Annotated in this window: 120 protein-coding genes and 1 riboswitch (2 of these 121 only partly in view); of the genes, 22 read left to right on the plus strand and 98 right to left on the minus strand. The window is 42.4% G+C overall.

Annotated features, from left to right (window positions below):
* Positions 1-3,397: the 5' portion of a DNA-directed RNA polymerase subunit beta' gene (rpoC, locus tag SNAG_RS08470; RefSeq protein ID WP_172842404.1), read on the minus strand. Its footprint begins 269 nt before the window's first position; only the first 3,397 of its 3,666 coding nucleotides appear in the window; it begins with the start codon at positions 3,395-3,397; the stop codon falls past the left edge of the window.
* A 32-nt stretch (positions 3,398-3,429) separates the two neighbouring features.
* On the minus strand, positions 3,430-7,041 hold the full coding sequence (gene rpoB, locus SNAG_RS08475) for a DNA-directed RNA polymerase subunit beta (RefSeq protein ID WP_096408417.1): 3,612 nt from the start codon (positions 7,039-7,041) through the stop codon (positions 3,430-3,432).
* A gap of 441 nt (positions 7,042-7,482) precedes the next feature.
* Between rpoB and SNAG_RS08480 the strand changes: the two genes are divergently transcribed.
* Complete coding sequence (locus tag SNAG_RS08480; RefSeq protein ID WP_096408419.1) at positions 7,483-11,193, plus strand: pullulanase; 3,711 nt, start codon at positions 7,483-7,485, stop codon at positions 11,191-11,193.
* 228 nt (positions 11,194-11,421) lie between these two features.
* On the opposite strand, the gene SNAG_RS08485 is transcribed toward SNAG_RS08480, so the two are convergent.
* Both SNAG_RS08485 and glmS read right to left on the minus strand, forming a co-directional pair.
* Complete coding sequence (locus SNAG_RS08485) at positions 11,422-11,928, minus strand: hypothetical protein (RefSeq protein WP_096408422.1); 507 nt, start codon at positions 11,926-11,928, stop codon at positions 11,422-11,424.
* Between the two features lie 126 nt (positions 11,929-12,054).
* The gene (glmS, locus tag SNAG_RS08490) at positions 12,055-13,863 is read right to left on the minus strand and encodes a glutamine--fructose-6-phosphate transaminase (isomerizing) (RefSeq protein WP_096408424.1); all 1,809 of its coding nucleotides are present in this window, start codon (positions 13,861-13,863) and stop codon (positions 12,055-12,057) included.
* Between the two features lie 269 nt (positions 13,864-14,132).
* On the opposite strand from glmS, the gene SNAG_RS08495 reads away from it, so the two are divergent.
* Positions 14,133-14,327: an EamA family transporter gene (locus SNAG_RS08495; RefSeq protein WP_081103491.1), complete on the plus strand. Its 195-nt coding sequence runs from the start codon at positions 14,133-14,135 to the stop codon at positions 14,325-14,327.
* A gap of 33 nt (positions 14,328-14,360) precedes the next feature.
* On the opposite strand, the gene SNAG_RS08500 is transcribed toward SNAG_RS08495, so the two are convergent.
* From SNAG_RS08500 to leuS, 11 genes are all read right to left on the minus strand, one after another.
* Positions 14,361-15,740, minus strand: coding sequence for a glycoside hydrolase family 1 protein (locus SNAG_RS08500; protein WP_096408427.1), 1,380 nt, complete (start codon positions 15,738-15,740; stop codon positions 14,361-14,363).
* A gap of 106 nt (positions 15,741-15,846) precedes the next feature.
* Positions 15,847-17,700: a proline--tRNA ligase gene (locus SNAG_RS08505; protein ID WP_096408429.1), complete on the minus strand. Its 1,854-nt coding sequence runs from the start codon at positions 17,698-17,700 to the stop codon at positions 15,847-15,849.
* A 16-nt stretch (positions 17,701-17,716) separates the two neighbouring features.
* Positions 17,717-18,973, minus strand: a complete 1,257-nt coding sequence (gene rseP / locus SNAG_RS08510) for an RIP metalloprotease RseP (RefSeq protein WP_096408432.1) — start codon at positions 18,971-18,973, stop codon at positions 17,717-17,719.
* 15 nt (positions 18,974-18,988) lie between these two features.
* On the minus strand, positions 18,989-19,792 hold the full coding sequence (locus SNAG_RS08515) for a phosphatidate cytidylyltransferase (RefSeq protein WP_096408434.1): 804 nt from the start codon (positions 19,790-19,792) through the stop codon (positions 18,989-18,991).
* Positions 19,793-19,800: 8 nt separating this feature from the next.
* Complete coding sequence (locus SNAG_RS08520; RefSeq protein WP_096408437.1) at positions 19,801-20,559, minus strand: isoprenyl transferase; 759 nt, start codon at positions 20,557-20,559, stop codon at positions 19,801-19,803.
* Between the two features lie 223 nt (positions 20,560-20,782).
* Positions 20,783-21,346: a nucleotidyltransferase family protein gene (locus tag SNAG_RS08525; RefSeq protein WP_096408439.1), complete on the minus strand. Its 564-nt coding sequence runs from the start codon at positions 21,344-21,346 to the stop codon at positions 20,783-20,785.
* Positions 21,347-21,359: 13 nt separating this feature from the next.
* On the minus strand, positions 21,360-21,902 hold the full coding sequence (locus SNAG_RS08530; RefSeq protein ID WP_096408442.1) for a hypothetical protein: 543 nt from the start codon (positions 21,900-21,902) through the stop codon (positions 21,360-21,362).
* Positions 21,903-21,931: 29 nt separating this feature from the next.
* Positions 21,932-22,930, minus strand: a complete 999-nt coding sequence (gene ruvB, locus SNAG_RS08535; protein WP_096408444.1) for a Holliday junction branch migration DNA helicase RuvB — start codon at positions 22,928-22,930, stop codon at positions 21,932-21,934.
* Positions 22,931-23,421: 491 nt separating this feature from the next.
* Complete coding sequence (locus tag SNAG_RS08540; protein WP_096408447.1) at positions 23,422-23,838, minus strand: GNAT family N-acetyltransferase; 417 nt, start codon at positions 23,836-23,838, stop codon at positions 23,422-23,424.
* A gap of 11 nt (positions 23,839-23,849) precedes the next feature.
* A complete protein-coding gene (locus SNAG_RS08545) occupies positions 23,850-24,545 on the minus strand; it encodes a GNAT family N-acetyltransferase (protein WP_096408449.1) in 696 nt (231 codons plus the stop codon).
* Between the two features lie 194 nt (positions 24,546-24,739).
* Positions 24,740-27,241, minus strand: coding sequence for a leucine--tRNA ligase (gene leuS, locus SNAG_RS08550; RefSeq protein ID WP_096408452.1), 2,502 nt, complete (start codon positions 27,239-27,241; stop codon positions 24,740-24,742).
* Positions 27,242-27,555: 314 nt separating this feature from the next.
* On the opposite strand from leuS, the gene SNAG_RS08555 reads away from it, so the two are divergent.
* Genes SNAG_RS08555 through SNAG_RS08565 form a run of 3 tightly spaced genes read left to right on the plus strand, consistent with a single transcriptional unit; the run spans position 27,556 to position 31,348 of the window.
* Positions 27,556-28,596, plus strand: coding sequence for an ABC transporter substrate-binding protein (locus tag SNAG_RS08555; protein ID WP_172842405.1), 1,041 nt, complete (start codon positions 27,556-27,558; stop codon positions 28,594-28,596).
* A 12-nt stretch (positions 28,597-28,608) separates the two neighbouring features.
* Complete coding sequence (locus SNAG_RS08560) at positions 28,609-29,700, plus strand: ABC transporter ATP-binding protein (protein WP_096408454.1); 1,092 nt, start codon at positions 28,609-28,611, stop codon at positions 29,698-29,700.
* The gene (locus SNAG_RS08565; protein WP_096408457.1) at positions 29,690-31,348 is read left to right on the plus strand and encodes an ABC transporter permease; all 1,659 of its coding nucleotides are present in this window, start codon (positions 29,690-29,692) and stop codon (positions 31,346-31,348) included. Before SNAG_RS08560 ends, SNAG_RS08565 begins: the two co-directional genes overlap by 11 nt.
* 101 nt (positions 31,349-31,449) lie before the next feature.
* Here SNAG_RS08565 and SNAG_RS08570 read toward each other — a convergent pair whose 3' ends face one another.
* The 51 genes from SNAG_RS08570 to uvrA form a co-directional block, all read right to left on the minus strand.
* On the minus strand, positions 31,450-32,142 hold the full coding sequence (locus SNAG_RS08570; RefSeq protein ID WP_096408460.1) for a histidine phosphatase family protein: 693 nt from the start codon (positions 32,140-32,142) through the stop codon (positions 31,450-31,452).
* 236 nt (positions 32,143-32,378) lie between these two features.
* The gene (locus SNAG_RS08575; RefSeq protein WP_096408462.1) at positions 32,379-33,716 is read right to left on the minus strand and encodes a PFL family protein; all 1,338 of its coding nucleotides are present in this window, start codon (positions 33,714-33,716) and stop codon (positions 32,379-32,381) included.
* 9 nt (positions 33,717-33,725) lie between these two features.
* The gene (locus tag SNAG_RS08580; RefSeq protein ID WP_000644111.1) at positions 33,726-33,992 is read right to left on the minus strand and encodes an ACT domain-containing protein; all 267 of its coding nucleotides are present in this window, start codon (positions 33,990-33,992) and stop codon (positions 33,726-33,728) included.
* Positions 33,993-34,255: 263 nt separating this feature from the next.
* Positions 34,256-34,642: a 50S ribosomal protein L17 gene (gene rplQ, locus SNAG_RS08585; protein ID WP_000331493.1), complete on the minus strand. Its 387-nt coding sequence runs from the start codon at positions 34,640-34,642 to the stop codon at positions 34,256-34,258.
* An 11-nt stretch (positions 34,643-34,653) separates the two neighbouring features.
* The gene (locus SNAG_RS08590; RefSeq protein WP_000568993.1) at positions 34,654-35,589 is read right to left on the minus strand and encodes a DNA-directed RNA polymerase subunit alpha; all 936 of its coding nucleotides are present in this window, start codon (positions 35,587-35,589) and stop codon (positions 34,654-34,656) included.
* 42 nt (positions 35,590-35,631) lie between these two features.
* Positions 35,632-36,015 carry a 30S ribosomal protein S11 gene (gene rpsK, locus SNAG_RS08595; protein ID WP_001118385.1) on the minus strand — a complete coding sequence of 128 codons (384 nt, stop codon included), beginning with the start codon at positions 36,013-36,015 and terminating at the stop codon, positions 35,632-35,634.
* Positions 36,016-36,032: 17 nt separating this feature from the next.
* Positions 36,033-36,398: a 30S ribosomal protein S13 gene (gene rpsM, locus SNAG_RS08600; protein WP_000090781.1), complete on the minus strand. Its 366-nt coding sequence runs from the start codon at positions 36,396-36,398 to the stop codon at positions 36,033-36,035.
* Positions 36,399-36,415: 17 nt separating this feature from the next.
* Positions 36,416-36,532 carry a 50S ribosomal protein L36 gene (rpmJ, locus tag SNAG_RS08605; protein WP_001808836.1) on the minus strand — a complete coding sequence of 39 codons (117 nt, stop codon included), beginning with the start codon at positions 36,530-36,532 and terminating at the stop codon, positions 36,416-36,418.
* A gap of 24 nt (positions 36,533-36,556) precedes the next feature.
* Entirely contained in the window at positions 36,557-36,775 is a 219-nt protein-coding gene (gene infA, locus SNAG_RS08610) for a translation initiation factor IF-1 (RefSeq protein ID WP_001029883.1), read from the minus strand.
* 116 nt (positions 36,776-36,891) lie between these two features.
* Positions 36,892-37,530 (minus strand): adenylate kinase, encoded by a 639-nt coding sequence (locus SNAG_RS08615; protein ID WP_096408465.1) that lies wholly within the window; start codon positions 37,528-37,530, stop codon positions 36,892-36,894.
* Between the two features lie 145 nt (positions 37,531-37,675).
* The gene (secY, locus tag SNAG_RS08620) at positions 37,676-38,986 is read right to left on the minus strand and encodes a preprotein translocase subunit SecY (protein WP_000465387.1); all 1,311 of its coding nucleotides are present in this window, start codon (positions 38,984-38,986) and stop codon (positions 37,676-37,678) included.
* Positions 38,987-38,998: 12 nt separating this feature from the next.
* On the minus strand, positions 38,999-39,439 hold the full coding sequence (rplO, locus tag SNAG_RS08625) for a 50S ribosomal protein L15 (RefSeq protein ID WP_000766089.1): 441 nt from the start codon (positions 39,437-39,439) through the stop codon (positions 38,999-39,001).
* 145 nt (positions 39,440-39,584) lie between these two features.
* Positions 39,585-39,767 carry a 50S ribosomal protein L30 gene (rpmD, locus tag SNAG_RS08630; protein WP_000057241.1) on the minus strand — a complete coding sequence of 61 codons (183 nt, stop codon included), beginning with the start codon at positions 39,765-39,767 and terminating at the stop codon, positions 39,585-39,587.
* A 13-nt stretch (positions 39,768-39,780) separates the two neighbouring features.
* Positions 39,781-40,275, minus strand: coding sequence for a 30S ribosomal protein S5 (rpsE, locus tag SNAG_RS08635; RefSeq protein ID WP_000874204.1), 495 nt, complete (start codon positions 40,273-40,275; stop codon positions 39,781-39,783).
* Positions 40,276-40,292: 17 nt separating this feature from the next.
* A complete protein-coding gene (rplR, locus tag SNAG_RS08640) occupies positions 40,293-40,649 on the minus strand; it encodes a 50S ribosomal protein L18 (RefSeq protein ID WP_000624044.1) in 357 nt (118 codons plus the stop codon).
* Positions 40,650-40,732: 83 nt separating this feature from the next.
* Positions 40,733-41,269 carry a 50S ribosomal protein L6 gene (gene rplF, locus SNAG_RS08645; protein WP_000086628.1) on the minus strand — a complete coding sequence of 179 codons (537 nt, stop codon included), beginning with the start codon at positions 41,267-41,269 and terminating at the stop codon, positions 40,733-40,735.
* A 226-nt stretch (positions 41,270-41,495) separates the two neighbouring features.
* Positions 41,496-41,894, minus strand: coding sequence for a 30S ribosomal protein S8 (gene rpsH / locus SNAG_RS08650; RefSeq protein WP_000245504.1), 399 nt, complete (start codon positions 41,892-41,894; stop codon positions 41,496-41,498).
* Positions 41,895-42,178: 284 nt separating this feature from the next.
* The gene (locus tag SNAG_RS08655) at positions 42,179-42,364 is read right to left on the minus strand and encodes a type Z 30S ribosomal protein S14 (RefSeq protein ID WP_001085697.1); all 186 of its coding nucleotides are present in this window, start codon (positions 42,362-42,364) and stop codon (positions 42,179-42,181) included.
* Positions 42,365-42,381: 17 nt separating this feature from the next.
* Positions 42,382-42,924 carry a 50S ribosomal protein L5 gene (gene rplE, locus SNAG_RS08660; RefSeq protein ID WP_000013542.1) on the minus strand — a complete coding sequence of 181 codons (543 nt, stop codon included), beginning with the start codon at positions 42,922-42,924 and terminating at the stop codon, positions 42,382-42,384.
* Between the two features lie 23 nt (positions 42,925-42,947).
* Complete coding sequence (gene rplX / locus SNAG_RS08665; RefSeq protein ID WP_000497691.1) at positions 42,948-43,253, minus strand: 50S ribosomal protein L24; 306 nt, start codon at positions 43,251-43,253, stop codon at positions 42,948-42,950.
* A 77-nt stretch (positions 43,254-43,330) separates the two neighbouring features.
* On the minus strand, positions 43,331-43,699 hold the full coding sequence (rplN, locus tag SNAG_RS08670; protein WP_000616545.1) for a 50S ribosomal protein L14: 369 nt from the start codon (positions 43,697-43,699) through the stop codon (positions 43,331-43,333).
* A gap of 25 nt (positions 43,700-43,724) precedes the next feature.
* Complete coding sequence (rpsQ, locus tag SNAG_RS08675) at positions 43,725-43,985, minus strand: 30S ribosomal protein S17 (RefSeq protein ID WP_000440801.1); 261 nt, start codon at positions 43,983-43,985, stop codon at positions 43,725-43,727.
* Positions 43,986-44,009: 24 nt separating this feature from the next.
* Positions 44,010-44,216, minus strand: coding sequence for a 50S ribosomal protein L29 (rpmC, locus tag SNAG_RS08680; RefSeq protein WP_000772918.1), 207 nt, complete (start codon positions 44,214-44,216; stop codon positions 44,010-44,012).
* Between the two features lie 9 nt (positions 44,217-44,225).
* Positions 44,226-44,639, minus strand: a complete 414-nt coding sequence (rplP, locus tag SNAG_RS08685) for a 50S ribosomal protein L16 (RefSeq protein WP_000960948.1) — start codon at positions 44,637-44,639, stop codon at positions 44,226-44,228.
* Between the two features lie 3 nt (positions 44,640-44,642).
* Positions 44,643-45,296, minus strand: coding sequence for a 30S ribosomal protein S3 (rpsC, locus tag SNAG_RS08690; RefSeq protein ID WP_000529936.1), 654 nt, complete (start codon positions 45,294-45,296; stop codon positions 44,643-44,645).
* 12 nt (positions 45,297-45,308) lie between these two features.
* A complete protein-coding gene (gene rplV / locus SNAG_RS08695) occupies positions 45,309-45,653 on the minus strand; it encodes a 50S ribosomal protein L22 (RefSeq protein ID WP_000818137.1) in 345 nt (114 codons plus the stop codon).
* Positions 45,654-45,664: 11 nt separating this feature from the next.
* Complete coding sequence (rpsS, locus tag SNAG_RS08700; RefSeq protein ID WP_000533766.1) at positions 45,665-45,946, minus strand: 30S ribosomal protein S19; 282 nt, start codon at positions 45,944-45,946, stop codon at positions 45,665-45,667.
* Positions 45,947-46,048: 102 nt separating this feature from the next.
* Positions 46,049-46,882, minus strand: a complete 834-nt coding sequence (gene rplB, locus SNAG_RS08705; RefSeq protein ID WP_000512910.1) for a 50S ribosomal protein L2 — start codon at positions 46,880-46,882, stop codon at positions 46,049-46,051.
* Positions 46,883-46,899: 17 nt separating this feature from the next.
* Positions 46,900-47,196, minus strand: coding sequence for a 50S ribosomal protein L23 (locus SNAG_RS08710; protein WP_001055347.1), 297 nt, complete (start codon positions 47,194-47,196; stop codon positions 46,900-46,902).
* Positions 47,196-47,819, minus strand: coding sequence for a 50S ribosomal protein L4 (gene rplD, locus SNAG_RS08715; protein WP_000024537.1), 624 nt, complete (start codon positions 47,817-47,819; stop codon positions 47,196-47,198). The genes SNAG_RS08710 and rplD overlap by 1 nt, the downstream gene beginning before the upstream one ends.
* A 24-nt stretch (positions 47,820-47,843) precedes the next feature.
* The gene (gene rplC, locus SNAG_RS08720; RefSeq protein WP_000160197.1) at positions 47,844-48,470 is read right to left on the minus strand and encodes a 50S ribosomal protein L3; all 627 of its coding nucleotides are present in this window, start codon (positions 48,468-48,470) and stop codon (positions 47,844-47,846) included.
* A gap of 82 nt (positions 48,471-48,552) precedes the next feature.
* Positions 48,553-48,861, minus strand: coding sequence for a 30S ribosomal protein S10 (gene rpsJ, locus SNAG_RS08725; protein WP_001284513.1), 309 nt, complete (start codon positions 48,859-48,861; stop codon positions 48,553-48,555).
* 256 nt (positions 48,862-49,117) lie between these two features.
* A complete protein-coding gene (locus SNAG_RS08730) occupies positions 49,118-49,531 on the minus strand; it encodes an effector binding domain-containing protein (protein WP_044021470.1) in 414 nt (137 codons plus the stop codon).
* Between the two features lie 567 nt (positions 49,532-50,098).
* Complete coding sequence (locus SNAG_RS08735; RefSeq protein ID WP_096408467.1) at positions 50,099-50,725, minus strand: uridine kinase family protein; 627 nt, start codon at positions 50,723-50,725, stop codon at positions 50,099-50,101.
* A complete protein-coding gene (gene nrdG / locus SNAG_RS08740) occupies positions 50,722-51,318 on the minus strand; it encodes an anaerobic ribonucleoside-triphosphate reductase activating protein (protein WP_096408470.1) in 597 nt (198 codons plus the stop codon). The genes SNAG_RS08735 and nrdG overlap by 4 nt, the downstream gene beginning before the upstream one ends.
* Positions 51,319-51,322: 4 nt before the next feature.
* Complete coding sequence (locus tag SNAG_RS08745; RefSeq protein WP_096408472.1) at positions 51,323-51,823, minus strand: GNAT family N-acetyltransferase; 501 nt, start codon at positions 51,821-51,823, stop codon at positions 51,323-51,325.
* Positions 51,824-51,867: 44 nt separating this feature from the next.
* Positions 51,868-52,008: a hypothetical protein gene (locus tag SNAG_RS08750; RefSeq protein ID WP_000521627.1), complete on the minus strand. Its 141-nt coding sequence runs from the start codon at positions 52,006-52,008 to the stop codon at positions 51,868-51,870.
* Positions 52,009-52,019: 11 nt separating this feature from the next.
* A complete protein-coding gene (gene nrdD, locus SNAG_RS08755; RefSeq protein WP_172842406.1) occupies positions 52,020-54,227 on the minus strand; it encodes an anaerobic ribonucleoside-triphosphate reductase in 2,208 nt (735 codons plus the stop codon).
* Positions 54,228-54,355: 128 nt separating this feature from the next.
* Entirely contained in the window at positions 54,356-55,873 is a 1,518-nt protein-coding gene (locus SNAG_RS08760; protein ID WP_096408477.1) for a damage-inducible protein CinA, read from the minus strand.
* Between the two features lie 35 nt (positions 55,874-55,908).
* The gene (locus SNAG_RS09835) at positions 55,909-56,052 is read right to left on the minus strand and encodes a hypothetical protein (RefSeq protein ID WP_164497043.1); all 144 of its coding nucleotides are present in this window, start codon (positions 56,050-56,052) and stop codon (positions 55,909-55,911) included.
* 73 nt (positions 56,053-56,125) lie between these two features.
* Entirely contained in the window at positions 56,126-57,658 is a 1,533-nt protein-coding gene (gene cls, locus SNAG_RS08765; RefSeq protein WP_096408480.1) for a cardiolipin synthase, read from the minus strand.
* 344 nt (positions 57,659-58,002) lie between these two features.
* Entirely contained in the window at positions 58,003-58,455 is a 453-nt protein-coding gene (locus SNAG_RS08770) for an SP_0198 family lipoprotein (protein ID WP_049484729.1), read from the minus strand.
* A gap of 90 nt (positions 58,456-58,545) precedes the next feature.
* Complete coding sequence (locus SNAG_RS08775; RefSeq protein WP_049484728.1) at positions 58,546-59,796, minus strand: bifunctional folylpolyglutamate synthase/dihydrofolate synthase; 1,251 nt, start codon at positions 59,794-59,796, stop codon at positions 58,546-58,548.
* Positions 59,797-60,154: 358 nt separating this feature from the next.
* Complete coding sequence (locus SNAG_RS08785) at positions 60,155-60,460, minus strand: DUF1292 domain-containing protein (protein WP_000017622.1); 306 nt, start codon at positions 60,458-60,460, stop codon at positions 60,155-60,157.
* A 15-nt stretch (positions 60,461-60,475) separates the two neighbouring features.
* Positions 60,476-60,895, minus strand: a complete 420-nt coding sequence (gene ruvX, locus SNAG_RS08790; RefSeq protein ID WP_096408483.1) for a Holliday junction resolvase RuvX — start codon at positions 60,893-60,895, stop codon at positions 60,476-60,478.
* A 3-nt stretch (positions 60,896-60,898) separates the two neighbouring features.
* On the minus strand, positions 60,899-61,165 hold the full coding sequence (locus SNAG_RS08795; RefSeq protein WP_000507059.1) for an IreB family regulatory phosphoprotein: 267 nt from the start codon (positions 61,163-61,165) through the stop codon (positions 60,899-60,901).
* 87 nt (positions 61,166-61,252) lie between these two features.
* Positions 61,253-61,822 (minus strand): SP0191 family lipoprotein, encoded by a 570-nt coding sequence (locus tag SNAG_RS08800; protein ID WP_033630419.1) that lies wholly within the window; start codon positions 61,820-61,822, stop codon positions 61,253-61,255.
* 66 nt (positions 61,823-61,888) lie between these two features.
* Positions 61,889-62,287 carry a transcriptional regulator Spx gene (gene spx / locus SNAG_RS08805; protein WP_000591165.1) on the minus strand — a complete coding sequence of 133 codons (399 nt, stop codon included), beginning with the start codon at positions 62,285-62,287 and terminating at the stop codon, positions 61,889-61,891.
* A gap of 134 nt (positions 62,288-62,421) precedes the next feature.
* Positions 62,422-65,082 carry a magnesium-translocating P-type ATPase gene (gene mgtA, locus SNAG_RS08810; protein WP_096408485.1) on the minus strand — a complete coding sequence of 887 codons (2,661 nt, stop codon included), beginning with the start codon at positions 65,080-65,082 and terminating at the stop codon, positions 62,422-62,424.
* A 196-nt stretch (positions 65,083-65,278) separates the two neighbouring features.
* A riboswitch (M-box (ykoK) riboswitch) is annotated at positions 65,279-65,430 on the minus strand.
* Positions 65,431-65,485: 55 nt separating this feature from the next.
* A complete protein-coding gene (locus SNAG_RS08815) occupies positions 65,486-66,547 on the minus strand; it encodes a M24 family metallopeptidase (protein ID WP_096408488.1) in 1,062 nt (353 codons plus the stop codon).
* Positions 66,540-69,371, minus strand: coding sequence for an excinuclease ABC subunit UvrA (gene uvrA, locus SNAG_RS08820; RefSeq protein ID WP_096408490.1), 2,832 nt, complete (start codon positions 69,369-69,371; stop codon positions 66,540-66,542). The genes SNAG_RS08815 and uvrA overlap by 8 nt, the downstream gene beginning before the upstream one ends.
* Before the next feature lie 136 nt (positions 69,372-69,507).
* Here uvrA and SNAG_RS08825 point away from each other — a divergent pair, with 136 nt between their 5' ends.
* The 4 genes from SNAG_RS08825 to SNAG_RS08840 all read left to right on the plus strand — a co-directional run bounded on the left by SNAG_RS08825 (position 69,508) and on the right by SNAG_RS08840 (position 72,710).
* Positions 69,508-70,452, plus strand: a complete 945-nt coding sequence (locus SNAG_RS08825; protein WP_096408493.1) for a magnesium transporter CorA family protein — start codon at positions 69,508-69,510, stop codon at positions 70,450-70,452.
* An 11-nt stretch (positions 70,453-70,463) separates the two neighbouring features.
* Positions 70,464-71,141, plus strand: a complete 678-nt coding sequence (locus SNAG_RS08830; RefSeq protein WP_172842407.1) for a DUF1129 domain-containing protein — start codon at positions 70,464-70,466, stop codon at positions 71,139-71,141.
* A 15-nt stretch (positions 71,142-71,156) separates the two neighbouring features.
* Positions 71,157-71,504: a hypothetical protein gene (locus tag SNAG_RS08835; protein WP_096408498.1), complete on the plus strand. Its 348-nt coding sequence runs from the start codon at positions 71,157-71,159 to the stop codon at positions 71,502-71,504.
* 168 nt (positions 71,505-71,672) lie between these two features.
* Positions 71,673-72,710 carry a S66 family peptidase gene (locus SNAG_RS08840; protein ID WP_096408500.1) on the plus strand — a complete coding sequence of 346 codons (1,038 nt, stop codon included), beginning with the start codon at positions 71,673-71,675 and terminating at the stop codon, positions 72,708-72,710.
* 42 nt (positions 72,711-72,752) lie between these two features.
* On the opposite strand, the gene SNAG_RS08845 is transcribed toward SNAG_RS08840, so the two are convergent.
* Genes SNAG_RS08845 through ruvA form a run of 3 tightly spaced genes read right to left on the minus strand, consistent with a single transcriptional unit; the run spans position 72,753 to position 74,591 of the window.
* Positions 72,753-73,427 carry a CPBP family intramembrane glutamic endopeptidase gene (locus tag SNAG_RS08845; RefSeq protein WP_096408504.1) on the minus strand — a complete coding sequence of 225 codons (675 nt, stop codon included), beginning with the start codon at positions 73,425-73,427 and terminating at the stop codon, positions 72,753-72,755.
* Positions 73,428-73,988, minus strand: coding sequence for a DNA-3-methyladenine glycosylase I (locus tag SNAG_RS08850; protein WP_096408506.1), 561 nt, complete (start codon positions 73,986-73,988; stop codon positions 73,428-73,430). It abuts the gene before it with no gap.
* 9 nt (positions 73,989-73,997) lie between these two features.
* Positions 73,998-74,591: a Holliday junction branch migration protein RuvA gene (ruvA, locus tag SNAG_RS08855; protein WP_096408509.1), complete on the minus strand. Its 594-nt coding sequence runs from the start codon at positions 74,589-74,591 to the stop codon at positions 73,998-74,000.
* A gap of 159 nt (positions 74,592-74,750) precedes the next feature.
* Between ruvA and SNAG_RS08860 the strand changes: the two genes are divergently transcribed.
* Positions 74,751-75,254 (plus strand): helix-turn-helix domain-containing protein, encoded by a 504-nt coding sequence (locus SNAG_RS08860; RefSeq protein WP_096408908.1) that lies wholly within the window; start codon positions 74,751-74,753, stop codon positions 75,252-75,254.
* On the plus strand, positions 75,238-75,759 hold the full coding sequence (locus SNAG_RS08865; protein WP_000769794.1) for an RDD family protein: 522 nt from the start codon (positions 75,238-75,240) through the stop codon (positions 75,757-75,759). The genes SNAG_RS08860 and SNAG_RS08865 overlap by 17 nt, the downstream gene beginning before the upstream one ends.
* A 35-nt stretch (positions 75,760-75,794) precedes the next feature.
* Here SNAG_RS08865 and mutL read toward each other — a convergent pair whose 3' ends face one another.
* Positions 75,795-77,744: a DNA mismatch repair endonuclease MutL gene (gene mutL / locus SNAG_RS08870; RefSeq protein ID WP_096408511.1), complete on the minus strand. Its 1,950-nt coding sequence runs from the start codon at positions 77,742-77,744 to the stop codon at positions 75,795-75,797.
* Between the two features lie 208 nt (positions 77,745-77,952).
* Between mutL and SNAG_RS08880 the strand changes: the two genes are divergently transcribed.
* On the plus strand, positions 77,953-78,393 hold the full coding sequence (locus SNAG_RS08880) for a LytTR family DNA-binding domain-containing protein (protein WP_096408514.1): 441 nt from the start codon (positions 77,953-77,955) through the stop codon (positions 78,391-78,393).
* Positions 78,390-78,848 carry a DUF3021 domain-containing protein gene (locus tag SNAG_RS08885; RefSeq protein WP_096408517.1) on the plus strand — a complete coding sequence of 153 codons (459 nt, stop codon included), beginning with the start codon at positions 78,390-78,392 and terminating at the stop codon, positions 78,846-78,848. Before SNAG_RS08880 ends, SNAG_RS08885 begins: the two co-directional genes overlap by 4 nt.
* Positions 78,849-78,886: 38 nt before the next feature.
* On the opposite strand, the gene mutS is transcribed toward SNAG_RS08885, so the two are convergent.
* Positions 78,887-81,421 (minus strand): DNA mismatch repair protein MutS, encoded by a 2,535-nt coding sequence (gene mutS, locus SNAG_RS08890; protein WP_096408519.1) that lies wholly within the window; start codon positions 81,419-81,421, stop codon positions 78,887-78,889.
* A gap of 50 nt (positions 81,422-81,471) precedes the next feature.
* Positions 81,472-81,918 (minus strand): arginine repressor, encoded by a 447-nt coding sequence (gene argR, locus SNAG_RS08895; RefSeq protein WP_096408522.1) that lies wholly within the window; start codon positions 81,916-81,918, stop codon positions 81,472-81,474.
* A 156-nt stretch (positions 81,919-82,074) separates the two neighbouring features.
* Here argR and argS point away from each other — a divergent pair, with 156 nt between their 5' ends.
* Positions 82,075-83,763, plus strand: a complete 1,689-nt coding sequence (gene argS / locus SNAG_RS08900; protein ID WP_096408525.1) for an arginine--tRNA ligase — start codon at positions 82,075-82,077, stop codon at positions 83,761-83,763.
* A gap of 364 nt (positions 83,764-84,127) precedes the next feature.
* Positions 84,128-84,373 carry a hypothetical protein gene (locus tag SNAG_RS08905; RefSeq protein ID WP_000084851.1) on the plus strand — a complete coding sequence of 82 codons (246 nt, stop codon included), beginning with the start codon at positions 84,128-84,130 and terminating at the stop codon, positions 84,371-84,373.
* Positions 84,374-84,482: 109 nt separating this feature from the next.
* Here the strand turns inward: SNAG_RS08905 and nrdI are convergent, their stop codons facing one another.
* The 5 genes from nrdI to SNAG_RS08930 all read right to left on the minus strand — a co-directional run bounded on the left by nrdI (position 84,483) and on the right by SNAG_RS08930 (position 89,177).
* Positions 84,483-84,947, minus strand: a complete 465-nt coding sequence (gene nrdI, locus SNAG_RS08910) for a class Ib ribonucleoside-diphosphate reductase assembly flavoprotein NrdI (RefSeq protein ID WP_096408527.1) — start codon at positions 84,945-84,947, stop codon at positions 84,483-84,485.
* A gap of 76 nt (positions 84,948-85,023) precedes the next feature.
* Positions 85,024-85,557: an ABC transporter permease gene (locus tag SNAG_RS08915; protein ID WP_096408530.1), complete on the minus strand. Its 534-nt coding sequence runs from the start codon at positions 85,555-85,557 to the stop codon at positions 85,024-85,026.
* Between the two features lie 59 nt (positions 85,558-85,616).
* Positions 85,617-86,903: a response regulator transcription factor gene (locus tag SNAG_RS08920; protein WP_000278903.1), complete on the minus strand. Its 1,287-nt coding sequence runs from the start codon at positions 86,901-86,903 to the stop codon at positions 85,617-85,619.
* Between the two features lie 11 nt (positions 86,904-86,914).
* Positions 86,915-88,585, minus strand: a complete 1,671-nt coding sequence (locus SNAG_RS08925) for a sensor histidine kinase (RefSeq protein WP_096408911.1) — start codon at positions 88,583-88,585, stop codon at positions 86,915-86,917.
* On the minus strand, positions 88,563-89,177 hold the full coding sequence (locus SNAG_RS08930) for a YesL family protein (RefSeq protein WP_000514456.1): 615 nt from the start codon (positions 89,175-89,177) through the stop codon (positions 88,563-88,565). The genes SNAG_RS08925 and SNAG_RS08930 overlap by 23 nt, the downstream gene beginning before the upstream one ends.
* A 133-nt stretch (positions 89,178-89,310) precedes the next feature.
* On the opposite strand from SNAG_RS08930, the gene SNAG_RS08935 reads away from it, so the two are divergent.
* Complete coding sequence (locus tag SNAG_RS08935; RefSeq protein ID WP_096408532.1) at positions 89,311-89,880, plus strand: MptD family putative ECF transporter S component; 570 nt, start codon at positions 89,311-89,313, stop codon at positions 89,878-89,880.
* A 28-nt stretch (positions 89,881-89,908) separates the two neighbouring features.
* Here SNAG_RS08935 and SNAG_RS08940 read toward each other — a convergent pair whose 3' ends face one another.
* The 14 genes from SNAG_RS08940 to tsaB form a co-directional block, all read right to left on the minus strand.
* Positions 89,909-90,601, minus strand: a complete 693-nt coding sequence (locus tag SNAG_RS08940; RefSeq protein ID WP_096408535.1) for a methionine ABC transporter permease — start codon at positions 90,599-90,601, stop codon at positions 89,909-89,911.
* A gap of 1 nt (position 90,602) precedes the next feature.
* Positions 90,603-91,664, minus strand: coding sequence for a methionine ABC transporter ATP-binding protein (locus tag SNAG_RS08945; RefSeq protein ID WP_096408537.1), 1,062 nt, complete (start codon positions 91,662-91,664; stop codon positions 90,603-90,605).
* Entirely contained in the window at positions 91,657-93,030 is a 1,374-nt protein-coding gene (locus SNAG_RS08950; RefSeq protein WP_096408540.1) for a M20 family metallopeptidase, read from the minus strand. Before SNAG_RS08950 ends, SNAG_RS08945 begins: the two co-directional genes overlap by 8 nt.
* Before the next feature lie 118 nt (positions 93,031-93,148).
* Entirely contained in the window at positions 93,149-94,003 is an 855-nt protein-coding gene (locus SNAG_RS08955) for a MetQ/NlpA family ABC transporter substrate-binding protein (RefSeq protein ID WP_061407494.1), read from the minus strand.
* A 152-nt stretch (positions 94,004-94,155) separates the two neighbouring features.
* Complete coding sequence (locus SNAG_RS08960) at positions 94,156-94,998, minus strand: amino acid ABC transporter substrate-binding protein (RefSeq protein WP_096408542.1); 843 nt, start codon at positions 94,996-94,998, stop codon at positions 94,156-94,158.
* A gap of 102 nt (positions 94,999-95,100) precedes the next feature.
* On the minus strand, positions 95,101-95,424 hold the full coding sequence (locus SNAG_RS08965) for an AzlD domain-containing protein (RefSeq protein WP_000253927.1): 324 nt from the start codon (positions 95,422-95,424) through the stop codon (positions 95,101-95,103).
* Complete coding sequence (locus SNAG_RS08970; RefSeq protein WP_096408545.1) at positions 95,414-96,109, minus strand: AzlC family ABC transporter permease; 696 nt, start codon at positions 96,107-96,109, stop codon at positions 95,414-95,416. Before SNAG_RS08970 ends, SNAG_RS08965 begins: the two co-directional genes overlap by 11 nt.
* Before the next feature lie 141 nt (positions 96,110-96,250).
* Entirely contained in the window at positions 96,251-96,859 is a 609-nt protein-coding gene (locus SNAG_RS08975) for a hypothetical protein (protein WP_096408548.1), read from the minus strand.
* 141 nt (positions 96,860-97,000) lie between these two features.
* Positions 97,001-97,675: a CPBP family intramembrane glutamic endopeptidase gene (locus tag SNAG_RS08980; protein WP_096408550.1), complete on the minus strand. Its 675-nt coding sequence runs from the start codon at positions 97,673-97,675 to the stop codon at positions 97,001-97,003.
* Positions 97,676-97,795: 120 nt separating this feature from the next.
* Positions 97,796-98,464: a CPBP family intramembrane glutamic endopeptidase gene (locus SNAG_RS08985; protein ID WP_096408553.1), complete on the minus strand. Its 669-nt coding sequence runs from the start codon at positions 98,462-98,464 to the stop codon at positions 97,796-97,798.
* A gap of 115 nt (positions 98,465-98,579) precedes the next feature.
* Entirely contained in the window at positions 98,580-99,443 is an 864-nt protein-coding gene (locus tag SNAG_RS08990) for an Rgg/GadR/MutR family transcriptional regulator (RefSeq protein WP_096408555.1), read from the minus strand.
* Between the two features lie 96 nt (positions 99,444-99,539).
* Positions 99,540-100,550, minus strand: a complete 1,011-nt coding sequence (tsaD, locus tag SNAG_RS08995) for a tRNA (adenosine(37)-N6)-threonylcarbamoyltransferase complex transferase subunit TsaD (RefSeq protein ID WP_096408557.1) — start codon at positions 100,548-100,550, stop codon at positions 99,540-99,542.
* Positions 100,540-100,977, minus strand: coding sequence for a ribosomal protein S18-alanine N-acetyltransferase (gene rimI / locus SNAG_RS09000; protein WP_096408559.1), 438 nt, complete (start codon positions 100,975-100,977; stop codon positions 100,540-100,542). The genes tsaD and rimI overlap by 11 nt, the downstream gene beginning before the upstream one ends.
* Positions 100,974-101,657: a tRNA (adenosine(37)-N6)-threonylcarbamoyltransferase complex dimerization subunit type 1 TsaB gene (tsaB, locus tag SNAG_RS09005; protein ID WP_096408563.1), complete on the minus strand. Its 684-nt coding sequence runs from the start codon at positions 101,655-101,657 to the stop codon at positions 100,974-100,976. The genes rimI and tsaB overlap by 4 nt, the downstream gene beginning before the upstream one ends.
* An 809-nt stretch (positions 101,658-102,466) precedes the next feature.
* Here tsaB and SNAG_RS09015 point away from each other — a divergent pair.
* Complete coding sequence (locus tag SNAG_RS09015; protein WP_000639585.1) at positions 102,467-102,700, plus strand: DNA-dependent RNA polymerase subunit epsilon; 234 nt, start codon at positions 102,467-102,469, stop codon at positions 102,698-102,700.
* Between the two features lies 1 nt (position 102,701).
* The gene (gene rnjA / locus SNAG_RS09020; protein ID WP_096408568.1) at positions 102,702-104,381 is read left to right on the plus strand and encodes a ribonuclease J1; all 1,680 of its coding nucleotides are present in this window, start codon (positions 102,702-102,704) and stop codon (positions 104,379-104,381) included.
* 49 nt (positions 104,382-104,430) lie between these two features.
* Here the strand turns inward: rnjA and mnmG are convergent, their stop codons facing one another.
* From mnmG to SNAG_RS09050, 6 genes are all read right to left on the minus strand, one after another.
* Positions 104,431-106,344 (minus strand): tRNA uridine-5-carboxymethylaminomethyl(34) synthesis enzyme MnmG, encoded by a 1,914-nt coding sequence (gene mnmG, locus SNAG_RS09025; RefSeq protein ID WP_084859672.1) that lies wholly within the window; start codon positions 106,342-106,344, stop codon positions 104,431-104,433.
* A gap of 8 nt (positions 106,345-106,352) precedes the next feature.
* Positions 106,353-106,808 carry an NUDIX hydrolase gene (locus SNAG_RS09030; RefSeq protein ID WP_096408571.1) on the minus strand — a complete coding sequence of 152 codons (456 nt, stop codon included), beginning with the start codon at positions 106,806-106,808 and terminating at the stop codon, positions 106,353-106,355.
* A 139-nt stretch (positions 106,809-106,947) separates the two neighbouring features.
* Positions 106,948-108,069, minus strand: coding sequence for a tRNA 2-thiouridine(34) synthase MnmA (gene mnmA / locus SNAG_RS09035; RefSeq protein ID WP_096408573.1), 1,122 nt, complete (start codon positions 108,067-108,069; stop codon positions 106,948-106,950).
* Positions 108,070-108,232: 163 nt separating this feature from the next.
* Positions 108,233-108,439: a hypothetical protein gene (locus SNAG_RS09940; protein ID WP_096408576.1), complete on the minus strand. Its 207-nt coding sequence runs from the start codon at positions 108,437-108,439 to the stop codon at positions 108,233-108,235.
* A gap of 501 nt (positions 108,440-108,940) precedes the next feature.
* On the minus strand, positions 108,941-109,570 hold the full coding sequence (locus SNAG_RS09045) for an ABC transporter ATP-binding protein (protein ID WP_096408578.1): 630 nt from the start codon (positions 109,568-109,570) through the stop codon (positions 108,941-108,943).
* Complete coding sequence (locus SNAG_RS09050) at positions 109,567-111,675, minus strand: bacteriocin-associated integral membrane family protein (RefSeq protein ID WP_096408581.1); 2,109 nt, start codon at positions 111,673-111,675, stop codon at positions 109,567-109,569. The genes SNAG_RS09045 and SNAG_RS09050 overlap by 4 nt, the downstream gene beginning before the upstream one ends.
* Positions 111,676-111,837: 162 nt before the next feature.
* Between SNAG_RS09050 and SNAG_RS09055 the strand changes: the two genes are divergently transcribed.
* A complete protein-coding gene (locus tag SNAG_RS09055; protein ID WP_096408583.1) occupies positions 111,838-112,701 on the plus strand; it encodes a helix-turn-helix domain-containing protein in 864 nt (287 codons plus the stop codon).
* A gap of 51 nt (positions 112,702-112,752) precedes the next feature.
* Here the strand turns inward: SNAG_RS09055 and SNAG_RS09060 are convergent, their stop codons facing one another.
* Positions 112,753-113,385: a LysM peptidoglycan-binding domain-containing protein gene (locus SNAG_RS09060; RefSeq protein ID WP_096408586.1), complete on the minus strand. Its 633-nt coding sequence runs from the start codon at positions 113,383-113,385 to the stop codon at positions 112,753-112,755.
* A gap of 241 nt (positions 113,386-113,626) precedes the next feature.
* Here SNAG_RS09060 and sdaAB point away from each other — a divergent pair, with 241 nt between their 5' ends.
* The 3 genes in view from sdaAB to SNAG_RS09075 are tightly spaced (at most 21 nt apart) and all read left to right on the plus strand, a layout consistent with a single transcriptional unit that may run on beyond the window.
* Positions 113,627-114,298 carry an L-serine ammonia-lyase, iron-sulfur-dependent subunit beta gene (gene sdaAB, locus SNAG_RS09065; RefSeq protein ID WP_000555868.1) on the plus strand — a complete coding sequence of 224 codons (672 nt, stop codon included), beginning with the start codon at positions 113,627-113,629 and terminating at the stop codon, positions 114,296-114,298.
* Between the two features lie 8 nt (positions 114,299-114,306).
* The gene (gene sdaAA, locus SNAG_RS09070) at positions 114,307-115,179 is read left to right on the plus strand and encodes an L-serine ammonia-lyase, iron-sulfur-dependent, subunit alpha (RefSeq protein ID WP_000500031.1); all 873 of its coding nucleotides are present in this window, start codon (positions 114,307-114,309) and stop codon (positions 115,177-115,179) included.
* Between the two features lie 21 nt (positions 115,180-115,200).
* Positions 115,201-115,343: the start of an HAD-IA family hydrolase gene (locus SNAG_RS09075; RefSeq protein ID WP_096408588.1), read on the plus strand. The gene runs 487 nt beyond the window's last position; the window shows 143 of its 630 coding nt (coding positions 1-143); the start codon lies at positions 115,201-115,203; its stop codon lies off the right edge, out of view.

Here is a 115,343-nt window from a genome sequence, read left to right on the forward strand (position 1 = left end):
TAGTTTCAAGTGAGGCTTTGGTGATTCCCATAAGAACTGGGCGACCAGTCGCTGGAACTCCACCTGCGATAAGAACATCCTTGTTAGCATCTGTAAAGTCGTTGATGTCCATGAGGGTACCCATAAGAAGGTCGGTGTCACCTGGATCCATGACACGAACTTTACGGATCATTTGACGAACCATTACCTCGATGTGTTTGTCACCGATTTCTACCCCTTGGCTACGGTAAACTTTTTGTACTTCACCGAGAAGGTAAGTTTCAACTGACAAGACATCACGAACAGCAAGGAGACGTTTTGGTTGGATAGAACCTTCTGTCAATGCTGCACCGCGAGAGACTTGGTCTCCAACTTCGACACGCATACGTGCTGTAAATGGTACCACGTATTCGCCTTCTCCAGTTTCACCCTTAACGAAGACTTTCTTAGTACGAGTTGAAGCGTCTTCTTCAATAGCAGTAACTTGTCCTTTAACCTCTGTGATGACCGCTTCCCCTTTAGGATTGCGGGCTTCAAAGATTTCTTGGACACGAGGAAGACCCTGAGTGATATCGGTATTTGAGGCAACCCCACCCGTGTGGAAGGTACGCATTGTAAGCTGTGTACCAGGTTCCCCGATAGATTGGGCAGCGATTGTACCAACTGCTTCACCAACTTCAACCGCATCACCTGTCGCCAAGTTGATACCGTAACAGTGACGGCAGACACCATGACGAGTGTTACATGTAAATACAGAGCGGATAGTAACTTCTTCCACACCAGCATTGACAATTTCACGCGCCTTGTCTTCTGTAATCAACTCATTTGGACCGATGATCACTGCACCAGTTTCTGGATGTTTAACAGTTTTCTTAGTGTAACGACCATTGAGACGCTCTTCAAGAGACTCGATCATCTCTTTTCCTTCTGCGATAGAGCGGATCAAGAGACCACGATCTGTTCCACAGTCGTCCTCACGGATGATAACGTCTTGGGCAACGTCAACCAAACGACGAGTCAAGTAACCTGAGTCGGCTGTCTTAAGGGCCGTATCGGTCATACCTTTACGGGCACCGTGAGTTGAGAAGAACATTTCGAGTACTGACAAACCTTCGCGGAAGTTTGAAAGGATTGGCAATTCCATGATACGTCCGTTCGGAGCGGCCATCAGACCACGCATACCGGCAAGCTGTGAGAAGTTTGAGATGTTACCACGGGCTCCAGAGTCCATCATCATAACGATTGGGTTCTTAGGATCTTGGTTGGCAACCAAGCGTTTCTCCAATTTTTCACGGGCTGCACGCCATTCAGCTGTAACAGCGTTGTAGCGCTCGTCGTCTGTGATCATACCACGACGGAATTGTTTGGTGATTTGTTCTACACGTTTGTGTGATTCTTCGATGATTTCAGCCTTGTCTTCAACAACTGGGATATCGGCAATACCCACTGTCAAACCTGCAAGAGTTGAGTGGTGGTAACCGAGGTTCTTCATGCGGTCAAGTAGGGCAGAAGTTTCTGTCGTACGGAAACGTTTGAAGATTTCAGCGATGATATTCCCAAGGTTTTTCTTCTTGAATGGGGCGTTAATTTCAAGTTTGCTAATAGCTTCCTTGATATTTCCACCTAGTGGCAAGAAGTACTTATCTGGAACACCTTCTGTCAAGTTGGCATTTGTTGGTTCTTGCAAGTAAGGCAGACCCTCTGGCATGATGTCGTTGAAGAGGATTTTACCAACTGTTGTCAGCAAGACCTTGTGCTTTTGTTCTTCAGTCCAAGGTTTGTTGAGGCTATCTGTCGCGATACCAACACGTGAATGGAGGTGAACATAACCATTGCGGTAAGCCATAACCGCTTCGTCACGGTCTTTGAAGACCATTCCTTCACCTTCACGACCAGCTTCTTCCATGGTCAAGTAGTAGTTACCCAAAACCATGTCCTGAGATGGAGTAACAACTGGTTTACCATCTTTCGGGTTCAAGATGTGCTCAGCAGCCAACATCAAGATACGAGCTTCTGCTTGGGCTTCTTCTGAAAGCGGTACGTGGATGGCCATTTGGTCCCCGTCAAAGTCGGCATTGTAGGCTTCACAGACAAGCGGGTGCAAGCGAAGGGCCTTACCATCAATCAAGACTGGCTCGAAAGCTTGGATACCCAAACGGTGAAGGGTAGGCGCGCGGTTCAAAAGTACTGGGTGTTCTTTGATTACTTCTTCAAGAATATCCCAGATACGTTCGTCTCCGCGTTCCACCAAGCGTTTCGCTGCTTTCACGTTTTGCACGATGTCACGGGCAACGATTTCACGCATGACGAATGGTTTAAAGAGCTCGATTGCCATTTCACGTGGCACACCACATTGGTACATCTTAAGAGTTGGACCAACGGCGATAACGGAACGTCCTGAGAAGTCAACACGTTTACCGAGCAAGTTTTGACGGAAGCGTCCTTGTTTACCTTTAAGCATGTGACTCAATGATTTCAGTGGACGGCTACCTGGTCCTGTGATCGGACGACCACGACGACCATTATCAATCAAAGCGTCAACTGCTTCTTGAAGCATACGCTTCTCATTTTGAACGATGATACCTGGTGCATTCAACTCAAGCAAACGAGCCAAGCGGTTGTTACGGTTGATAACACGGCGGTAAAGGTCGTTCAAGTCAGATGAGGCAAAACGGCCACCATCCAACTGCAACATTGGACGAAGGTCTGGTGGAATAACTGGAAGGATGTTGAGAATCATCCATTCAGGTTTGTTTCCAGACTTGTAAAAGGCATCCAAAACATCCAAACGACGGATGGCTTTGACACGTTTTTGTCCAGTAGCTGTTTTCAACTCTTCTTTGAGTGCCGCAATTTCTTTTTCAAGATCTACTTGTTTCAAGAGGTCTTGGATAGCTTCGGCACCCATCTTGGCAACGAATGATCCATAACCATACTCACGCAAGCGCTCACGGTATTCACGCTCTGTCATGATTGACTTGTGCTCAAGTGGTGTATCCTTCGGATCAATCACCACATAAGCCGCAAAGTAGATCACTTCCTCGAGGGCACGAGGGCTCATATCAAGGGTCAAGCCCATACGGCTTGGAATCCCCTTGAAGTACCAGATGTGAGATACAGGAGCTTTCAACTCGATGTGCCCCATACGCTCACGACGAACTTTTGTACGCGTTACTTCAACCCCACAGCGGTCACAAACAATCCCTCTGTAACGAATGCGTTTGTACTTGCCACAAGCACATTCCCAGTCTTTTGTAGGACCAAAGATCACTTCGTCAAAGAGTCCTTCACGTTCTGGTTTCAAGGTACGGTAATTGATTGTTTCAGGTTTTTTGACTTCTCCATAAGACCATGAACGGACTTTGCTTGGAGAAGCTAGGGTGATTTGCATACTTTTAAAACGATTTACATCAACCACTATTTCTTCCCTTTCTATTTTAAGTGAACTGCTTATTCTTGTTCAGCAGCTTCTTCTGTTGCTTCCGCTTTTGTTGCTTTTTCAGCTTCTTCAGCTTCAAAGGCTGCTTTAGCCTCTTGGGCTGCTTTTTCGCGGGCTTTTTCAAGGTCATCTACGTGGATGACATCTTCGTCCATTCCTTCATCCAAGTCACGAAGTTCCACTTCTTGGTCATCTTCGTCAAGGACACGCATGTCAAGACCAAGAGATTGCAATTCTTTTACAAGAACTCGGAAAGATTCTGGAACACCTGGTTTTGGAATTGGTTTTCCTTTTGTAATAGCTTCATAAGCTTTCAAACGTCCGTTGATATCGTCAGACTTGTAAGTCAAGATTTCTTGAAGGACATTTGACGCACCGTAGGCTTCAAGAGCCCAAACCTCCATCTCACCGAAACGTTGTCCACCAAACTGAGCTTTACCTCCGAGTGGTTGTTGAGTAACGGTTGAGTAAGGTCCGACTGAACGCGCGTGCAATTTATCATCAACCATGTGGTGGAGTTTGATCATGTACATGACACCAACTGATACACGGTTGTCAAACGGCTCACCTGTACGTCCATCGTAAAGGATTGTCTTGGCATCACTGTCCATACCTGCTTCTTTAACAGTGTCCCAAAGGTCTTCCGAACTTGCTCCGTCAAAGACTGGTGTTGCGATGTGGATACCAAGAGTACGAGCTGCCATCCCAAGGTGGAGTTCCATAACCTGACCGATATTCATACGTGATGGCACCCCAAGTGGGTTCAACATGATATCGACTGGAGTTCCATCTGGAAGGTAAGGCATGTCTTCTACAGGTACAATACGAGAGACAACCCCTTTGTTTCCGTGACGTCCGGCCATCTTATCTCCGACCTTGATCTTACGTTTTTGAGCGATGTAGACACGAACTAGCATGTTAACACCTGATTGCAACTCATCACCATTTGCACGTGTAAAGATCTTAACATCACGAACGACACCATCGGCACCATGAGGTACACGGAGAGAAGTGTCACGCACTTCACGAGACTTGTCTCCGAAGATAGCGTGCAAGAGACGTTCTTCAGCTGAAAGGTCTTTCTCTCCCTTAGGTGTGACTTTACCTACAAGGATATCGCCTTCTTTAACCTCAGCACCGATACGGATAATTCCCATTTCGTCAAGGTCCTTAAGGGCATCTTCACCAACGTTTGGAATTTCACGAGTAATTTCTTCAGGTCCAAGCTTTGTATCGCGGGTTTCTGATTCGTATTCTTCAAGGTGGACAGATGTGTAGACATCGTCTTTGACCAAGCGTTCGCTCATGATAACGGCATCCTCGAAGTTGTAACCTTCCCATGTCATGTAGGCAACGATTGGGTTTTGTCCAAGCGCCATTTCACCTTTTTCCATAGAAGGTCCGTCAGCGATAAAGTCGCCTTTTTCAACGACATCACCAACTTTTACGAGAGTCCGTTGGTTGTAAGCAGTACCTGAGTTTGAACGACGGAATTTTTGGATGTGGTAAACATCAAGTGAGTTATCTTCACGACGAACTTCTACCTTGTCAGCATCTGCGTAAGTAACTTTACCACCATGCTGAGCAATCACAGCTGCACCTGAGTCATGAGCTGCTTGGTATTCCATACCAGTACCAACGTAAGGCGCTTTTGGATCAATCAATGGTACAGCCTGACGTTGCATGTTGGCACCCATGAGGGCACGGTTGGAGTCATCGTTTTCCAAGAATGGAATACATGCAGTCGCAACGGCAACTACCTGTTTTGGTGACACGTCCATGTAGTCAACCACTTCTGCTGGATACTCTTGGTTGACCCCTTGGTGACGTCCCATTACAGTTTTCTCAGCAAAAGTACCATCTTCGTTCAAACGTGAGTTGGCCTGCGCCACAGTAAATTCATCTTCTTCATCTGCTGTCAACCAAACAATCTCGTTGGTCACAACACCTGTTTCGCGGTCAACCTTACGGTATGGTGTTTGAACAAAGCCATACTTGTTCAAGTGTCCGTATGATGACAAGTTGTTAATCAAACCGATGTTTGGTCCTTCAGGCGTCTCGATTGGACACATACGACCATAGTGAGTGTAATGCACGTCACGTACTTCATATCCAGCACGGTCACGTGTCAAACCACCAGGTCCTAAGGCTGACAAACGGCGTTTGTGAGACAACTCAGAAAGTGGATTGTGTTGGTCCATGAACTGTGACAACTGTGATGAACCAAAGAATTCTTTAACCGCAGCTGTTACAGGACGGATGTTGATGATTTGTTGCGGTGTCAAGACTTCATTGTCTTGAACAGACATACGTTCACGGACATTACGTTCCATACGAGAAAGTCCAAGACGTACTTGGTTAGCAAGCAATTCACCAACTGCACGGATACGACGATTCCCAAGGTGGTCGATATCATCCACACGTCCGATACCTTCCGCCAAGTTGAGGAAGTAGCTCATCTCTGCAAGGATATCCGCAGGAGTTACAACACGAACCTTGTCATCAGGATTAGCATTTCCAATAATTGTTACAACACGGTCTGGATCCGTTGGGGCAACAACCTTGAATTTTTGAAGGACAACCGGTTCTGTCAGAACAGCTGCATCGTTTGGAATATAAACGATTTTGTTCAAGTCGCCATCCAAGTGACTCTCGATACTTTCGATCACGCTACGAGTCATAACGGTACCAGCTTCTACCAAGATTTCACCCGTTTCAGGATCTACCAATGGCTCAGCAATAGTTTGGTTGAGCAAGCGTGTTTTAACGTTGAGTTTTTTATTGATTTTGTAACGACCAACAGCTGCCAAATCGTAGCGGCGTGGGTCAAAGAAACGTGCCACAAGCAAGCTACGTGAGCTTTCAGCAGTCTTAGGCTCACCTGGACGAAGGCGTTCGTAGATTTCTTTCAAGGCTTCGTCTGTACGAGAATCCATTGGATTCTTGTGGATATCTTTTTCAACGGTATTGCGAACCAATTCGCTGTCCCCAAAGATATCAAAGATTTCATCATCACCTGAGAAACCAAGCGCACGAACCAAGGTCGTAAACGGAATTTTACGGGTACGGTCAATACGAGTGTAGGCGATGTCTTTTGAGTCGCTTTCAAGTTCCAACCAAGCTCCACGGTTAGGGATAACAGTAGAACCGTAGCCCACTTTGCCGTTCTTGTCTACCTTGTCGTTAAAATAAACACCAGGAGAACGAACCAGCTGAGATACGATGATACGTTCACCACCATTGATGATGAAAGTACCCATTTCGGTCATGATTGGGAAATCTCCAAAGAAGACTTCTTGGGTCTTGATTTCGCCAGTTTCCTTGTTGATCAAGCGGAAAGTTACAAAAATAGGTGCTGAGTAGCTAGCATCATGGATACGAGCTTCTTCTAGCGTGTATTTGGGTTCCTTGATCTCATAGCCAACAAACTCCAACTCCATAGTTTCTGTGAAGTTTGAAATTGGCAATACATCTTCAAAAACTTCCTTAAGACCGTGGTCTAGGAAATCCTTGAATGAATCAGTTTGAATTTCAATCAAATTTGGTAAGTCAAGAACTTCTTTGATTCTTGAAAAACTACGACGGGTACGATGTTTCCCGTATTGAACGTCATGTCCTGCCAAGATGATTCTCCTTTGTAAATAAATTCCAAGCCTGCTTCATCAGGCTTTTCTAATCGTCAAATGGTTGTTAAACCCCTATCACCATGTCCTTTTGGATAATTTTCAGAATTTTTAAATTTCTGTTACAAAGACTCAAAAAAACGAAAAAAAGCACAAAAAGAGCAGCTAAATCTGACTTTTTCAGAAGATTTAACTGCTGTGAGTCCTGTCTGGACAATATTTCAGACAAAACCTACGACAAATGATTACTCATATTATACTTTATTTAGCCAGATTTTTCAAGATTTTTTTACTATTTTTTAAACAATCTTTTCCTATAAAATGCTTTAACTTTTCAAAAGAATGAAGCATAAAATTTTCTCTCAAAAACTAGGAAAACGCTTGCATAAATGTTTACCTCATGCTATACTGATAGGGAATAACTACACAAGGAGAATTGTGATGAAAAAGAACCCATCTCAAACTGAGAAAAAAATGGTTTACGGTATTCGTTCCTTGAAAAATGGAACAGGCTCTGTCCTTATCGGTGCCAGCATTGTCCTGCTTTCTGCTGCAATGCCAACCATTTCGGCTAACGAAAACCTTCCTCAAGCTCAGGAAAATACTAGTGCTGTGGCTAAGGCTCCTACCGAGACTGAAGCAAGTCAAACACAAGACCAAAGCCCAGTTTCTGAGGAAAATAATGCAAACGCTTCCCTTGACACTAAAAAGGAAGCCCCCGCAACTGACGCTGCTCTAGCAGCTGAAACACCTAAAAAAGAAGAAGCTACTACAAGCCAGCCCAACAGCAAGGAAGAGAAAGTAGATACTGGCACTTCGACGCCAAATTCTGATCAAAAACCACAAGCAGACACTAGTTCTGAAGAACCCATCGCAGACAACCACTTCCGCATCCATGTGAAAAAACTCCCTGAAGAAAACAAAGATTCTCAAGGCCTTTGGACTTGGGACGATGTTGAAAAGCCGTCTGAAAACTGGCCAAATGGAGCCAAGTCCTTCAAGGATGCCAAGCAAGATGACTACGGCTATTACCTCGATGTCAAACTCAAAAATGAGCAAGCCAAGAAGATCAGCTTCCTTATCAACAATACCAAGGGGGATAACCTGACAGGGGACCGTTCAGTAGAGCGCCTTTCTCCAAAAATGAACGAGGCTTGGCTAGATGAAAACTATAAGGTATACAACTACCGTCCTCAGCCAGCGGGAACAGTCCGTGTCAACTACTACCGTACCGACGGAAACTATGACAAGAAATCACTCTGGTATTGGGGCGATGTCAAGAATCCAAGTAGCGGAGAATGGCCTGACGGGACAGACTTTACTGCAACTGGAAAATATGGCCGTTACATTGATATCCCACTCAATGAAGCCGCAAGAGAATTTGGATTTTTATTACTAGACGAAAGCAAGAAAGGCGATGATGTGAAAATCAGAAAAGAAGATTATAAATTCACTGATCTAAAAAATCACAGTCAAATCTTCCTCAAAGATGATGACGAAACCATCTACACCAACCCTTACTATGTACACGATATTCGCATGACTGGTGCCCAACATGTGGCTAAGTCTCGTATCGAAAGCAGTTTTTCTACCCTTGTTGGAGCTAAGAAAGACGATATCCTTAAACGCTCTAATATCACTGATCATCAAGGGAACAAAGTAACCATTACTGATATCAAGGTTGATGAAGCAGGTAAAAAAGTGACCTACATCGGAGACTTCTCTGACACCCAACACCCTTACACAGTCAGCTACGATTCAGACCGCTTTACGACACGTTCAAGCTGGCGCCTCAAGGATGAGACCTACAGTTACGACGGTCCACTCGGTGCAACCCTAAAAGAAGATGGCAAGCGTGTTGACCTCACCCTCTGGTCTCCAAGTGCTGATAAGGTTTCCGTTGTTGTCTATGACAAGAAAGATCCTGAAAAGGTAGTTGGAACTGTCGCCCTTGAAAAAGGAGAAAAAGGAACCTGGAAACAAACTCTGGATGCAAACTCTGGTCTCGGTATCAGCAACTACACTGGCTACTACTACCACTACCAGATCGAGCGCCAAGGTAAAACTGTCCTCGTTCTTGATCCTTATGCCAAATCACTAGCAGCCTGGAACAGCGACCTTGCAAAAACAGACGCTGCCCATAAAGTCGCTAAAGCCGCCTTTGTTGACCCAGCCAAACTAGGCCCACAAGACTTGACCTACGGGAAGATTCGCAACTTCAAATCGCGCGAAGATGCTGTCATCTATGAAGCCCATGTTCGTGACTTCACCTCAGATCCTGCCATCGCAAAAGACTTGACCAAGCCATTTGGTACCTTTGAAGCCTTTATCGAAAAACTGGACTATCTCAAAGACTTGGGTGTGACCCACATCCAGCTCCTTCCAGTCTTGTCCTACTACTTTGTCAATGAATTGAAAAACCAAGAACGCTTGTCTGCCCATGCTTCAAGCAACAGCAACTACAACTGGGGATATGACCCTCAAAACTACTTCTCCTTGACTGGTATGTACTCAAGCGATCCTAAGGATCCAGAAAAACGTATCGCAGAATTCAAAAACCTCATCAACGAAATCCACAAACGTGGCATGGGTGCCATCTTGGATGTGGTCTACAACCATACTGCAAATGTTGACATTTTTGAGGATATTGAGCCAAACTACTATCACTTTATGGACGCAGACGGAACTCCACGTACTAGCTTTGGAGGCGGCCGTTTGGGAACTACCCACTACATGTCTAAACGTGTCTTGGTAGACTCTATCAAGTATCTGGTTGAAACCTACAAGGTGGATGGTTTCCGCTTCGATATGATGGGTGACCACGATGCAGCTTCTATTGAAGAAGCTTACAAGGCTGCACGCGCCCTCAATCCAAACCTCATCATGCTGGGTGAAGGTTGGAGAACCTATGCTGGTGACGAAAACATGCCTACCAAGCCTGCTGACCAAGATTGGATGAAACATACCGATACTGTCGCTGTCTTTTCAGACGACATCCGCAACAACCTCAAGTCTGGCTATCCAAACGAAGGCCAACCTGCCTTTATCACAGGTGGCAAACGAGATATCAATACCATCTTTAAAAATCTCATTGCCCAACCAACCAACTTTGAAGCAGACAACCCTGGAGATGTTATCCAGTATATCGCAGCCCATGATAACTTGACCCTCTTTGACATCATTGCCCAGTCTATCAAAAAAGACCCAAGCAAGGCTGAAAACTACGCTGAGATCCATCGTCGTTTGCGACTTGGAAACCTCATGGTCTTGACTGCTCAAGGAACTCCGTTTATCCACTCTGGGCAGGAATATGGACGTACCAAACAATTCCTTGATCCAGCCTATAAGACTCCTGTTCCTGAAGATAAGGTTCCAAACAAGTCTCACTTGTTGCGCGACAAGGACGGCAAGCCATTTGTCTATCCTTACTTTATCCATGACTCTTACGACTCTAGTGATGCTGTCAACAAGTTTGATTGGACCAAGGCAACAGATGGTAAAGCTTTCCCTGAAAATGTCAAGAGCCGTAACTATATGAAAGGTTTGATCGCCCTTCGTCAATCGACAGATGCCTTCCGACTCAAGAGTCTGCAAGATATCAAAGAGCGCGTCCACCTCATCACTGTCCCAGGACAAAATGGCGTTGAAAAAGAAGATGTGGTGATCGGCTACCAAATCACTGCTCCAAACGGTGATGTCTACGCTGTCTTTGTCAATGCGGATGACAAGGCTCGTGAATTCAACTTGGGGACTGCCTTTGCTCACTTGAGAAAAGCCGAAGTCCTCGCTGATGAAAACCAAGCCGGACCAGTAGGAATCGCTAAACCTCAAGGTCTCGAATGGACTGAAAAAGGCTTGAAATTGAACGCTCTCACTGCCGTTGTTCTCCGCTTGTCTCAAGGTGGTTCCATTGTCGCCCCAGCTGTGGAAGAAAAACCAGAATTTGATCTTTCTAGCTTGGAAATCCAACAAGACCAAGCCCAAAACCTAGTAGCAAATCCTGACTCTCAAGAAACTGCTACAGAGGCTCTTGCTCAAAAAGTCCTTCCAAACACAGGTACTGAGAGCAAATCCCTTCTTGCCCTTGCTGGATTCAGTATCCTTGCCCTTCTCGGACTTGGATGGTTGATAAAAAACAAGAAAAAGAAATAGCACTCAATGAAAATCAAAGAGTAAACTAGGAAGCTAGCCGCAGGCTTTACTTGAGTACGGCAAGGCGAAGCTGACGTGGTTTAAAGAGATTTTCGAAGAGTATAAACTAGCCCTCCTATAGAGAAAACACCCCATGGTCAGAAGAATCTTCTAGTCATGGGGTGTTGTTTTTTATATTTATCAATCTTTACCCAGCATAATAGGGAAAAACTTTTCGAAATCTATGAATTACTCAACTATCAGTTCCTGGTCTTTCAAAGTCAACTTCGAGTTTTCTGTCAATTCTGTTTGTTCAAAAGTGTAAATCGTCTCACCCTTTGTATTAATCATGTACCAGGCTTGGTCTTTACGGACAACCAGGGCAAGCTCCGTACTATTTGTGTCCTCGTTTTTGACAGTCAAAGGAAAGGCCTTGTCCACACCATCCAGAGCTACTTTCTCACCAGTTTTTAATTCTACTAGGTAGTGTACTCCATCCTTGGTACCAAAACTGTAGTCTCCATTAATCTTTGTGTGGCTATCGTAGTCTTTCATTTGAATGGAAGATCTATCTATACCTTCAAATGCCTTTTTAAAGTGTTCTCTCTGCTCTTCAGCTTTCTTTTGATCTTGAGACTGAACCGTCTCCTGCACCGCAGCAATCCGTTCCAGGTTTTGCTTTTTCGCTTGTCTCGCCTGATGGATCAAGACCGTACGTATCAAGAAAGAACTAGACAAGACGATACCAATCAGCATAGCAATAATATTTTTTTCTTCTTCATTTTCTTCTCCTTATAAAAACTGCCTTCGGAACATAAGGATTCCTATCTCAAGTATAACAAGGAAGAGCAAAAAAGTCTAGGAAGACTAGACTTTCTTAGCTTATTCTACTGTTACTGACTTGGCAAGGTTACGTGGTTTGTCCACATCGAGGCCACGGTGTAGCGTTGCGAAGTACGCAACCAATTGAGTTGGCACGACCATTGAGATTGGTGAGAGGTAAGGATGGACGGTCGTAAGGACGATATCGTCTGTCTCTTTAGCAACATTTTCTTCTGCAATAGTGAGAACCTTAGCACCACGGGCTGCGACCTCTTGGATATTTCCACGAGTGTGGTTAGCAAGGACTGGATCTGACAAGAGGGCCAAAACAGGAGTTCCCTCTTCAATCAAGGCAATGGTTCCATGCTTGAGTTCTCCTGCCGCAAAGCCTTCACACTGTATGTAAGAAATCTCTTTGAGTTTGAGACTGGCTTCCATGGCTACGTAGTAATCTTGACCACGTCCGATGTAAAAGGCGTTGCGAGTTGTTTCAAGAAGGTCGCGAACCTTGGCATCAATGGTTTCTTTCTCAGAAAGAGTTGATTCGATAGACTGAGCTACGATTGACAACTCATGAACCAGGTCAAAGTCTTGGGCTTTGGCATTGCCATTTACTTCTCCGACAGCTTTTGCAAGGAAGGCAAGGGCTGCGATTTGTGCTGTGTAGGCCTTGGTTGATGCTACAGCAATTTCAGGACCCGCGTGAAGGAGCATGGTATGGTTGGCTTCACGTGAAAGTGTTGAACCTGGCACGTTTGTCACTGTCAAGCTTGGAATGCCCAATTCATTAGCTTTGACCAAAACTTGACGGCTGTCAGCTGTTTCACCAGACTGGCTGATAAAGATGAAGAGTGGTTTCTTGCTGAGAAGTGGCATACCGTAGCCCCACTCAGATGAAATTCCAAGTTCAACAGGTGTATCCGTCAATTCTTCCAGCATCTTCTTAGAAGCAAAGCCTGCGTGGTAAGATGTCCCAGCTGCAAGGATGTAAATGCGGTCTGCATCTTGAACAGCCTTGATGATAGCTGGGTCAACCACTACTTGACCTGCCTCATCTGTGTAGGCTTGGATGAGTTTACGCATCACCGTTGGTTGCTCATCGATTTCCTTGAGCATGTAGTAAGGATAAGTCCCCTTACCGATATCTGACAAGTCTAGCTCAGCAGTGTAGCTAGCACGCTCACGGCGATTACCATCATAGTCTTGAACTTCAACACTATCAGCCTTGACGATTACCAACTCTTGGTCATGAATTTCCATGTATTGGTTGGTTTCACGAATCATAGCCATAGCATCGGAGCAGACCATGTTATAGCCTTCCCCAAGACCAATCAAAAGTGGAGATTTGTTCTTAGCGACATAGATGACATCTGGATTTTCAGAGTCAATCAAGGCAAAGGCATAAGAACCACGGATGATGTGAAGGGCTTTTTTGAAGGCTTCAAGAACTGAGAGACCGTCTTCTTCGGCAAATTTTCCAATCAAGTGCACTGCGATTTCCGTATCTGTTTGCCCCTTGAAGTGGTGACCTGCGAGGTATTTTTCCTTAATTTCAAGGTAGTTCTCAATCACTCCATTGTGGACCAAGACAAAACGTCCAGTCTCCGAGCGATGTGGGTGAGCGTTATCTTCCGTTGGTTTACCATGAGTCGCCCAACGCGTATGTCCGATACCAGTTGTTCCCTCAACGCCAGTAGTTTTAGCAGACAATTCTGAGATCCGGCCTACAGCCTTGACTAGGTGATTTTCAGCACCACCTAGGACAAAAATCCCCGCAGAATCATAGCCACGGTATTCGAGCTTTTCAAGCCCTTGAATCAAAATATCAGTTGCATTTGTGTTTCCAACAACACCAACAATTCCACACATAGTATATACGACACAGACTAGCTGTGCTTTCTCCTTAAATTGGTATAGTCTGATTTCCCTTTTACAGAATCAGCAAAAACAGTATATACTTGTTTTTCTCACTTGTCAAGAATAAAAATTGGTATAGTTTTCTATCTGGTATTTTATCAAGATTTCACTTGATACCTGGCAAGTCAGCATCAATTACTTATAATGAATAGAGGAGGTATTTGCCATGTGGTTTTTCTTCGCACTTTTATCTTCTCTTCCCATCTTGTCTGATTTTCCCCATGGGCGCCTCCTGGCTCTGCTATTACAAGGCCTTGCAGATGGGCAATGCAACTGAGGTATCTGCTGTCGATAAATTCAGTCTCGTCCTTACCCTCGTTCTAGCCTTTTTCTTCCTACAGGATGTCCTGACGTTTAAAACAATTATCGGCTGTCTCTTGATTACGATTGGGAGCTTGGTGATGATCTTAGAATAAAAAGTGAGATGAGGATCATCTCACTTTTTATTCTTAAAATCCATTATTGTCACTAAGCTCTTTGAACCAGTGACCCGATTTCTTCAGGCGACGTTCCTGCGTTTCCAAATCAAGCTCAACCAAACCATAGCGGTTCTTGTAGCTATTGAGCCATGACCAGCAATCGATAAAGGTCCAAATCAAGTAGCCCTTACAGTTAGCACCGTCTTCAATGGCGCGATGAAGCTCAGCAAGATGCCCTTTGACAAAGTCAATACGATAGTCGTCCTGAATCATGTCATTCTCACGGAATTTATCTTCACCTTCAACACCCATGCCATTCTCTGTCAGCATCCACTCGATATTGCCATAATTTTCCTTGATATTTTGAGAGATATGGTAAATCCCTTGCTCATAGATTTCCCAACCACGGTGAGGATTGATTTTGCGACCGGGCATGACATAAGGCTCATAGAAATGCTCTGGCAAGAGGGGACTGTCAGGATGTTTAGCAAAACGTGGGGCCATGACGCGTAAAGGTTGGTAGTAGTTGACTCCAAGAAAGTCCACTGTATGTTCACGAATGAGGTCCAACTCTTCTGCTGTAGAATCTGGCAGCAAATCATGCCCAGCTAAAATCTCCACCAATTCTTCTGGATAAGTTCCCAAGACAGATGGATCTAGGAAAGACTGGGCTTGAAAGAGATCCGCAATACGAGCGGCTTTCACATCCGCAGGATGTTGGCTACGTGGGTAGGCTGGTGTCAAGTTGAGGACAATCCCAATCTTAGAATCAGGCAGAACCTCATGACAAGCCTTCACCGCAAGACTACTAGCCAGTTGTGTATTATAAGCTACCTGAACCGCCGCTTTGGCATCCACCTTGTGAGGATAGTGGGCATCATAAAAATAGCCAAACTCCACAGGAACAATCGGCTCATTGAAGGTAATCCATTGGTCCACCAAGTCACCATAGGTCTCAAAACAGAAACGAGCATAGTCTTCGTAGGCCTTAATGGTCGCCTTATTTTCCCAACCATCCCCATCTTCTTGTAGGGCAAAAGGCAGGTCAAAGTGATAGAGATTGACTAAGAGACGAATCCCCTTGGCCTTAATGGCTTCAAAGACCTGACGGTAGAAAGCCACACCTTGAGGATTGACTTCTCCACGACCTTGCGGGAAAATACGAGACCACTGGATAGAAGTACGAAAGGCTGTATGCCCAGTCTCTACCAAAAGCTCAATATCCTTTTCCCAGTTTTCATAGAAGGTCGATGTTTTATCAGGTCCAATCCCATTGTAGTAGCGATTGGGTTCCACCTGATACCAATAATCCCAGAGATTGTCCCCCTTGCCGTCACCTGGCACTCGTCCTTCTGTCTGTGGTCCAGAAGTGGAGGAACCCCAGACAAAATCCTTTGGAAATTTTAACATACTTATACCTCTTAACTTGATGATGTATTCTTCACTCTCATTATATAGAAAAAACAAGGTAAAAACTAGTTACATTTTTGCCTTGTTTTTCTTCTGATTATAGTTTTTATTTCTTGCTTAGGATTTCAAGGGTTTCGAGCAAGTTGTCTGCGTGAACTTCAATGGTGTCACCAGTTGCCTTGATCTTAACTTCTACGATACCATCAGCTGCTTTCTTCCCTACAGTGATACGGATTGGAAGACCAATCAAGTCGCTATCGCTGAACTTCACTCCGACCCGTTCGTTACGGTCATCTGTCAAGACTTCGTAGCCAGCTTCCATCAAGTTGGCTTCCAATTTTTCTGTCAAGACTTGCGCTTCTTCATCTTTAACATTGACAGTAATCAAATGCACATCGAATGGCGCCAATTCTTTAGGGAAATTAACTCCCCAAGCGTAACGGTATTCACCTTTTGGCGTTTTGTTAACAAAGAGGCGAGCGTGTTGTTCCATAACTGCTGAGAGAAGACGGCTGACACCAATACCGTAACAACCCATGATGATTGGGATCGCACGGCCATTTTCATCCAAAACATCCGCACCCATGCTTGCTGAGTAGCGAGTTCCCAATTTGAAGATGTGACCAATCTCGATACCACGCGCAAAGTTTAGAACACCTTGTCCGTCTGGTGAAATTTCACCCTCACGAACTTCACGGATATCCACATATTCTGCAGTGAAGTCACGACCTGGGTTCACACCCGTCAAGTGGTAACCATCTTCGTTTGCCCCCACAACAGCATTGCGAACATCTTGTACATTACGGTCTGCAATGATTTTCACATTTTCTGGCAAACCAACTGGTCCAAGCGAACCAAAGCCTGCTGGGACGACACTTGCGACTTCTTCCTCGCTCGCAACGTCAAAGAAATCTGCACCCAAGTGGTTTTTCAACTTGACTTCATTGAGTTGGTCATTTCCAACTAGAAGGGCTGCAACAAGCTCACCATCTGCCATGTAAAAGAGAGTTTTAATGGTTTGTTCTTGAGGAACGTTAAGGAAGGCTGCCACTTCATCGATGGATTTAACACCTGGAGTTTCCACGCGAGTTACTTCTTCTTCCGCAACGACACGGTTGCTTGGTTTGTACTCGTTTGTTGCCATTTCTAAGTTAGCTGCATAGCTAGACTCACTTGAGTAGGCAATGGTGTCTTCACCAGAAACCATCCATTTGAGCAATTCTGCCTTGATTTCTTCTTGCACTTCTGCAGGAATCTCATCAAATGAGGCAACTGACTTGTCTAAGACAACCCAGCGGTCAAGGTCTGTACGAGCAGGTGTGATGGCCATAAATTCTTGGCTATCCTTACCACCCATAGCGCCACCATCACCGATGATGGCCTTGAAATCCAAACCACTACGAGTGAAAATTCGTTCGTAGGCCGCCTTGTACTCGTCATAAGTCACATCCAAACTATCGTAATTAGCATGGAAACTATAGCCGTCTTTCATGATAAATTCACGCGTACGGAGAAGTCCGTTACGTGGACGTTTTTCATCACGGTATTTCGGTTGGATTTGGTAAAGGTTGAGTGGCAATTGCTTGTAAGATTTCACAGAGTCACGAACAATAGCTGTAAAAGTTTCTTCGTGTGTCGGACCTAGGATAAAGTCTGACTTTTCACGATTTTTCAGTTTATAAAGGTCTTCACCATAGGTTTCATAACGGCCTGATTCACGCCAAAGATCAGCACTGAGAAGGGCAGGAGCTAGCATTTCCACCGCACCAATCTTATCAAACTCTTGGCGCATAATGTTTTTAGCCTTTTCAATCACACGGTTCGCCAGTGGTAGGTAAGAATAAACACCAGCAGAAACTTGACGAACATAACCAGCACGCAACATAAGGGCGTGGCTGATAACTTGAGCATCACTTGGCATTTCGCGAAGCGTTGGGATTAGCATTTTACTTTGTTTCATAATATTCCTCGATTATCTAAAAGAAGAGTCGCATAATGTCATTCCAGGTCACAGCTAGCATCAAGACAACCATGATAACTACACCAGCCATGGTGACATAGGTTTCAATTTCTTGTTTAAGGGGTTTCCGGCGGATAGCCTCTAGGATATTGAGTACAATCTTTCCACCATCCAAAGCCGGAATCGGAATCAAATTAAAAATTCCGATATTGATGGAAATCATAGCTAGGAAATAGAGGACATTCTCAAGACCATTTTTAGCAGCATCGCTACTTGCCTTAAAAATGGCAACGGGACCACCGAGTTTGTTCAAATCTGGATGAAAAATCAAGTTTTTCAGAGCCGAAAGGATACGCAGCCCTGAGTCAGCAGCGGTTGTAAATCCACCAACAAACATGGATAGAAAGTCTGACTTGACCCCTGGTTGAACCCCGAGAATGTAACGTCCTTGATTTTCTTCTGGAGTCACAGTGACTTGTTTTTCGCTACCATTTTCAGAAATGGTCACGTCTAAGGTCGGGGCTGTCTTGTCTTTGGTATCTGCTTCCACAGCCTGAGTCAAGTCTTGCCAATTCTTAACCTCATGCGAGCCGACCTTGGTAATTTGGGCGGTCTCAGCTACACCTACCTTAGCCAAAGCTCCTTCTGGCATGACATGAAAGAGATTGGTCTGAGTGTCTCTAACACCGCCTTGCAAAAAGATCAGGATCCAAAAAACAACAACACCTAAGATAAAGTTATTCATGGGACCTGCAAAGTTGGTGATGAGCTTGCCCCAGATAGAAGCATTTTGGTACTGTACATCCAGAGGGGCAATGCGCACTTCGGTTCCATCTGCCTCGACAACCGTTGCATCGTGATCGACTGCAAAAGTCTTTTCTTCTTCCAGGACCAAGCCTTTAATAAAGAGCTTGTCTTCAAAGTCAAACTGAGTTACCTGCATAGGGAGAGCTGTTTGATCCAGTTTCTTCCCAGATAGATTGATTCGTTTGACCTTACCATCTTCGGCAAGTGTTAAACTGACCGGGGTTCCTGTCTTGATCTCCGTCGCATCATCACCCCAACCAGCCATACGAACATACCCTCCTAAAGGAAGGATCCGAATGGTATAAGCAGTTCCGTCCTTACCGATATGGGCAAAAATCTTGGGGCCCATACCAATAGCAAACTCACGGACTAAAATGCCTGATTTCTTAGCAAAATAAAAATGTCCAAACTCATGCACCACCACGATAATCCCAAAAACGAGGATAAAGGTTAGCAATCCAATCATTCAATATTCCTTTCTTTAGAAGAGACCAAACAAGTGCATGATAGGAAAGACAACTAGCATACTGTCAAAACGATCCAACACACCACCATGACCCGGGATAAATTTCCCTGAATCCTTGACACCAAAATGGCGTTTCATAGCACTCTCAATCAAGTCACCAAACTGACCTGCCACACTGAAGAAGACGGCAAAGAGGCTCATTCTATAAATTCCATAAGGAAGAGCAACTGTACTGTCTACAAGCATGAAGATTGCTGTTACCAGTACCGCACCTAGAATACCTCCGATAAAGCCCTCAATGCTCTTATTGGGAGAAACTCTCGGAGCCAACTTATGCTTACCAAAATTCATCCCTATCAGGTAAGCTGCGCTATCTGTCGCCCAGACGATAAAGAGGGCCAGAAGCACCTTGTCAAAACCTGCCACCCGAGCATCTAGTAAGGCGTTAAAGCCAAAACCAACATAAAAACTCATCGCTATCGGAAAAACGGCATCTTCAATGGTATAGCTTTTACTGAAAACGGTGGTCCCTAGCATAATCGTAATTAAAACGCTGTAGGCAACCACATTCCCATCAACTGGCAAAAAAGTTAGGTAATTTTCTAAGGGGATTGTGAGAGCAAAGGTCGCAAAGAGGGTCAAGGCCCCCTCGATGGTCATGGTCTTTAGCCCCTTCATGTGCAAGAGTTCATGGACAGCCAGCATGGCTAACAAACCAATGCCTATCTGTAACAAGAGTCCTCCCACAAACAAGACTGGAAGGAAAATGGCCAGGGCCAATACTGCAAACAATGTTCTCTTTTGTAAATCCTTGGTCATATCTTCTCCTAAACTCCTCCAAATCGGCGATTACGATGATTAAAGGCAGCAATAGCTTCCTGCAGGGCGACTTCGTCAAAATCAGGCCACAAGGTATCCGTAAAATAAAGCTCGCTATAGGCTGCTTGCCATGGCAAGAAATTACTTAAACGCAACTCACCACTCGTACGGATAATCAAATCTGGATCTCGCAAATCCTTTGGCAGGTGTTGCGTGAAAAGGTAATCCCCAATCATATCTTCTGTGATATCACCAGGGTTGATTTTGGCATCTAGAACTTCCTGAGCCAAGACCTTAAGAGCCTGCGTAATTTCAGCACGACCACCATAATTAAGGGCAAAATTGAGAATCAAGCCTGTGTTGTTCTTGGTCAACTCCTCTGCTTTTTTCAAAGCTTCAAAAGTCGGCTTAGGCAGACGGTCTGTTTCCCCAATCATCTGAATCTTAACATTATTTGCATGTAATTCGGGAACGTAGTTATCATAAAACTCGACTGGCAAGTTCATGATAAACTTGACCTCTTGATCCGGGCGCGTCCAATTTTCCGTTGAAAAGGCATAGACTGTGATAACCTTAACTCCCATCTTGTTAGCTGCCTTGGTCACCATTTGGAGGGCTTCCATCCCCGCCTTATGACCAAAAACCCGTGGTTGCATCCGTTTTTTAGCCCAGCGACCATTTCCATCCATGATGATCCCAATGTGAGCAGGAACCTGTGTTGGAACCTCAACTTCTACAGCTTTATCTTTCTTAAAAAATCCAAACATGATCATATTCCTATTCAAAAATCTATCGTTTCATTATACCATATTTCCCTATTTTCTTCTATTGCTAAGTTACTGCCCCTGCTTGCAGGCAGACAAAAAATAAGCCGCCTGATTGGGCGACTTAATTTTTTATAGGGAGATTATTATGAAAAAGTTTTAGGAGTTTAAGTTAAGGTCTTCTTAACTTATGAGATAAGTGTACAATTCCTAACTTAAAGTTTCCTTAAGTTATTTTAAATGTGAGATTTTTCCATTTTTCTTGCCAGTTTTTCTTAGATAAACGCTGTTGATAAAGCTTCATCCGGTCGTCATTTTCTAAAAAATGGGGAGTTGGGCGAACCTGAAAGTTCAAAATATCCTCCAAACCATAAGGCGCAAAGAGCTCTAAAGTTGCACCTGCATTCAAGCGAAGGCCTACCGCCGTGCAACGCTCGGGATACTTACTCATAGCATCACGAGAACTGGTATAGGGCGCAGTGTGAGGACTGTGCAGATGCATGTAGACCTGATTTTTCAACTCCCATTGATATTGGGGAAAATTCTCTTTCAGCTTGCGTTCTATACCCAACGTATCTTCGTAAGAGATAGCTGGATCAAAGAAAATCACATCCACATCTGTTTCACGGTCAAAAGGCGATTTGTCTGACAAGAGATTCCAGATAAAATTCCTGACAGAACCTGCCGCCAACCACGAGTCTTTCAGATCAAGGTTACGGATGATGGTTAAGATTTTCATCAAATCTGTGTTTAATTGGATAGCTTGTAAAAAATCTTGTCTGATAAGCATAGTTACTCCGTTTTCATCGATAAACTACATGGGCTGTAAAAGTTACTGGCTCGTTACCTACATTAGTGAGGGTAATATCATACGGTTCGCTACTAGTCACATAAAATACATTCTCACCCTTATACCTTGCTATCAAACCCTTTTCACTAATATATAAATCATTTGAAGATCTATTGTCAACATATTCCTTTACAATTTCTCTATCTTCATTAACTTTACTACGAGAGATACGCTGTTCCTCAACATCATACCACAAGTCACTGTCTCTAAGTGTCCAGATTTTTTGTCCAGTTAAAAGTAGTTCACTTGTATCTTTTTTTACTAGATAGAGTTCGGTCCGAGGATCTAGTGCTTCGTTTGCTATACCTATATGTATTTTGACACTTTGTCCTGGCTGTAGAGTATAATAACTATTATAAATATAGAATACGAGTCCTATAAAAAGCAAGAAAAGCATGCTAAAACCGATTTTTTTATTCATTATAAATGCGAACAGGATTAATAATAGAAATATTAAAGGTAAGGCTATAAGAAGAAGCAAAAATATCAGTATCATCAGTATTCCTTTCTTTCGACTAGAATGGATTATTTTTCACTATATTCATACCCTAAATGTTCATAAGCCTTAGCTGTCGCGACCCGTCCTGAACGAGTTCGCATGATAAATCCTTTCTGGATTAGGTAAGGCTCATACATATCCTCTACTGTCTCGCGCTCTTCAGCGATATTTACAGAGAGAGTTCCTAGACCGACAGGACCCCCACCGTACATCTCAATCATGGTGCGAAGGATTTTCTGGTCCACATAGTCCAATCCTTCATGATCTACATCCAGCATAGTCAAGGCCTTATCCGTAATGACATCATCAATCAAGCCATCGCCCATAATCTGCGCAAAATCACGCACGCGCTTGAGCAATCGATTGGCAATACGAGGAGTTCCACGACTGCGTAAAGCTAACTCTGAAGCAGCCTCATGGGTGATTTCCATCTCAAAGATATCTGCCGTCCGCTCGACAATCTCTGTCAAGTCAGCATGTTCGTAATATTCCATGTGACCTGTAATCCCAAAACGGGCACGAAGAGGATTGGACAGCATCCCTGCTCGAGTTGTCGCACCAATCAAGGTAAATGGTGGCAAATCTAGATGGACACTACGACTAGCTTCCCCCGCACCAATCATGATGTCAATGTAGAAGTCTTCCATGGCACTGTATAGCACCTCTTCTACCGACATGGGCAAGCGATGAATCTCATCAATAAAAAGAACATCTCCTGGCTCCAAGTCATTCAAAATTGCTACCAAATCACCGGCTTTTTCGATAACGGGACCAGACGTCTGCTTGAGATTAACTCCCAATTCATTAGCAATGACAAAAGCCATGGTTGTTTTTCCGAGACCTGGGGGACCAAACAAAAGGACATGGTCCAGCGCCTCATCCCGCATTTTTGCGGCTTCAATAAATATTTGTAGCTGATCCTTGACCTTGTCCTGACCGATATATTCACGTAAATATTGGGGACGGAGGGTACGTTCTACCAACTCCTCATCACCCATGATTTCATTATCTAAAATTCTACTCATGCTCCTATTATAGCAAAAATCCAGCCTACAAACAAAAAAGCCACCTGATTGGGTGACTTCTTTAGGAGATTATGATGAAAAAGAAAAGTTTAGGATTTCATTAAATAAAGTTAGGAGGTCTTTATTTAATGACTATATGATATATGATACAAGATGAATCTTAAAGCTAACTTAACTTTTTCTCTGATTGATCATTTTTTAAAAATTTTTTCCAAGTGAAATTTCCTTTCTTAAGCAACAAAAAAGCCACCTGATTGGGTGACTTCTTTAGGAGATTATGATGAAAAAGAAAAGTTTGGGATTTCATTAAATAAAGGGTACTCAATGAAAATCGAAATTAGACTAGGCAGATAGACGTAAGCATAACGATAGTTAGCTAAGTCGACTCTAACGAAGGTTGGTGAGATTTTCGAAGAGTATTAGGAGGTCTTTATCTAATAACTATATAATACACGAGGATACTTAAACTTTACTTAAGAAAAATTATTATTTTATTTTTTTCGATCTAGCCAAATCATTCCTGTACAATCATAAGTAGATAAGGTTTCAAATCCCAGAGAACGATAGAATCCCAAGGTTTTTTCTGTCTGTTCGGTCACTAGTTGGACTTGATAGGCATCTTTGTAATCACCTAAAGCCTCTTTCATCAAGCAACTACCAATTCCTTGGCGCTGATAGCTAGGCAAAACGATCAAATCCTGGACAAAAATCGATGAAAAACCATCTCCGACCAAACGAACCAAGCCCACAACAGCATCGCCATCAAGTGCCATATAAATCGCTAATGAATGAGACAAGGCCTTCTCCAACATCTGTGGTTGGTTGGTATAGTTTGTCCAACCAACTGCCTGATAGAGATGCAAAACATCTTCTAACTTGACAACTTCTTGCTTTCTCACGCTAATCATGTCATCACCTCTTAGAGTTCTCTCAAGCTCTTGTACTGCCGTCCATCTTTATCAAAGTTTTCGGGAGCCAGCCATGCTTCCAAACGAGCTTTAACTTGAGGCCAGTCCTTATCAATCATAGAGAGCCAATCCGTATCCCTCGTACGCCCCTTATAAACGACTGCCTGGCGGAAGGTTCCTTCATAGACAAAGCCCAAACGTTCCGCTGCTCGTCTGGATGGCAGATTGAGAGAATCACATTTCCATTCATAGCGACGATAGTTAAGCTCCTCAAACACATAGCGCGCCAAGAGATACTGGGCTTCTGTCCCTATTCGTGTTCCCCTGAGCTCTGGAGAAAAGATAACAGTCCCAACTTCAACTACACGATTATTTTGGTCGATGCGCATAAGCGAAAAGGTTCCCAAGACCTTACCCGTCTTCCTATCCAAGATAGCATAGAAAAAACGGTCCTTACGAGTCAACATCTGGTTTAAAAGGCTGACTAGTTCCTCCCTATCTGCCACCGGCTCCTGAAAGAGGTAGGTCCACATCTCCCGAGGAGTATCTGGGCCATAAACAGCTAGTAAATCCTCTGCATGCTTTCCCACTGAAAGAGCCTCTATCCGAGCGTAGCGCCCTTCTAAGAAATCAATGGAAGGCAACTCACCTGGTGTATAACCTTCCATAGACTCACCAATCATCTGACCATATTCATTTACTGGCATCGTTTTCTCCTTGTTTTACTTTTCAAACTTTATAGTTGCCCATAGTATATCATACTTTCATGAAAACATTCAAAAAATCCTCCAGATTCTAAATCTGAAGGATTCTTTTCTTATCTAACAACGATATTGACGAGTTTAGTTGGATCAAACAGTTTGGGGAACTGTTTGAGGTGGCAAATGAGCAAATAAATTGGTTATTTCACCACAATATTCACAAGCTTATTAGGTACACTAATTACTTTCACAATTTCTTTGCCATCAATTTCTGCTTTGACTTTTTCGTCAGCAAGAGCGACTGCTTGCAATTCTTCGCGTGATAGGTCTTTAGCGACCATGAGTTTGGCACGAACTTTACCTTTGATTTGGACAACGATTTCGATTTCGTCTTCAACCAATTTACTTTCGTCCCATGTTGGCCAAGCCACGTAAGAGATGGACTCACCTGTTGCTGCAACTGTTTGCCAGAGTTCTTCTGCCAAGTGAGGCGCAACTGGGGCAAGCAATTGGATAAAGCCTTTGGCATAATCCACATAGAGTTTGTCTTCCTTATTAGCGGCATTGACAAAGACCATGAGTTGGGCAATGTCTGTGTTGAACTTCATCGACTCGATTTGCTCAGTAACAGCTTTAACGGTTTCATTATAAACCTTGTCAAGAGCACCATTGTTTTCCGCAACGATTTCTTTGCTTGTAATCAAACGGTAAACACGGTCGAGGAATTTACGGCTTCCTTCCAAGCCTTCTTCTGACCAAGCGATCGAAGCGTCAAGTGGTCCCATGAACATTTCATAGACACGAAGGGTATCGGCACCGTATTGTTCCACTACATCATCTGGGTTAACGACGTTCTTGAGAGATTTAGACATCTTGGCCGGTGCTTGTTCCAACTCTTCTCCTGTTTCCACGTGGAAGAAGGAACCGTCACGTTTTTCAACCTTGTCGGTCGCTACAAGAGCCCCACGGTGGTCACGGTAGCTAGTACCCAAGATCATTCCTTGGTTAAAGAGTTTTTGGAATGGTTCTTTAGTTGGAACGACACCGATATCATAGAGGAATTTATGCCAGAAACGAGCGTAAAGCAGGTGAAGAACGGCGTGCTCTGCACCACCCACGTAGATATCAACTGGCAACCATTGTTTGAGGAGGTCTTCATCAGCCAATTTTTCTGTGTTGTGTGGGTCGATATAGCGGAGGTAGTACCAGCTTGAACCAGCCCATTGTGGCATGGTATTGGTTTCGCGGCGACCTTTGACTCCATCTTCACGAGTCACTTCAAGCCAGTCAGTCAAGTTAGCCAATGGGCTTTCACCAGTACCTGAAGGGCGGATGTCCTTGGTTACTGGCAAGACAAGTGGCAATTCATTTTCAGGAACAGCCGTTGAAGTCCCATCTTCCCAATGAATAATCGGAATTGGTTCACCCCAGTAACGTTGACGGCTAAAGAGCCAGTCGCGGAGACGGTAAGTCACTTTCTCTTGACCACATTCTTTTTCTTCCAACCAAGCGACAATCTTGGCAATAGCATCTTCCTTATTCAATCCATCTAGGAAGTCTGAATTAACGTGAAGACCATCCTCTGTGTAGGCAGCTTCTTCAACGTTTCCACCTTCCAGCACTTCTACGATTGGAAGACCAAACTGTTTGGCAAATTCCCAGTCACGTTGGTCGTGGGCTGGCACAGCCATGACAGCACCTGTTCCATAGCTAGCAAGAACATAGTCCGCAATCCAGATTGGAATTTCTTTGCCATTGACAGGGTTGACGGCATAAGCACCAGTCCAAACCCCTGTTTTTTCCTTGGCTAGGTCGGTACGAGCCAAGTCAGACTTGAGACTAGCTTGGTGTTTGTAGTCTGCAACTGCGTCAGCTTGCTCTGGACTTGTGATAGCGTCAACCAAGTCATGCTCAGGAGCCAAGACAGTGAAAGTCGCACCGAAAAGAGTGTCCGGACGAGTCGTAAAGACTGTGAATTCCTTGTCTGTTCCCTTAACTTTAAAGGTTACATTGGCACCAGTTGATTTACCAATCCAGTTGCGTTGCATATCCTTGATAGATTCTGGCCAATCCAACTCATCCAAGTCATTAAGCAATCGCTCTGCATAGGCCGTGATTTTAAGCATCCATTGACGCATCGGTTTGCGGACAACTGGATAGCCTCCACGCTCAGAGGTCCCGTCAGGAAGGACTTCTTCATTAGCGATGGCTGTTCCCAACTCTTCAACCCAGTTTACAGGGACTTCAGCTTCATAGGCCAAGCCTTTTTCGTAAAGCTTGGTGAAAATCCACTGCGTCCACTTGTAGTAGTTTGGATCTGTGGTGTTGACTTCACGATCCCAGTCGTAAGAGAATCCAAGCGCATTGATTTGGCGTTTGAAGTTGGCAATATTTTCCGCCGTAAATTCTGCTGGGTCATTCCCTGTATCCATAGCGTATTGCTCTGCAGGCAATCCAAAGGCATCCCAACCCATTGGGTGAAGAACATTGTAGCCTTGCGCACGTTTGTAACGGCTGAGAATATCCGTTGCTGTATAACCTTCTGGGTGTCCTACGTGCAATCCGGCTCCTGAAGGATAAGGGAACATGTCGAGAGCATAAAACTTCGGTTTTGAAGCATCTGTTCCTGTCTTAAATGTATGATGTTGGGCCCAATAGCCCTGCCACTTGGGCTCAATTTCTTTATGATTGTAAAAACTCATGCTATTTCTCCAATTTTATGATGTTACTATTATACCATTTTTGGGGGAATTTGAAAGTCGAGAAAGAATCTTTTCCCCTCCATTATCAAGAAAGCTTGGACATCACCCCCACTTCATTTTTCTATCAAAAAGAGAATAACACCGGATTAGATATAGAACAAATGTGAATTACCATCGATTGTTCCCATAATTTCCTTAACACATAATTCCCATTTTAGATTTCTTTAAGGTTTTTATTATATGATGTAGAACTCTGTAATTAAAAACATTAGATGAACAAACAGAGAATAATGTTCGTAAAAAGGAGAAAAATTATGAAAAAAATACTATCGCTTCTCTCTTTCAGCTGGATATTTCTAATTTTGTCAGGATGTTCTTCAACAACCGAAGCTGAAACTAGCATTGAAAATGATACAGATAAGACTTTAGTTATCTATTCGCCTAACCCTGAAGATCTTATTGAAGAAACAATCCCAGCCTTCGAAGAAAAATATGGCATCAAGGTTGATTTAGTCCAAGCTAGTACTGGTGAATTATTCAAGAAAGCAGAGGCTGAGAAAGAAGCTCCTGTAGCCGATGTCATTTTCGGAGGTTCCTACGCACTCTTCTCTTCTAACGAAAAACTCTTTGAGCCCTATACCTCCCTAGAAAACGACCAAATTATCCCAGAATATCAGAATAAAACAGGATTCTACACTCCATACACTCTTGATGTCAGTGTTCTGATTGTCAATTCAGCTTTAACCAAAGATATTAAAATTGAAGGCTATGATGATTTACTTAATCCTAAATTAAAAGGAAAGATTGCTACTGCTGATCCAAGTAATTCTTCTAGTGCCTTTGCTCAATTAACAAACATGCTTGTGGATCAAGGTGGCTATGAAAATGAGCAAGCTTGGACATATGTGAAAAATCTATTTAGCTTAGTAGATGGGAAAATTGCTTCTAGTTCTTCAAATGTCTACAAATCAGTCGCTGACGGAGAAATGGCTGTCGGACTCACCTATGAAGATCCTGCATTGAAACTCTTAAACGATGGCGTTGATATAAAAGTCATTTATCCAAAAGAAGGAACCGTCTTTTTGCCTGGTAACGCAGCTATTATCAAAAACGCCAAACACATGGAAAACGCTAAAAAATTTATCGATTTCCTTCTTTCTCAAGACATTCAGGATAAACTAGGAACTGAAACAACCATCAGACCCATTCGAAAAAATGCTAAAACCAATAAAAATATGAAATCAATGACAGAAATCAATATCGCCACTGAAGATTCAGATTATGTCCTCCAAAATAAATCAGCTATTCTTAAAAAGTACAATGATATTTTCACTAATATTCAATCGAAACAGTAAAAGAGGTTCACTATGAGTGAGATCAAAATTATTAACGCAAAAAAAATCTACCATGACATTCCTGTCATTGAGAATTTAAATGTTACGATTCCAAAAGGAAGTCTTTTCACCATTCTTGGACCTTCAGGTTGTGGAAAAACGACCCTTCTTCGAATGATTGCAGGCTTCAACAGTATTGAAGGCGGAGAATTTTACTTCGATGATACTAAAATCAATAATATAGAACCCAGCAAACGAAATATCGGAATGGTTTTCCAAAACTACGCTATTTTTCCACATTTGACTGTCCGTGATAATGTTGCTTTTGGTCTTAGACAAAAAAAGGTTCCAAAAGAGGAATTAGTTCAACAAACCAATAAATATCTGGAACTAATGCAAATTGATCAATACGCAGATCGAAAGCCCGATAAACTCAGTGGTGGACAACAACAACGTGTCGCCTTGGCACGTGCCTTAGCTGTTAATCCAAGTGTTCTCCTCATGGATGAGCCACTTAGTAACCTGGATGCGAAACTTCGCTTAGATATGCGCCAAGTTATTCGAGAAATTCAACACGAGGTGGGAATTACAACTGTATATGTGACCCACGACCAAGAAGAAGCGATGGCTATTTCAGACCAGATTGCTGTTATGAAAGATGGGATCATCCAACAAGTCGGACGCCCAAAAGAGCTCTACCATAAACCAGCTAATGAGTTTGTGGCAACCTTTATCGGACGCACAAATCTCATCCCAGCCAAACTAAAAAAACGGACCGACGGTGCTTATATCGTCTTTTCAGATGGTTATGCCCTCCCTATGCCAGCTCTTGATCAAGCTCAGGAACAAGCTATTCTTGTAAGTATCCGTCCCGAAGAGTTTATCAAAGATGAATCTGGTGATATTGAAGGAATCATTTCAGATAGTGTTTATCTTGGACTCACCACTGAATATTTCGTAGAGACTGTATTTTCTTCAAAAATACAGGTGAGTGAAGAATCAACTTTTGAAGAAGATCTTCAAAAAGGGGATCGAATTCGTCTACGAATCAATACTCAAAAGTTAAATGTCTTTTCTGCAGATGGTTCGCGTAATCTTATTACAGGAGTTGGCTATGAAAGGTAAAAAACTAAATATTTGGACAGCCTCCTCGTTCCTCATCTTTCTTACCTATCTTATTTTTCTTGTTTATCCTATCGTTATTGTGCTCAAGCAAGCACTCATACATGAAGGTAAATTCTCACTAGCTAATTTTGAGGATTTCTTTAGTAAATCCTATTACTCTGAGACACTAGTAAACAGTTTTAACGTCTCCATTACTTCTACTGTAACTTCCCTGGTTTTAGGGACCTTATTGGCCTACCTCTTTTCTATATATGACTTCAAAGGAAAGAAATTATTACAGATATTGATTATCATTGCTTCTATGTCAGCTCCTTTCGTAGGGGCATACTCCTGGATTCTCTTGTTGGGACGAAATGGTGTCATCACTAAATTCTTGACAAATGTCCTTCATCTTCCAGCTATTGATATTTATGGCTTCAAAGGAATTGTACTTGTGTTTACACTTCAGCTATTTCCATTAGTTTTTCTATACGTAGCTGGAGCAATGAAAAGAATTGACCATTCCCTTCTTGAAGCCGCTGAAAGTATGGGGGTAATCGGATTCAAACGTATGATAACAGTTGTTTTGCCCCTTTTAGTTCCAACTTTACTTGCTGCTGCCCTACTTGTATTTATGAGAGCATTCTCCGACTTCGGAACTCCTATGTTAATTGGTGAAGGATATCGGACTTTCCCTGTTTTAATTTATAATCAATTCATTAGTGAGGTTGGCGGAAATTCTGCATTTGCATCGGCTTTAGCAATCATGGCGATCATCATTGCTTTAACAATCTTCCTCATCCAAAAATATATTTCAAATCGCTATAGTTTCAGCATGAATTCACTCCATCCAATTGAGCCGAAAAAAACTACAAAAGGAAAAATGGCTGCCATTTATGCAACGGTTTACGGAATTATCTTATTTTCTGTTCTACCTCAATTATTTTTGATTTATACTTCTTTCCTAAAAACATCAGGTATGGTATTTGTCAAAGGCTATTCTCTAAACAGTTACAAGATTGCCTTCAATCGTATGGGATCTACTATTTTTAATACGATTCGGATTCCTTTGATTGCTTTGATTCTAGTTGTTTTATTTGCAACAGTTATCTCCTACCTAGCTGTTAGAAAACGAAATTTGTTTACAAACTTAATTGATAGCCTTAGTATGGTACCTTATATTGTGCCAGGAACTGTTCTAGGTATTGCCTTCATTTCTTCATTCAATACTGGTCTTTTTGGAAGCGGATTTCTGATGATTACTGGAACAGCTTTTATATTGATTATCTCCTTATCTGTCCGAAGACTCCCTTATACGATTCGCTCATCTGTTGCTAGCTTGCAACAAATAACACCTAGTATTGAAGAAGCCGCTGAAAGTTTAGGAAGTAGCCGTCTCAATACTTTCAGTAAAATCACTGTTCCAATGATGTTACCCGGTATTATTTCTGGATCTATTCTATCATGGGTAACAATGATTTCAGAACTATCTACTTCTATCCTCCTCTACAATGTCAAAACAAAAACTATGACCGTAGCAATCTATACAGAGGTACTCAGAGGAAATTATGGTGTGGCAGCAGCTTTATCCACGATTTTATCTATCCTAACAGTCGCTTCCTTACTGTTATTCATGAAAATCTCTAAAAATAATAACATTACACTCTAATTTTTCCCTATCAAAAACAGCCGAAAGGATGATCCTAGGCTGTTTTTTCTAATCTCTTATCACAATACATGACCCGAAGTTCTGGTGAACATATATACTGATTAAATAGAATTTTCTTCCATCTTCTCACGTCCCAGTTCCCGGTAGCTACGGTCACCAACAACCTCAACGCTAAACTGGCCGTCCTCATATTCAAGAATCGTCACGCTACCATTATCCAAACCATGCGGATGCATACCATTGATCAGATAAACCATCGTACCAATGGTCATCCCGTGGCTGACAACCAGGGCATTTCCGCCACCGTGTTCTTCCATTTCTTTGGCAATCGACTCAAATCCTTCCTTGATTCGGCCACTAAGTTTTTCCCAACCCTCAGCCCAACCAGCAGTATCAACCTCTACCAAGCCTTCTGCTAGCTCGGCATAGGATAACTGATGAACATGATCCACCTTGAAAACACGCGGAATGACCCCCATAAAGAGATCCCCATCATAGGCCCCATCAAAACTACCAAAGCACCACTCACGGATTCGCTTATCCATACGGTAAGGGATTTTCCCTTGTAAGCTCAGTTCTTCTAGGACGATTCCCATGGTCTGAATGGTACGCCCTGAATCACTGGAATAAGCTCGGTCAAATTGCAAACCAGACTCTCTCAAGCCAATTCCCAGTTCATGGATTCCCAACTCACCTTCTGCAGTCAGAGGTGTATCACTCCATCCTTGAGCACGTCCAATCGTGTTAAACATGGTTTTCCCATGACGTACCAAGTATAATCTTACTTTAGACATTTTCTATCCTCCATTTTCTTCTATTATATCATGGATCAAAGAAATATTTGGCTTTCAAAAGCAAAGCTCCTTCTCCTAATTTTACCACAAGAAAAGCTACCCTTACGGTAGCTTCCCTAGGAGATTATTATGAAAAAGTTTAGGATTTCTATTAAATAAAGTTAGGAGGTCTTTATTTAATGATTATAGTATACACAGTCATCCTTAAACCCAACTTAAATCTTCTCTCTTTTTTATTAATTTTTAAAACTATGGATTGGAGCTGGAATTTGACCACCGCGAGAGATGAAATCAACAGACGAAGCCCCATTAACCTTCATAACTGGAGCTGTTCCAAGCAAGCCACCAAACTCAATCATATCGCCTTCTTTGCCCTTTGGAATAATACGGACAGCCGTTGTTTTCATGTTAATCACACCAATTGCCGCCTCATCCGCAATCATCGCCGCAATGGTTTCAGCAGGCGTATCTTCTGGAATGGCAATCATATCCAGTCCAACTGAACAGATAGCCGTCATGGCCTCTAGTTTCTCTAAATTTAGAGAGCCATCTTGCACCGCAGCAATCATCCCCTCATCTTCAGAAACGGGGATAAAAGCACCTGACAAGCCACCGACTTGGTTACAAGCCATCACTCCGCCCTTCTTAACTTGGTCATTCAAAAGAGCGAGGGCAGCCGTCGTCCCATGCGTACCAACTGTTTCTAGGCCCATTTCCTCAAGGACACGAGCCACAGAATCACCAACCGCAGGAGTAGGTGCCAAGCTTAGGTCGACAATTCCAAAGTCAACACCAAGGCGTTCACTCGCCATTTGCCCAACTAATTGACCGATACGAGTAATCTTAAAAGCCGTTTTCTTGACCGTCTCGGCTACTACATCAAAGCTCTGTCCACGAACCTTTTCCAAGGCACGCTTGACCACACCAGGACCCGAAACCCCGACATTGATGATAACATCTGCTTCGCCAACACCGTGGAAAGCCCCTGCCATAAAAGGATTGTCCTCAACAGCATTAGCAAATACGACCAACTTGGCCGCACCCATATCTGATAGGTTCGCTGTCTCCTTGATGATACGTCCCATATCTGCAACCGCAGTCATGTTGATACCTGACTTGGTTGAGCCAATATTAACAGACGAACAAACCTTGTCTGTCTCAGCTAGAGCGCGTGGGATAGAATTGATGAGAATTTCATCTCCTTTTTGGTAGCCTTTTTGTACCAAGGCAGAGAATCCACCAATAAAGTCAACACCAATCTCCTTGGCAGCCTTATCAAGAGCCTTTGCCAAAACAACATAGTCCGTCGCATCAGTCGCTGCACCAATTAAAGAAATCGGAGTCACCGATACCCGTTTATTAACAATAGGAATCCCAAGTTCTGCAGCAATTTCGTCTCCTACAGCCACTAAATTTGCAGCTTTAGTGGTGATTTTTTGGTAAATCTTTTCAGCAGCACGTTCAATATCTGGATCAATACAATCCAAAAGGGAAATCCCCATGGTGATGGTTCTGATATCGAAGTTCTGCTCCTCGATCATGGCAATGGTTTCTGTAACTTGTCTAATATCCATAGCCACCTCCTAGATATTATACATAGCGTCAAAAATCGCCGCACTTTGAATATTTATTTTGACATTCAAGGTCTGACCGAAAGTTTCAAATTCATTTCGAAGATAAGTGAAATCCTGTTTTTCGTCACTAGAAACGACCGCCATCATAGTAAAGTATTCATCCAACACCGTCTGAGAAATATCGTCAATATTCAAACCCAACTCTGCAATCTTAGTAGACACGCCTGCAACGATACCTGCCTTGTCCTTGCCAACCACTGTAATAATAGCCTTCATCTTTAGACTCCCATTCTACGATTATTAGAAAACCTGAACGTTTTTGATTTTCTTTTTCCCTAGTATAGCATATTTCCGTAAAAAATACTAAAAAACGCCTGCTTACGAAGTTGTTCTTAAACAAAAAACAATTTCGTAAACAAGCGTCTACCCTATCAAATGATGATGAGTGTTCCCGCTAGGACCGAAGTCCCAGCGGTAGACCAGAGCTAGACTAAGAGCACAAGACTCCATCATCATAACACTCAACAAAATTGATGATTTTATACTAATTCAATGATCGCCATTGGCGCAGCATCACCACGACGTGGTTCAGTTTTAAGGATACGAGTGTATCCACCGTTACGTTCAGCATAACGAGGTGCGATTTCTGAGAACAATTTTTGAAGTGCTGTAGTAGAAGTGTACTTATCAGTTGCTTCATCATAGTTTTCAGATGCGATTTCATTACGTACGAAAGCAGCTGCTTGACGACGTGCATGCAAATCACCACGTTTACCTAGAGTAATCATTTTTTCAACAGTTTTACGGATTTCTTTAGCACGAGCTTCAGTTGTAACGATTGATTCGTTGATCAAAAGGTCAGTTGTCAAATCGCGAAGCATTGCTTTACGTTGTGAGCTAGTGCGTCCTAGTTTACGGTAAGCCATGTATTCCTCCTTTATTTATCTTTTAATCCAAGACCCAAGTCAATGAGTTTGAGTTTCACTTCTTCCAAACTCTTGCGTCCAAGATTTCGTACTTTCATCATCTCTGCTTCAGATTTTTCTGTCAAATCATGCACAGTATTGATACCGGCACGTTTCAAACAATTGTATGAACGCACAGACAAGTCCAGTTCCTCAATCGTCCGATCCAAAATACGATCGTCAGATTCAGTATCAGCTTCTTTCATCACTTCAGTTGACTTAGCAATCTCAGTAAGATTTGTAAACAAATCAAGATGTTCTGTCAAGATACGTGCTGAAAGCCCTAAAGCATCTTCAGGAATAATTGTTCCATTAGTCAAGATTTCAAGGGTTAATTTGTCAAATCCATCATTGCTACCTACACGAGCAGGCTCTACTTGATAGTTGACTTTTGTAACTGGTGTATAAATAGAATCTACAGCAAGTGTTCCAACTGGTGCATTATCTTTTTTGTTTTCATCAGCAGGTACATATCCACGACCACTGTTAACAGTCATTGTCGCTTTTAGAGAAGAACCTTCACCGATTGTAAAGAGATAATGATCTGGATTTACAATTTCAATATCACTGTCAGTCAAAATGTCTCCAGCTGTAATTTCAGCAGGACCTTCAACATCAAGTTCAATGATTTTTTCGTCTTCAACGTATGATTTCACTGCAATCCCTTTAATGTTCAGAATGATTTGCATCACGTCTTCACGAACACCTGGAACTGTGTCGAACTCATGCAAGACACCTTCAATGTTGATAGATGTCACTGCTGCTCCTGGTAGAGAAGCTAGTAGTACACGACGAAGAGAGTTACCAAGAGTTGTACCGTAGCCACGTTCAAGTGGTTCGATTACAAACTTGCCATAATCTTTATTTTCATCAATTTTTGTTATATTTGGTTTTTCAAACTCAATCATTTAGTTACTCCCTCTTAAACGAAAAGCAGTGTAATGCGATGATTATACACGGCGACGTTTTGGAGGACGAGCACCATTGTGTGGCACTGGAGTCACATCACGAATTGCTGTTACTTCAAGACCAGCGGCAGCAAGCGCACGAATAGCTGACTCACGACCAGAACCTGGACCTTTTACAGTAACTTCAACTGATTTAAGACCGTGTTCTTGTGCAGATTTAGCAGCAGCTTCTGAAGCCATTTGAGCAGCGAATGGTGTAGATTTACGAGAACCTTTGAAACCAAGAGCACCAGCTGATGACCAAGCAATTGCATTACCATGCACATCAGTAATCATAACAATAGTGTTATTAAATGTAGCGTGAATATGAGCAATACCAGATTCGATATTCTTTTTCACACGACGTTTACGTGTTGGTTTAGCCAAGACTTTTACCTCCTATATTATTTTTTCTTACCAGCAATCGCAACAGCTTTACCTTTACGAGTGCGAGCGTTGTTTTTAGTGTTTTGTCCACGGACAGGAAGTCCACGACGGTGACGAATACCACGGTAAGAACCGATTTCCATCAAACGTTTGATGTTCAAGTTTACTTCACGACGGAGGTCACCTTCAACTTTGATTGCATCCACTTCACGACGGATAGCATCTTCTTGATCTGATGTAAGGTCACGTACACGAACATCTTCTGAGATTCCAGCAGCAGCCAAAATTTTCTTAGATGTTGCAAGTCCGATACCATAAACGTAAGTCAATGAGATTACTACGCGTTTGTCATTTGGAATGTCAACTCCAGCAATACGAGCCATGTTTTCTCCTTTCTATCTTATCCTTGACGTTGTTTGTGTTTTGGATTTGCTGGGCAAATTACCATAACACGACCATTACGACGAATTACTTTACAGTATTCGCAAATTGGTTTGACCGATGGTCTTACTTTCATTTCTTATCCCTCCAAGTTTTTCGATTATTTAAAGCGGTAAGTGATACGTCCACGTGTCAAGTCATATGGACTCATCTCGACAGTAACACGATCTCCCGCTAAAATACGAATATAGTTTTTACGAATTTTACCAGAAACTGTTGCTAAAATCTGATGTCCATTTTCAAGTTCAACCGTAAACATTGCGTTAGGCATTGTATCGACTACTTTGCCTTCAACTTCAATCACATCGTCTTTTGCCACGCAAAAGCACCTCCATAAATTTCGATTTGATGCCTCTAAACATAGAGACAACAATTATAAGTCAGACTATCTCAGTATAACATTTGTAGCGATTTTTTGCAAGTATGAAAAACGCTTTATTTCAAATTTGTCAATACTTTTTCGATGTCTTTGAACACATCATTGATATCTTGATTTCCTTCGATATCGTGGACCAAACCTTTGGTACGGTAGTGAGCAATGATTGGTTCACCTTGTGCGATATTAACATCCAACCGACGCTTAACTGTCTCAGGTTTATCATCTTCGCGTTGGTAGTAATCTTCTTCTTTGTAGTCAACTGGTGGGTTGAAAACTTTGTGGAAGGTTTCACCTGTTTCGCGATGGATGATACGGCCGCTCAAACGTTCTAAGAGACAGTCTGGGTTCACTTCGATGTTAATCACACCTTCCAGTTCGATACCAAGTTCAGCCAATGTTTTGTCCAAGGCATGCGCTTGTTCAATCGTACGTGGGTAACCATCCAACAAGAAACCTGTTTCTTTGATGTCGTCCTGAGAAAGGCGTTCTTTAACAATTCCATTTGTAACTTCATCTGGAACCAACTCACCTTTGTCGATGTATGACTTGGCAAGTACACCCATTTCAGTTTGATTAGCCATAGCAGCACGGAACATATCTCCAGTTGAAATGTGTGCCACGTGGAATTGCTCCACAATTTTAGCTGCTTGCGTTCCCTTACCTGCTCCAGGTAAGCCCATAATCAAAAGATTCATGATAGGATCTCCTTATTTTGTATTTAAATAGAAGCAGAAATTCGTTTCAACCCCTATTTAAAAACAAAATAGAAGAGGGGAGACGAAAGTCTCTCTGATAGGTAGACCTTCATACTCCACTCTCTAAGCAAAAGTAATCTTGCTTTTATTCTGTTTTGTCCATGAAACCAACATACTTACGTTTCAATAGGTAACCTTCAAGTTGTTTGATTCCTTCGATACCGGTCGAGATAATGATCAAAAGACTAGTTCCCCCAAAAGCAACAGCTTCTGAAAGGCCAAAGACATCTTTTGCCACAATCGGCAAGATTGAGATCACACCAAGGAAGATTGATCCGACTGTTGCAAGGCGACGAAGAAGTTTCGACATGAATTCTTCAGTCCCCTTACCAGGACGGACCCCATGAATGTAGGCTCCACTCTTTTGCAAGTTTTCTGCTGCTTTCTCTGGATTGATCTGTACAAATGTATAGAAGAACGTAAAGAGAATGATGAGCAAGGCATACATAGCAACACCTGTCGGAGATGTTGTAGATAACATTTCCTGTGCTGTACGTACCCAAGCCCAATCATGACCTGTAGCACTCAAAAACTGAAGAATGGCTGCAGGCGCTGCTGTAATGGAACTTGCAAAGATAACTGGGATAACCCCCGCTGGGTTTACCTTCAATGGAAGGTATGAGCTTGATGGGGCTCCTTGAGCAACTTTTGTATATTGGATTGGAATTTTATATTCTGCCTGTTGAACATAGGTTGTAAAGTAAACAATCAACAAGACAGCGATAATCAAAATAACGACAAAGATAATAGATGAAGTCAAACGGCTACTTGGGATATTGACGAAGTAGTCAACATAGATGCCTTTAATCATCTCAGGGATTGAAGCGACAATACCTGCGAAGATGATCATAGAAACACCGTTTCCGTATCCCTTATCTGTAATTTGTTCCCCGAGCCACGTTACAATCATACTACCTGCTGTGAGGATAATACCAATAGTAACAAAGACTTGTGGAGTTAAAGCTGTCGTTAATAATTTTGCTCCAGATAGAGTATTAAACCCTGCTGTGATCCCGATAGATTGAACGAATGCAAGAACAAGTGCAATATATCGAGTAGCTTGGTTTAGTTTTCTCCGTCCCACTTCCCCTTGTTTGCCCCATTCTACAAACTTCGGTAAAATATCCATTTGTAGCAATTGAACAACGATGGAAGCAGTGATATACGGACTTACACCGAGTGCAAAAACGGAGAAGTTCTTCATGGCATTCCCTGAAACAAGACTAAGCATGTTCAAGAAAGATAAACCACTGAGAGCTTCTAAACTTTTTGCATTCACACCTGGAACAGTGATACTTGTCCCAATACGAAAAACAAGAATGATAAAAATCGTAAAGAGAATTTTTGATCGAACTTGTTTAACCTTGAGCGCTTCTTTTAATAATTTAAAAAACATGGGTCACCTCTCTTAGATGACTTCTACAGAACCACCTTTAGCAGTGATAGCTTCCTCAGCTGATTTAGAGAATTTAGCTGCTTTCACAGTCAATTTCTTAGTCAACTCACCGTTACCAAGAATTTTAACTCCTGATTTTTCAGCTTTCACAATTCCTGCTTCGATAAGCACAACTGGAGTTACTTCTGCACCGTCTTCAAAGACGTTCAATTGGTCAAGGTTTACAATTGCGTATTCTTTAGCGTTGATGTTAGTGAATCCACGTTTTGGAAGACGACGGAACAATGGAGTTTGTCCACCTTCAAAACCAAGGCGAACTCCGCCACCGCTACGAGCTTTTTGACCTTTTTGACCGCGACCAGATGTTTTACCGTTACCAGATGAAGTACCACGACCAACACGGTTACGTACTTTACGAGAACCTTCTGCAGGTTTCAATTCATGAAGTTTCATTATTATTTTCTCCTCTTTTGTAAAATGCTAGCGCCGATAAGAGAGAAAAGGTTGTCTCCCTAATCAACTCGCCTATACATTCGTCATCTTAGATGACTATACCTAGTTTTAGGGGATGAGTATTGCCGCATCCCCTAAAAATTCATTAGTTTACTTCTTCAACTGTTACCAAGTGAGATACTGCAGTGATCATACCACGGATAGCAGCGTTGTCTTCTTTGATAACAGAGCTGTTCAATTTGCCAAGTCCAAGTGCTACAACAGTTTTACGTTGTGATGGAATGCGTCCGATTGGAGACTTAGTCAAAGTAATTTTAATTTGAGCCATTTTATCCCCTTTCTTATGCCAAATCAGAAACTGAAATACCACGAAGGGCAGCAACTTCTTCAGCGCGTTTCAATTGTTTCAAACCTTCAACAGTTGCGCGAACAATGTTGATTGGAGTGTTAGAACCAAGTGATTTAGATGTAATATCTGCCACACCTGCCAATTCCACAACGGCACGAACTGCACCACCAGCGGCAACTCCAGAACCTTCTACAGCAGGTTTCAACAATACTTTAGCTCCACCGAATTCTGAAAGAACTTCGTGTGGGATTGTTGTTCCAACCATAGGAACTTCAATCAAGTTTTTCTTAGCATCTTCTACTGCTTTGCGGATTGCTTCTGGAACTTCTTGAGCTTTACCAGTACCAAATCCTACGCGACCGTTGTGGTCACCAACAACAACAAGAGCTGCGAAACGAAGACGACGTCCACCTTTAACAACTTTTGTAACACGGTTGACAGCAACTACGCGTTCTTCTAATTCAACTGCATTGTCTTTAAATGCCATTTTCTAGTGTCCTCCTATTAGAATTTCAATCCGTTTTCACGAGCTGCATCAGCCAAAGCTTTCACACGTCCGTGATATAGATATCCACCGCGGTCGAACACCACTTCTGAAATACCTTTAGCGTTTGCACGTTCTGCAACGAGTTTACCGACAGCAACGGCTTGTTCAGTTTTAGTTCCTTTTGAAACTTCTTTGTCAAGAGTTGAAGCACTTGCGAGCGTTACACCCGCTACGTCATCAATCACTTGAGCGTAGATGCCTGTATTAGAACGGAATACGTTCAAACGTGGGCGATCAGCAGTTCCAGAGAGTTTTCCGCGAACGCGACGGTGGCGTTTTTGGCGGAGTTTGTTTTTATCTGGTTTAGAAATCACAGTTTTCACCTCTTTAGTTTTAAATCGTGTGCTATGCACAAAGTTGGAAAATAGGTCGGTGGTTGAAGATCAACCACTCAACATTATTTACCTGTTTTACCTTCTTTAAGACGAACGTATTCGCCAACGTAACGGATACCTTTACCTTTATATGGTTCAGGTGAGCGAAGGCTACGTACGTAAGCAGCTGTTTGACCAACTACTTCTTTTGAAATTCCGCTGATAGCAATTGTTGTTGGGTTTGGAAGTTCAAAAGTAATTCCTTCTGGAGCTTCAACTTCGTCTGGATGAGATTTACCTACAGCCAAAACAAGTTTGTTTCCTTGAAGTTGTGCACGGTAACCAACCCCACGCATTTCAAGTACTTTCTTGAATCCTTCTGATACACCAACAACCATGTTGTTCAAAAGGGCACGAGTAGTTCCGTGGATTGTTTTCATTTCTTTTGAATCATTTGGACGGTGAAGAGTTACTTCAGTACCTTCCACACGAATTTCAATATCTTTTGAGAACTCACGAGTAAGTTCTCCCTTAGGTCCTTTTACAGTTACAACGTTGTCATTGTTAGTGATTTCAACACCAGCAGGCAACACGATAACTTTATTACCAATACGTGACATGTTTTTATTCTCCTGTTAAATTGTCAGGCCATTACAGCCAGTTTTCACGGGGTTAAAGATACTTATTGTGTTCAATAGCTAAATTGAACACGCTCTAACGAGCTTTGTATCTTGATTAGAGTTCGAGCTAAGAATTTGGTGAAAAAGATAAGTTTGTCTTGGAGCATCGCTCCTGCTACAAACTTCCTATTTTCACTGCATTCTTTTAACGCTCTCACATCATCAATTACCAAACGTAAGCGATAACTTCTCCACCAACGTTCTTTTGGCGAGCTTCTTTATCAGTAAGCAAACCTTCAGAAGTTGAAAGGATAGCAATTCCAAGTCCGTTAAGAACTTTTGGAAGATCTTCACGTTTTTTGTAGACACGAAGTCCTGGTTTAGAAACACGTTTCAAGTTAGTGATAACTTTTTCACCGTTTGGTCCGTATTTAAGGAATACACGGATGATGCCTTGTTTGTCATCTTCGATGATTTCAACGTTCTTTACAAAACCTTCGCGTTTAAGGATTTCAGCAATCCCTTTTTTGATGTTTGATGCAGGTACTTCAAGTACTTCGTGTTTTGCTTGGTTAGCGTTACGAATACGAGTTAGGAAGTCTGCGATTGGGTCAGTCATAACCATTTTGTTTTTCTCCTCTTACTAGTAGTTTGCAAGTCGCACTTGCTAGTTAATACATGATACAAAGAGCGTAACAGCACGAGCAAAAATAGGCAATTTGATGCAGGAGCCATGCTCCAAAGCAAATTGGTCTTTTTTGCCAAAGCTGTAGCTCGTGTTCAAATTGGCAAACCCAACTGAACCCGGGCTAAACTCTGTGTGAAAAAGATAAACTTTCCTAGAAACTTCAGTTTCTTCGTCAAGTTTCCTATTTTCACTTGGAGTTTTGACGCCCTTGATATCTTAAATTACCAAGATGCTTTTGTTACACCAGGAATTTGTCCTTTGTAAGCTAATTCACGGAAGCAAACACGGCAAAGTTTAAATTTGCGGTAAACTGAATGTGGACGACCACATTTTTCACAACGAGTATAAGCTTGAGTAGAGAACTTCGCTGGACGTTTGTTCTTAGCAATCATTGATTTTTTAGCCATTAGATTTACCTCCTATATTATTTTGCAAAAGGCATTCCAAGGCCTGTAAGCAATGCACGTGACTCTTCGTCAGTGTTAGCAGTTGTTACGATAACGATGTCAAGACCACGAGTTTTGTCAACGTCATCGAAGTTGATTTCTGGGAAGATCAATTGTTCTTTCACACCAAGTGTGTAGTTTCCGCGTCCATCAAATGATTTTGTTGGAACACCGTGGAAGTCACGTACACGTGGAAGTGAAACTGAAACCAATTTGTCCAAGAATTCGTACATACGTTCACCACGAAGGGTAACTTTTGCACCGATCGCTACACCTTCACGAAGACGGAAGCCGGCGATTGATTTTTTAGCTTTAGTGATAAGTGGTTTTTGACCTGAGATAAGCGCCAATTCTTCAGCAGCTTTTTCAAGGCTTTTAGCGTTTGATACAGCTTCACCAACACCCATGTTCAAAACGATCTTATCTACTTTAGGCACAGCCATCACTGATGAGTAGTTGAATTGTTCTGTCAAAGCAGGAACTACTTCATTAAGATATTTTTCTTTTAAACGATTTGCCATTATACTTCTCCTTTCCTTCGTGATTAATCAAGCACTTCGCCTGATTTTTTGTTGTAGCGAACTTTTTTACCGTCTACAAATTTGTAACCAACACGACCAGCTACACCGTTTTTATCCAAAACTTGAACGTTTGATACGTGGATAGCTGCTTCTTTCTCGATGATACCACCTTGAGGAAGTTCGTTAGTTGGACGTTGGTGTTTCTTAACGATATTCACACCTTCAACGATAACTTTGTTTACTTTTGGAAGGGCAGTAAGGACAACAGCTTCTGTTCCCTTATCTTTACCAGCGATTACGCGAACTTTGTCGCCTTTTTTTACAAACATTAGGTTTCTCCTTGATTTTTCTTACGCCCATAAGGGCACCCTAGCTTTAAGCTAGGGGACTAGTTTGTTTCTAAAAATTAAAGTACTTCTGGAGCAAGTGACACGATCTTCATGAAGCCACCTTCACGCAATTCACGTGCAACTGGGCCAAAGATACGTGTTCCGCGAGGAGTTTTGTCTTCACGGATGATAACTGCTGCGTTTTCGTCAAATTTGATGTATGAACCATCAGCACGACGAGCACCTGATTTAGTACGAACGATAACAGCTTTTACAACGTCACCTTTTTTAACCGCACCACCAGGAGTAGCTTGTTTTACAGATGCCACAATAACATCACCGATGTTTGCAAATTTACGTCCTGAACCACCAAGAACTTTGATAGTCAAGATTTCGCGAGCACCGCTGTTGTCTGCGACTTTCAAACGAGTTTCTGTTTGAATCATTTCAGTTTTCTCCTTTCAGGTTTGATTAGATGATGACCGCTTCTTCAACAACTTCTACAAGACGGAAACGTTTTGTAGCTGAAAGCGGGCGAGTTTCCATGATACGTACGATATCACCTTCTTTGGCAACATTGTTTTCATCATGTGCTTTGTATTTTTTAGAGTAGTTAATACGTTTACCATAGACTGGGTGGTTACGTTTTGTTTCAACTACAACTGTGATTGTCTTGTCCATTTTGTCAGATACAACACGTCCAACAAGAACTTTACGATTATTGCGTTCCATTGAAATTTCTCCTTCCCTAGTCTATTATTTCGCTTCAGATTGAACTGTTTTGATACGAGCGATTTGTTTTTTAACTTCTTTCAAGCGAGCTGTTTGTTCCAATTGACCAGTAGCAGCTTGGAAACGAAGTTCAAACAATTCTTTTTTCAATTCGTTTTCGCGCTTCGCGAGTTCTTCTTGAGAAAGACCACGAAGTTCTTTAACAAATTCTTTTACTTCATTAAGTTTCATGCCTTCTCCTTATTCTGCTTCACGTTTTACGAATTTACATTTAACTGGCAATTTGTGGCTTGCAAGACGAAGCGCTTCGCGAGCGATCTCTTCAGATACACCAGCAACTTCAAACATCACTTTACCACGTTTAACTGGTGCTACCCAACCTTCAGGCGCCCCTTTACCAGATCCCATACGCACACCGATAGCTTTAGCAGTGTATGATTTGTGTGGGAAGATTTTAATCCAAACTTTACCACCACGTTTCATGTAACGAGTCATGGCGATACGAGCAGCTTCGATTTGGCGGTTAGTGATCCAGTGGCTAGTTGTAGCTTGAAGACCGTATTCACCGAATGCTACTTCTTTTCCACCTTTTGCTTCACCGCGCATTTTTCCACGGAATTCACGACGGTGTTTAACACGTTTAGGTACTAACATTGGTTATTTACCTCCTTTAGTGTTTTTACGAGCTGGAAGAACTTCACCACGGTAGATCCATACTTTAACACCAAGTTTACCGTATGTTGTGTCTGCTTCTTCCCAAGCGTAATCGATATCTGCACGAAGTGTGTGAAGTGGAACAGTTCCTTCAGAGTATCCTTCTGCACGGGCGATATCTGCACCGTTCAAACGACCTGATACTTGAGTTTTGATTCCTTTAGCTCCAGCACGCATTGCACGTTGGATTGCTTGTTTTTGTGCACGACGGAAAGCAACACGTTGCTCCAATTGACGAGCAATTCCTTCACCTACAAGGTGAGCATCCAAATCAGGTTGTTTGATTTCGATGATGTTGATGTGTACTTGTTTTCCAGTCAATTTGTTAAGTTTTGCACGGAGTGCATCAACGTTAGCACCACCTTTACCGATAACCATACCTGGTTTAGCAGTGTGAAGTGAAACGTTAACTTTGTTTACTGCGCGTTCAATTTCGATAGTTGAAACAGCTGCGTCAGCCAATTCTTTTTGAACGAATTTACGGATTGCAAGATCTTCATGAAGGTAATCCGCGTATTCTTTTTCAGCATACCATTTGGCATCCCAATCACGGATGATGCCGACACGCATACCAATTGGATGTACTTTTTGACCCACGATGTTACCTCCTTATTTTTCTGCAACAGCCACAGTGATGTGAGCTGTACGTTTGTTGATTGGTGAAGCTGAACCTTTCGCACGTGGACGGAAACGTTTCATAGTTGGTCCTTCGTTTGCGAATGCTTCAGATACTACCAAGTTAGCTTTATCCAAACCAAAGTTGTTTTCAGCGTTAGCTACAGCTGAGTTCAAAACTTTCAAGATGATTTCAGCAGCTTTGTTTGGAGTGAATGTCAAGATTGCAATAGCATCGGCTACGCTTTTACCACGGATATTGTCAAGAACAAGACGTGATTTACGAGGTGAAACACGTACTGTACGAGCCATTGCTTTAGCTGAAGTAATTTCTGCCATTTATGTTCTCCTTATTTTCTACGTGTTTTCTTGTCGTCTGCAGCGTGACCTTTGTAAGTACGAGTTGGTGCAAATTCACCAAGTTTGTGACCTACCATGTCTTCTTGGATGTAAACAGGTACGTGTTTACGTCCGTCATAAACTGCGATAGTATAACCAATGAAACTTGGGAAGATCGTTGAACGACGTGACCAAGTTTTGATAACTTTTTTCTTTTCGTCGTTAGCTTGAGCTTCAACTTTTTTCATCAAATGCTCATCGACGAAAGGTCCTTTTTTAAGACTGCGTCCCATTTTTATATTTTCTCCTTTAAATGTTGTACCACAGCGGCTTGCGCTCACAAGGAGCGCTACCGAGCTGGCGGATTATCTAGCGCTTATGCGACTAGTTTTAAATTATTTCTCGTTGCGACGACGAACGATAAGTTTGTCAGATTTCGCTTTCTTGTTACGAGTTTTAAGACCAAGAGCAGGTTTGCCCCATGGAGTAGATGGCGCTTTACGACCAACTGGTGCTTTACCTTCACCACCACCGTGTGGGTGATCGTTAGGGTTCATTACAGAACCACGAACTGTTGGGCGGATACCTTTCCAACGGCTACGTCCTGCTTTACCAAGGTTAACAAGTCCATGTTGTTCGTTTCCGACAACACCAACTGTTGCACGACAAGTTCCAAGAATCATTCGTACTTCGCCAGATTGAAGACGAACAAGAACATATTTACCTTCTTGACCCAATACTTGAGCAGAAGCTCCAGCTGCACGCACCAATTCTCCACCACGACCTGGTTTCAACTCGATGTTGTGGATCAAAGTACCAACTGGGATGTTAGCAAGTGGAAGTGCGTTTCCGACTTTGATATCTGCTTCTGGACCTGAAACGATACGTTGACCAACTTCAAGACCTTTTGGAGCGATGATGTATGCTTTCACACCGTCAGTGTAGTGTACAAGAGCGATGTTTGCAGAACGGTTTGGATCGTACTCGATTGTTTTAACAACAGCTTCAACGTTGTCTTTGTTACGTTTGAAGTCAACCAAACGGTAGAAACGTTTGTGTCCACCACCTTGGTGACGAACTGTGATACGACCGTTGTTGTTACGACCAGCCTTGCTCTTCAATGCAACAAGCAATGATTTTTCAGGAGTGCTTGTTGTGATTTCAGCGAAATCCAAAGAAGTCATATTACGGCGACCGTTTGTTGTTGGTTTATAAACACGAATTCCCACGATATTTCCTCCTTAGATTATTCAGCTTCAGCAGCAAACAACTCGATTGCTTTTGAATCAGCTGTAAGTGTGATGATAGCTTTTTTAGTTTTGTTAGTAAAACCAGTGTAACGTCCAACACGTTTTGCTTTTGGTTTTACGTTGATTGTGTTAACGTTGGCAACTTTAACACCTTCGAAAGCAGCTTCAACAGCTTGCTTGATCAAAAGTTTGTGTGCACGAGTGTCAACTTCAAATACATATTTTCCTGCTTCAAGTTGAGCCATTGAGCTTTCAGTGATAACAGGTTTTTTGATAACATCATACAAATTCATTATGCAAGAACCTCCTCGATTTTAGAGATAGCTGCTTGTGTGACAAGAAGTTTGTCGCTATTTGCGATGTCAAGAACACTTGCAGTTGTAGCAGTTGCAACTTTCACGTTTGGAAGGTTACGAGCTGAAAGAGCTGCGAATTCATTTCCTTCTTCAAGGATAACAAGAACTTTAGAATCGATGCTCAATGCTGCAAGAACTTTTGCAAATTCAGCAGTTTTTGGAGCTGTAAATGAAAGAGCGTCTACAGCTACGAATTTGTTTTCAGCAACTTTTTCAGAGTAAACTGATTTAAGAGCTAGGCGACGAACTTTTTGTGGAAGTTTGTAGCCGTATGAACGTGGAGTTGGTCCGAAGACAACACCACCACCACGCCATTGTGGTGAGCGGATAGAACCTTGACGAGCACGTCCAGTTCCTTTTTGACGCCATGGTTTGCGTCCACCACCTGATACTGCAGAGCGGTTTTTAACAGCGTGTGTTCCTTGACGAAGGCTTGCGCGTTGGCTGATGATCACATCAAACACAACTGATTCATTTGGTTCGATACCAAATACTGCATCGTTAAGAACAACTTGGCCAGCTTCTTTACCAGTTTGGTCAAATAATGTTACGTTTGCCATTGTGACTGATTTCCCCTTTCTTTATTATTTACCAGCTTTAACTGCTGATTTGATAGTGATAAGAGATTTCTTAGCACCTGGTACGTTACCTTTGATAAGGATAACGTTCTTTTCTGGAACAACTTGTACAACTTCTAGGTTTTGAATTGTTACGCGGTCGCCACCCATACGTCCTGCAAGGTTTTTACCTTTGAATACGCGGTTAGGTGCAACAGGTCCCATAGAACCTGGACGACGGTGGTAACGAGAACCGTGAGCCATTGGTCCACGTGATTGTCCGTGGCGTTTAATAACACCTTGGAAACCTTTACCTTTAGAAGTACCAGTTACGTCAACAACGTCTCCAGCTGCGAATGTTTCAACTGTGATTTCAGCACCAACTTCCAAGCCTTCAACGTTTTTGAATTCACGAATGAAGCGCTTAGGAGCCGTGTTAGCTTTTGCTACATGTCCTTTAGCAGGTTTGTTGCTCAATACTTCACGTTTGTCATCGAAACCAACTTGGATAGCGTTGTATCCGTCTGTTTCTACAGTTTTAACTTGAAGAACAACGTTTGGAGTTGCTTCAATAACTGTTACAGGGATCAATTCGCCAGCTTCAGTGAAGATTTGAGTCATTCCCACTTTTTTCCCTAAGATTCCTTTTGTCATGAGAAAATAGTTCCTTTTCTATATTTTTTATTCAAAAAGTTTTTAACGAGCGTTTTTCATGCTCAAGGTTTCAAACTTTGGATTAAAGTTTGATTTCTACGTTTACACCACTTGGAAGATCCAATTTCATCAACGCATCAACTGTTTTTTGAGTTGGGTTAACGATATCGATCAAACGTTTGTGTGTACGCATTTCAAATTGTTCGCGAGAGTCTTTGTATTTGTGAGTCGCACGAATGATTGTGTAGAGGCTACGCTCAGTTGGAAGTGGGATTGGACCCGCAACTTGTGCACCTGTACGAGTAGCTGATTCTACGATTTTTGCAGCCGCTGTGTCAAGCGTACGGTGTTCGTAAGCTTTCAAACGGATACGGATTTTTTTGTTTGCCATCTTTTTCTCCTTTTCGTCTATTTAAGATAATAGGCTAGCTCCACAAGAAAACCGACGCGCGTTGCGTGGCAATGCAACCGAGCGTGTCGCAACCTCTTGCATCAAAGCTAAAGCTGTAATTTACAGCACCATAATAGAATAACACAAAGCCCCTGCGATTGCAAGGGATTTGTGAGCTTTTTTTCGTTTTTTTACTAACCTAAGTTACTAGAGTATGTTCTGATCCTCTTTCGTAAATAAAACATAGTTTGACAATTTACCCATTTTTGGGGGTGGCGATAAAGATAGATACTGTCTGATCTGGATCATATTTTTCAAAATCAATACTATACTGACGTTGCAGTTCTCTTGCTTCTTCTGCCTGCCAAATTTGTTGCCAGGTATGGAGAAACCCTTTTGAATCACTTGTATCCACCTCAAATACTTGGTAGGTTTGTTCTGAAGTGTCAAAATCCCAGTCTTCTTTATCGGATAGACTACAGAGCGACAAGCTGTAATCCCCCTTGTAGTCGCTGACATAATCATGATAGACTGCATAAATCGGAAGCCCTTGGGCAAATGCCTCCTCTACTTCTTTCTGGTGCTCCTGCCATAGATGGCTAATTTTTTCCATCATGTTTGGATCTTGGAAATTATTTGTAGAGATACTACTGATTATTTTTAAAAACATTCCTTCGCTCCTTTTACTTTCACTTCTAAGGTGACTGACTAGCAATCAACCTCAGCTCTAAACTTTCTAGCTACCAAGAGGCTAATTCACGCAACAAAATGAAATAGCATTCTTTGCGTATAGGATATATCACACCATTCACTATCATCTCCCTTTTCCCAGAAAAAACGGTGCCTATAACAAACAAAACGTTCAATTTACCGGTCTCAACCAGAGCTGAAAAACAATGCAGGCTTCAACCAAGACCATCCTTCCAATTCTTATTGATATAGTCTGGAAAGTTTTTAACGAACATTTTTTGTGCTCAAGTCTAAGACATAAAGGGATTCAAACTCAAAGCAAAAATAGGAAATCGACGCGCGTTGTGTGGCAGTGTATCCAATCGTGGTCACAACCTCTTGCATCACAGCTAAAGATGTGATTTACAGCACCACGGTAGAATAACACAAAGCCCCTGCGATTGCAAGGGATTTGTGAGCTTTTTCCGTTTTTTTTAAGATGAAACTGTTTTCTCTTTTTATCTTTCCAAAATTACGGATTTACATCTATAAAAAACTACCTTTTCTTCTATATAATATGTGTCATTTTGACCTTGAATGTATCTTCTGATTGATCTACTAAAATGTCCGCTTTAGACTCGGTTTCTCTATAGTATCGCAGATACTGCTCCCGTCTCATCTGATGGCTAGCTAATACAAAAGATGCATCGCGATTTCTCATAGTCGTATCTCGAGCTAAGCGCCTCTTTAATTCGGTCTCCTCATCCGTGTAGAAACAGATGGTTTTGTCAAAGAGTTCCTTGGGAAGAAAACCCACGGACATCCCTTCAACAATAAGAATTGGCTTTGCTCCAGACAAGACCTCGCTAGCCTTCCAAGGTTCATCAATCGTCAAGATGTCCATGCCTGCCTGCAAGGCGAGAATATCTCTCTGTAAACTTGCTAGTTCATGCGCCACTGGCAGACAAGCCGTCACCTTTTGATCTGGCGCTTGCTTTGGTACTACCAGGTGACGTTCTGAGGTGATATAGGGATCTGTTTCTAGTAAATTTACTGTAGTAGAATCTAGGGCTTGATGTAATTCCTGTGCAAAGGTTGATTTACCTGAAGCCCCATGACCGTAGATCCCCAGCGTCCTAATTCTTCCCGTTTCGATCTCTGAAACCAGTTGTTCTATCAGGTCTTTTTTCTTCATTCTCTCTTCACCTGCTCATAGCTTTCTTTTCCGTCATTAAGCTTGTCCCAAATCACCACTTGCCCACTTTTGAGGGATTTTTGCACATCGATAATCCGTTGATTGGACGAACCTCGAAACTGGAGCATAAGATTGCGTTTGCTTTTATCATACCGTCCATCGACAAGGATGTCAATCAATGATAAGAGTTCCAGTTTATCTGGAGTCTCCAGCATCATTTCTTCCCAAGTGTAGCCCGTCCAGGACCAGATGTCTTTGTCTGGCAATTCCTTTCGAATGCGCTTAACGAGCGGCAAGAGGATACCTGTATTGAGAAATGGTTCTCCTCCTAGCAAGGTCAAACCTTGAACATAGGGTTGGGCAAGGTCTGTCATAATCTGTTCTTCTAATTCTGGCGTATAGGGAATGCCTGCGTTGAAAGACCAAGTCGCAACATTATAGCACCCCTCGCAGTGAAACATGCAACCTGATACATAGAGAGAGTTGCGCACACCTTCTCCATCGACAAAGTTAAAGGCCTTATAATCAATGATCCGCCCTTTACTAAGTTCCTCACTTTTCCATTCACCTGGTTTTGGTGTATTCCATGTCATCCTTTTACTCCAAATCTATCCAGTAACGTTCTACACCATTGCGAACATCCTCAAACACCCCACCATTAGCTAAGATAACAGCTCGGCTTGCTGGATTTTCTGTGCTACAAGTCACTAAAGCTCGTTTAATATTCTTTCCCTTAGCAACTTGTAGACCTTGTCGGAGGGATTCTTTCGCATAACCCTTACCTCTTTCAGAGGGGCGGATGGAGTAGCCAATATGTCCACCTTCTTCCAATAAGAAGTCATTGAGACACAAGCGGATATTGAGAAATCCTACAGCTTGACCATCTATCGAAAAAGCGACTAACTGAATATCAGGCACCCACCCTTCAGGCAAATTAATCCCCATTTCATGATCTTGATTGTTTTTTAACCACTCTTCATAAACAAAATTGTTGGCGTTCCAAAACCCGCCATCGTGGGCTGATTGAGTCTGTTCAAACTCTGCCATCATCTCTAAAACTGTTTCTTTATCTGCCAATATCGGTCTGCGTAGTTCCATATTCCCATCCCACCTAAGAGAAAAGTGAGAGCAGACTCTCACTTTTATTTTTTCTTGCTCTTGTTTAAAAACTGTTCTCTGAGGTTGAGCAAGCGTTCTTTTTTACCTGTCCCACCTTTCGAGTGTTTCTCGTGATAACGGGTCACTTGTGCGCGTCCCTTATCGTCTAATTGGTATTTCCCCATTGCGTTTCCTTCTAATTTGTTACTTCATGTCCGGCTGTTTTAATAGTTGAACCGTTCATGTGTTTGACACGCGCAGCGATTTCCTTGTGGCGTCCATTAACCATCGGACGCGCTTGAGGATTTCCCAGATAACCACACGTACGTTTGACCACATCTACTGTTTTAGGGTCGCTATTGCCACAGTTGGGACAAGCAAAGCCTCGCTCAGTTGGTTCAAAATCCCCTTCAAAGTCACACTTGTAGCAACGATCAATCGGAGTATTGGTCCCTAGATAGCCGACACGGTCATAGGCATAGTCCCAAACAGCTTCCAAGGCTTTAGGATTTTGTTGAAGAACTGGATACTCACAATAATGGATGAAACCACCTGACGCACCTGCTTCTGGGTAAACTTTCTCAAAGTCTAATTTTTCAAACGGTGTTGGATTTTTACGAACATCGTAGTGGAACGAGTTGGTGTAGTATTCCTTGTCCGTGATGTCCGGAATAGAGCCGAACTTCTCTGTATCCAAGCGACAGAAGCGGTCTGTCAGACTTTCAGACGGTGTGGAGTAGATAGAGAAATGGTAACCATATTGGTCAGACCACTCTTCCACACGACGTTTCATATCGCGAATGATATCCAGTGTGAATTCCTTGGCTTCAAGATTGCTTTCCCAGCTGTTTCCAAAGAAGACCGTCGCCACTTCGTACAAACCGATGTAGCCCAGCGAAACTGTTGCACGGCGATTCTTAAAGAGTTGGTCAACACTTTCTTCTTTTCCAAGACGGCGGCCAAAGGCTCCGTACTGATAAAGGATAGGGGCATTCGCTGGTGTTGCTTCCTTGGTACGTTCAACACGGTAAACCAAAGCATCTTCTGCGATGTTCATACGTTCATTGAAGATTTCCCAAAACTTATTCAGATCCCCTTCAGACTCGAGGGCGATACGAGGTAAATTGACTGTCACAACACCTAGATTCATCCGACCTGAATTGACCTCAACACCATTTTCATCTTTCCAGCCTTGGAGGAAAGAACGGCATCCCATAGGAACCTTGAAAGAGCCAGTCAGTTCGATAATCTTATCATAGGACAAGACATCTGGGTACATCCGCTTGGTTGCACACTCAAGAGCCAACTGTTTGATGTCGTAGTTAGGTGAACCTTCCTCTAAGTTGAGTCCTCTTTTTAGCGTAAAGATGAGTTTAGGGAAGATAGCTGTACGGTGTTCTGAACCAAGTCCCTTGATACGAATGGTCAAGATAGCTTTTTGAATTTCCCGCTCAAAACGACTAGTTCCTAGACCAAAACCGAGTGAAGTAAAAGGTGTTTGTCCATTTGAAGTGAAGAGGGTGTTGATTTCATACTCGAGAGATTGCATGGCATCGTAGATGTCTTTTTGGGTTTTCTTCCAAGCGTAATCTTCCCGTTTGTCAGGCAAGACCCACTCTTCCGCATCCTTGAGGTGCTTTTGATAATTCTTCTCCGCATAAGGCGCCAAGACTTCATCGATACGGTCAGCTGAACAGCCCCCGTACTGACTAGAAGCAACATTGGCGATGATTTGTGAAATCTGAGCTGTCGCAGTCTGGATAGACTTGGGACTCTCTACCTCTGCATTTCCAATCTTAAAACCATTTTCCAGCATGCCTTTAAAATCAATCAAACAGCAGTTGGTCATCGGAGTGTAGGGGCTGTAGTCCAAGTCATGATAGTGGATATCCCCTTTTTGGTGAGCATTAGCTACGTGCTTAGGAAGCATTTGTAGCCCGATCGACTTCCCAACAATCCCTGCTGTCAAATCACGCTGGGTGTTGAAGACATCGCTGTCTTTATTGGCATTTTCATTGACAACTGCTTGATCTTTATTGAGAAGTTTATGGATACTAAAGTTGATATCTGTCGCTTTTGAGCGCTCAAAATCCCTTTGTGTCCGATAAGTGATATACTCCTCAGCCAAGGCATATTCTTTGGCTTCAAGGAGTTCATGTTCTACGACATTTTGAATTTCGTAAATCTTGACACCTTGAGGGAAGCGGCTGTGAATTTCAGTCACGATTCTTTCAACTAGACCATTTAGGCGTTTTTCTACTAGAGGCGTAACGTCCATAACCTTTTCCGCCGCCTTGTGGAGAGCCTTGTCAATCTTGTCTACATCAAACACCACACGCCTACCATCTCGTTTTTCAACGAACAAGGTGGGAACGGTTGCAAGCTTTTCTTCTAATACAATCATATCCATGCTCTTTTCTAAAATATTGTTGAATTGTTTATATTCAGTATTATACCACTCTAAAAATAAAAATCAATATCTTGTGTTAAAAATCCTAAAATTTTTAAAATTACACAAGATATTGATTTTTGTTATTTTGATTTATAAAGTTTAAACTCGCTAGTATCTGTCTGAACAAGCTCATAGTTTTCACTGAGCCAGCTCTCTACATCTGACCACAAGGCAACTTTTTGATTGACCACAATCATCTTCGGTTGATTTTCTTTCAGGTCATTCATCAGTTTGGTTTTATTTTCATCGCTTGCAGTATAAAGTGTTGGAGTTGATAGAGAAGTCGGCGCCAAGCGTTCACTTGCACGGTAGAAATCAGGACGATCATCCCAAGCATAGACACGATCCTCAGAACTCGTTTGCTGTTTGACCATACTAGCAAGACGTTCTCTCTCCTGATAAGTCACTGGGTGTGAAAGGTAGCGACTCACAATAGGAAGAACAATGAGATAGGCAAGGGCAATCAGTGGTAGATAGAAATTTCCTTTAAGGAAAGAAGTTTGTTTCTCACGTCTTCTTCTACGACGACTCCCTCCCTCAGAAACATCTTCCTTGATTCCTGTCAGAAGGAGCAAGACCAAGAAAGGAATTAGCACCACAAGACGAGTACCGTTGATAGGTTCTTTGGAGAGAATCAAGATTCCCAAAGAAACCAAGAATCCCAAGCTAGCAGCAATCGATAAGGCATATTGCTTGGCTGGTTTTGACTGGAACAAACCTGTAAAGAGCAAGCCAAGGGAACCTAATCCAATAGCAAGCAAGCCATAGAAGGCTGCATTTTCAAGCAAATGCGAGTTCGAAAAGAGGCTAAGAGTATTTACCGGATACAAGGTCTGGCTAATGGCATCCCCAAAACTACCTGTCCACACTGTATAGTAGCCTAAAGGATAGAATAAGAGTGAAAATCCTAGGGCTGACGCAAAAAACTGATATAGACCATGAACAAAGTGACCTTTGCCTAGATTAAAGCCGATAATTCCCAAGGCCAGTACAGCCGCAAACAAGGCGGTTGGGATTGGCGCAAGGAAGAAAGCAAGTGCAAGGCTCATACCCACTCGTACAAATCCTTTGTCATCCTTTGGAAAAGCGAGATAATTTGTAACGATACTCAATGAATAAAATAGGAAAGGTAGGGCTAGCAAGAGAGCATAACCGCCACCAAAAGCGAGGCCCGCTACAAGCAAGTATAGAATAAAGACAACTCGCTTCGCTTCCTTTTCTTGACCGACAAGAGTATCCGCAGCCTTAAAAAGAAAAACACCTGCTCCAAACAAGGCCAACCACTCAACCAAAGCAATCAAAACACTGCCTTGAAAAAGGTAGGTTAGCACATAATAGAGCAATCCCTCCGTCCCAAAATAATCTGTATACATTTGACCATTTTGATGCAAGGCCCAACCGGTATAAAGATCCTGACTTTGTTGCGGACTGATTAAACCAAAAATAAAAGGCAGGGCAACCGAAATGGCTGTGGCTACTAAACTCCAAAGCAAAATACTAAAAAAGGGAATGGGAGCTCCTTCTCGTTTTTCTGGCACTGACCAGTCTTGGTAATGAGATTCTTCTTGTTTCTCATCTATTTTCCCGTATACGTTCATTCAATTTCTCCTCTAAGTTTATCTGTTTTAGTATATCAAAATCTTACAGGAATGTCAGCTTGGGATTGATATTTGCTAAATTTCTTATCCAATAACGCAAAGCGTTCGATTTCACGAAAACGATGAAATCGACTATTACTATACTCTCTGATAAAATCATCATCTTCTAGATTAAGCATGGTTTTCTCCTTTACTTATCTATTCGTAAGAAGACAAAAAAGACCCAGCCTTGGGCTAGATCTTGGTCGATAGTTAGAGCATAGGTGCAAACAACTGGACAATTTCCTTGATTAGGCTTTGATACCAGCTGGTTTTGATAGTGTGGGGATAGATTTCTTGAGAAACTTTAAAAATCTCTTCGAAGTCCCTCTCAATGTCTAAAATAGATTGTGTTCTATAAAGCAAAACGCCATTTTCATAGTGGTGGAGCAAGCTACGATAGTCAAAATTGATGGTTCCAACTGTTGCTGCTTCTCCATCGACCAGCATTTGCTTGCTATGAAGAAAGCCGGGACTGTACTCATAAATGCGTACTCCCGCAGATAGCAAATCAGGATAGGCTCCGCGAGTAACCAATTGGATGACCTTCTTATCTGGGATACAAGGCGTCACAATTCGCACATCTACCCCTCTCAATGCTGCATTTTTGATACTTTCGGTGAGATCATAGTCCGCAATCAGATAGGGTGTAGTGATATAGACATAGTCTGTAGCTTGGTTGATAAGGTTTTGATAGACCGTTTTCCCAACCTGGGATTGGTAAATGGGCTTTGGTCCACTACTATAGGGAATACAGATCCCCATCCCGTCTCTAGGTTGATTTTCAAGATGGTATTGGTCAAAGTCACTAATTTCTCCACGATTGATATACCAGGTGGATAAAAAGAGTCTGGTAAAAGCCTTTACTGCTGGACCATCCAGCCGAATACCACTATCCTTCCAGTAACCAAAGCGTTCGATATGGTTGATATACTCGTCTGCTAGATTGACACCACCTGTATAGGCAATCTGCCCATCGATAATCATGATTTTACGGTGATCACGGTTGTTATAAGCAACGGTCAAACGTGGAATCACCTTATTAAATTTGTGGGCTTCAATCCCTCGGCCACGAAGCTGGATGGTATAATCTCCAGGCAAGGTTGCCATACAACCAATATCATCATAGAGAAGCTTCACTTCTACTCCTTGAGCTGCCTTTTCTTCCAAAATCTCCAAAATACTATTCCACATCAAACCTTCTTCGATGATATAGTATTCGAGAAAGATAAACTTCTCAGCTTTCTTGAGATCCTCTAGCATCTGATGCCACATACTTTCACCAGAGGCAAAAAAATGTGTATCCGTTCGATCATAGACATCGGCATTCGTATCCATACTGAGGAGTGATTTGATAACTCCGTAAGCTGACTTGTCCTGCTCTTTTAACTCCAAACGGAGAGCTCTGCTATTGTCCTCTCGATCAACCATTGATTGGAGCTGCTTTAGCTGCTTCATTTCTTTTTTAGATAAACGGCGTTCTCCAAACATGATATAGAGCAAGGGTCCAAACACTGGTACAAAGGCTACTAACAGCCATGTTACCTTACTCTCAGGATTCATAGATCGATTAACAATCGATACAATAGTCGCTAAGCTCACTAAAATGACTAGGATAATCCAGACAATTGGAGCCATTTGCCCTAGATAGAGAAATAAACCAAAGACGATAAACAACTCTGCCAACATGATGGTAATACTAAAACCATATTTGGACATGAGTAGCTGCATTTTTCTAGCTGTCATACATCCCCTTTCTTTTCTAACATTCTCCTTAACTGCTTGATAAACTATTGTTTCTACTAGTATACCTCAGTTCAGGGGTAGATAGCAACCTTTTACCTTTTTCTATTCAAACTATTCCAAGAACTGCAAGATTCTTAAACTACTCCTTCATTATATGACGTGCTATCCCTTTTTATATTTTTAACTAGGGTATTAAGAGGCTTAAAAAGAACTACCATAATGATAGTTCTTTCCAATATTATTTATATTTTTCAATATCGCACAAATCCTATGACAGTTACTATTGAAGTTGTAGAAGGTAAAGCTGAAACCTTAATTCCAAACTTCTATTTAGATTTGAGATCCTATTTTGTTAATACCACTCGGTCAGATGCCTCTCGGTCCATATCATCGATAATCAATTGATTACCATTAACCGTGTAAATTTTGACATCATCACCGATAATGACACGTTGATTTTCTGGCTCAAAGCTGACTTGCTTGATTTCCTTATCTCCATCTGGCTCGACCTCAGTCCATGTACCAGTTTTACCTGTTACAACAAGAGTGATTTGGTCATTCTCATCTTTTCCAGTATAGGTACCATCGATATTCGTAGGTTGAGCTACAGTAGTGTCCTGACTTGAGGACGCCTGTGGTTGACTAGCACTTGTCGCAGCGCTAGAAGATGATTCTTGTTGAGAAGATGATTGCTGAGCAGATTGCTGGGTAGGGGCTTGTGCCTTAGGTCCACAAGCTGCTAAAAGACTAAGAATTGCTAGGGAAGCAATAGAAAGTGTGAATGTTTTCGTTTTCATAGCGATTTCCTTTCTTTTGTGCCAATGTTTTGCTGGAATCGTTTCCAGATATACCTCCTACCTACAGTATAGCAACATAAACCTATAAGGTCAACTAATCTCGTCGCTTCCTACCAAACTTGCTCGGACTTCCGAGATAAAGTAGAGGGATCCCGTCACGAAAAGCAAGTCCTGATCATTGGCCTGTTCTTCAAATTCTCTGATAAAGTCCCCATAGGAAGGAATCAAATCGTAACCCGCCACATCCTTTTCATCCAGAGAGCCTTGGTAGTCAAAGCCTGTTACCTTAAGTTCCACCTGAGGCAACTGCTCCGTTAGATAGCCTAACATCCCCTGATAATCCTTGCGTTTAAGAGCTCCAAAAAGGATGCGAACCTGGTAACCTTGCTGGATTTTCCCCTGGATAAACTCGACCAGACGAGTCAAGGCTGGCAGATTGTGAGCCCCATCTAGGTAGATTTGCGGACGAATTCGTTCCAATCGACCTGCCCAATGTGTCTCCTTCAAAGCCCGTCTGACAAACTCTTCTTCGACCCTTTCACCTCCTGACGCCATAAACAGAAGAAAAGTTTCTAAAGCCAAGGCGGCATTTTCTTGCTGATAAGCACCTTCCAAACTGATTTCAAGTTGTGAAAAACTAGCTAGACTACTTGAAAAATCCCCAGCATTCAAGGTGAAGTCTCCCCCAGCTTGATAAAGTTCAACAGCTAACTCTCTCGCTGTATTTTGACAGACAAGTTTAGCTTCTGGAGCGAGCTTAGCAATGACCGCCTTCTTGCCAGCCTTGAAAATACCAGCTTTCTGCTCGGCTATTTCCTTCAGACTGTCACCCAAGGTCTCCTGATGATCTAGTCCAATGGAAGTAATAACTGCAATCTCTCCTGTTACGACATTAGTCGTGTCAAGCAAACCACCAATCCCCACCTCTAGCAGGACTAGATCCACTCCCTGCTCTTTAAAGTAAAGCAAGGCAATCAAGGTCAACAACTCAAAGAAAGACAATTGATCATGTGTTTCTAAGAGAATTTTCTCCATCTCCTTGACTTGGTTAGCTATACGAACAAAGTCTTCCTCTGCGATCGGCTGTCCATTAATACAGATTCGATCATGGATGCTGATGATATGAGGAGAGGTAAAAGTACCAACTTTATTACCATGAGTTGCAAACAACTCCCTCATAAAGGCAATAGTTGACCCTTTACCGTTAGTCCCTGTTACGTGGATAATAGGATAAGTCTTCTCAGGATTCCCCAGCAAATCCACAGCTCGTTGCATTCGTCCAAGTCCAGATCTAAAGTTTAAACCAATCCGACTATGAAGCCATTCTTCTACTTCAAACATACATGTCTCCTTAACAACAATCCAATCAACTACACATCAAAGTATTACTGCAAATAAAAAGCGAGGCCGGGACTAGAATCCCGACCTCTTACCTGGTTAGCTAATCACTAGCTACTATAAATTTCAACGTAGTCTAAAAACGTTCCCCGGACTTACCAGCTCTCTCTTATTTTCAGGAATTGGGCTAAAAACGTTTCCCGAACGTTCCTGCTTTTTCTTATTTCTAGAAGCAGGGCTGATACAGTCTCCCAGACTTACTTACGGTCTTTATTTTTAGCGTAAGGGTAAAAATGTTCACTGAACATACCAGTTCTCTCTTATTTTAAGGAACTGGGGTAAAAACGTTCCCCGAACGTTTTTACTCCTCCATAAAGCTGTTAAAGACTTCTTCAATCATGTTCCATTCGTCTTCTGAGTCTTCTGGAATTGGTTGCAATTCGCCTTCTGTTCCATCTTCATTTTCAGTGAATGAGTAGGCTTGGATTTCAACTTGCCCGTCTTCGTCTTCTTCTGCGTTAACTGGTACAAGCAGAACATAGTTCTTACCAAATTCTTCTTTTCCATCAATGGTCAAAAGGATTTCAAACAAGGTTTCATTTCCTTGCTCATCTACTAGTGTAATCAATTCACGTTCTTCGTGGTCATGGTTGTGATCGTGTGACATAGTTTCTCCTCTGTCTTAAAATTTTCTATCTAAATAATTTTGCAAAATCAGCTGAGCAGCCAACTTATCAATAACTTTCTTGCGCTTGTTGCGACTGATATCTGCTTGCTCAATCAGCATACGTTCCGCAGCGACAGTCGTCAGACGCTCATCTTGATAGTCTACTGGTAAACCAAAGAGTTCTTCTAATTTTGCTCCGTAGGCTTGACTAGCTTCTACCCGCGGTCCACTGGTATTGTTCATGTTTTTGGGCAGACCCACTACAAAGCGCTCCACCTTATAGCTGTCAATCAATTCCTTGATCCGGTCAAAACCAAACTGGCCCTGATCCTCATTAATCTGGATGATTTCAAGTCCTTGAGCAGTGAAGCCTAGGGGATCGCTAATGGCAACACCCACTGTTTTTGAACCGACGTCCAATCCCATAATTCTCATAGATTATAGATCGACTCCTTGTCCTTTAAGGTAGTAGCGTACCAATTCTTCAACAATTTCATCACGCTCATACTTACGGATTTGATTTCGTGCATTGTTATAACGAGGAACGTAGGCAGGGTCACCACTCAATACATAACCGACGATCTGGTTAATCGGATTGTAGCCTTTGTCGTTCAAAGAAGCATAGACGTCTGTCAACGTTTCGCTAATTTCTTTCTTATTGGAATCATCCAATTTAAACCGTACAGTTTCTTCAGTAAATCCCATTCTAACACCCTCTTTCCTTAGAATATTACTATTATAGCATATTTCCTTACGTTCTACAAATAAATCAGTTTGTTTATTTGGATTTTCTTACTGTTCTACCGCCCCATTTGCCACTCTGTCAGCAATATACTGGCTAGGTTCGTTTTTTAAGAGATTTTCAAGACCGATATTTTTTAAATATTCTAGCTGAGTTGCCTTTTTGACATCTAAAACTTGAAAATCATAAGTCGTTGTGGTCTGGATTTCTGTCTCGCTGAGTAGCTTGGTTTCCAGTGTAAATCCTGCCAGTTTGCGTACCTCTTGGATGGTCTCATCCTTTTCTTCTGCTTCTAAAAGCGCTTTTTGCGTTTCCTCTAGCCCATTTTCAGAGATAAAGGTCTTGAGTTCATCCCCGACAGGTCGTTTTTGCTGGATGGTCAAGGTCAAAAATTGATTGCCTTTATAGGTAATGGTCTGAGTCTGTTGCGTCCCATTTTCCGACTTTGGCATCAGCAAGGTCTTGGTGACCACCGTATTTTTTTCGGCATTGTCCAAAACGGGAAGGTTGGATTGGAGAGGTTCAGATGCTGTTGTGGAAGCAGCAGGAGTTTCCTTTTTTTGCCCACATCCCGCAAGCAAAAAGAGGAGAGCAAAACTAGCAATTAGTAACTTTTTCATAATTCCTCACATGATTTTAAAACAAAAGAGCAAACAAGGCCAGGAGTCACTCCCAGCCTTGATGTTTTATAGAGCTGCACGTAGACGTGCTTCTGCATTTTCTACATTACGGACAGAGCGTGGCAAGAAGGCACGGATATCATCTTCTTTATAGCCGACTTGCAGGCGCTTCTCATCAACGAGAATCGGACTCTTTAAGATCCGTGGTGTTTCCATGATTAAGTTGAGCACTTCATTGACACTCAAATCTTCAATGTCAACTCCAAGTGCTTTAGCGTAGCGGTTTTTCGATGAAACGATACTGGCAATACCATTATCTGTTTTCGTGAGAATATCTAATAACTCTTCTCTTGTAATTCCTTCTTTACCGAGATTTTGTTCTTTATAACTTAACTGGTGGGCATTGAGCCAGGTTTTCGCTTTTTTACAGCTAGTACAACTTGAGACTGTATAAATTTTGATCATGTACCTACCCCTTTCGCTACATGTTACTATCAGTTTAGTCTATTATACCATAAAAAACATCCGACTTGCGACCTATTTTTAAAAAAATTTAACTTTTTTAGCGATTTTCGTACTTTTTTCTTGACAAAATCAATTTATAGCCAATTTTTAAATTTTTTGATATACAATCGTTTCACAACTGTAACACTTATCATATAAAGGACGATAATCAAAAGCAAGAAGAGGAAATAAATTGGTTCCAAAGGGGCTAAATGAAGAAGGCTAGCAATTGAAGAGTAGGGAAGGAAGGTCACAAAACTGGCTGCTAGCATGCTTGTTCCAAGAACAAACCATGATGGACGGCTTTGTAAGAAAGGAAGTTTTGCTGAACGAAGCATATGAATCACCATGGTTTGGGACCACATGGATTCAATGAACCAACCTGTCTGGAACAAAATGATAAAGCCCGTTGCAGACTCTGCTCCGTGGACATAGGCTTGACCTGTCGCCATTGGAACAATGACAAAATAGAGCAAGATAAAGGTCAAAATATCAAAGATAGAAGAAATCGGACCCATCCAAATCATAAAACGAGTAATAGACTTGGCTTCCCACTTATGAGGATGCTTCAAAAAGTCTTCATCCACATTATCAAATGGCAAGGCAATGCAAGAAAGATCGTAGACTAGGTTTAAGACAATCAAGTGAATCGGAGCCATTGGCAGGAAAGGTAAAAAGATACCAGACACTAACAGAGAGAATATGTTCCCGAAATTAGAGCTGACCGTCATCTTGATATACTTGGTCATATTGGCATAGACTTTGCGTCCTTCAACCAGCCCTTTTTCAAGCACCATCAAATCCTTATCTAGCAAAATGACATCAGCTGTCTCTTTGGCAATATCTACTGCTGTATCAACAGAAATCCCCACATCTGCTACTTTCATTGAAGGGGCATCATTGATCCCATCTCCCATATAGCCGACACAATGTCCATTAGATTTGATTTGTAAAATGATTCGTGCTTTTTGATCCGGAGAGAGTTTGGCAAATACAGTCACCTTCTCAACTGCTTGGGCCAACTCTTCGTCCGTCATGTTGTCAATATCAGAACCCAACAAGATTTGATCAACGTCTAAACCAACTTTTTCGCATACTGCTTGGGTCACCTTTTCATTGTCCCCCGTCAAGATCTTTGTTTGAACGCCGTGTTCTAACAAAGCTTGGATAGCTGGTGCTGCTGATGGTTTTGGTGGATCTAGAAAGGCAAGATATCCTGTTAGAATCATCTCTTTTTCATCTTCAACTGAGTAAGCAAAACCTTCTTTTAGACCTGTTTTATAAGCGACTCCCAAGACCCGCAATCCCTGTTGATTGAGTTGGTCCACTTCTTTTAAGATTTCCACTCGGATATCATCCGTCAGAGGACTAATCTGACCTTGATATTCCACATGGGTTGAAATCGCAAGCATTTCCTCTAGGGCACCCTTGGTTACCAAACTAACAACTTCGTTTTTATCCTTGACGATGACACTCATCCGTCTGCGTTCAAAGTCAAATGGAAGTTCATCGATTTTTTGGAAGCTAGTATCCAAATTTTGTAGAATAGCGTGTTCTTTAGCTTCTTTTTCAGTTCTACTGATAATGGCACGGTCCATCAAGTTTTTCAATCCCGTTTGAAAATAGGAATTGAGGTAGGCTCGTCTCAACACAGACAAATCCAAATCTCCATGTATATCCAAAGGATATTCAAGGACAATTTCGTCTTGGGTAAGGGTTCCTGTTTTATCAGTGCATAGGATATCAATAGCGCCTAGATCCTGTATGGCATTGAGTTTTTTGATGACGACTTTTTCCTTGGCCATGATAATGGAACCTTTTGCTAAACTAGCCGTGATGATCATAGGAAGCATCTCAGGTGTCAATCCAACACCAACACTCAGTGCAAACACACCTGCTTCCAACCAATCCCCATCTGTCAAGCCATTGGAGAGAAAGACGATGGGAACCATGACTAGCATCAAACGGATTAAGAGCCAAGAGATACTGTTCATCTCCCGCTCAAAAGAGGTTGGTTCGTCATAGGTATTGAGGGTTTGCTCGATTTCTCCCATCATGGTGTCATCACCGACCGCTAGAATCAAAGCCTTGGCACTTCCTGATATCACATTGGTTCCCATAAAAGCGAGCGCTTCTGCTTCTAGTAGACTATCAAAGTTTGACTGACTCATTTTTGACAAGGCCAGTTTTTCAACCGAATCACTTTCACCTGTCAAACCAGATTGTTGAACAAAGAAATCACGTGATTCAATTAAAATGAGGTCTGCTGGAATCATGTCCCCAGCACTTAATTTGACTATATCTCCAACGACCAAATCTTCAATTGCGACCTCTAAACTCTGGCCTTCGCGAATAACTGTGGCTGTATTCACAATCATTTTTGATAGATTGGTCGCAGCCTTGTCACTCCGCAATTCTTGGACAAAGCGTATGCCACCAGAGATTAGAACGAGAACGACGATGATGATAGAGGTCGTCGGATCTTCTTGTCCAGGTTTCGCCAACCAGACATTGGTCACCATGGAAATCATAGCAATGACAAGAAGGATGATTGTAAATGGATTGATAATAGATTCGTAAATCTTTTTGAGGATACTGTCTTCTTGACCTTTGGTGATGGTGTTTTCGCCATATAGGTCACGATTTTTCTCCACCTGCTCCTCAGTCAAGCCTGTTAGACTTGTCTTATAAAAAGATAGAGTTTCGTTTAGAGGTGTGTGAATAGCTGCTGCTAATCTTTCTTTTGTAGTTTTCATTGGTTTCTCCTATCTGTATGAATGATGTGTTTCATACACAGAGACCAATCACTTTATAAGGGCAGAACGACACAAATCAGCGATTGGCTGTGTATGTGCGGTTCTGGATGATCGTCAATTTGCATCGTTTTTCTCCTTTCTTTTTCTTAAAACAGCAGAAAATCCTACCACAAAAATGGCAGGATTAAAAAACTAATTATCTGTTTTTTCGTTCAAGCTTTAACTCCATAGGGCGATGTAATGAGCTTAGTCTTGGCCTTCCCGACCAGGACTGTTGACCAACGAGTAGTGTCTCCACTGCTTTGCGGTAGTCATCCGTATCCCTATGGTAGCCTCACCTACCGTTTTCGTTAATCAGTATAAACCTTTAAAATATAAAAGTCAACGATTTATCATAATTTTCTTAAATAATAATTAATTCCTTCGGTGCTAAAGTCAACAATTCGCAACCTGTCTCTGTGATCAAGATATCATCCTCGATACGAACCCCGTATTTCCCTTCGATATAAATACCTGGTTCATCAGTCAAGGTCATGCCAGACTTAATAGTTTCAGTAGAAGTTTGGCTAAAGTAGGGTTCCTCATGGATATCCAGTCCGATACCGTGTCCGATACCATGAGTAAAGTAGTCGCCATAGCCTGCCTCGATGATAATATCACGAGGAATTTTGTCAAAGTCGCGGAAACCTAGACCTGCCTTGGCTTGGTCAATCAAGGCTTGATTGGCTTTCAGAACCGTATTGTAAATCTCTGCCTGCTCGTCACTGACATGACCGAGATAGATCGTTCGTGTCATATCGCTTACATAGTGGTCGTAGAGACAGCCGAAGTCCATGGTGATGGCTTCTCCTGCTTCAACCGGTTTGTGCATGGGATGGGCATGGGGTTTAGAAGAGTTGATCCCACTTGCTAAAATGGTATCAAAAGACAAACCTGCCGCTCCTAGCTCACGCATACGGAAATCAAGGAAGTTGGCAATTTCGATCTCAGTTTTTCCTGGTTTTATAAAGTCAAGCGCATCGCGAAAAGCTTGATCTGAGATGGAACAAGCCTTGCGAATAGTCGCAATCTCCTTTTCATCCTTAATCATACGAAGACCCTCAACAAACTGCGTTTGAGGAAGCAATTTCAAACCTTCAAATGCTGCCTGCATACGATGATAGTAAGAGACAGAAATCTCGTCCTCAAAACCGACGCGAGACAAGCCCATATCCTTGACAATTCCTGCAATGACAGCCAACTCATCACGGTCAGCCACAATCTCAAAACCTGTCACTTCTTGCTTAGCAGCAATGATATAGCGAGAGTCTGTCACCAAGACCTGACGATCACGGCTGATAAAGACGGTTCCGTTTGAACCCCAAAAACCAGTCAGGTAATAGACGTTTTTAAGGTTATTGATAATGATACCATCTAGTTCTTTTTCTTGCATTTTAGCTAGAAATGCTTGCACACGTTTATTCATGATGTAACTTTCCTTTCAAATAGTGTCCTGTGTAGCTGGCTTCGTTGGCCGCTACTTCTTCTGGGGTTCCTGTTGCGATGATGGTTCCTCCACCAACACCGCCTTCAGGTCCCAAGTCGATGATATGGTCTGCAGTCTTGATAACATCTAGATTGTGCTCGATGACAAGGACTGTATTGCCATCGTCGACAAAGCGAGCCAAGACTTTAAGCAAGCGAGCGATGTCCTCGGTATGAAGCCCTGTCGTTGGCTCATCCAGAATGTAGAAAGATTTTCCTGTTGAGCGTTTGTGGAGTTCACTAGCCAACTTCATACGCTGGGCTTCTCCACCTGAAAGGGTGGTAGCTGGTTGTCCTAACGTTACATAGCCCAGCCCTACATCCTTGATAGTCTGGAGTTTGCGTTGAATTTTCGGAATGTGTTGGAAAAATTCCACCGCATCGTTGACGGTCATGTCCAAAACCTGCGAGATATTCTTTTCCTTGTAGTGAACTTCAAGGGTTTCACTGTTGTAGCGGGTTCCGTGGCAGACTTCACAGGCGACATAAACATCTGGCAAGAAATGCATCTCGATCGTGATGATTCCGTCACCTGAGCAGGCTTCGCAACGACCACCCTTAACGTTAAAACTGAAGCGGCCCTTCTTGTAGCCTCGTATCTTAGCTTCATTTGTCTGGGCAAAGAGGTCACGGATGTCGTCAAAAACTCCTGTATAGGTAGCTGGGTTAGACCTTGGAGTCCGTCCGATAGGGCTCTGGTCAATGTCAATCAAGCGGTCTACATGCTCAATCCCTGTGATGGTTTTAAACTTACCAGGTTTGTCTGAATTGCGGTTGAGTTTTTGAGCAATGGCTTTTTTGAGAATGCTGTTGATTAGGGTCGATTTCCCTGAACCCGATACCCCCGTTACTGCGATGAACTTCCCTAGCGGGAAGCGAGCGGTGATATTTTGCAAGTTGTTCTCACGCGCTCCTGTCACCTCGATAAAGCGACCATTTCCTACACGACGCACGTCTGGTACCGGAATGGCACGTTTACCTGATAGATATTGGCCTGTGATGGACTTGCTGTTGCGAGCCACTTGCTTAGGCGTACCTGCAGCGACAATCTCCCCACCAAAGGCTCCCGCACCAGGACCGACGTCGATTAGATAATCTGCCTCACGCATAGTATCTTCGTCATGTTCCACTACGATAAGGGTATTTCCTAAATCACGCATCTTTTTCAAACTTGCAATCAAGCGGTCATTATCCCTCTGGTGAAGACCAATGGACGGCTCATCCAGGATATAAAGGACACCTGATAGGTTGGACCCAATCTGGGTTGCCAAGCGAATACGCTGACTCTCCCCACCTGAAAGGGTTCCTGCCGAACGTGACAGAGTCAGATAGTTGAGGCCTACGTTATTGAGGAAGGTCAAGCGATCCTTGATTTCCTTGAGAATGGGACGGGCGATAATGGCTTCATTTTCAGACAGAGTCAACTGGCTGACCAACTCCAAGTGATCGGCGATTGAGAGGTCTGAAATTTCTCCGATATGTGGCCCTTTCTCCCCACCCACACGGACAGACAAGGCCTGGTCATTGAGACGGTAGCCGTGACAAGTTCCGCAGGTCAGTTCATTCATATAGAGGCGCATCTGGGTGCGCGTGTAATCACTATTGGTTTCATGGTAACGGCGCTTGATATTTCTGATAACACCTTCAAAAGGAATGTCGATATCACGGACTCCACCGAATTCATTCTCATAGTGGAAATGGAATTCTCTCCCATCTGAACCATAGAAAATGAGATGTTTATCCTCCTCAGATAAATCCTCAAAAGGCGTATCCATATCCACTCCAAAGGCTGTCATGGCCTGCTCTAGCATGTTTGGATAGTAGTTGGATGAGATAGGATTCCAAGGTGCTAAGGCTCCCTCACGAAGGGTCTTGCTAGCATCTGGTACAACTAAATCTGTATCAACCTCTAGCTTGATTCCCAAGCCATCACACTCACTACATGAACCAAATGGTGCATTGAAGGAGAAGAGACGAGGTTCTAGTTCTGGAACGGTAAAGCCACAAACTGGACAAGCATAGTGTTCTGAAAAGAGGAGCTCGGACTCATCCATAGTATCAATGACCACATAGCCTTCCGCGATACGAAGGGCCGCCTCAACGGAGTCAAAGAGACGGCTTCGAATGCCCTCCTTGATGACAATACGGTCGACCACAACATCGATATCATGTTGCTTACTCTTAGACAGCTCAGGCACTTCGGTCACATCATAGACCTCCCCATCCACTCGGACTCGGACATAGCCATCTTTCTGAACCTTCTCAATGACGCTCTTATGTTGCCCTTTTTTCTTGCGGATGACAGGGGCCAAAATCTGCAAGCGTTGGCGTTCTGGCAACTCTAAGACCTTATCCACGATTTGCTCAACAGAAGAAGCCTTGATAGCCCCATGTCCGTTGATACAGTATGGCGTCCCCACACGTGCATAGAGGAGACGCAGATAATCATTAATTTCAGTCGTCGTTCCCACGGTCGAGCGTGGATTTTTGCTGGTAGTTTTCTGGTCGATGGAAATAGCTGGGCTGAGACCATCAATAGAATCCACGTCTGGTTTTTCCATGTTACCTAAAAACTGACGAGCATAGGCTGATAAACTCTCTACATAGCGGCGCTGCCCCTCCGCATAGAGGGTATCGAAAGCTAGACTGGATTTTCCAGATCCTGACAAGCCCGTTACGACGACCAGCTTGTCTCTAGGAATCTCCACATCGATATTTTTTAAGTTATGGGCACGAGCCCCATGAATGATAATTTTATCTTGCATCTTTGATCTTTCTAGTCCATTATTGCTTTCCATTATACCAAAAAATGTGAAATTCTATTACCCAAAAAGCCGATTTTGTAGTATAATAGTACGGTGCAAAAAATCAAACACTGAATAGTAGGAAAGGATAGGGGATATGAAACAAGTTTTTCTCTCAACAACAACTGAATTTAAAGAGATCGACACGCTTGAACCGGGTACTTGGATCAATCTCGTCAATCCTACACAAAATGAATCACTGGAAATTGCCAATGCCTTTGACATTGACATCGCTGACCTTCGAGCACCACTCGATGCGGAAGAAATGTCCCGTATTACCATCGAAGATGAGTATACTTTGATCATCGTAGACGTTCCCATCACAGAGGAAAGAAACAATCGCACCTACTACGTAACGATTCCGCTAGGGATTATCATCACCGAGGAGACCATTATCACTACCTGCTTGGAGCCCCTCCCTGTTCTCGATGTCTTTATCAACCGTAGACTTCGCAATTTCTACACTTTCATGCGTTCACGTTTTATCTTCCAGATTCTCTATCGCAACGCTGAACTTTACCTGACAGCCCTTCGTTCGATTGACCGTAAGAGTGACCAGATCGAAAGTCAACTTCACAAATCTACTCGAAACGAAGAACTGATCGAACTCATGGAATTGGAAAAGACCATCGTCTATTTCAAGGCCTCACTTAAGACAAATGAGCGCGTGATTAAGAAATTGACCAGCGCAACCAGCAATATTAAAAAATACTTAGAGGACCAAGACCTACTTGAGGATACCCTGATTGAAACCCAACAGGCCATTGAGATGGCAGATATCTATGGAAACGTCCTTCACTCTATGACAGAGACCTTTGCCTCTATCATTTCCAACAACCAGAACAACATCATGAAGACCCTGGCTCTCGTGACCATCGTTATGTCTGTCCCAACCATGATCTTCTCAGCCTACGGTATGAACTTTAAGGATAATGAAATCCCTCTAAACGGTGAGCCTCACGCCTTCTGGTTAATCGTCTTTATCGCCTTTGCTATGAGTGTTTCGCTCACTCTCTATCTCATCCATAAAAAATGGTTCTAAGAGGAATTCCTATGTCTCAGATTGATCTACAAAAATTAACTAAGAAAAACCAAGAGTTTATCCATATTGCTACCCAGCAATTTATCAAAGATGGCAAAACAGATGCTGAAATCAAGGCTGTTTTTGAGGAAGTTATTCCTAAAATCCTTGAAGAGCAAGTCAAAGGAACAACAGCTCGTTCCCTCTATGGCGCTCCAACTCACTGGGCTCACAGTTTCACAGTCAAGGAACAGTACGAAAAAGAGCATCCAAAAGAAAATGATGATCCAAAACTCATGATTATGGACTCAGCCCTTTTTATTACCAGTCTCTTTGCACTGGTTAGCGCTCTGACCAACTTTTTCTCTACAAACCAGGCTATTGGCTATGGTTTGATTACCCTCTTGTTGGTTGGGCTTGTTGGAGGACTTGCCTTCTACTTGATGTACTACTTTGTCTACCAGTATTATGGACCAGACACAGATCGTAGCCAGCGCCCTCCTTTCTGGAAATCAATCCTCGTCATCCTCGCTGCTATGCTTCTCTGGTTGGCTGTCTTCTTCGCAACAAGCTTCCTACCAGCAGCTCTCAATCCAATCCTTGCTCCGCTGCCTTTGGCTATTCTAGGAGCAGCCCTTCTCGCCCTTCGCTTCTATCTCAAAAAACGCTTCAATATCCGAAGCGCAAGCGCAGGCCCATCACGTTATTAAGAAAAGTGAAACGCTATGGCATATAGTCAATCCTTAGCACAGCAGATTCGAAAAATTCTAGCACTCAAACTTCCTCCCCAAATTTTCGAAGAAGAGTTAGAAGAAAAGAAACTGTTTGGTGGTCTTGCCTTTATGATTCGTGGGAAAATGGTCCTTACAGTCAGTTCCAGAAAGGACCAGCTGGTTATGGTGAGAATTGGCAAAGAAATAGAAAAGCAAGTTCTACCACGAACAGGAGCTCATACTACATTGATGAGGGAACGCCTTTATCATGGTTATATAGACTTAGATATAGAAGGTCAAAAAGAATTGCCTTACTGGATTGATTTGGCCCTCTCCTATAATCAAGAGTTGACCAAGTAACTCATATCTAGCGAGATTAGAGATTAGAAAAACGAAAAGCAACTGCACAGGTGGTTGCTTTTTTGCTTGCTTTCTTGAGATTCAATAGCACTTCTGAGTCCCATTCTTGTAGTTTTCTCTCACCTTTTGTGATAAAATAGGCTCAATCTATTTCTAGGAGGATGAGATATGGTTTCTACTATTGGTATTGTTAGTTTGTCTAGCGGTGTTATCGGAGAGGACTTTGTCAAACACGAAGTGGAGCTGGGTATCCAACGTCTCAAGGATTTGGGACTCAATCCTATCTTTTTACCTCATTCGCTAAAAGGTTTAGACTTTATCAAGGATCATCCTGAGGCGCGTGCAGAGGATTTGATGCAGGCCTTTTCGGACGATAGCATCGACATGATCCTATGCGCCATTGGTGGTGATGATACCTATCGTTTGCTACCTTTTCTTTTTGAAAATGACCAACTCCAAAAGGTTATCAAACCAAAGATTTTTCTCGGTTTCTCGGATACCACTATGAACCACCTTATGTTGCATAAACTAGGGATCAAGACTTTTTATGGGCAATCCTTTCTAGCAGACATTTGTGAATTAGACAAGGAGATGTTGCCCTATAGCTTTCACTGCTTTAAAGAACTGATCGAGACTGGAAAAATCTCTGAAATCCACCCTAGCGACCTTTGGTATGAGGAACGGACTGACTTTAGTCCCAATGCTCTGGGAACAGCTCGTATCAGCCATGTAAATACAGGTTTTGATTTGTTACAAGGAAATGCTCAATTTGAGGGAGAGATCCTCGGTGGTTGTCTTGAGTCCCTCTATGATATTTTTGACAATTCTCGATACGCAGACAGCACGGAGCTCTGCCAAAAGTACAAACTCCTCCCTGACTTATCCGACTGGGAAGGAAAGATTCTCTTGCTAGAAACAAGCGAAGAAAAGCCTGAACCGGAAAACTTCAAAAAGATGTTACAGGCTTTGAAAGAAACTGGGGTATTTGAGGTCATCAGTGGACTCTTGGTCGGAAAGCCAATGGATGAAGCCTTCTATGACGACTATAAAGAGGCACTAATGAGCATCGTTGACAGCAATATCCCGATTGTCTATAATCTGAATGTCGGTCACGCAACACCAAGAGCCATTGTGCCCTTTGGCGTCCATGCTTATGTGGATGCAAAGAAGCAAGTCATTCGCTTTGACTATAACAAAAAAAGCTGAGATAAGTTTCTCAGCTTTTTCTCTTGTATAACTACTAAAACGTCACATACTACTGATAACTAAAATAATCAAGGGAAGGCTATTGCCTAACATATGAACAACTAGAGGATAATAAATATTCTCTTTTTCTTTCACATAGATGATAGAAAAGGCAATGCCTCCACCTAGATAACCGACTGCACTGACCCACTCTGATAAAGCCAAACTGTGCATATGAGTCAGAGCAAAAACAAGTCCTACCAGAAGAATGCTTAGCCAACTTGACAGACGTTTCTGCAAATGATGTAACAAGAGCTGACGGAAAAAGAGTTCTTCCACAAAAGGTCCTATGATACAGGCGAAAACTGCTATCAGTATTGGTTGTTCTTGAAAGGTACTTTGAATATTCGACTGGTTTAGACCTTGTCCGACTAGCCCAAAAAACTGCTTCAACATCTCTGATACAAATTCAAAGACAAAAGTCATCAGAAAGAGAAAGAGCCATCCTGTTAAGACGCCAAAGAAGAATTTCCTTTTAGTCTTTCTAATCTCATTCCATTGTTTGATCAATCTATCCTTAAACAAGAAAGAGCCATATAGAGCTAGTACTACATAAACTAGATAATTTGCAATAGCAGATGGCATCAAGAAAGCCAGCAATTTAACTCCATCAAATACAAAGAGAACTGTATAGAGAATCGCAAAAATCAGAATTCCCTTATTTTTGTTAGACATCACTTAATTCCCCTTCCATTGACAATCATTCTCGTGGTCGTCAATCAAACCTGCTGCTTGTAGAAAAGATAAAACGGCAACTGGGCCTGTGAACTTGAAACCTTGTTTTTTTAGATCTTTAGCTAATTTTTCAGACAAGGCTGTTTTAGCAGGTGCTAGGTGATAGTCAGGAACATCATTCACGATCGTTTTCCCCTTAACAAAGGACCAGAGATAAGCATCAAAAGAGCCAAAGGTTTTCTGGATTTGTAAAAATGCTTGGGCGTTGGCACGCGTCGCAAAGAGCTTGGCACGATTTCGGATGATGGCTAGATTCTCTAACAAGGCTTCCAACTCCCCATCTGTCATTTCCGCGACCGCTTGAATTTGATAGCCATGAAATGCTTCTCGGAATCCTTGACGTTTGTTTAGTACCGTTTCCCAAGATAGACCAGCCTGATAAGTCTCCATACAGAGCAGTTCAAAAAGAGCGCGGTCATCATGAAGAGGCTGTCCCCACTCCTGGTCGTGGTAGGCGATGTAGAGCGGATTGGTCATCTTGACCCACGAACAACGTTTTGGCATACTCTTCTCCTATTTGACCAACATTTTAAGGGCAGATTTGATATAGTTCTCTGCTGTATCCGTCGTCCCTTCAAAGAATTTCTTGATTTTCTTGAGCTCTGTTGCCTTGTAGCCTAACGCCAGCATGGCTTCCATAGCTTCTTCCAGTTCTTGATTTTCAGCACTGGCTTGCACAGCGACTTTGGCAGGAAGGTCATCACTAGCCACGACTACCTTGCCTTCCAAGTCCAGAACCATTTGCTGGGCTGTTTTCTTACCAATTTTGGGGAACTTGGTCAAGTAGGTGATGTTCTTGCTCTCAATCGCTTGAACTAGGCCAGCATTGTCATCGGCTGCAATAATAGCCAAAGCTGATACAGGTCCAATCCCTGAGACTGAAATCAGACTGAGAAAGAGCTTTTTCTCGTCTTCTGAGTGAAAGCCGTAAAGCAGATGGGCATCCTCACGGACAACTTGATGCACATAGATTTGAGTTTCTTGATTAACTTGACCTGAGTATGCATAAGGATTGGCTACATGCAGGATATAACCGATACCATTTGCCTCAAGGACGATATATTTAGCAGTGATTTTGGTAATGATTCCTTTTAGATATTCGTACATAATTTTTTCTCCATTATTTTGCCTATCTAGTATACCATATTTCCCCAAGACAGACTGCAACAAAAGGTGCAACCTCTAGTTGACAAATAGTACAGGAGATTGTATTCTCATTATAAGTAAAAATTGTTAGGATAGAAGTAGAAAAAGGAGGAGAGTATGATGAAACTCGCAGAAAAACTATTTGAGCTCAGAAAGGAAAAAGGTTGGTCCCAAGAAAAACTAGCAGAACAAATCAATGTTTCTCGGCAAAGCATCTCCAAATGGGAGTCTGGACAAGTACTTCCTGAAATCGAAAAAATCATTGAATTAAGCAAGATTTTCCAAGTGACAACTGACTATCTACTTCTGGATGAAAACTCTGAAAAAGGTTCCACAGCAGTGACCTTGGAAGAAGACAAGGACAAATACTATAAAGAGGTTAAATCCTATGGTCTCTGGCAAGTGATTTATATTTTCGTCTTGGCTCTGGCTATCTATCTCTTTTTAGCTGGTTCTAGTTTCCCAGCCGAATTCACCGCTTGGATTTGGCTAACCTTCGTTCTATTAATCGCTTCTGCAATGGCTATTAACAAGGCGCTAAAGATTAAGCAAAAGTATCTGGACAAGGTTATAGGCCTTGATGATTTTAAGAAAGAAGGTGCTAAAGATGAAACTAAAAACTGACAATCCCATACCTATCAAAACTCGTCTGAAAGAGCTGATTGGAGACTGGCTCTTTATCTCGGGCTACCTCATTTCTTTATTTTTACTAGCTATGGGCTTTTACAATTTAGTTCTAGGAGGCGTTCCCGTATTCACTGAAGCCCAGAGCCAACTTCTGGCTTTTTCTAGCTCGGTTCTGCCCCTAACTATCATCTTTGCTTGGCTCGACTATAGAAAAGGAAGTTTTGGCAAGCGTTGGGCAGGTTTACAGCTGATTTACAAGCATAGGAGCCTTTCCCACAGCCTTTTGCGCTCTGCTATCAAGTTTTTCCCTTGGCAGTTGGGACATATGGGAGCTATTCGTAGTGCTTATCAAGCAGATGCTCTGTCAATTTTCTTGTCAACCTCAGCAGGGATTCTCTTCTTGATTTTTCTGCTGATGGGACTCCTTCGCAAGGACAAACGTCATCCAGCTGATTTGCTTGCTGGAACACAAGTTCAGCTCAAAAATTCAAAACAGCTCTAGTTTTATAACTAGGGCTGTTTGATTTTCTATAAGGTTTAGTATTTCCCCAACTCTCGGAGGCTGGTATGATTCTCCTGAATGCGTCGGAACATCTTTTCCATATCCGACTTGGTAAAATGCACCAAAACAGGACGGCCATGTGGACAGTTATAGGGATTGTCACATTGAGAAAGCTGATAAAGGAGCTGTCTGGCTGAATGGTCATCGATGCGATGGTTGGCCTTGATAGACCGCTTGCAGGACATCATGATAGCCAGCTCTGCTCGATATTTCTTGATCGAAACTTCTTTAGTTAAGAGGAGCATATCACACATTTCATAGATACCAGACTCGATTTCTTCTTCTGCCATCCAAATAGGATGTTCACGCAGGATAAATTGATTTTCTCCGTACTCAGCTAGAAAGACACCCACTTCCTCTAAGAGAGGCATTCTTTCTCTGAGACGAAGGGCGTCATCCGCAGGAAATTCAAAAATGTAAGGCACTAGGAGTTGCTGCTGACTCTGGTCAACATTGCCAATGCTTTCACGGTATTCCTCGTACTTAACCCGTTCCTGAGCCGCGTGCTGATCTATGATGTAGAGCCCATCTCGACCTTGGGCAAAGAGGTAGGTCCCGTGCATTTGCCCGAAAAATTCCAACTCTGGGAAGCTTGATGATTCTTCTCGCTCCAGCTTGTCATAAGCCTTATCAAGACTCGCAAGGTCTAACTCTGGGTGATCTAGTTGGTCATAGCTGACAGGCTTTCTCTCTGCGAAATGGAGTTTTGTCTGCTTGCTCAACTGGTCCAAGGTTTCCTTGGCAAACAGGGTTAAATCCTGCCCTTCCTCAGTTAATTCAACCTGATGATCAGCCACCTCAGCTTGACTGGGTTTTGAGAGTTCTGTTTTTTCATAGTAGAGCGTATTTTCTTTGAGTGGGAGAATAGTCTGCTCCACCTTTTGACGATTGCGCACGGTCGACTTGGCAAGATTTTCCAAGGCATCCGGTATCAAGGTCTGTTCCTTGAGACTGTTAGAAATAGCTTCTGAAACCAGCGCCATTAGCTCTCTTTCCTTGGAAATTCGCACTTCTTGCTTGGTCGGATGCACATTGACATCCGCTAGATAAGGGTCAATATGGATATGAATAACAGCCAGCGGAAAGCGTCCCACCATGAGCTTGCTGCCATAACCATCAAGAATAGCACGATTGAGCAGAAAGTTCTTGATATATCGCCCATTGATGAAGAGGCTGATATAGTTGCGATTAGCTCGAGTCAACTCCGGCAAGGACACAAAACCTGAAATTTCGAAGTCCAGATCCGAATTCTCAATGGCTATCATCTTCTTGGCACTAGCCAAACCGTAAATTCCAGCAATAGCTTGACGCAGTTGACCAGTTCCAGCTGTTCGTGTCATTTCCTTGCTATCACTAATCAAGCTAAAAGAAATCTCAGGATGAGCAAGGCCCAGACGGTTGACAATATCGATGATATGAGACAACTCCGCTTGCTGGCTCTTCATATACTTGAGACGGGCAGGCGTGTTGAAAAAGAGGTCCTCCACACAAACCTTGGTTCCCACAGGACTTGTCGCTGGGATGATTTCTTCGACTTGACCTCCACGCGCGACGAGCTTGGTCCCATGACTCGCGCCATCCACCGCCGTCAACAGAGTCAGAACACTGACAGAAGCGATAGAGGGCAGGGCTTCACCTCGAAATCCGAGCGTCCGAATCCGAAAGAGGTCTGCTTGATTTTTTATCTTACTGGTCGCATGACGACGCAGGGCCAATTCCACCTCATCGTGGGCAATTCCATGACCATTATCTGTGATTTGAATCTTCTTTAGACCTGATTCCTCAATCTCAATGATAATCTGGCTAGAGCCAGCGTCAATGGCATTTTCTACCAACTCTTTCACCACACTGGCAGGACGTTCAATAACCTCTCCTGCCGCGATCTGGTTTGCCAGCACCTCTGGCAATTCAATAATATGAGACATCTTTCAGCCCCTTTCTGTATCTATTTTCCTAGAAATTGATTAGTGCTATTATACCATATTTCAGATACTATCAGAAAAAGCAAATACCACATAGACTCCAAATCTCTCCACATAGACAAAAGTTCTTGCCATGGATCGTAAAATAGTGTTTAATAAAGGTGTACAGGAAGTGATCACAACCTTGTATAACTGAAAAGGAGGGAAATTTATGAAAGTAGAACTACAGATTAAGGAGACTTACGAGGAGGAAAAGCTGATTGTCCAAACTCCTCAGCCGACCGAAAAAGTCCAGAAAGTCATCGAGTTCGCAGAAAATCTTGACCAAAAAGAAACAATCAAAGGAAAGATTGATGATCAGGTCTATCTAGTTAAGATTGGTAAGATACAACGCTTCTATATCGAGAATCGCAAGATTCTAGCAGAAACTGCATCTCAGACCTATACCATTGATTTGCGTCTCTATCAAGTTCTTGACATTCTGCCGACCACTTTTATCCAAATTTCCCAATCAGAAATCGTTAATATTGACGCTATCTCTCATCTCAAACTAACCCCCAACGGTCTGGTTGAAATTTTCTTGAAAAACGAAAGCTTCACCTACTCTTCACGCCGTTACCTAAAAACCATCAAGGAGAAATTAGAACTATGAAAAAACAAATCTTTCACGACGCAGCTGCTGGCGTCCTCATCGGCCTCATCCTCTCTATCCTCTTTTCACTCATTTATGCACCAAATACCTATGCCCCACTGAGCCCCGAGTCTCTAGTCGGACAAGTGATGGTGGAACATCAGGTTCACGGTGCTCTGGTCTTGCTCTACTGTATGATCATCTGGTCAGCTATCGGTGTTCTCTTTAGCTTTGGCGGTCGCTTATTCAGCCGTGACTGGAGCTTGCTCCGTGCCACACTTTCCCATTTCTTCCTCATGCTGGCTGGCTTTGTTCCACTAGCAACTCTGGCTGGTTGGTTCCCCTTCCACTGGACCTTCTATCTCCAGCTCATTCCAGAGTTTGCGATTGTCTACCTTATCATCTGGACTATCCTCTATAAAAGAGAAGCTAAAAAAGTGGACCACATCAATCAACTTTTGGCCCATAAAAAGTAAAGAAAAACCCACTCACAAATGCATGAGTGGGATTCTTTTTATAATTTTTGTTTGAACTCGACTAAGACATTCATAGCCTGCATAGGTGTCATGTTGTACACATCCAGTTTAGCCAATTCTGCTAGGATAGGATGTTCTTCAGGCGTATCAAAGAGAGAAATCTGTTCCGTGACGGCGCTAGTTTGCCTCATCGGAGCTTGGCTTTCTTGTCCCTGACTCTCCAGTTGCGTTAAAATCTTATCCGCTCTTGCTAAAAGTTCTCCCGGTAAGCCAGCAATCTTAGCAACATGGATACCGTAGGATTTATCAGCTGGACCTGGTTCAATCTTGTGAAGGAAGGTGACCTGCCCACCCTGCTCCAAGGTTGCCACGTGAACATTGACCAAGTGCTCCAAACTGGACTCCAAACTAGTCAACTCATGGTAATGGGTGGCAAAGAGGGTCTTGGCTCCGATATGCTCATGGATGTATTCGATGATGGACTGGGCTAAAGCCATGCCATCATAGGTCGCCGTTCCCCGTCCCAATTCATCAAAGAGAATGAGTGAGTCCTTGGTCGCATGCGAAATGGCATTGTTGGCCTCCATCATCTCCACCATGAAGGTTGATTGACCTGAAACCAAGTCATCTGCCGCTCCGATGCGAGTAAAGATGGCATCAAAAATCGGCAAGTAGGCGCTCTCAGCAGGAACATAGGAACCCATCTGGGCCATAACCGCAGTCATGGCTAGCTGGCGCATGTAGGTAGACTTCCCGCTCATGTTGGGCCCTGTAATCAATTGAATGCTGGTATCTTCTGCCATCTGGATGCTGTTTGGAATGTAGGTCTGAGCCCCCATGACCTTTTCAACGACCGCATGGCGCCCTTTTTGGATATCTATTTGTGAATCGTCTCCAAACTCAGGTCGAATCAAATGCTGGGTTTCAGCTACAACCGCCAGACTTTGCAAGACATCAACCGTCGCAATTCCTTGGGCTAGAGCCTGCAAGCGCTGGATATACTTGCTGACTTCCTCTCGGATACGCATAAAGATTTCGTACTCTAGGTTGGCTGACTTTTCACGTGCCTCCAGCATATCTCCCTCGATACGCGCTAATTCCTCGGTACCGAAGCGTTCTGAGTTTTTCAGCGTCGCCTTGCGGAAAAAGTGGGCTGGAACATTTCCCAGTTGCGAATTGGTCACATGGAAATAGTAGCCATCCTTTTTATTGTAGTCAATCTTGAGCGTGCTGATACCAGAGTTTTCTCTCTCCTTAGCCTCAATCTCAGCAATCCAGCTGGTCCCTTCTCTAAGTACTCGACGGTATTTATCCAAGGTCTCATCAAATCCCGTACGGATAATGCCACCTTCCGTAATCACATGAGGAGCTTCAGGAGCAATCGCTGCGCTAATCAAGCTCTCCAACTCAGGGATTCCATCCAACTGTGTAATGAGATAGGCCAAAGCAGGCTGCTCCATGCCTTCTAAAATCGCACGAATCCGTGGCACACTAGACAAGGTAGTAGCTAACTGCAAGAGATCCTTGGGATTGGTCTTGCCAAAAGAAACCCGACTAGCCAAGCGTTCGATGTCATAAACACCCTTGAGACTGTCTGTCAAATCACTACGCTCAAAAAAGTGGTCAAGAAAGACCTGCACCACCTCTTGACGTTGGACGATTCGTTCCTTATCAATCAAGGGACGATGAATCCAAGAGCGCAAGAGCCGCATGCCCATAGCTGTTTTGGTTTCATCCAAAAGCCAGAAAAGACTCCCCTGCTTCTTGCCTGAACGGGCATTCTCAACCAAGTCCAAACTAGCCTTGGTCGCATAGTCCATCTGTAAGAAATCTTTGATTTCATAGCGGATAACTGGTTTGAGATGGTTCAATTCCCGCATCTGGGTCCGATGAACATACTGGAGTAGCTTACTAGCTGCTGCTTGCTCCACAGCTGCTAAACGTGAATCCAGTAAATGAATATCCTCAAAGCCTTCCTTCTCATGGGAAAGCACAAGATTCATCTGACGGCTTAGGATTTGCTCCTCTTCCTCAGACAAGTCATAACCCAGCACCACTTCTCGCGCCTTGAGGTTACGGATTTCTCCACAAACGAGAGTGAAATCCAATAGCCCTGTCACATAGAAATCACCCGTCACCAAATCCATATAAGCCAGACCAAACTGATTGCCATCACGATCTAAGGAAACCAAGAAATTATTCTGACTATCCGGCTTACTGCTATCAACGACCGTTCCAGGTGTGATGACCTGGACCACCTCTCGCTTGACAACTCCGACCGCTTGTTTGGGATCTTCCATCTGCTCGGCAATGGCCACCTTATAGCCCTGCTCGATCAATACATCGATATACTGCTGGGCAGAATGATAGGGGACACCCGCCATGGGTATCGGATTTTCTGCATTTTTATTCCGACTTGTTAAGGAAATTTCTAAAATCTGTGCTGCATTAATTGCATCTTCATAGAACAACTCGTAAAAATCACCCATCCGAAAAAGCAAAAAAGCATCTGGGTATTGTTTTTTAATATCCACATACTGTTGCATGCCGGGTGATAGCTTTTCTGTTGCCATTTTCCGTCTCTCCTTGCTAAAAATAAGTCTTGAGAGCAACTCCCAAGACCTTATTTATCTTTCATCAAATCTAGCAAACGATCTTCCATCAGCTTGGCAACGTGCTGGTCTCGACAAATAACCAATAAGGTATTAGCACCAGCAACCGTTCCTAAAATCCATTCATCCTTGTTTGCATCTACAACGTTTGCTAAGACTGCCGCTTCCCCAAGTTTTGTATGAAGTACCAAGGTGAATTCTGCTCTTGCAACTCCTTCTAAATGATGAGACAAAAACTCAACTAAATCAATCTTATCTGTCTCATTTGCTAGTACATAATACACCATATCATTTTTCTTGATCTTGGTCAAGCCGATTTCACGCAAATCACGTGACAAAGTCGTTTGCGTCACATAGACATTCTGAGCTTCAAGACGATCTTGAATCTCTTTTTGTGTTCCAAGTTTTTCTTCAGCGATCATCTTTTTAATCAACTGATGCCGTTCTCTTTTTCTCATATTATCCTCTTAAACGAATATTTATAATAAATTTTACATTTATTTTATAACCATATTATACCAAAAAAAATAGAGAATTCAAAAAAATTCTCTTCTTTCTCAAAAAATGTAGTAAATTGTGTTAAAATAGAAGAAAAGCCCAAAAGGAGCCTACTTATGAATACAAAAAAACTGATTGCTGGCGAATTGGCTAGCGTCATCGATAGCCTGGACCAAGAGGCTATTTTCAATTTACTAGAACAACCTAAAAATTCAGATATGGGAGACATCGCTTTCCCTGCTTTCTCACTAGCAAAAGTCGAACGCAAGGCACCGCAAATGATTGCTGCCGATATTGCTGCAAAGATCAACAGCCAAGCCTTTGAAAAAGTGGTGGCAACGGGTCCTTACGTAAACTTTTTCCTTGATAAATCTGCTATTTCTGGTGCAGTTATCAAAGAAATCATCGAAAAAGGTGCTGACTACGCCCAACAAACGGAAGGCCAAGAGCAAAATATTACGATTGACCTTTCTAGTCCCAATATCGCCAAACCCTTCTCAGTCGGCCACTTGCGTTCAACAGTTATCGGAGATGCCCTCTCTAATATCTTTAAGAAGATGGGCTACAAAACCATTAAAATCAACCACCTTGGAGACTGGGGGAAACAGTTTGGTCTTCTCATGGTTGCTTATAAGAAGTGGGGTTCTAAAGAAGCCATCGAAGCCAACCCAATCGATGAGTTGTTGAAACTTTACGTTCGCATCAATGCCGAAATCGAAACTGACAAGGCTCTCGACGATGAAGGTCGCCTCTGGTTCAAAAAACTAGAAGATGGTGATCCTGAAGCAACTCAACTTTGGCAATGGTTCCGTGATGAAAGTTTGGTCGAATTCAACCGCATCTACAAACTACTCGGTGTTGAATTTGATAGCTTAAACGGTGAAGCCTTCTACAATGACAAGATGGATGAAGCCGTACAAATCTTAGAAGAAAAAGGCTTGCTAGAAGAGTCTCAAGGGGCTTGCATTGTCAACTTGGATGATTTCGATTTGCCACCTGCTATGATTAAAAAATCAGATGGCGCTACTCTCTACATCACTCGTGATATCGCAACAGCCATCTACCGTGCTCGTACTTACAACTTTGTTAAAAATGTCTATGCTGTCGGCCAAGAGCAATCTAACCACTTTAAACAGTTGAAAGCCGTCTTGAAGAAAATGGGATTTGCTTGGAGTGACGATATGGTTCACGTTGACTTTGGTCTTGTAACCAAGAATCGCCAAAAACTCTCTACTCGTAAAGGAAACATCATCCTGCTCGAGCCAACTCTCCAAGAAGCCATCACTCGTGCTAAAGCTCAAATCGAAGCGAAAAATCCTGACCTTGAAAACAAGGATCAAATCGCCCAAGCTGTTGGGGTTGGAGCTGTCAAATTCTACGACCTGAAAACTGATCGTCGAAATGGTTATGACTTTGATTTGGAAGCAATGGTTTCATTTGAAGGAGAAACTGGTCCGTACATCCAATACGCTTACGCTCGTATTCAGTCTCTACTTAGAAAAGCTGACTTCCATCCAAATGCTCAAGAAAGTTACAGTCTAAATGATGCCGAAAGCTGGGAAATCATCAAACTTCTCCAAGACTTTGCCCGTGTCATCAAACGTGCTTCTGACAACTATGACCCATCGCTCATTGCTAAGTATGCAATCAGCTTGGCGCAAGCTTTCAATAAATACTATGCTCACACTCGTATCTTGGATGAAAGCCCAGAGCGCGACAGTCGTCTGGCCCTCAGCTACGCAACCGCAGTCGTCCTCAAAGAAGCTCTTCGTTTGCTCGGAGTAGAAGCACCAGAGAAGATGTGATTCAGTACTAACAATTGGAACTAAAGTTCCTAATTGTTAGACGCTAGCCGCTATATGCAGACTAGCTAACTGCTTCACTAATTCACCTAACCAAATAATATCGATTTGGTTAGGCTCATGTCGTAATCTTTTAATCACTTTATTGTAAAGCAGTCTAAGTAACTATCACCAAATCCTATACAGACTTTGGCTTGGCGCTTTACTAGTCTTCATTTCAACTGGGCGGACTTTTCAGTTAAAGATCCAAATTGTCTGGTTTTAGCTATTGGATACCTGTTCTGCTCGCCTAGTGACTTAGTTGAAAAGCGAAATTTCTTTCGCTTTTCTTATGCCTTCAATTTTTTATCAAATCAGGGGAGATTTTATGAGCCAGTACGCTTATATCTTAGTTCTTATCAGTCTTGTCGTTCTTTTTCTCATCAATAAATACGAAAAAGAAAAACTTCAGAAACTTCTTCAGGAGCAGCTTTTAAAAGACGAAACTTTCAAAGCAGATATCCACGAAAGAATCCAAACAACAGAGAATATCAACGATGTCATCGCCTACATCAACAAGGGTTATCGTTTGGGACTCATGCTTTCCAAGGAAATCACTGATCAACTCAAATAATCAAAATCCGAGAAGTCTTCTTCTCGGATTTTTCTCTTCTTCATGAAACTGCTAAAGATTCGCCCTAGATTTTAAACAAATAAAATAGAAGAAAAAGCTAAGCCGAAGCTTAACTTTCCAATCCATATAAGTCCGCGATAATCGCTGCAACCTTTTTAATATCTCCCAACATGCCTCTCATTTCAAAATCTGCTAGAACAGGGAAACCAAAACGCTGACTGTACTGCTTGGCAGTCAAACAGTATTGGTTATTAAAATTGCGATTACCAGATCCCACTACACCAAAACACTTACTAGCATTGTCTCCATAGGCGATAAAATCACCCACTGGAGTCGTCAGGATCTCAACATCGCCGTTGTCGACACCATTTCCACCTTCTAGATAGGTTGGTAAAAAGGCGACATAAGGATGGTCCATCTCAAAGAAATCTTTCCCTTTCTTGACCAAATCCTTGATATGGATCTTTTGGACCTCAATCCCTTCGTGCTGGGACAAGAGATAGTCCTTAAGTCGGGTTACAAAACTCTCTGTATTTCCACTCAAACTGATATAAACTAAGGATATTTTTTTCATATTGACCTCGATTTTTATTTTTGGATATTAAAAGAACTACCAAGATTGTAACTTGATAGTTCTCTTTTGTCAATACTTAGGCAACTTCCTCTGCTTCGGCTTCCTCAGCCAAATCTTTTTGTTGGCGCCACATCTTGTAAAGGACTAAAGCTAAAAAGAGGACATTGATAATCATGAACAAAATAACGGTTCCTTTTGCTAATGTGCCTATTCCTAAGCCTAGGGTATCATCTTTAATCAATTGAAGTGCATCTTGAATGTTCATAAAAGAATAGACCAAACCAACAATCGCTAGCAAAAGATAGCCAAGATAAGCATAGTTTGCAAATTGGACGTTTTTACGAACTAAGAACACAAAGGCTACCACAACTAAAATAGCAGATAAAACAATCAAAACTACATTAAAAATTGAGTGCGATGCCGCTGTTACTTGGTAGGTATAGTTAACCGTGTCTTCTATTTGCTGAGCAGTAAGGGACCCACTATTAGATAGACTCGCACGAAGAACTTCTTTGCTAGGGACTGGGCCCAAGATGCCAAATAATGACGAAGCAGAAATGAGTGCGGATAGGACTAACAAAATCCAGAGATAAATTGGTTTCTTTTTCATATTTTCCTCCTATAAAACCTTTTGGACATTATAGCATTTTTCGTACAGAAATACAATTCTTACAGGCCTGTCTCGACTTGTTTTCGGTAAGCTTTTGGTGATTTTCCGCACAATTTACGGAAAACTTTGTAAAAATAGCCGACATTACTGTAACCAACGGCATAGCAAACATCTTCAATACTATCATTGGTTGAAAGCAAGAGCTGTTGCGCTGCCTTAATTCGCTGTTTGTTGAGCAGTTCTGCAAAGGTCGAGTTGGTTTCTCGCTTAATCAGCTGACCGAGGTAGACTGGGTTAATAAAGAGATCCTTGCTAATATCCTTAAGTGAGAGCTCTTTTTGATAATCGCGGCCGATCACCTCTAGAACACTGACCACATTTTCATTCATCCGATACTGGCCAAAGAACTTAGTCAAGGTTGCTTTGATGTAGGCAACCAATTCTTCAAAGGAGTTAATAGCATGGATGGCTTTGACAATCTCTGTCATATCATCCGCTTTTAGATGCTCAAACAAGTGGAAGACATCCATGACAAATTGAGTGAAGAGTTGTTTGGTGATAGCCACGCGCGGTGTATTCTCTAAGACAACCTTCTCCAGCAGGGTCAATTCTTCGATGATTTGATTGATATTTCCTTGGATAATCACGCGATAAATCGGTTCGTAATAAGCAAATAGACTCTCGGATTTTTCTAGATTGACGGAACCGTAAAAGAGGGCTTTTTCTGCGTTGATCTTCCATTTTTCAAAGGCTTGTTGGTAGGGTGCTACAAAGGGCGTTACTACGATTCCATCTAGTGGTTGATCAGAGATAAAAATCTGCCAGTCTTGACCTAAAACATAGTAAGGAATAGTGAAAGAACCTTGTTTTTCCTTGGAAAGACCTATCCACCAGTTGTCTTTACCTGCTAAGAAGTTGACAAAGCCTTCTTCATCCAATTCTTGGCTGAGAGTCTGACTCTGCTCCACCTTTTCCTGAAGTTGACTCGCAATTTTTTCTAATAAATGACTCAACTCCACCTTATCCACTGGCTTCACCAGATAATCCACGACACTCAGGTTCATTGCTTTCTTGACATAGTCAAACTCCTGATAGCCAGATAGCAAGATATAATAGGCATCTGGGAGAATCTCCTTCATCTCCTTGATCATCTCCAGTCCTGTTTTATCGGGCATATTGACATCCGAAATAATCACATCAACCGGATGATGCTTGACATAGCCCAGAGCATCGTCAGCATGATTGGCTGTTGCGACGACTTTCATATCCCATTTTTCAAAGGGAATCAAGCGCTTGAGCCCCTCTGTCACCATGTACTCGTCGTCTACTAATAAAACTTTATACATTTCTACCCTTTCTATTCATCCTGGATAGTGATTCGATAGAGAACACCTTCTTGCTCAGCTGACTCTACACTGATTTGGTAGCGATCCCCAAAATAGAGGACAAAGCGTTCGTGTACATTCACTATTCCGATTGACTGCCGCTCGCCGCTGTAGCTTGCTTCGTGCTCAAAACTTCTCTGAGCTAATTTCTCTTGCAAGGCAGCTAATTTTTCAGCAGGCATGCCACGACCATTATCGACTACCAGGATTTCAACAAATCCCTCACCCTTCAAGACCTTGATGCTGATAACATTGTCTGTTCGGCGGTAGTCAATACCGTGGGCAAAGTAATTTTCGACCAATGGTTGGAGCGTAAACTTGGGAATCTTCATATTTTCTAATTCTGGCGCGATCTTAAAGCCATAAGCTACTGACTTTGGATAGCGAACCATACAGAGATAACTGTATTTACGACAAAATTCTAGTTCTTGTTGCAAGGTCGTTTCACGCTCATCAGAGATATTGTTACGCAACAAGCTACTAAATTCATAGATAATATCCGCCAGCTCATCTTGGCTTTCCATCACCGCATACATGCGAAGAAATTCCAATGTATTATACATAAAATGCGGATTGATCTGAGCTTGCAAGGCTCGCATATTGGCATCTTTTTGGCTAAGTTCCAACTGATAAATATCGTGGATATTTTTTTCCAGTCGATCCAACATATCATTGGTTGTTTCTGCAATGAGAAGCAATTCTTGGTCTTTTTCAGAGGTATCGATTCGAAGTCCTTCTTCTCCTTGAGCAATAACCTGAATAGACTCGACCAAATCCACCACCTGCTTTTGATATTTTGAAAAGGTCTGTCTCAGAGTGATATACAAAATGATGATAAAGAGAATGCTTAGTCCAATAATGACAGCAGAACTAGTCAACGTTCCCTTAAGAACAAAATCCTTAGGAACAGCCACACGAACTTGATAGCCATGAGAGGTGACTCCTACAAGCCAGTTCTCCCGCTCTGCTGACACCTTCTCCCCAAGCTGAAACATCTCCGTATCAAAAGACGAAGTCACCGTCACAGCCATTGGTGTGTTGCCTCGGGTATTGTCAATAGCTCCACGTAAGACATCTGGGGATAAAGAGATGTAGATCACTCCTAAATCCTGGTCAGAAACGGGATCGGATACAGGAATGGCAAAACTATTAGGAGCTGGTTTGAAATTTTCTGCTGGAATTTTCTCTCCACTTCGTTTCCCTCTGGTTGAAACAAAAACTTCTTTGTAATCTTGGAGGACAATTGCCACCCCTGTCACAAAATCATTACGAACATAGAGATCGTCGATATTTTCATACAAGGATACCGAGATATAAGGAGAAGCCTTGCGCTCTAATTGCCAATAAAAATAGTCTGGTGTACTGAGACTAAAGTACTTGTAAATCCCTTCGATGCGAGCCTGATTTTCAACCAAAGTCTGGGCAAGCCGAGTCGACTCTCTATGGTAATATTCAATCTCACTTACTGTCCGAGTCGTCACGCGTTGAGCTACTCGCTGAGCTTCTTTCTCGCGCGAATCCCAGTCAGCATAGGAAATCATCACCGCAAAACTAGCAATGATGATGATTATAACGAGGCTATAAATCCGTAAAAGAGAGTGAAGCCAAAATTGCTTCATTCTATTTTGTCGCCAATTTTTCATGGATACTTTCATAAATAGGTTCCAACATATCACTGATAAAGAAATGCCACACACCAATTCCTACAAAAAAGAGGAGAGCAGGCATATAGTAACCAACTCCTACAAGCAAGCCTGTGCCAATCAGAACCTTGGCGATTGCTGGCAAGCTCATGAAAATCCCAATAAGAGACAATTTCACGGTATTTCGGTAGGATAAATCAAAATATACCTGAAGTTTCAAGGAAACAGTATAGGCTAGAAAGACAAGGGCCACTACAAGAACATTAAGAAAGGTTGCCAAGAGATGAAAAATAGTCTGATGGGGCAATTGAACCAAAAGATACAGACCATAAACTAATACTAAATCTACAAATACAAAACTATAGAAAGTGAGGTTGCTCTTGACAAAGTTACTCTTATAGAGTTCCCAAGCTTCTTTCAAACTATAAGCTCGATAAGTATAACCGTGCTCAGCATATAAACTCATAAGGGTTGCACTAGCTGGTGCCAAACCAAAGACCACACCTCCTGCTAGTGTGAATAACCAGAAAAAAGCCGTCACAATCATTCCTAAAAAGAAACGATTAAAGACGAATTCTAGAAATTTTCCCATGATATCCTCCTTCAAACAACTGTGTAACTATTATATCATATTTCAAACGTTTTCAAAAATATAGAGTGTCCATTTACAATCATCTAAAAGCATGATACAATTGATTTTGTTAGTTTATATCAAGGAGAAACTCATGAAGAAAAATATCTTAACCACCCTCTTAGCTGTCGTCCTCTATTTCCTCTGTCTAGGGATTGGAGTAGTACTTGGACACCTGGTTGACTCAACGGGCAATATGTTCTATGCTCCTGCTTTTTCAACCCTTGTTGGGGGGAGTGTTTACATGTTTCTTCTGGTAAAAGTTCCTCGTTTTGGTGCCATTTCCACTCTAGGGCTCTTTATGGCTCTCTTCTTCCTAGCTAGTAAACACGGCGCTGGAGCCTTTCTACCAGCTATCGCCTGCGGTCTTGCAGCAGATGCCACCGCTCGCCTCGGTCACTATCAGGATAAGATTAAAAATCTTTTCTCCTTCCTAGTCTTTGCTTTTAGCACAAGTGGTCCTATCCTCCTCATGTGGATCAATCCAGCATCCTACGAGGCAGCTCTCCTCGCTCGTGGAAAATCTCAGGAATACATTGACCGTATCATGGTCGCTCCAGAGCTAGACAAAATTTTTCTCTTTGTCGCAAGCATTCTCCTTTGTGCCTTGATTGGTGCTTTGCTTGGGCAAGTCATTAGTAAAAAGTTTACACACAAAATCTAATCACTAAAAAAGAGCCCTTCGGCTCTTTTTATTTATGACTTAATTTCCTGGTCAAGAAATCTCCCAAGAACTGGATTGTAAAGATAATCAAGATGATAATAATGGTCGCCAAGATGGTCACATCGTGATTGTAACGGTTGAATCCATAGGCAATGGCCACATTACCGATACCACCAGCACCAACTGCTCCCGCCATAGCGGTTTCACCAACAAGGGAAATCAAGGTCACAGTCGTCACACGAATCAAATCTGGAAGACCTTCGGATAGGTATACCCCAACGATATCCCAGAAAGTCGCTCCACTAGCTTGAGCCGCTTCAATGACACCGCCATCCAGCTCAGCCAAGACGACCTGCACCTGACGGGCAAAGAAGGCAAATACCGCAAAAGAAAGTGGGACAAGGGCTGCATTGGGTCCGATACTAGTCTTGACAATCAAGTGAGAAAGAGGTGACAAGATAGCCAAAAGGATGATGAAGGGAACCGCACGGAAAATAGAGGTAATCTTGTCTAAAATCCAGAAAACGACCTTGTTCTCCAAGACACCGCCTGGCGCTGTCAAGACAAGGAAAAGACCTGCAACGAGCCCCAAGAACCCTCCGATAATGAAGGAAAGAACTGTCATATAAAGAGTTAGGTAAATGGCTGTTCCCCAGCCTGCCTGACCTGACCAGCCCATCTTATAGACATTTGGTAAGTAAGTTTGAATCAAGTCTGTCATTTTACTGTCCTCCCTTCAATACTTTTAACTGCACACCAGCCTGACGGATGGCTTCTTGAGCACCTGCTAGCGCTGCTTTTTCACCTGACAAGACCACCACCAATTCTCCAACAGGAGTGCCATCGAGAATTTCGATATTTCCATAAAGGATATTAGCCGTTACTTGGTAATGCTTGTACAATTCATTCAAAAGTGGTTCGTCTGTCGAAGCCCCTGCATACTTGAGTTGCACCAAAAGGCTATTCGCAGACAAATGCTCCACAATTTCTTGCTTCTCAATCTTGACCATGGCTTCGTCAATACCTGTGGCAGTTGAGATGAAGTCTTGGGTCAAAGGTTGTTTAGGGTCTGAGAAGATTTCAAGGACACTGCCTTCTTCAATCAAACGGCCATCCTGCATGACTGCCACACGATTAGCAATGTCTTTGACAATTTGCATTTCGTGTGTAATCAGGACAACGGTCAAGCCTAATTTTTGGTTCAAATCTTGCAACAAGGCTAGAATTTGCTTGGTTGTCTTAGGATCAAGGGCAGAGGTTGACTCATCTGAAATCAAAATTTTCGGATCGTTGGCCAAGGCACGCGCAATGGCCACACGCTGTTTTTGTCCTCCAGATAGTTGTGAAGGGTAGTTTTCAGCACGATCTGCCAAACCAACCAAGTCTAACAACTTAGCAACTTTTGCTTTCTTTTCTTCCTTGCTGAGTCCAGAGTGTTTAAGGGCAAAGGCTACATTTTCCTCTGCTGTTTTTTGACTCATGAGGTTGAAATGCTGGAAAATCATCCCGATATCTTGACGTTTGCGACGCAACTGCTCTGCCGTCAAGGTCACCTTGCCGTCAAAAATCACATCGTCGTCAATGGTAATTTTGCCTGCAGATGGTTTTTGCAGGAGGTTAATCACCCGGACTAGAGTGGATTTTCCTGCTCCAGAATATCCTACGATACCGTAGATATCCCCTTCTTGGATGTGAATGGTCACATCCTTGACCGCTGTGATGGTTCTCTTCTTTTGGTGAAAGGTCACATCGATCTGATCTAACTTGATAATATCTCTACTCATAGCTTCTAATCAGCTCCTCTACTAATTCAATATGGGTGTAGTAATCGGCGATCCGCACGTTTTCATCTCCACCGTGGTCTCGGCTATTGGCATTCCCTAAACCGAAGGCTACCATAGGTACCTCTAGGGCGTCAAAGACCGTATGCATAGGTCCTGTCCCCGCTGTAGTCGGCAAGACCGATACGCCCTGAGGGTAGAATTTCTTGGCCAACTCGATGACATTGAGAATGGCTGGCGCACTCATATCGCTTCGATAACTCATCTCTCCCAAGGTATAATACAATTCTACCTTATCAAAACCATTTTTGTCTAGCTGTTTCCGAATTTTTTCCAGAACATCATGCGGTTCTAAGCCAGGAACCAGACGAACCTCTAGCTTGGCACTAGCTTCTGCTGGCAAAATAGTCTTAACACCCTGACCTTGGTAACCAGATTGGATTCCCTCTATATTGAGTGCAGGTTCAAAAAAGAATCGTTTGAGAAAGGCAGCGCGCTCCTCTTGTAAGAGAGGCAATTCCAAGCCGTAAATGCGGCTGATTTCCCCGGGGTTGCCTTGTGCATAGGTGTCCACCAAGGCTAACTCTCGTTCATTCGGCTCTTGGACATCCTCGTACAAGCCTTCTACTAAGATACGACCATCTGCAGCGCGTAGGCTACTTAAGGCCTGGATAAGATACCATGGTGCTGACTCCACGACACCTCCATAACTCGAGTGGATATCCACATCCGCACTTTTCACCTTGGCATCAAAGGTCACGATTCCCTTGTTTCCACCAGAAATTTCTAACTGCTCCAAGGCATTTTTGGTTCCTTGCTCCCAAACTAGCAAATCTGCTCCTCGGAGTTTGTCTGCGTGTTTCTCTAAATACTTATCTAAATCCATAGAAGCAGACTCCTCTGCCCCTTCCATGATAAAGCTGATATTGACTGGCAGGTCATCGTGGTGCTGCATATACTTTCTCAGAGCACTCAAACGAGCCGTGATGTGCCCCTTGTCGTCGTCAACCCCACGCCCATACATAAAGCCATTTCGCACAGAAAGTGTAAAGGGATCCTCTGTCCAAATCTGATCTCCGTCCGCTGGTACGGTGTCATAGTGATTATAGAAAATCAAGGTCTTAGCATCTGGACGCGAACTCTTGAAATGCGCCATGACAAAAGGCGCCGTGTAGCTCTCATCTATCTCGACTTCAGCTCCCACACGCTTGAAAATCTCACCCAAATAGTTGGCGACTTCCTTGAGCCCGACCTGCTGGGCAAAGACTGATTTCTTAGAAATCAAGGTACGCAAAACTTCAAAATAATGCTGGGCTACATGATCCTTTTCAAATTTTTCAATCTGCTTTTGTTCACTAGGAAAAACCATTTTTTCTCTCCCTTTCTAAGGACTTGTGTCTATGGACGGACTACAAGATTATCTTCTTCAAAACCAACAGTCTAGACAAAAGCAAGAGGTGGAAACTCTCCCACCTCCCTATGTCTTATTACCAAACTGGTTGGTCCAAACCGTCTGATGTTTCTTCGATGACTTTTTTCACTTCATCAGTGTGGTAAGCCGCGATAATTTTCTTGATGGCATCAGCTTTAGGTGATGATTCCCAATCTTTTTTCGCAACGATGATGTTGTACCATTGTTTTGAGTTTTCATCAGCTTGCTCTTTGAAGAGTGCTTTCTTGTAGTCCAATTTTGCTTCTGTAACGAAGGTATTGTTTACAACGGCAGCGTCAACTGATGACAATGAACGAGCTGTCTGGCTAGCGTCCAATTCTGTAATCTTCAAGTTCTTTGGATTTTCTTTGATGTTCGCAACTGTTGCTAGAGCCGTTCCAGAAACATCCAATTTGATCAAACCAGCTGATTGAAGCAAGTAAAGCGCACGGCTTTCGTTTGTTGCATCGTTTGGTACAGCAATTTCACCGTTATCTGGGATTTCTTCCACTTTGGTGTACTTGTTTTCTTCCCCATTTTTACCTGAGTAAAGGCGGATTGGAGAGATATAAGTATCTGCAATCGCTACAAGGTCTTTCCCGTTTTCTTTGTTCCAGTTGTTCAAGAAGTTGTAGTGTTGGAAAGCGTTCAAGTCTACTTCGCCATCAGCAGTTGCCTTGTTTGGTTGAGAGTAGTCAGTAAACTCTGTGAATTCCAATTTAATGCCATCTTTTTTAACCAATTCTTGGATTTTATCCCAACGTGCTTCTTCAGAACCGCTACGGTTAACTGTTGCAATTTTGACAACTGTTTCGTTATCTGCTTTCTTTTCTGCATTTCCGCAAGCTGCAAGAGCCAAACCTGCGACTGTAGCAAGAGCTGCTACACCGAGCCATTTTTTAATTTTCATGATTCTTTCTCCTTAAAAATAATACTGTAACAGTATCTCATAAATTGTTTGATTTAACAAATTGTTAATAGATAGGCAGACATATAGTTTAAAACTATATACCTCCAGAATGGAAAACCATCCATCTACCAGAGAATGGATGATTTACAAATTTATTTGATATCAGCTTCTGCTGGGAGATAAGTGTCTCCGAAGAACTGTTTAGACAATTTTTCAAGAGTTCCGTCTTTGTAGAGTTCTTGGATACGTTTGTCTACAAATGATTTCAACTCATCTTGACCTTTAGCAAGAAGTGGGTAAACGTAAGGTTGTTGGTCGCTTGGAAGTTCGATGACTTTCAAGTTGTCCAAACCTTGGTTTTTGATAACTGTCTCAACACCGATTTTATCAAAAATCTTGTAGTCAAATTGTCCATCACTCAAACGAGACATGATTTGTTGGAAATCTGCCTTAGTGTAGTTAAGAACCGTTGGATTGTCTGCGTGTTGTTTGTTATATTCTTCCAATTGTTTTGCTGAGGTTGTTCCTTGAACAACTTCAGTAGATTTTCCACCGATGTCATCGAGAGATTTGATGCTATCGTCGTCTTTCTTCACAACGAGAACGTTAGGGTTTTTAGCAGTTGGTGCTGCGTAAAGGTATTTTTCTGCACGTTCTTTGGTATAGCTGAGGTTGTTAACAGCCATTTGATAACGATCACTATCAAGTCCTGGGAAAATCCCTGACCATTCTGTCTTTTCAAACTTGACTTCATACTTGTCAGAGTCTTTAAAGATCGCACGGATAAGTTCAATCTCGTAACCAGTCAATTCACCATTTTCTTCATAGATAAATGGTTTTGGTGAACCGTTAGTTGCTACGACGATTTCTTTTTTACCAGATGTTGCTTCACCTGATGCTGCATCTTTCTTATCTCCACCTGAGCACGCTGCTAGTACACCTGCAGCAACAAGCCCTAGGGCAGCAAGAGATGAATATTTGACGATTTTTTTCATGTCATTTCCTCCAAAATAGAATACCTTACTATCTTATCAGAAAATAATTTTTTTCGCTATTATATGATATCTATCTCGGTGATAGGTTTTTTTTATGGCTGACTAAAAGACCAGACGCAAGACTGCAATCAAGACCACTCCAAAAAGAACTGTGCCCACTAGATTGCGGTAGCGAAAGGCTACCCAAGCCGTTGGAAAGACTGCTAAAAAGTCCAGCCACTTGATCTGAGGAAGGCTCCCAACCTTGCCTGCCACTACACTTGAAAGGATCAAGGCAAAGATAATGGAAACAGGCAAAAATTTCAAAAAACGCTCAACGATAGCTGGCAAACCCTTGTACTTAACCAAGATGAAGGGAATCATACGAGGTATCCAAGTCACTAGGCCCGAAAAGATAACGGCTAACAAAAGATATTTACTGACCATCTAAGACCACCCCCATTGTACATCCAAGTAGCGTCGCAAATAGAACAGCTAGAGACTGAGACACCACTGTCAAGAGCAAAAAGAAAGACACCGTAACAACTGCTATGATTTTCAGCAGATTGCGGACAGGAATCCGTCTTTGCATAATCTGGAACTGCGAAGCAAAAATCCCGATAAACATTCCCACCAGGGCAAAATCAAGGCCAAAGATTTCTGGATTTGGCAGTAAACCACCTAGAGCTGTCCCAACAACTGTCCCAACAAACCAAGCTACATAACTGTTGAGATTATTCCCATGCATCCACATAGGATTGACCTTGTCTGTATGGGCTAATTCTCCCATCAAAACCCCGTAAGTCTCATCTGTCAAGAGACTAGACATACCGATATTTTGCCAGAGACTGGTATGACGGAAATAGGTCGACGCATGCAAGCTCAGCAAAAAGAGTCGTAAATTGATTAAAAAGACTGTCATGGCAATGGCTGCTACAGGTGCTTGGACCGCAATCAATGCCAACATGGCAAACTGGGCGCTCCCAGCATAAACAAAGAGGCTCATCAGGCCCATCTCAACAGGTGTCACATAGGGCGCACCGATAATCCCACAAGCTAGACCGATACTAACATAGCCAAGGGCAGTCGGCATGGCAGCCTGAACACCTTCCCAAAATCCTTTTTCTTTCATTTTTTTCCTCTTATTTTCTTCGTTTGAGACTGTTCAAGGTCACAGCCACAGCAAGAAATATTATAACACATTCATAAAAGAGAAAAAAGTTTAGAGTTTGGAACTTGGAACTAGTAAACATTGTAAAAAAATTTTACCTGCTTATGGATACATGAGAAATTGATCCACTCGAATCATATACTTGTTGGATTCAGTTTTTTCAGCATATTCATCTTCTGTCGGATAGACATCGACCCAGAGTTCCCACTGCTGTCCTTTCAATTTGACCTTGTAACGATAACCGTCATCGTATAGTCCTACCGGATCAGTGGTCATGGACTGGTAATCTGGAAGAGCTTCAAGTTCTTTTTTTATAGTCTGGGATAGATTGTTGAGTACTACTTGTTGCTCCATCTTTGAAGTTACAGGAATATGAGCTGTCGCTTCTTCCAAGCGATGCGATTTTGAAAATGTGAATCTTGCTCGACCTGTATAGCCCTTCAAAGAAATATTTTCATAATCATAGAAAAGGCGGCCTGTTTTATAGAAATAAGAGTCTTCTGCACGCCAAGTATCGCGATAGGCCATTTCCTCTTCTTCCACCACTTGGCTAGCCTCTCCAAATACTTTTTCAAAAGATTTAACAGGCATACCGAAAGAAAGGGATTCAAACAAGACCAGTTGCGTCTTTTTGATATTATGGCAAGCTGATAAAAGCATGAGTAAAGCTCCAAGAGCGAGCAGACTACTGATTATTTTTGTAAATTTCATATTTCTACTATACAAAAAAAGGTTAGGATTGACAAACTTTGATCGAGTCGGATTTCATGAAGGGTAAGTGACAAACCGTCATAATAAGAAAAAGACTGGGAAGCCAGCCTTATCTATGTGATGTAAAAAATTCTGCCAAGTCTAATACCCAAACACCAGTAAACTGACAATGATTAAGAAGTTATTCCACAAGATGTGAAGGGCCATAGACCAATAAACTGAACGTGTATAACGAAAGAACATACAGAGTAGCAGACCTGCTCCTGCATAAATGATGAAGTCTGTTAACACCCATCCATACTGTAAAACATGAATGAGACTAAAAAGAGTAGAGGAAACAATGACATCAACATAGTATGTTTTAAATTTAGCTAGAGCTGTCATCAGAAGCCCACGAAAGACCAATTCTTCAACTACAGGAGCAATGAGACTACCATAGAAAATACGCGTTATAAAGTAACTAATTCCTGTCAAATTAGCTGCTTCTTTCACAATTGCACTACCATTTTGCGTGCTTGGAAAGATCTGAGTCGTTATATTTACCCACAAAAATATCAATATAAAGGAAAGAAAGAAGATAGCTAGATAGGGCCAACGAAACTCGAAGCGACCATAATCTTTCCAACGTTGACTCTTGACAAGAACCACAGTAGCAGCAATTCCCTCAATTACTATCAATAAAATTTGAATCCCATAAAATCCAAAATCTGATAATTGATCCATAAACTCTAATCTCACTACTAAATTAAAAATCAAGTAATAAGACATAAATACCAAAATGGTCCCTAGATAAAATTTCGTTTCTTTCCTTTTCATAGTTGATCCTTTTAAGTTTTATCTGCGTCTTTTTTCAGCCAAACCTGCCCAGAGGGCTTTCATCCAATCAAAAGCTCTAGCACGAGGAGTCGGCCTCATATTTATGTTTCTAAAAAGACTCTAAAACAACAAGGGCAAAATCTGGCCAATGCCATTGTAGACTATATGCAGTCCAATAGGCCAATAAATGGACTTGGTTACTCTAAACAAGACTGCAAGTATGAGGCCACCACCCATATATACGAAAAAGTCTGTCAAGACCCAACCGTGATTACTAATGTGCAAGATTCCAAACAAAGCAGCAGAACCAAGCACATCCAGACCCCACTTCTTTCCTTTTTCCAGAGCAGTCATTACCAACCCACGATAAATCATCTCTTCAAAAATGGGACCTGCAATCACAGGATAGAAAAAATACATCAAAAATGCCGTTGCTCCTGTAAAAGTAGGAATATCGAGTTGATAAGCAATTTCATTTTTGGTAGGTGGGAAAATAACAAATGTGACAAAATTCCAAATAACAAAAGCAAGAAGAGCTAAAAAGGAATAAAAAAGATAAGACCCTTTAAATTTTCTACTGTTGATTTTCTGCCATTTACCTGACCAAACCATAACAATAATAGCAAGCAGAACCACAAGAAAATTCAACATCATATCCGACAAATAATAGGCAAAGTCAGATAGACCAGCAGCAAGGCCGCTATGTAAAAGCAAACGAATGAAGAACTGGTCAGTAATGACAAGTAGAATAGCTACAAACAAGTAGTAGCGTGAGATTATCTTTTTCATTTTATTTTCTCCTATACTATGAAATAAAGACAGTATAACACGAAAAATGCCCTATTTTAGAAAATCGCATATTTGACATTTTTTCTTATAGAAATTTCATTTTTGCGATTGTTTGTTAATCGATAAGGTCTTTATATTGCTGTAAGCGTAGTTCAAAAAGGGCTGTTAATTGTGGATTTTCTAATACTTGTAGAGATTGGATAAAGTCTTCAATCTCTTTTTGATTACTTCCCTTGGTTTGAAGGAAAATGCTCATCTTCTTTAAAAACTGCCACAATAATTTCTCAAAAACATCGTATGGACGGAGCATGCTCTCCAACTCGGACTCAAAGATTAGGATGTAAGAGAAAAGCTTACGCTCCATAAGCTCTGATATGATATTCAGAAAGCCACTTTTCATATACAGTCTATTGTGTGCCAATTCTTTAAATTCCTTGGATTTTTCAAGTAAAGAGGTTGATAAAAAAATCAGATCTTGGTTGCTCAAGAAGGGCATGGTATTGCAAAAAATATAGAGTTCAAACCAGGTCCAAGATTCGATAGCATAGAGATAAGTAGTTAAAAACTCGCTATCCTCCTCTTCTAACGGATACCTTTTATCTAAGGAATGAATGGCATCTTTAATCACAATAGCGTTCAAACGACGATAGGTCTGCGCCATCTGTTCTTGTTCGACTTCCTCCAACAGTTGCTCTAAACCCGCTATATCTTGATGGGCAAAACGATCCACAACCTTTCGACCAAATCGCATGTGTGGGGATTCTTGGTAGTTGTTGAGCTTGTGCCCAAACTCATCAAAGGTCACATTTATCCCTTGGATAGCTAGGATCAGCTTATCCGCAGACAGCATAGACTGTCCCAGTTCAAACTTGGATAGCTGGGATGCTGTCAGTCCATCACAAGCAACATCTGACTGCTTGAGTTTTCTCGCCAGACGCAATTCCTTGTAAAATTCTCCCAATTCCATCTTTTCAATCATGGCCAAACTCCCTTTACTATTCTATTTGTAAAAACTTTTCCTTTTTTAACATATTATAAAATATTTTAGCAAAAAAGCCAGCTTCAAGCTGACTCTTTATTCCATGGTATCAAAGGCAAGACTTGGTTTGGCATTGAGGTCTAAACTGGCAAAATTCTTCTTATTCCACTCACTGACACTGGCATAGGCAATCATACCAGCATTATCACCGCAGAGCCGCAGAGGTGGAATGATGACCTTGACATCTGTAATTTCGGCTGCTAGGCGTTCTCTGAGACCTTTATTGGCTGCTACACCACCTGCCACTACCAGAGTTTTAACAGGATATTTCTCCAAAGCCTTCTTGGTTTTTGCCATGAGAATATCCATGACAGCTGCTTGGAAGGAAGCACACAAATCCTCTTTAGACAAGCTTTCTCCCTTTTGCTCAGCATTGTGGTGAAGATTGATAAAGGCAGACTTCAAACCTGAGAATGAAAACTCCAGATTATCCTCCTTGATCATTGCACGAGGGAAGTCATAAACATCCTGACCTTGATGGGCCAACTCGTCAATCTCGCGACCTGCTGGATAAGTCAAGCCCATGACACGACCGACCTTGTCATAAGCCTCCCCAACTGCATCGTCTCGTGTCTCCCCAACAATCTTGTAATCGCCAGCCTCTGACACATAGACCAACTCGGTGTGTCCTCCGCTGACCAAGAGTGCTAGGAGAGGAAACTCCAAAGTCTCCACACTCTGAGCTGCCATGAGGTGACCAGCCATGTGGTTGACGGGGATAAGTGGCAAGCCATGCGCCCAAGCAAAGGCCTTGGCAGCTGACAAACCAACTAGCAGAGCTCCAACCAAGCCCGGTCCATAGGTAACCGCCACAGCTGTTATGTCGTTTTCAGTAATTCCTGCTTCTGCTAGCGCCTCCTCGATACAGGCTGTAATGACCTCGACATGGTGACGACTAGCTACTTCTGGCACTACGCCCCCAAAACGTTTGTGGCTCTCAATTTGACTCGCAATGACATTGGACAAGAGCTCATCGTCGTTTTTCAAGACGGCGACACTGGTCTCATCACAGGATGTCTCAAATGCTAAAATATATCTATCCTTCATCTACTTCTCTCTTCATGATAATGGCGTCCTCGACTGGGTCATGATAGTAAGTCTTTCGCTCAGCGATGACCGCCATCTTTTCTTTCTTGTAAAATGCTTGCGCACGTTGGTTTGACTTTCTGACTTCTAGGAAAATCTCCTTTTCTGCTGGTAATGTTGCAAACAAAGCTGGCGCAATTCCCTGACCCTGATAGGCTCCTTTGACAGCGATTTGCAGGACTTCTGCCTCAAAGAGATTCTCCTGAACGGCTAGAAATCCAATCACTTCTTCCCCATCATAAGCCAGAGCATACCAAGTCTGGTCTTGGGACAGGTCTGCTTGGATTTGTTCCAGCGTCCAAGGACTGACTGGGTAAACATCTACCATAACAGCATAGATAGCTTGAGCTAAGTCAGGTTGCTGTTGGATTCGTTTGATCTTTATCATAGGCGTTTAATGTAGGACTCGCCAGACTCGGTGTGATTCTTGAGCCAGTTTTCTTCAGCCTCAACTCGTTTGAGGTAATTTGGCACAAAGTCGTGCAAGGAGTCTGCTTCCTTATCCCAGGCCCTAAGAGCTAGATTAGCTGCATTTGGCAAGGTTTCTTGGTAGCTGGCTTGTGGTAGTTGTTCTTGGATCTGTTCCACAAAGGCTCCAACTTCTCCGACAAAGGTCACCTGCTCAGCATCCTTGACCTGCTCTAGCACTTCCGAAAAAGACAGGTGCGCTTCTGGCAAGACTGGCTTGGCATTTTCATAAAAGCCTGCATAGACATTGTTACGACGCGCATCCATGATAGGAACCACCAAGCCTTCTTTTTGGCGTGGCACCAGAGCCAATAGACTAGACATCCCAACTAACTCAATGTTCAGAGTATGAGCCAAGGTCTTGGCAGTTGCTACCGCAATTCGTAAACCTGTGTAGCTACCTGGTCCCTCTGCCACCACGATGCGATCCAAGTCCTTGGGCGTCCAATCCAGACTAGCCATCAAAAAATCAATGGCAGGCATGAGGGTAATACTGTGATTTTTCTTGATATTGATCATAGTCTCGGCAAGAACTTGCTTGTCCTCTAAAATGGCTAGAGAAAGAGCCTTGCTAGACGTATCAAAAGCTAATACTTTCATAACACATTCCTATCTTTTTGTCTGTTTACTATTATACTACAAAAGCCAGCGCATGGGAATTTTCTTTGTTTTGAAACAAAAGGGCTTACCACTTAGACAAAGATGAAGGCAAAAAATCAAAAAAGTTCTAGCTTTTTTCTATCTTTTTCGAATAAAAAAGTGAACAAGAAAATTGAAAGGTTCTTCGTAAGAAGTGTAGATAATTCATGCTAGATAAAAGGCACATTTTTAGAAGGATGAATGTTATTCTCTTCATCTCTTATAGTTTGCTTATCATTATCAATGATTTAAACATAATCGTTACACCCTTACCAGTTGATTCATCTGTTTGCATTGTTTTCTTTTTATGCTTCAACTCGATTTTTGCTGAGAAAAAAGAGGAGCGTAAAGATGGCAAATCCTTTGACTCTTTTAACCATCAATGTTAAAATGTAATTCAACACTGGTAGGAAAATCAGGTTGAGTCGTTGACTCTTCGGGTTGCAGTGCTATCCCTGAAACTTTGGTTTCTAAAGAACTGAAATTGCGATTGAACAATTCGCCCCCAGTGTTTGACGGCTCTTGACTTCGGTCAAGGGCTTTTTCTTTTTGTTTGTTCAAAACAATTGTCTTTCATCTTGTCATCCAAGTTTTACGCTTTTGTCAGCCTTTACTTTCTCATTTTCCGTCTTTTACTAATTTTTCATTTTATGGTATAATTGAAATAATTGTAACGAATCAAGGTCAATCTAGACACAAAATGGAATGAAATCAAGCAAATCTCTACTAAAAGTTTGGAATAAGCTGACCTGTAAATAGAAAGGAACTATATGATTTACAAAGTTTTTTATCAAGAAACAAAAGAACGTAGCCCACGTCGTGAAACAACACGCTCACTTTACCTAGACATCGATGCCAGCTCAGAACTTGAGGGCCGTATCGCTGCTCGCCAACTTGTCGAAGAAAACCGCCCAGAGTACAACATCGAATTCATCGAACTCTTGTCTGACAAATTGCTAGATTACGAAAAAGAAACTGGCGCTTTCGAGATTACGGAGTTCTAATATGGCCTACACTCTTAAACCTGAAGAAGTCGGCGTTTTTGCCATCGGTGGTCTGGGAGAAATCGGGAAAAACACTTACGGAATTGAATACCAAGACGAAATTATCATCGTCGATGCTGGGATTAAATTCCCAGAAGATGACTTGCTGGGTATCGACTACGTTATCCCTGACTACTCTTACATCGTGGACAATATCGACCGCGTCAAGGCTGTTTTGATTACACACGGACATGAGGACCACATCGGTGGGATTCCTTTCCTGCTCAAGCAAGCAAATGTCCCTATCTACGCTGGGCCACTTGCCCTGGCTTTGATCCGTGGAAAACTCGAAGAACACGGCCTCTTGCGCAACGCCAAACTTTACGAAATCAACCACAACACTGAGTTGACCTTTAAAAACCTCAAGGCAACTTTCTTTAGAACCACTCACTCCATTCCAGAGCCTTTGGGGATTGTCATTCATACTCCTCAAGGGAAAATCGTCTGTACGGGTGACTTTAAGTTTGACTTTACTCCAGTTGGGGAACCTGCAGACTTGCACCGGATGGCTGCCCTTGGTGAAGAGGGTGTTCTCTGTCTCCTCTCTGACTCGACAAATGCAGAAGTGCCAACCTTTACCAACTCTGAAAAAGTCGTTGGCCAGTCCATCATGAAAATCATTCAAGGCATTGAAGGACGTATCATTTTTGCATCCTTTGCCTCAAATATCTTCCGTCTCCAGCAAGCAACAGATGCCGCTGTTAAGACTGGACGCAAGATTGCGGTCTTTGGTCGTTCGATGGAAAAGGCCATTGTCAACGGGATCGAGCTTGGCTACATCAAAGCTCCTAAGGGAACCTTTATCGAGCCAAATGAGATCAAAGACTACCCTGCAGGCGAGATTCTAATCCTGTGTACAGGTAGTCAGGGTGAGCCGATGGCAGCCCTCTCTCGTATCGCTAATGGAACTCACCGCCAGGTGCAACTCCAACCCGGCGATACTGTTATCTTCTCTTCTAGCCCAATCCCTGGAAATACGACTAGCGTCAACAAACTGATTAACATCATTTCAGAAGCTGGCGTCGAAGTCATTCACGGCAAAATCAATAATATCCACACCTCTGGACACGGTGGTCAACAAGAGCAAAAACTCATGCTCCGTTTGATCAAGCCTAAATACTTCATGCCTGTCCATGGCGAATACCGCATGCAAAAAGTCCACGCTGGACTAGCAGTGGATACTGGTGTTGAGAAGGACAATATCTTTATCATGAGCAATGGTGATGTGCTTGCCCTTACTGCTGACTCAGCTCGTATCGCAGGTCACTTCAATGCCCAAGACATTTATGTCGATGGAAATCGTATCGGTGAAATCGGTGCAGCCGTCCTCAAAGACCGTCGTGATCTATCCGAAGACGGTGTCGTTCTAGCAGTCGCAACTGTTGACTTCAAGTCTAAAATGATCTTGTCTGGTCCAGATATCCTCAGCCGAGGATTTGTCTACATGCGAGAGTCTGGCGACTTGATTCGCCAAAGCCAGCGTATCCTCTTCAATGCCATTCGTATCGCATTGAAAAACAAAGATGCTAGCGTGCAATCTGTCAATGGTGCTATTGTCAACGCCATTCGCCCCTTCCTCTATGAAAATACTGAACGTGAACCGATTATCATCCCGATGATCCTCACACCAGATGAAGAATAATACTCTTCGAAAATCAACAAAACAGCCCCGTCTTCGGAGCTGTTTTTCTCTATGCTTTCTTTTCTTGATTCTTCGAAATACTACGATTTTTACCCTCAAGATAGACCATCAAAATAGAAATATCTGCTGGGTTTACTCCCGAAATTCGGCTAGCTTGGCCGATGGTTTCTGGATTGATGAGTTTGAACTTCTGGCGGGCTTCTGTCGCGATAGAATCAATATCATCCCAATCAATATTGGCTGGAATGCGTTTTTCTTCCATGCGTTTCATCTTGGCAACCTGATCCATGGCTTTGGAAATATAGCCTTCGTACTTGATCTCTGTTTCAATCAATTCGATAATCTTGTCATCCAACTCCTCTGCAGCTGGCCCGATGAAGGCCACCACATCTTGGTAAGAAACTTCTGGACGGCGAAGGAATTCCTTGGCTGTAACCGCATCTGTCAACGGCTTGAAGCCCATCTCCTCAACCTTGGCATTGGTTTCCTTGACTGGCTTGAGTTTGATACTGTCTAGGCGCTTCATCTCATTGTCAAATTGATTTTTCTTGATTTCAAAGCGGGCCCAACGTTCATCATCCACAAGTCCAATCTCGCGTCCCATCTCTGTCAAACGCATATCGGCATTGTCATGGCGGAGAATGAGACGATATTCTGCACGACTGGTCAAAAGACGGTAGGGTTCAATGGTTCCCTTGGTCACCAAGTCATCAATCATCACCCCAATATAACCGTCGCTGCGCTTCAAAATCAACTCAGGCTTGCCTTGGATTTTCAGAGCCGCATTGATACCAGCGATAATCCCTTGACCTGCCGCCTCTTCATAACCTGACGTTCCATTTGTCTGACCAGCAGTGAAGAGGCCTGAGATTTTTTTGGTTTCAAGCGTTGCACGCAATTGATGAGGCAAGACCATGTCATACTCAATGGCATAACCAGTTCGCATCATCTCAGCATTTTCCAAACCTTTGATGGAATGAACCAAGTCACGTTGGACATCCTCAGGCAGACTGGTTGAAAGTCCTTGGACATAAACTTCCTCTGTATTGCGCCCTTCTGGCTCTAGGAAGAGTTGGTGGCGTTCCTTGTCCGCAAAGCGTACAATCTTGTCCTCAATCGATGGACAGTAACGAGGCCCAACTCCCTTGACCACACCTGTGAACATAGGCGCACGGTGGAGGTTGTTTTGGATAATCTCATGACTGGTACCGTTAGTGTAGGTCAACCAGCATGGCACTTGGTCCTTGACATAATCCTCATCACGTGAAGTATAGGAGAAGTGATTAGGCGCTTCGTCTCCTGGTTGGATTTCTGTCACATCGTAATTGATAGACGAAGCCTTGACACGTGGAGGTGTCCCCGTCTTGAAACGACCAATTTCGAGGCCCAATTCCTTAAGGTTGTCAGCAAGGTTAATCGAAGCTAGGCTGTGGTTTGGACCTGATGAGTACTTGAGATCTCCGATAATGATTTCCCCACGGAGTGCGGTTCCTGTGGTCACGATAACAGCCTTAGCAGCATACTCTTGATGGGTCGCTGTACGCACACCGACAACCTTGCCATCTTCCACCAAAATCTCATCAATCATGGTTTGACGAAGGGTGAGATTTTCTTGATTTTCAACTGTCTTGCGCATCTCCTTAGAGTAAAGTTCCTTGTCAGCCTGCGCACGAAGGGCACGGACAGCTGGACCCTTACCAGTGTTGAGCATCTTCATCTGGATGTAGGTCTTGTCAATGGTTTTAGCCATTTCACCACCGAGAGCATCCACTTCACGCACAACAATCCCCTTGGCAGAACCACCGATAGAAGGGTTACAAGGCATGAAAGCCAGCATTTCAATGTTGATGGTTGCAAGCAAAACCTTACAGCCCATACGGCTGGCTGCTAGAGATGCCTCCACCCCAGCGTGCCCCGCACCGATTACAATAATATCGTATTCTTCCGTAAAATTATAAGTCATTTTCTCTCCTATTCCTCAAGATGAATGTGTCTTAGTTGGCCGTCCCAATCTGGTAGGGCTGTTTTTAAAAAGGCTGGAACTAGCTGGATATTCTGGAGCTTATCCAAATCAATCCACTCACAAGGCTGCATTTTTTCGTCTTCCTGCATGGTCAATGGAGCATCTTCAAGTAAGTTCACCAGATAATGAAACTCAATGTTGTGATAGGAAACACCGTCTTGTTCAAAACGATTTTCAACCACAAAAGCTAGATGTCCAGCTTGAGCTTTGACACCCAGTTCTTCCATCACTTCACGGACTACCGCGTCTTCCGTGCTTTCATTGACTTGGATCGCACCACCGATAGTGTAATACTTGCCCTCATCTTTTGTAACCAAAAGCTGATTATTTTGGACAATCAAGGCTGTCGCCCGAACTCCAAAAACCGTATTTCCCACTTTGGTCCGAAAATCCACTTGAGTCATCTCTTTCCTTTCCTCAAAACGAAACAAAAACAGTCAAAACTCCAAAGAAGTGCAGGACAAAAAGCCTGCAACATCCATGAGCTTTGACCATCATTTCTATTGCTTTTATTATTGTAGCAAATTGAGAAAATTTGTCAATCTAAATGTACTGACAAACCTGTCCATCTCGATAAGCATTGTCAATCAAACCACCACCTAGACACTCTTCGCCATCGTAAAAGACAACTGCCTGTCCTGGTGTGATGGCGCGCTGTGGCTCTGCAAAGATGACTTCTGCCTTGTCTCCTTTGGCATGTACAGTCACCTTAGAATCAGGCTGACGGTAGCGGAATTTAGCTGTACATTCTAGTGTAAATTCCTCTGGCATGTCACGAGTAAAGTGAACTTGACTGGCCTCTAGGCTAGTTGACATGAGCGAATCATGGTAGAAACCTTGTCCGACATAGAGGATATTCTTGCTGAGGTCTTTTCCGACAACGAACCAAGGCGCATTGTCACCGCCGTGTTGCCCACCGATACCGAGTCCACCACGCTGTCCAATCGTATAATACATCAGACCTGCATGCTCACCCATATCGCGACCATCCACAGTCATCATTCGACCAGGCTGAGCTGGCAGATAGTTGCTGAGGAAGTTTTTAAAATTCTTTTCTCCGATAAAGCAAATCCCTGTAGAGTCTTTCTTCTTAGCAGTCGCAAGTCCTGCTTCTTCAGCTAGTCTGCGAACTTCAGGCTTTTCCAAATGTCCCAAGGGGAACATGGTTTTTTGGAGTTGTTCTTGCGAAAGTTGACTGAGGAAATAGGTCTGATCCTTGCCATTGTCCACGCCACGAAGCATGTGAACGATACCATCCTCATCACGCGCCACTCGGGCATAATGCCCAGTCGCTACATAGTCTGCTCCCAAGGTCATGGCATAGTCCAGAAAGGCCTTGAACTTGATTTCCTTGTTGCACATAACATCTGGATTAGGCGTACGTCCTGCACGGTATTCCGCTAGGAAATACTCAAAAACGCGATCCCAATACTCTTTTTCAAAATTGACAGAGTAGTAGGGAATGCCGATCTGGTCTGCCACCGCAGCCACATCCTTGTAATCTTCGGTCGCCGTACAGACGCCGTTTTCATCTGTGTCATCCCAGTTCTTCATGAAGATACCGATCACATCGTAGCCCTGCTCCTTGAGCAAGAGAGCCGTCACCGACGAATCAACACCACCACTCATCCCAACGACAACACGTGTTTTAGAGTTATCACTCATGGTAAGTCTCCCATCTATTCGTTTATTCACGATTGAAGGTCGTGTGTGCTTCACGATTGAAGGTCGCTTGAGCAGTATTCATTATAACACGCTTGGTTGGAGAAGACAAGAAAGAGGCTGTCAATCGACCAACCTCTGTTTTTAAACACAGTTCAAATCCAAGCTATTCTTTATAGAAAAAACTCCTATAAATTCGAGCAATAGTTAAAACACAAACAAATATAATTCCCAAAATAGATAATACTATTTTCATAAAACTCATTTCAGAACCTATTACATAGATATGAAAAAGAGGGGCTAGTCCTACACATAGAGACAATAGATAACTAATAAATCTTATCTCACCAATTCCTGCAAAAAAATGTTTCATGTAACGATTCTCCATTTAATACATTAAATCAGTTTTATTTTAGAGTATCATAAAATAAGCAATCCTTCAACAAAATCCCTTGGCGAAATACTATTCTAAACCATCGATCGTCCAGATTTCCCAGAATAGAGCTGTCCTAACTGTCGAATAGGTTAAATACATACATATCCATGCAATTCTAAGCTTAGAATTACTATAAAATAAATGTTTTATGAGTATTCTAGGTCTTTGACTGCTTAAAATTTTACGTTCTGAAGGATTCTAAAGCTAGAATAGCTCAAAATCACAAGAACTAAGGCATTCGAAGCTTCAGAGTCATACAATCTCCATAGGAATTATCTTTTTTAGTAAGTGTGGTTAGGAGGTAATTTTAGGGAATCTCCTAAAAACAACCGATTTTCTATTTTTATCCATCAAAAAATATTGATAAATGAGTGTTTTAAAATTAAATTTTAAAGGTGTCCTTAAGTTTAAAGATTTTTGATAAGATTTCTGTATTTTTCACAATTCAATAATTCGATGGCATTGTTGAGCCACATAGGCATCATGGGTAACGATAATGACCGTTTTCCCTTCCTTGTTCATATCTAAGAGAAAGTTCAAAACCAAATCTCGATTTTCAGGGTCTAGGGAACCGGTTGGTTCATCTGCTAAAAGGAGCTGGCTGGGTTTTAAAATGGCTCTAGCAACTGCGATTCGCTGCTGTTCCCCTCCAGATAACTCTGAAACCTTTTGATGTAGAGTTGATGGCAAGCCCACTCTCTCTATAATTTCTTCTATCTTTTTGACTTTGTCCTTCTTGGATAATTTTACATACTTTAGAGCGAGCATGAGATTATACTCTACCGTTTCATTATCAATCAGAGCAAAGTTTTGAAACAGATAAGAGATATGTTCGCGGATAATCGCTTGCGACTTAACAGAATTGACAGGTACATTTTGCTGACCGAAAATTTCATAATGTCCACTGTAATCGCCATCTATCAAACCCAAGAGATTTAACAAGGTTGACTTGCCACTGCCACTTTTTCCAACAATGGCAACTAAATCTCCTTGGTTAATTTTTAGAGATAAGTTCTCCAAAATAACTTTTTTCCCAATGGTTTTCGTAACATTTTCCAACTTTATCATAAGTGATCCCCTTTCAATAACTGCACTACATTTCGTTTTTCCATCTTAGAACCCAAGAAAAGCACAAACAGGATATCTAAGCCTGTAAATCCTGCAAAAAGTAGGAGCGGGAAAAGTGCCTGTGTAAAGAATAGCAAAACCATAAAAGGAAGGCTATAAACAGCTAATAGAAGACCCAGCAAGGAGCGATACCGATCTATCAATTTCCAGCCCATAAACTTCTTGGTGATAATATCTGTTCGCTTCAACAAGAAAGTTGTTACTAGTAAGAAGTAGGAAATCATCATACTAAGAAGACCAACCAAAGCAAAGAGTATATTGAAATTCCGAACAGCATCTCGATAAGAATCTACTTTATCTTGTTGAATGGCTTGAATAGATGAAAATTTTAAATAATTCCCATCTGATAATTTCTCAACTAACGCTGTCACCTCTTTTTGGTGTTGAGCCGTATTTTCGATTTTAATCGGGTTATTTAAACCTGTTGTAGACAGGGATGCTTTTTCATCCCACATCATATCGGAATCATTGACCAAGCTAATAATTGGATTGTAGAGATTTTCCTTTCGCTTCTCGTTATAGGGGAAGAATGACCAATCACCTTCATAGTAAGCAATCTCGATATCCATCTCCTCTATCGTTCGTTTTTGCTGCTCTTCATACTTCATCGAAAGATAGGCAATTAATTTCCCCAAGAGCTGATTTTTATCTTCTTCACCTTTCGTACTTGCTGGCATCAAAATAACTTTTTTAGTGCCGGTATCGGGTAACTTGAATCCCTTGCTCTTTAGAAAATTGCGATTGGCATAGTAAACATCCACCATATCGGTTAACTGATATTGCTGAATCTGTTCTAATTTGACAAAATTTTTTACAGGAAGACTGCTACTTTGCACATAGCCCGCCTGCGTTTTTTCTACCAAATCCTGATAAAATCGATAGAAATAATCTACTGCCTGCCCTGAGCCTGCCAACTGCTCTTGCCACAGATTATCATTGAGTTGGAAAGTTTCCAAGGTCAGATAATTTCCTTGACTGATCCACTGTTTCTGGTAATCCAACTCTTTGTTTTCTTGCTCCAAACTTTTTCCTACCCCAACTAGCAAGACTGTCAGTAAAATGGTAGTTCCAATTTTCATCAAATAATTAAAGAGTAGACCAAATTTGAAAGATGAAAAACTTTTCAGCAGAGAGCTGATTGTCATTTTTTGGATCAAGAGATAGGTCAACCAACTGATAAAGAGATAAAGTTGCAAAAGCAAAAAATGCGACAACCACAGCATAGGGAATAAATCTTTCGGCTTATAATCAAATAAGAAAAACACTCCTAGATTGATCACAAGCGCCCCACCTAGGAGGAGGTAGAGGTTGCCTTTCACAACATCAGCTAAAACAGCCCGATCTTGAAAACCAAGTAATTTTTGTACCCCAACTCTTTTCATCTCCATCATCGGTTGATACACTGTCACTAACACAAGAAGTAAAATAGCCAAGACAAAAACAACGGCAGATAAAAGCAAATCTCGATTTATGACTTCCACTGCACTTTTATAGGTCGACTCTAGCAAGGTAGCCTGGTCTATCTTGAAAAAATCGCTCCATTTCTGTACAATCCTATCCTTGTCCATCTCTTGTGTAGAAGTTATCGTATAGCGACCATTTAAACTACGAGATGTATCCTTGATATAGGTTTGAAAAGTCATAAGCTGAATAGGCTTGGCTTTTAGAAAGGTCGGAATCGTACCAAGTTTATTGGAAATTTCTTTATTACTGTAAACTCCCTCACCATCTGTGGTAAAATCAAGAGAAGAAATCCCAAACTCTTGGTAGGGGAAGGTATCTTTATCAAAAACACCAGACTTGATTACTTCATCACCACTGTCTGTTTTGATAATGGAGACTTTGTACTCCTTTGATACATCCTCAAAAAATCGAAGAACAGATACTGCAGGTTCATTAATATCTTTCAAATACAAATCCAAAGAATCTACAGTCTTTCCCATTTCCCGAATCCGCACCACTTCTCGTGTGTAGTTTATATTAAAAACAAAAAAAGTGGTACACAGAAGCAGGAGTAACATACAGAAATTACTGATTTTTTTCATAAAAGTACCTCCTTAGTACTTTATCATCTTAGTCGTAGAATTTATTCCCTTTTTTCACAAATTTATTTTAGATTTCTTTTTTACTTTTTATACTACTATGATACAATATTTTTAATCAGTTTCTATTTTCTGTTAACTTTTTTCACGAACAAGGAGGAGATCATGCGCTACGATTTTGGAAATGTTTATAAAGAAATACGTGAGTCAAAAGGATTAACCCAAGAAGATGTCTGTGGTAGCGTCCTTTCAAGAACCAGCCTATCAAAAATCGAAAGTGGAAAAACAACTCCTAAATATGAAAATATGGAGTTTCTTCTCCGACAAGTCAATATGAGTTTTGAAGAGTTTGAATATATCTGTCATCTTTATCAACCAAGTCAACGCACAGAAATTATGCAAACCTATCTCAATATGAGCTCAATCCTAGGGACTAGTGAAATCGAAAAACTATTTCAAAAATGTCAAGACTACCTCAAAACTCACCACGACCTCCCCATCAAAGAGATACAAGATATGCTAGAAATTGTTATCTATACCCGCCAAAATGGGACTAAAAAACTGTCAATCGAAGTTAACAATACTGTAAAGAAGCTATGGAAGAAGATAGAAAAGCAGGACACTTGGTACGAGAATGACTTAAAAATTCTCAATACCATTCTCTTTACCTTTCCTATAGAACATATCCATCTCATCACTGGAAAAATCTTGCAACGCTTAGAAGTCTATAAAAACTATCAACATTTATATGACTTGCGAATGGCAATCCTACTCAACCTCTCCACCATTTACTTATACAATCAAGATAGAAATATGTGTAAACAAATATGCTATACTTTACTAGAAGATGCCAAGAACAAGAAAAGCTACGACAGGCTTGCTATCTGCTATGTCCGTATTGGGATTTGTACGGATGATTCTAAACTTATCCAAAAAGGTTTCTCCCTTCTGGAACTAACCGATGAAACCTCCATGCTATCTCATCTCAAAAAAGAAGTAGAGACCTATCATCAACCAAAGGAAATATAAAAAAGTCGAGGGATTTCCTCGACTTTTACATATTTTTCTGTTAGCTAGATCTTAATACCAACCGTTGTTAAGCCAGAAGTTCTTGGCAGCTGTCCATGAACCGTAACGTCCTGCAACGTAGGCATCTGCTACACGTTCTTGGTTTTCAGCTGAGTAATCACCGTTCAAGTATGAATCTGTCAATTGGTAACGTCCGATGTAACGTCCGTTTGTAGCAGTGTAGCTACCACCTGATTCTTTTTGAGCGATCCATTCTTTGGCTTCTGCTTCAGAACCACTTACAGTAGAAGCTGCTGCAGTGTTGCTTTCTGCTGCTGGAGCTGCTGGAGCTGCAGGTGCAGCTGGGGCTTCATAAGTTGTTGTTGCTGCTGGAGCTTCTTCAACTGTTTCTGTAGCTACTGGAGCTGTTTCTTCCGTTGTTGCCGCTGGAGCTACAGTTGAAGCTGTTCCTTCGATAACCAAAACTTGGTCAACATAGATAAGGTGAATATCTTTAATGTTGTTTTTTGCCGCCAATTTTTCAACAGTTGTGTTGTACTTCTCAGCGATTTCTGAAAGAGTATCACCTGATTTAACTGTGTAAGTTACAGTTTCTTGGGCAGATGCAAGTGATGGAGCAAAGAAAGCAAGCAAAGCTGCTACTCCTGCGATAGTTGTTTTAATTTTTTTAGTTGTTAATGACATATCTAAAAATTCTCCTTCCATTGGATATATCTATGATACCTTTTAAATGTTACCGTTGTTTAACGGTTTTATGTAGAAATATTACAAAAATGTTTTATATTTACCGTTTTAAGGAGGTTTTTGTCACAAAAGACCTTATTTTATACTATCTTTAATCATTTTAAGCTTTTGATAAGGGAAATAAGCGCAGAGGTCCATTCTTTGATATAATAGATATAAGAATCTTTGTAAGGGGAAACAGATGCACTCACTTCGTTTTCAATCTGTCTTTGACATTATCGGACCAGTTATGATTGGCCCATCAAGTAGCCATACTGCTGGAGCTGTTCGCATCGGAAAAATCGTCTCTTCTATCTTCGACGATACGCCGACAGAAGTCGAATTCCAATTATTTAATTCATTTGCCAAAACCTACCGTGGTCATGGAACCGACCTTGCTCTCGTCGCTGGTATATTAGGTATGGATACGGACGATCCCGACATTCCAAATAGCCTAGAGATTGCCCATAAACGTGGTATCAAGATTGTCTGGACCATTCAGAAAGATAGCAACGCTCCTCATCCTAACACCACTAAAATTACTGTGAAGAATGAACACAAATCCATCAGTGTGACAGGAATTTCCATTGGTGGGGGAAATATCCAGGTTACGGAACTTAACGGCTTTGCTGTCTCTCTCAACATGAACACACCAACCATTATCATCGTACATCAGGATGTTCCAGGTATGATTGCCCATGTTACTGAAGCCCTCTCTCGTTTCGATATCAACATCGCGCAGATGAATGTGACTCGAGAAAAAGCTGGAGAAAAAGCCATTATGATTATCGAAGTCGATAGTCGAAGTTGCGAAGAGGCGATTGAAGAAATCCGAAAAATCCCTCATCTCCATAATGTCAATTTCTTTAAGTAGGAGGAAACATGTTTTATTCTATCAAAGAATTGGTCGAGCAAGCAGATCTAGACTTCCAAGGAAATGTCGCAGAACTCATGATTGCGACAGAATATCAACTAACCGGTCGGGAACGCCCAGAAGTTCTCCTCCTCATGGAACGCAATCTAGAAGTCATGAAAGCCTCTGTCGAGCTCGGCCTCAGTGAAAATAAATCCCGTAGTGGCTTAACGGGTGGAGACGCGGCCAAACTAGACCGTCATCTCAAAAGTGGCAAGGCCTTGTCTGACTTTACCATCCTATCAGCTGCCCGAAATGCCATCGCAGTCAACGAACACAATGCGAAGATGGGCTTAGTCTGCGCTACTCCAACCGCAGGAAGTGCTGGCTGTCTGCCAGCCGTTCTCACTGCTGCTATCCAAAAACTTGACCTCAGCCACGAAGAACAACTGGATTTCCTCTTTGCCGCGGGTGCCTTTGGATTGGTTATCGCAAACAACGCTTCTATCTCAGGTGCTGAAGGTGGTTGTCAGGCCGAAGTCGGCTCTGCCTCTGCCATGAGTGCCGCAGCCTTGACCTTGGCTGCAGGTGGAACGCCCTATCAGGCTAGCCAAGCCATTGCCTTTGTCATTAAAAATATGCTGGGCCTCATCTGCGACCCCGTCGCTGGTTTGGTCGAAGTTCCCTGTGTTAAGCGCAATGCCATGGGAGCCAGCTTTGCCTTTATCGCAGCTGATATGGCCTTGGCAGGTATCGAGTCTAAGATCCCTGTTGACGAAGTTATTGATGCTATGTACCAAGTCGGATCGAGCCTTCCAACTGCCTTTCGTGAAACGGCTGAAGGTGGACTCGCAGCCACCCCGACTGGTCGTCGCCTACAAAAAGAAATCTTCGGAGAATAAGTTTATCTATTAGGAGAAATCATGCCCTCTATCTCAGCTATCTTTTTTGATCTAGACGGAACCCTGGTTGACAGTTCCATCGGGATCCACAATGCTTTTACCCATACCTTTAAAGAGCTAGGAGTGCCTAGCCCTGATGCCAAAACTATTCGTGGTTTTATGGG

Source organism: Streptococcus sp. NPS 308 (assembly GCF_002355895.1).
Lineage (GTDB): Bacteria > Bacillota > Bacilli > Lactobacillales > Streptococcaceae > Streptococcus.

Coding starts and splice junctions, on each gene's coding strand:
- SNAG_RS08480 (WP_096408419.1), top strand. CDS start 7,483: ATGAAAAAGAACCCATCTCAAACTGAGAAAAAAATGGTTTACGGTATT.
- SNAG_RS08485 (WP_096408422.1), bottom strand. CDS start 11,928: ATGCTGATTGGTATCGTCTTGTCTAGTTCTTTCTTGATACGTACGGTC.
- glmS (WP_096408424.1), bottom strand. CDS start 13,863: ATGTGTGGAATTGTTGGTGTTGTTGGAAACACAAATGCAACTGATATT.
- SNAG_RS08495 (WP_081103491.1), top strand. CDS start 14,133: ATGGGCGCCTCCTGGCTCTGCTATTACAAGGCCTTGCAGATGGGCAAT.
- SNAG_RS08500 (WP_096408427.1), bottom strand. CDS start 15,740: ATGTTAAAATTTCCAAAGGATTTTGTCTGGGGTTCCTCCACTTCTGGA.
- SNAG_RS08505 (WP_096408429.1), bottom strand. CDS start 17,700: ATGAAACAAAGTAAAATGCTAATCCCAACGCTTCGCGAAATGCCAAGT.
- rseP (WP_096408432.1), bottom strand. CDS start 18,973: ATGATTGGATTGCTAACCTTTATCCTCGTTTTTGGGATTATCGTGGTG.
- SNAG_RS08515 (WP_096408434.1), bottom strand. CDS start 19,792: ATGACCAAGGATTTACAAAAGAGAACATTGTTTGCAGTATTGGCCCTG.
- SNAG_RS08520 (WP_096408437.1), bottom strand. CDS start 20,559: ATGTTTGGATTTTTTAAGAAAGATAAAGCTGTAGAAGTTGAGGTTCCA.
- SNAG_RS08525 (WP_096408439.1), bottom strand. CDS start 21,346: ATGCTTATCAGACAAGATTTTTTACAAGCTATCCAATTAAACACAGAT.
- SNAG_RS08530 (WP_096408442.1), bottom strand. CDS start 21,902: ATGATACTGATATTTTTGCTTCTTCTTATAGCCTTACCTTTAATATTT.
- ruvB (WP_096408444.1), bottom strand. CDS start 22,930: ATGAGTAGAATTTTAGATAATGAAATCATGGGTGATGAGGAGTTGGTA.
- SNAG_RS08540 (WP_096408447.1), bottom strand. CDS start 23,838: ATGATTAGCGTGAGAAAGCAAGAAGTTGTCAAGTTAGAAGATGTTTTG.
- SNAG_RS08545 (WP_096408449.1), bottom strand. CDS start 24,545: ATGCCAGTAAATGAATATGGTCAGATGATTGGTGAGTCTATGGAAGGT.
- leuS (WP_096408452.1), bottom strand. CDS start 27,241: ATGAGTTTTTACAATCATAAAGAAATTGAGCCCAAGTGGCAGGGCTAT.
- SNAG_RS08555 (WP_172842405.1), top strand. CDS start 27,556: ATGAAAAAAATACTATCGCTTCTCTCTTTCAGCTGGATATTTCTAATT.
- SNAG_RS08560 (WP_096408454.1), top strand. CDS start 28,609: ATGAGTGAGATCAAAATTATTAACGCAAAAAAAATCTACCATGACATT.
- SNAG_RS08565 (WP_096408457.1), top strand. CDS start 29,690: ATGAAAGGTAAAAAACTAAATATTTGGACAGCCTCCTCGTTCCTCATC.
- SNAG_RS08570 (WP_096408460.1), bottom strand. CDS start 32,142: ATGTCTAAAGTAAGATTATACTTGGTACGTCATGGGAAAACCATGTTT.
- SNAG_RS08575 (WP_096408462.1), bottom strand. CDS start 33,716: ATGGATATTAGACAAGTTACAGAAACCATTGCCATGATCGAGGAGCAG.
- SNAG_RS08580 (WP_000644111.1), bottom strand. CDS start 33,992: ATGAAGGCTATTATTACAGTGGTTGGCAAGGACAAGGCAGGTATCGTT.
- rplQ (WP_000331493.1), bottom strand. CDS start 34,642: ATGGCTTACCGTAAACTAGGACGCACTAGCTCACAACGTAAAGCAATG.
- SNAG_RS08590 (WP_000568993.1), bottom strand. CDS start 35,589: ATGATTGAGTTTGAAAAACCAAATATAACAAAAATTGATGAAAATAAA.
- rpsM (WP_000090781.1), bottom strand. CDS start 36,398: ATGGCTCGTATTGCTGGAGTTGACATTCCAAATGACAAACGCGTAGTA.
- rpmJ (WP_001808836.1), bottom strand. CDS start 36,532: ATGAAAGTAAGACCATCGGTCAAACCAATTTGCGAATACTGTAAAGTA.
- SNAG_RS08615 (WP_096408465.1), bottom strand. CDS start 37,530: ATGAATCTTTTGATTATGGGCTTACCTGGAGCAGGTAAGGGAACGCAA.
- secY (WP_000465387.1), bottom strand. CDS start 38,986: ATGTTTTTTAAATTATTAAAAGAAGCGCTCAAGGTTAAACAAGTTCGA.
- rplO (WP_000766089.1), bottom strand. CDS start 39,439: ATGAAACTTCATGAATTGAAACCTGCAGAAGGTTCTCGTAAAGTACGT.
- rpmD (WP_000057241.1), bottom strand. CDS start 39,767: ATGGCTCAAATTAAAATTACTTTGACTAAGTCTCCAATCGGACGCATT.
- rpsE (WP_000874204.1), bottom strand. CDS start 40,275: ATGGCATTTAAAGACAATGCAGTTGAATTAGAAGAACGCGTAGTTGCT.
- rplF (WP_000086628.1), bottom strand. CDS start 41,269: ATGTCACGTATTGGTAATAAAGTTATCGTGTTGCCTGCTGGTGTTGAA.
- rpsH (WP_000245504.1), bottom strand. CDS start 41,894: ATGGTTATGACTGACCCAATCGCAGACTTCCTAACTCGTATTCGTAAC.
- SNAG_RS08655 (WP_001085697.1), bottom strand. CDS start 42,364: ATGGCTAAAAAATCAATGATTGCTAAGAACAAACGTCCAGCGAAGTTC.
- rplE (WP_000013542.1), bottom strand. CDS start 42,924: ATGGCAAATCGTTTAAAAGAAAAATATCTTAATGAAGTAGTTCCTGCT.
- rplX (WP_000497691.1), bottom strand. CDS start 43,253: ATGTTTGTAAAAAAAGGCGACAAAGTTCGCGTAATCGCTGGTAAAGAT.
- rplN (WP_000616545.1), bottom strand. CDS start 43,699: ATGATTCAAACAGAAACTCGTTTGAAAGTCGCAGACAACAGCGGTGCT.
- rpsQ (WP_000440801.1), bottom strand. CDS start 43,985: ATGGAACGCAATAATCGTAAAGTTCTTGTTGGACGTGTTGTATCTGAC.
- rpmC (WP_000772918.1), bottom strand. CDS start 44,216: ATGAAACTTAATGAAGTAAAAGAATTTGTTAAAGAACTTCGTGGTCTT.
- rplP (WP_000960948.1), bottom strand. CDS start 44,639: ATGTTAGTACCTAAACGTGTTAAACACCGTCGTGAATTCCGTGGAAAA.
- rplV (WP_000818137.1), bottom strand. CDS start 45,653: ATGGCAGAAATTACTTCAGCTAAAGCAATGGCTCGTACAGTACGTGTT.
- rpsS (WP_000533766.1), bottom strand. CDS start 45,946: ATGGGACGCAGTCTTAAAAAAGGACCTTTCGTCGATGAGCATTTGATG.
- SNAG_RS08710 (WP_001055347.1), bottom strand. CDS start 47,196: ATGAATTTGTATGATGTTATCAAAAAACCTGTTATCACTGAAAGCTCA.
- rplD (WP_000024537.1), bottom strand. CDS start 47,819: ATGGCAAACGTAACATTATTTGACCAAACTGGTAAAGAAGCTGGCCAA.
- rplC (WP_000160197.1), bottom strand. CDS start 48,470: ATGACAAAAGGAATCTTAGGGAAAAAAGTGGGAATGACTCAAATCTTC.
- rpsJ (WP_001284513.1), bottom strand. CDS start 48,861: ATGGCAAACAAAAAAATCCGTATCCGTTTGAAAGCTTACGAACACCGT.
- SNAG_RS08730 (WP_044021470.1), bottom strand. CDS start 49,531: ATGTTTTTAAAAATAATCAGTAGTATCTCTACAAATAATTTCCAAGAT.
- SNAG_RS08735 (WP_096408467.1), bottom strand. CDS start 50,725: ATGAAGAAAAAAGACCTGATAGAACAACTGGTTTCAGAGATCGAAACG.
- nrdG (WP_096408470.1), bottom strand. CDS start 51,318: ATGACATGGAATACACCAAAACCAGGTGAATGGAAAAGTGAGGAACTT.
- SNAG_RS08745 (WP_096408472.1), bottom strand. CDS start 51,823: ATGGAACTACGCAGACCGATATTGGCAGATAAAGAAACAGTTTTAGAG.
- SNAG_RS08750 (WP_000521627.1), bottom strand. CDS start 52,008: ATGGGGAAATACCAATTAGACGATAAGGGACGCGCACAAGTGACCCGT.
- nrdD (WP_172842406.1), bottom strand. CDS start 54,227: ATGATTGTATTAGAAGAAAAGCTTGCAACCGTTCCCACCTTGTTCGTT.
- SNAG_RS08760 (WP_096408477.1), bottom strand. CDS start 55,873: ATGAACGTATACGGGAAAATAGATGAGAAACAAGAAGAATCTCATTAC.
- SNAG_RS09835 (WP_164497043.1), bottom strand. CDS start 56,052: ATGCTTAATCTAGAAGATGATGATTTTATCAGAGAGTATAGTAATAGT.
- cls (WP_096408480.1), bottom strand. CDS start 57,658: ATGACAGCTAGAAAAATGCAGCTACTCATGTCCAAATATGGTTTTAGT.
- SNAG_RS08770 (WP_049484729.1), bottom strand. CDS start 58,455: ATGAAAACGAAAACATTCACACTTTCTATTGCTTCCCTAGCAATTCTT.
- SNAG_RS08775 (WP_049484728.1), bottom strand. CDS start 59,796: ATGTTTGAAGTAGAAGAATGGCTTCATAGTCGGATTGGTTTAAACTTT.
- SNAG_RS08785 (WP_000017622.1), bottom strand. CDS start 60,460: ATGTCACACGATCACAACCATGACCACGAAGAACGTGAATTGATTACA.
- ruvX (WP_096408483.1), bottom strand. CDS start 60,895: ATGAGAATTATGGGATTGGACGTCGGTTCAAAAACAGTGGGTGTTGCC.
- SNAG_RS08795 (WP_000507059.1), bottom strand. CDS start 61,165: ATGGGATTTACTGAAGAAACTGTACGGTTTAAATTGGATGATTCCAAT.
- SNAG_RS08800 (WP_033630419.1), bottom strand. CDS start 61,822: ATGAAAAAGTTACTAATTGCTAGTTTTGCTCTCCTCTTTTTGCTTGCG.
- spx (WP_000591165.1), bottom strand. CDS start 62,287: ATGATCAAAATTTATACAGTCTCAAGTTGTACTAGCTGTAAAAAAGCG.
- mgtA (WP_096408485.1), bottom strand. CDS start 65,082: ATGAAAACTACAAAAGAAAGATTAGCAGCAGCTATTCACACACCTCTA.
- SNAG_RS08815 (WP_096408488.1), bottom strand. CDS start 66,547: ATGAATAAACGTGTGCAAGCATTTCTAGCTAAAATGCAAGAAAAAGAA.
- uvrA (WP_096408490.1), bottom strand. CDS start 69,371: ATGCAAGATAAAATTATCATTCATGGGGCTCGTGCCCATAACTTAAAA.
- SNAG_RS08825 (WP_096408493.1), top strand. CDS start 69,508: ATGAAACAAGTTTTTCTCTCAACAACAACTGAATTTAAAGAGATCGAC.
- SNAG_RS08830 (WP_172842407.1), top strand. CDS start 70,464: ATGTCTCAGATTGATCTACAAAAATTAACTAAGAAAAACCAAGAGTTT.
- SNAG_RS08835 (WP_096408498.1), top strand. CDS start 71,157: ATGGCATATAGTCAATCCTTAGCACAGCAGATTCGAAAAATTCTAGCA.
- SNAG_RS08840 (WP_096408500.1), top strand. CDS start 71,673: ATGGTTTCTACTATTGGTATTGTTAGTTTGTCTAGCGGTGTTATCGGA.
- SNAG_RS08850 (WP_096408506.1), bottom strand. CDS start 73,988: ATGCCAAAACGTTGTTCGTGGGTCAAGATGACCAATCCGCTCTACATC.
- ruvA (WP_096408509.1), bottom strand. CDS start 74,591: ATGTACGAATATCTAAAAGGAATCATTACCAAAATCACTGCTAAATAT.
- SNAG_RS08860 (WP_096408908.1), top strand. CDS start 74,751: ATGAAACTCGCAGAAAAACTATTTGAGCTCAGAAAGGAAAAAGGTTGG.
- SNAG_RS08865 (WP_000769794.1), top strand. CDS start 75,238: ATGAAACTAAAAACTGACAATCCCATACCTATCAAAACTCGTCTGAAA.
- mutL (WP_096408511.1), bottom strand. CDS start 77,744: ATGTCTCATATTATTGAATTGCCAGAGGTGCTGGCAAACCAGATCGCG.
- SNAG_RS08880 (WP_096408514.1), top strand. CDS start 77,953: ATGAAAGTAGAACTACAGATTAAGGAGACTTACGAGGAGGAAAAGCTG.
- SNAG_RS08885 (WP_096408517.1), top strand. CDS start 78,390: ATGAAAAAACAAATCTTTCACGACGCAGCTGCTGGCGTCCTCATCGGC.
- mutS (WP_096408519.1), bottom strand. CDS start 81,421: ATGGCAACAGAAAAGCTATCACCCGGCATGCAACAGTATGTGGATATT.
- argR (WP_096408522.1), bottom strand. CDS start 81,918: ATGAGAAAAAGAGAACGGCATCAGTTGATTAAAAAGATGATCGCTGAA.
- argS (WP_096408525.1), top strand. CDS start 82,075: ATGAATACAAAAAAACTGATTGCTGGCGAATTGGCTAGCGTCATCGAT.
- SNAG_RS08905 (WP_000084851.1), top strand. CDS start 84,128: ATGAGCCAGTACGCTTATATCTTAGTTCTTATCAGTCTTGTCGTTCTT.
- nrdI (WP_096408527.1), bottom strand. CDS start 84,947: ATGAAAAAAATATCCTTAGTTTATATCAGTTTGAGTGGAAATACAGAG.
- SNAG_RS08915 (WP_096408530.1), bottom strand. CDS start 85,557: ATGAAAAAGAAACCAATTTATCTCTGGATTTTGTTAGTCCTATCCGCA.
- SNAG_RS08920 (WP_000278903.1), bottom strand. CDS start 86,903: ATGTATAAAGTTTTATTAGTAGACGACGAGTACATGGTGACAGAGGGG.
- SNAG_RS08925 (WP_096408911.1), bottom strand. CDS start 88,585: ATGAAAAATTGGCGACAAAATAGAATGAAGCAATTTTGGCTTCACTCT.
- SNAG_RS08930 (WP_000514456.1), bottom strand. CDS start 89,177: ATGGGAAAATTTCTAGAATTCGTCTTTAATCGTTTCTTTTTAGGAATG.
- SNAG_RS08935 (WP_096408532.1), top strand. CDS start 89,311: ATGAAGAAAAATATCTTAACCACCCTCTTAGCTGTCGTCCTCTATTTC.
- SNAG_RS08940 (WP_096408535.1), bottom strand. CDS start 90,601: ATGACAGACTTGATTCAAACTTACTTACCAAATGTCTATAAGATGGGC.
- SNAG_RS08945 (WP_096408537.1), bottom strand. CDS start 91,664: ATGAGTAGAGATATTATCAAGTTAGATCAGATCGATGTGACCTTTCAC.
- SNAG_RS08950 (WP_096408540.1), bottom strand. CDS start 93,030: ATGGTTTTTCCTAGTGAACAAAAGCAGATTGAAAAATTTGAAAAGGAT.
- SNAG_RS08955 (WP_061407494.1), bottom strand. CDS start 94,003: ATGAAAATTAAAAAATGGCTCGGTGTAGCAGCTCTTGCTACAGTCGCA.
- SNAG_RS08960 (WP_096408542.1), bottom strand. CDS start 94,998: ATGAAAAAAATCGTCAAATATTCATCTCTTGCTGCCCTAGGGCTTGTT.
- SNAG_RS08965 (WP_000253927.1), bottom strand. CDS start 95,424: ATGGTCAGTAAATATCTTTTGTTAGCCGTTATCTTTTCGGGCCTAGTG.
- SNAG_RS08970 (WP_096408545.1), bottom strand. CDS start 96,109: ATGAAAGAAAAAGGATTTTGGGAAGGTGTTCAGGCTGCCATGCCGACT.
- SNAG_RS08975 (WP_096408548.1), bottom strand. CDS start 96,859: ATGAAATTTACAAAAATAATCAGTAGTCTGCTCGCTCTTGGAGCTTTA.
- SNAG_RS08980 (WP_096408550.1), bottom strand. CDS start 97,675: ATGAAAAGGAAAGAAACGAAATTTTATCTAGGGACCATTTTGGTATTT.
- SNAG_RS08985 (WP_096408553.1), bottom strand. CDS start 98,464: ATGAAAAAGATAATCTCACGCTACTACTTGTTTGTAGCTATTCTACTT.
- SNAG_RS08990 (WP_096408555.1), bottom strand. CDS start 99,443: ATGATTGAAAAGATGGAATTGGGAGAATTTTACAAGGAATTGCGTCTG.
- tsaD (WP_096408557.1), bottom strand. CDS start 100,550: ATGAAGGATAGATATATTTTAGCATTTGAGACATCCTGTGATGAGACC.
- rimI (WP_096408559.1), bottom strand. CDS start 100,977: ATGATAAAGATCAAACGAATCCAACAGCAACCTGACTTAGCTCAAGCT.
- tsaB (WP_096408563.1), bottom strand. CDS start 101,657: ATGAAAGTATTAGCTTTTGATACGTCTAGCAAGGCTCTTTCTCTAGCC.
- SNAG_RS09015 (WP_000639585.1), top strand. CDS start 102,467: ATGATTTACAAAGTTTTTTATCAAGAAACAAAAGAACGTAGCCCACGT.
- rnjA (WP_096408568.1), top strand. CDS start 102,702: ATGGCCTACACTCTTAAACCTGAAGAAGTCGGCGTTTTTGCCATCGGT.
- mnmG (WP_084859672.1), bottom strand. CDS start 106,344: ATGACTTATAATTTTACGGAAGAATACGATATTATTGTAATCGGTGCG.
- SNAG_RS09030 (WP_096408571.1), bottom strand. CDS start 106,808: ATGACTCAAGTGGATTTTCGGACCAAAGTGGGAAATACGGTTTTTGGA.
- mnmA (WP_096408573.1), bottom strand. CDS start 108,069: ATGAGTGATAACTCTAAAACACGTGTTGTCGTTGGGATGAGTGGTGGT.
- SNAG_RS09940 (WP_096408576.1), bottom strand. CDS start 108,439: ATGAAACATTTTTTTGCAGGAATTGGTGAGATAAGATTTATTAGTTAT.
- SNAG_RS09045 (WP_096408578.1), bottom strand. CDS start 109,570: ATGATAAAGTTGGAAAATGTTACGAAAACCATTGGGAAAAAAGTTATT.
- SNAG_RS09050 (WP_096408581.1), bottom strand. CDS start 111,675: ATGAAAAAAATCAGTAATTTCTGTATGTTACTCCTGCTTCTGTGTACC.
- SNAG_RS09055 (WP_096408583.1), top strand. CDS start 111,838: ATGCGCTACGATTTTGGAAATGTTTATAAAGAAATACGTGAGTCAAAA.
- SNAG_RS09060 (WP_096408586.1), bottom strand. CDS start 113,385: ATGTCATTAACAACTAAAAAAATTAAAACAACTATCGCAGGAGTAGCA.
- sdaAB (WP_000555868.1), top strand. CDS start 113,627: ATGCACTCACTTCGTTTTCAATCTGTCTTTGACATTATCGGACCAGTT.
- sdaAA (WP_000500031.1), top strand. CDS start 114,307: ATGTTTTATTCTATCAAAGAATTGGTCGAGCAAGCAGATCTAGACTTC.